Below are 115343 nucleotides of genomic sequence, written 5' to 3'. Positions count from 1 at the left end.
TGGCACAAGACGTCATCACAAAAAAATATAAAGTATCTGATGAAGAGGTAAATAAAGAAGTAGAAAAAGTAAAAAAACAATATGGAGATCAATTCAAAAAAGTATTAGAAAATAATGGTTTAAAAGATGAAGAGGATTTCAAAAATCAAATTAAGTTCAAACTTGCTATGAATGAAGCGATTAAGAAAAGCATTACAGAGAAAGACGTAAAAGACCACTATAAGCCAGAAATTAAAGCGAGTCACATTTTAGTAAGTGACGAAAATGAAGCGAAAGAAATAAAGAGTAAACTAGATGCTGGTGCTTCATTTGAAGAATTAGCAAAACAAGAATCACAAGATCTACTATCAAAAGATAAAGGCGGAGACCTTGGATACTTCAATTCAGGTACAATGGCTCCTGAATTTGAAACGGCTGCCTACAAACTAAATGTTGGACAAATTAGCAACCCCGTAAAATCATCAAACGGTTATCACGTTATTAAATTAAATGATAAAAAAGATTTAAAACCTTACGATGAAGTAAAAAAATCTATTCGCAAAAACTTAGAAGAAGAACGTATCGCTGACCCTATATTCAGCAAAAAATTGTTACAAGAGGAATTAAAAAAGGCAAATATTAAAATAAACGATAGTGATTTGAAAGATACATTTACTCTTGTTTCTCCACAAGGAAATTAAAAAAGCACAACCTTATTTTNNAAAATAAGGTTGTGCTTTTTAATCTTCTATCTTATTTCTTAAAGTAAGTCCAACCTTCTTCTTGGTAAACTTTTTCTTCTTTCATCAACTTACCAAGTGCGCGCTTAAATGCAGCTTTACTCATGTTAAAGCGTTCTTTAATATCTTCTGGATGGCTCTTATCCCAAAACGGCATTGCTCCGCCTCGTTCTTCCATATATGCATAAATTACTGCCGCATCGTCTTCCATTCCTTCTTCTTTACGAGGAAGAAGTGAAATGTTAATTGTACCATCATCTTTCACGTCAATAATACGGCCCGTTACACGCTCCCCGATGCGGACTTGTTCTTTTCTTTCTGTATGGTGTAAGAAAGCACGGAAATGCTCATCAGTTAGTACGAATGAACCAACTTGAAGAGAACGATATACACGTCCATTTACGTTTTTATTACGCATAGATGGCGTTGCATCTACGATAATTTCTTGCATATCACTGTCTCTTGCCGGAAGAGCAATTAAACGATCACGATTCGTTAATTTTAACGTACAATATAATTCGTCGCCTACTTCTGGCCATACCGGCATATAAATCGGGAACTCATCAGCTGGAATTAGTATATCTTTTGATACACCAATATCAACAAACACACCTAAACTAGGAATGACTTCTACAACCTTTACCCAGTTCCAATCATACGTTGTAATAATTGGCTCCTTCATTGTTGCTGAAATACGATTTTGGTGATCAAGGTATAAGAATACATCAATCGTATCGCCTTCTTCAATTTCTCCAGCTACTTCGTTTTTATGTAGGAAAATTTCTTCTTCTTCATTCCCAACCATATATCCAATTTCCGTTTCGCGTAAAACAGTTACCTGTTCAATCGATCCTATTTGCAAATACATATTTGTTAATTCCCTTCTATATATATAAAATTATCTTTTTTATCATTCCAAACAAAAGTTAATTATAACATGATTTTTCCTGTATTTGTCCAACTGCCCAAAATTCACTATAATAAAGTGAGGTTACATGAATATAAGTATGAAAACACTTAAGTCTAGACTCGTTTTCAGCTATACTTTAGTATGTACAGTACATAACAAGATTAGAAATTTATTTGGAGGTGCTAACTATGGCAAAAGATAGTTCTTTTGACATCGTTTCGAAAGTAGAATTACCTGAAGTAACAAACGCAATTAATATCGCATTAAAAGAAATCCAAAACCGATATGACTTTAAAGGAAGTAAAAGTGATATTAAATTAGAAAAAGAAGTACTAGTTTTAACTTCTGACGACGAGTTCAAATTAGACCAAGTAAAAGACGTTTTAATTTCTAAACTTGTAAAACGTAACGTTCCAATTAAGAACTTAGATTACGGAAAAGTTGAAGCTGCAACTGGCAACACTGTTCGCCAACGCGCAACACTTCAACAAGGTATCGATAAAGATAACGCTAAAAAAATTAACAACATCATTAAAGAAATGAAATTAAAAGTAAAAACACAAGTACAAGACGATCAAGTACGTGTTACAGCGAAAAGCCGTGATGACTTACAAGCAGTAATTGCAGCTGTTCGTAGCGCTGATTTACCAATCGACGTACAGTTCATTAACTACCGCTAAAAAGAAAACTCCTCTTAATTAGAGGAGTTTTCTTTTTAGTTTTGTAGAGACAATATTACAAGAACAAGCCATAGAAAAAAGGCATCTGCGGTGAAAATTGCTAAGTGAACAGAGTCTAACTATACGAATACTTCACAAGTGAATGCATGATTAAACTAGGCCTTATTGTAGAATTTGTTTCATACATGCATTTAGCAGACCTTATTGAAAATAAAAAAAAAGACAATTTAAGACGTTTCCCCTTCGATTTGAATTACTTTTCTTAGTAATTACATCCTAGGCCAAAGTCATCTTAAAAATCGCTGTAACTTATAATTTCTCTTCCCGCCAAAACGTAACAATTTATGAGTATAAGAATATTTCCCAACCTTTAATATAATGTAAAATTAATAAGGATCTTAAAAAATGTTAATTAAAAAAGAGTTAGAAGTGGTTATATGAAGAAATTAATATTATGGTTTTTATTGGCCACATTCTCCCTAAATACTGTAGGATGTTCTAATAATACGAATACACTAACGGATAAGTCTAACTGTATCAACAAAGCTTGGTACAAAAAAACTATGTCATGTAATCATTTAAAAAACATTAAATAGTTAATGATAAAAGTCATAAGAAAAGACACATCAAAGTGCCTTCCTCCGACTTGAACCATCTTAATTTTAATCATATTTGGATGGAGTTAAAAAGAAGCATAAATTGTTAATAAAGATGCAGACTTCAAAATAAAAAAGTACGTTAAGGACACTCTTATATTAAACACTAATATTTTAGAAGCAAGTTTATAAGTATAAAACCTACAGGGATTTCCCCTGTAGGTTTTATTATATTTCAAGTGATTTCCAAATGAATTATGAGTGGCTTTTTTCAGTTTGATTTTCAAAATATTTTTCTTTAACCATTTTTATCAGAGTTTCTTTTTCTGTTAGTTCAAATATAAATAATGCTTTTTTCATGTTATTTGCAATATCTTCTTCATTCTGTTGTTTAAATCTTAATAAATTCCATCCTTTTAAATAGTACAGTTCACCTAATAAGTATAAAGTATTTAGATTAATAGCTAATTTGATGCCCTTATCAATGTATTTTACCGCTTCTTCATATTGATAGGTCATACCTAAACATTTCGCTAAATTAAAAATGATTTTTAATTTAATCGCTTTATCTCTCGGAAAATCTAACTTATTAAAATTAGTTAAACATCTTCCTAATATAGTAATACTTTTATCATATTCTTTATTTTCCGCATAAAATATAGACATTGTCTGCATAATATCTATTTCTCTTTCTGATAAAAAATCAACATTGGTTAAAGTTAGTTTTAATGCATTATTTAAAAGTTTTAAAGCAGTTTTTATGGATCTGTTCACCTCAAATACAGCAATTGCTTCATGCCATAGGAGAAATTGTTTATCTTCTTTTGCTTGGAAATTTTTTTCATCTTTCTCTTTTTTCACTATTTCATAAAGTTCTTTATATTGTTTTTGCTTTAAGCAATCTTTTATTACGTATTTTACATTTTCTACATATTTAAATTTTTTGTTTTGAGTTAATGCAAATATATTATTCGGGTCAATACCAAGTCTTTCTGATAATTGATATAACAATATACTAGATGGATAAATCATACCTTTTTCTATTTTGCTAATTTGACTTTGCGAACATATTCCATGACATAATTCGGATTGTGATATATTTTTTTTAATTCTAAGCTCTTTAATGGTAATACCCAAATCGTAAAATTCCATTTTCCCACCTACTATTTAGCACTATATTAGTATAAGAGTATTCTCTAATTTTTAATGTAATATAAAATTAATATAGTTGCAATTATCGTTCGTTCCAAAGATCTTTCTCTATCCGTATTGACACAAAAACAGGCTAGGAAAAAGACTTTCTCCCTAACCTGGAACCCCCTCTCATTAGAGAAGTTTTCATTTTCGTATCGTTTCTCTTAAGAAATTTCATATCAACAGAATAAACACTATTGCCCCACCGAACAAACAAATACAATAAGAAGACATGAACATAGAACGAGCAACTTCTCATCTACGTTTCCTTTTAACTGCAATTAAAAACGCAATAAATAATACATTCACACCAACGATTAAGGAGATAAATAACCAATTCACACCTGTTTCTCCGTTAACTTTATACACGTTTGATTCTTCACGCTTTAAAACGAGATAAAATCCCCCATTTTCCTCTCTTATAATTTCATCCTCTAACAATCCTCTTAACTCTTGTTTTTCACCAATCGTACTTGCAGGTAAGGAGACTTTTTGTGTTTCTTTCGTATTATTAATTGCTACTAAAGTTACTTCATTTTTATATTTTCGTTTTAGTATGCTCATCCCGCTATTATCATACAATAGCTCAAACGTACCGCGTCGTAAAGACGGTCTCGCCTGTCTAAGTTCACCTAGTTTTGTTATGTGCTGCATAAATTTTTCGTCTGACTTAAAATCCATTAATCGTCTATTATCGGGTACACTTCCTCCATCTAATGCAATTTCAGTTCCGTAATAAAAATTCGGAATTCCAGGTGATGTTAACAGATATGTAAGCGCCAGTTTTAAACGTGATGGCGGATAATACATATTTTCTTTTGCAATACGCGCATATCTTTTTGTTTCTTGATCATCTAAGAACGTAACAAATTCTCCTTCTTTTTTACTCACATCGTATAACGATTTCACCGATACATCCGCTTTGGAAAACGATTCTACTATTTTTTCGTTGTATTCGCTATCCTCCTTTGTCATAATACGAAAATCTTTCTTTATCACTTGCATATCTTTTTGCGCGTTATCCCAAAAGGAACGCGGCTTTTTTTCACTATGTATAACATAACTTCCGTCTAAATCAACTTCTTTTATCCACCATTTCATTGCGTCAATTACCTGTTGTTCGTTTTCTCCAAGCGGAAATTGAAATACAACTTTCATTCCTTTTGCCTGAGCTTCTTTTACAAGTTCTTTCACATCATTTTCTGTCCCGAAATGTTCATTTACCTTTTTAAAATTTCGCACGTCTAATCCATCGTACTTTCCACTTTCAAAAAGTGGCGAAAGCATAACGGTAGTAAAACCCATTTCTTTTATGTAATCCAACCTTTTTATAATTCCTCTTATATCCCCGCCTTGATACCCTTCTAAATTACCAACTTCTAACTGTTTGTCATTTTTCGGTTCTCCATTATTGAAGCGATCAATCATAATGGAGTATATAACCTCATCTCGCCACTCTCTTTTTTCGTCTGCAAAAGTATGTATTGGTACAAACAAAATAACAGCTAAGCAAAAACAAATGAATAGTTTCCTAGTCCATATTTTTCCCACACGCATCCCCCAATTTTTTAATTGTAAGAATATTATACCAATTATCCAAGTGAAACGCATATGCCGATTTCAATCCTCACAAAATAATCTATGTTAGATTTTATGACATCACGTATGTAATTTTCTGAATTTTTAGTTGATTTTTAGTTTTATTTCGAATATGATATGAAACATAACAAATAGATGTTATTTTTTCTAACATTCCAGGAGGAGAGATCATGAATATGGGAGATACGGTTTTTATGTTTGTGACGACAGTAATGGTCATGTTGATGACACCAGGATTGGCACTTTTTTATGGAGGTATGGTTCGTAGCAAAAACGTACTCAGTACAACGATGCATAGTTATAGTGCAATGGCTATCGTTTCGATTCAATGGATTGTTATCGGCTATTCTTTATCATTCGGGCCAGATTGGCACGGACTTATCGGTACACTTGATTGGTTCGGTCTAAACGGAGTTACCTACGCACCAAATCCAGACTACTCATCTACTATTCCTCACAATTTATTTATGATGTTTCAACTCATGTTCGCCATTTTAACTCCAGCTTTAATTTCAGGTGCATTCGCTGAAAGAATGCGATTTTCTGCCTTTCTTATTTTTATCCTTCTATGGACAACAATCGTTTACAATCCTGTCGCTCATTGGGTATGGGGCCTCGGTGGGTGGCTAAGGGAACTTGGTGCACTAGACTTCGCTGGCGGAAATGTCGTTCACATCACTTCCGGAGTTGCCGGTCTTGTATTAGCTATTTTCCTTGGAAAACGAAAAAACATAAATGGTTCTTCTCCTCACCATTTGCCATTTACAATGTTAGGCGCAGGCTTATTATGGTTTGGCTGGTTCGGTTTTAACGTTGGCAGCGCATTATCCTTAAACGACGTAGCTTTAACTGCATTTATTAATACAAATATAGCCGCTGCTGCCTCTGCTCTAACTTGGATGCTTTCTGAATGGTTCTTCCAATCAAAACCGACCGCGATGGGAGCTGCTTGCGGAGTTGTTTCTGGTCTAGTAGCTATTACACCAGCCTGCGGGTTCGTTACACCTTTCTCCGCCCTTCTTATCGGAGCAATTGGTGGTATAATATGCTTCGGCGCCGTTTTCTTCCTAAAAACAAAATTCGGGTATGACGATACACTTGATGCCTTTGGATGCCACGGCATCGGAGGAACTTGGGGCGGTATTGCAACAGGACTATTTGCAACTACTGCCGTAAACGGGGATGGCGCAAACGGATTATTTTACGGAAATGCCGCGTTACTGTTTAAACAACTTATAGCGATTGGCGCAACATATGCATTCACGATCATCATGACGTATGCCATTATTAAAGCGATCAACTTCTTCCTCCCCGTTCGCGTCGATGAACATGAAGAACACATGGGTCTTGATATTTCAATGCATGGCGAGAAGGCTTATGAACATGCAGAGCGAGTAAACTAAAAAAGAGATGCAATCTATTGATAGTAGATTGCATCTCTTTTTTGCGTACTAGGCAACATACCCCACCTAGTATAAATGTAAATATATCAACGGTTTTTTGGATATATCAACGATTTTTCAAATATATCGATTGTTTCTTTCAATATATCAACGGTCCGACACAACATATCGATTTACAAACAAATTCCGACATAATTTACAAGCAAAATACCCCACATAACGTTATACAAAAAAGACGACCGAAACCCGGTCGTCTTTTCCTATTTATTTTGGAGCATTTCCTACATATTGCGTAATATCAACATTTAACGCCTGCGCTAAACGCATACCGTATTCTTGATCTGCACGGAAGAAGTTACAAACAGCTAGTAATTTCGTGCGTTCATTTACGTCTTTCAAGTCATTTGTTAAGTTTGCAATTAAGTTATCTTGCTCTTCTTTAGAGAATGAACGGTAACGCTCACCTGCTTGTTTAAAGTCATTTGGTTTCTCGATTTTTTCACGAGATACATAGCCTTCTACTTTCATAGTCGAATCGCGGTAAGCTTTGTCTTCAACTGGATTCTCTGCATGACGGCTCGGTTCGTAGTTGATTGTAGATGGGTTTTGATTCATTTGCATCGCACCATCACGTTGTTGGTTATGAACAGCTGCATATGGGCAGTTTACAGGAATTTGCAAGTAATTTGCACCAAGACGATAACGCTGTGTATCTGGGTAAGAGAATAAACGACCTTGTAATAATTTATCTTCCGATGGTTCAATACCATTTACAGTTGCACTTGGAGAGAACGCTACTTGTTCTACTTCTGCAAAGAAGTTTTTCGGATTACGATTTAACGTCATTGTCCCTACTTCAATTAACGGGAAGCGATCTTCTGGCCATACTTTCGTTGGATCTAGTGGATCAAAGTCTAAAGAATCCATTTCATCTAGTTGCATAACTTGTACGTGTAAATCCCATTTTGGATGATTTCCTTTTTCGATTGCGTCGAACAAATCACGAGTTGCATGATTGAAGTCTTTCCCCTGCACTTCTTGCACTTCTTTCGCATTTAAGTTACGTACACTTTGCTGCGGTTTCCAGTGGTATTTAATATAAACAATTTTACCTTCTTCATTAATCCATTTAAATGAATGGACACCGAAACCTTCCATTTCACGATAGCTTGCTGGTGTACCATAATCAGAAAATACCCATGTCATCATATGTGTAGACTCTGGAGTTAACGTCATGAAATCCCAATAACGATCTGGCGTTTGAATATTTGTATCCGGTGCTGGTTTTAAAGAATGAACCATGTCAGGGAATTTAATTGCATCACGAATGAAGAAAACTGGTAAATGATTACCTACGATATCGTAGTTCCCTTCTTCTGTATAAAATTTAACTGCGAAACCGCGTGGGTCACGAGCTGTTTCCGGAGAACCTTGACCATGAATAACCGTTGAAAAACGAACAAATACAGGTGTTTCAGTTCCTTCATTTTGTAAAAATGCTGCTTTCGTATATGGCTTCATGCTATTTTTCGTTACGAATACACCGTGAGCACCTGCACCACGTGCATGCACAACACGCTCCGGAATACGTTCACGATCAAAGTGTGCAAGTTTTTCTACTAAATGATAGTCTTCTAATAATACTGGTCCACGACGACCAGCTGTACGAGAATTTTGGTTGTCTCCAACTGGAGCACCTTGGTTTGTTGTTAAGCGATTATTTGGATTCATCTAGGGGGATCCTCCTCTTTCTTTCATAGTAATTATTATTTATTTAAAATTATTATAAATTAATTATTATTTAAAACTAAATCTTTGTCAACTATTTCCTTCACTTTTTTGGAAACAATTTCAGCCAAACAGTCGATAAATGCAGATTGTGCATTCGGCATATTTGGTCTAAAATATTTAGCATTTAATTCATCAGTTACAACTTTACATTCATAATCATTGTCATATAAAACTTCTAAATGCTCTGCCACAAAGCCAACTGGGCAATATATGAAAGATTCGTACCCATGCTCTTCATATAAATCTTTCGTTAAATCTTGCACATCTGGACCAATCCACGGATCTGGAGTATTCCCAGCACTTTGCCAACCCGTTGTATAGTTTTGAATATTGGCAGTCCCCGCAATTAAATCTGCTGTATGCTGCAATTGCTCCACATAAGGGTCCCCTGCTGCAATAATTGTTTCTGGCAAACTATGCGCCGAAAAAATTACAACTGTTTTCTCTTTATCTTCAATCTTTGTAAATGTTTCTTTTATTTGATCTGTCCAATACGAAATAAACTTCGGTTCATCGTACCATTGTTCAATTGGTTCAATCACAGGACCACCGATTTCTTTTGAAAGACGAATAGCACGGTCATTATACGCTTTAATGCTAAATGTAGAATAGCGCGGTGCTAATACGATACTAATCGCCTGCTCAATTCCATCTCGCTTCATTTCTTCTACAGCATCTTCTATAAATGGCGCAGTATGTTTTAAACCTAAGTAACAAGTAAATTCATACTCTGTAAATATGTTATTCATTGAATCTGTTAATTTATGCGCCTGCTCTTTCGTAATTTTTGCAAGCGGCGAAATTCCACCAATCGCTTTATAGCGCCCAATTAAATCTTCAAGCGCTTCTTCTGATGGCTTACGTCCGTGACGGATATGTGTATAATATGCCTCTACATCGTCTAATGATTCTGGTGTTCCATACGCCATTACGAGTAAACCTATTTTTTCCTTTGTCATCTATATAACACCTCAATTTTATAAATGAGAATACTTTTCAGAACGTTTGTTTCAAATTATAACAAGTAATAATAAGTACGTCAAAATAATAATTCTAATTAAGTATTATTTATAAGGTGATTTTGAATTTTATATGACAATTTCTTTAATAAAAGCGACTTACATAATTGCAAGCCGCTTTTCTCCTATTCTTTAATATTTACCCCATACTCTTTAAACCAAACATGAATTTGTGCTAAATGAGCTAAAAGCTGTGGCCCAGTCATCAATTGACCAAACCACGGTGTTTGAAATGCACTGCCACCAGACTGAATCAATCCGCTCAACTGCTCTTTATCAAATAGTTCGTGTAAAATTGAACCTTTATCTGTTAATAGATTTTGAAGCCATACCGTTACTGCCTTTGTATAGTGTGGATTGTGCGTTTTCGGATAAGGACTCTTCTTCCTATATAAGATGTCATGTGGGAGTACATCTTCTAACGCTTTACGTAATAGACCTTTTTCGCGGTTTTTATACATTTTCATTTCCCAAGGAATATTCCACGCATATTCGACAAGACGATGATCTGCAAATGGAACGCGTACTTCTAAACTTGCCCCCATACTCATACGGTCTTTTCTGTCTAATAATGTTGTCATAAACCATACCATATTTAAATAAAATAATTGGCGTCTTTTTGCTTCTAGTGGACTTTCCCCCTCTAAAATAGGAACTTCTTGAATCGATTCCTCATAGCGCCTTTGTACATATTGTTGTAAATTTAGTTTATTTCTCCATTCTTTTTTTAGAAGTTGTTCACGTGCCTCTGTAGAACGCATCCACGGAAATGCACTCGATTGTAAATCATCTTCTCTATAAAACCACGGATATCCACCAAATATTTCATCTGCACATTCTCCAGATAAGCCAACGACAAAATCTTGTTTAATTTCTCGGCAAAACCATAATAATGACGAATCGATATCTGCCATACCAGGCAAATCACGAACGAGTACCGCTTCAGTTAAATACTCTGCTAATTGTTCATTCGAAATGACGCAGCGATGATGGGTTGTTTGAAATGTCTCAGTCATTAAATTAATAAACGGAGCATCTGAATTTGGCTGAAACGCATTCGCTTTAAAGTATTTGTCATTATCTTCATAATCAACAGAATATGTGTGTAATTGCCCTTTTCCTGACCTTGCATATTCTTTCGCAGCAATTGCTGTTATAGCGCTCGAATCTACACCGCCTGATAGAAAAGTACATAGTGGTACATCAGAAACGAGCTGCCTTGTAATCGCATCTTGTAATAAAAAGCGTGTTTTCTCTACTGTTTCTTCAAAGGAGTCTTCATGTTTTTTACTTTCCACATTCCAATATCTCCATATACATAAACCGTTCTTTGAAAATGTCATCGCATGACCTGGACGTAATTCTTTTATACCAGCATAAATACCGTGGCCAGGTGTTCTTGACGGTCCGAGTCCGAATATTTCTGATAATCCTTCTAATGTTACTTCTGCCTTCACATCTGGATGCGACAATATCGCTTTTAACTCCGAACCAAATAATAAGCGTCCGCTATCATATTTATAAAAAAGTGGCTTTACACCTAATCGATCTCTCGCAATAAATACTTGTTCTTTCTGTTCGTCCCATACTGCAAACGCATATATACCGTTTAAATGATCGACACATTCTTCTTTCCATTCAATATAAGAAGCTAATAATACTTCTGTATCAGAATGACCTTTGAACGTATATCCTCTTCTTAATAATTCCTTTCGAATGTCTTCTGTGTTATAAAGTTCACCGTTATAACAAATGGCATAATTCGTTTCATCTTTTAAACAAGTCATCGGTTGTTTACCACCCTCAGGATCAACAACGATTAACCGTTTATGCCCAAATGCGACATTACCTTTAATCCAAACTTTATTATCATCTGGACCGCGTTTCGCTAACGTCTCAGCCATCTTCGTAACGACATCTCTTTCTCCTTCTAATGAGCGTTTATAATCCACCCATCCTGTAATCCCGCACATATAAATCATCCTTCCATCTTATTTCTTTTCTTGAACGTGCAGTAATCCCCACCCTGTGAGTGCGGATCAAAAAAATGACAAACTTGACGATAACCTACTATCCACATTTGGAATAGCATTCTCACTCAGTAAAACGTGTTTTATTGTATGCCCACCTATGTTTAGATGTGTCTAGTTATAAAGAATGCACGAACTGTCTATAACAGGAATAACTACTTTTCATAAAGGAGAAATCGTGTATGATACAACGTAAACATATTTTATATAACCAGCCCCGTGCTCATACAGTCGGTAATGTAGAATATATAAACAATGAATGGGTATTCTTTGATGATGAAAATGATGAAGCGTTTTTATTAGAAGATATTGCCGAAGATGGGTTTGAAGTTTTATATAATAACAATTGGCTACCAGCCCGTTTCTATGAACAAGATGTATTACAAATCGCCAACGAACAACACCATTTGCAAAATGGTGAAATGATACGTATTCGAAAAAAGTTACTTCTTAGTTATAATGAATGGCTCGAGGAATTACCTGACTCCGTCTTCACATTATTAACTGAATCATTGCAATCACTTCACTACTCTTTATATGATTGCATGTATTGTCATAATTATTTATCTTTCTTACCGAAAGAGGAGTCACGCGAAGGAGTAAATATTCTTTTGTTTGATAACGAAGAGATGATTTGTACACTGCAGCACCATTTCGTCCGTCACACTACATCCAATAAAAATATGTTCCGTTTTACGAAAGTAAATGGGGAAGAGTTGCATATCGATGCGACATAAAGTGAAACTTTAATCAGTGGGGCAGCCCCACTGATTATTAGCCTTCACCAATCGGGTGTTTACGAGCAGTTGATCTCCCGCCTAACTTCTTTGCTTAAGCTGAATTTTGAGGTGGGAGTTTTACTGCCAGTTAATACGGGATAACGTAAAAAACCACCTTATCTCCCAAGTCTTTGAGATTATAAGGTGGTTTTATTTTTTATTAGAATACTTTCCAGCCAATCGGTAATTTCAGCCCAAGGTAAAATACTGCTACTAGCGCAACAATAAATAAGCCCCAAACCGCCCCTGTTGGTTTGTTTTTGCTCATTTTCACAAGAACCATTTCCATTCCACCGATAACTAAAATACCAGTTAACATTTTTAAGCCATACCACATGTGCATGCTACCTGTTGCTGTCTTCACAATACTCATGTACAACATAAAGCCTGTCACAATAATGATGATATACATTAGGCGAAGCCCCATATGTACACCTTTACCTTTTCTTCCTGCTGAATAAAGTGAATACGCAACGAAGAATAAAATTAAACCTAACGCCCATGCTGTAATATGCATATGTACCATCGTATCCCTTACCTCCTCTTTTCACACTTTTTCACTCTATATGATAACATGTTCATTTATTTTCAGGAAATGTTTCGCTTTTTTACATTTAAATGATATAATATTTAGAGTATTTACAAACTTCTTGTAATAACAAAAGGGGGAACAATCATGATTCAAACTAAGGATATTATCGAACTTACAGACACATACGGAGCAAATAACTATCACCCACTTCCAATCGTTATTTCTAAAGCAGAAGGTGTTTGGGTAGAAGATCCTGAAGGAAACCGCTATATGGACTTATTAAGTGCATATTCTGCAGTAAACCAAGGTCATCGTCACCCGAAAATTATTAACGCTTTAATTGACCAAGCTAATCGTGTTACGTTAACTTCTCGTGCTTTCCATAGCGATCAATTAGGTCCTTGGTACGAAAAAGTTGCGAAACTAACTAATAAAGAAATGGTACTTCCAATGAACACAGGTGCTGAAGCTGTTGAAACTGCAATTAAAACAGTTCGCCGCTGGGCTTATGATGTGAAGAAAGTAGAAGCAAACCGTGCTGAAATCATCGTTTGTGAAGATAACTTCCACGGACGTACAATGGGTTCTGTTTCTATGTCTTCAAATGAAGAGTACAAGCGTGGATTCGGTCCAATGCTTCCTGGCATCGTTGTAATTCCTTACGGTGATTTAGAAGCATTAAAAGCCGCAATTACACCAAACACAGCAGCATTCATTTTAGAACCGATTCAAGGTGAAGCTGGAATTAACATCCCACCAGCTGGTTACTTAAAAGAAGCTCTTGAAGTATGTAAAAAAGAAAACGTTTTATTCGTAGCCGATGAAATCCAAACAGGCTTAGGCCGTACTGGTAAAGTATTCGCTTGTGACTGGGACGATGTAACTCCTGACATGTACATACTTGGTAAAGCACTTGGTGGCGGTGTGTTCCCGATCTCTTGCGTTGCAGCAAACCGCGACATTTTAGGTGTATTTGAGCCAGGTTCTCACGGTTCTACATTCGGCGGTAACCCACTTGCATGTGCTGTATCTATCGCAGCTCTTGAAGTGTTAGAAGAAGAAAAATTAACAGAGCGTTCTCTTCAATTAGGAGAAAAATTAGTTGGGCAATTAAAAGAAATTGATAACCCAATGATCACTGAAGTTCGCGGTAAAGGTTTATTCATCGGTATCGAATTAAACGAGCCAGCTCGTCCTTACTGTGAACAACTAAAAGCAGCTGGTCTACTATGTAAAGAAACACACGAAAACGTAATTCGTATCGCACCACCTCTAGTAATCTCTGAAGAAGATTTAGAGTGGGCATTCCAAAAAATTAAAGCTGTATTATCATAATAATAGAGAGGTTGTCCGGCATGTTGGGACAACCTCTTTCTTTTTATATTCATTTATATTAAGATAAAATCGTAATTTTCTGTATTTTAAAATCGTAAAGGAGGTGCGATATGCTATTAAGATACGGTAAACAGATTAACTATTTAGCTACATCTTTTATTTTAGTTACATTCTGTGGCTTCCTACTTTCCACAACATGGCTTACTCACTATTCAACTCCTACTACATTCACACTACTGAAAGCATCATTTTGGACTGCTGTTATTCTTACTATCATTGGTTTTGGACGAGAAAAAAGTGCACTTACGGTTATACTATTTGGCATTTGTACACTTGCATTCATTGGCCTTTACACTTTTTCGGTTATCGATTACCTCTATAACCCAAGGCCATAAAAAAGAGCTATCTTTTAACAAGATAGCTCTTTTCTTTATTTCACTACATTTCGCAAAGTACCAATTCCTTCTACTGTAATGACCACTTCATCACCAGCATGTAAAAACTTCGGTGGTGTAAAACCTTTTCCGACACCAGCCGGGGTTCCTGTTGCGATAATATCACCTGGTTCTAAAGTCATTCCTTTGCTTATCGTTGAAATAATTTCTTCTATCGAAAAAATCATTTTATTTGTGTTGGAAGTTTGCCTTACTTCTCCATTTACTACCGTTTCAATGTGTAATGCATTCGGCGCATTAACCACCGATTTATGAATTAAATACGGTCCCATCGGGCAAAATGTATCGAAGCTTTTCCCAAGGAAAAACTGTTTATGTTTTCTTTGAATGTCTCGAGCTGTTACATCATTTATAATCGTATAACCAAAAACATGCTCAAGCGCTTTTTCTTTTTTAATTTGCTTCCCTCGCTTACCTATAATGACAGCTAGTTCTCCTTCATAATCTAGTTCGTCCGTTGCGTGAGGGTGACCATTAATTTGCTCATTTATGCCAATAACTGTTGTTGGTGCTTTCGTAAAGATCATTATATTTTCTGGAATAGACTCTACTCCGCCCATTTCTACCGCATGCTCACGATAGTTTTTTCCAACGCACAAAATATTCTTTCTTGGCCTTGGAATCGGTGCTAATATTTTCACCTCTGTTAACGGATAATACGCCGCTTCCCCGTTCTCTTTTGCCCAATTTACAATTTCACATACTTTCTCAAAGCACTCAGTCCCTCTTTCAATACACTCTAACATTGTAATAGGGATTGTAACCTTTTCCCCTTTTTGTCTTTGCGCTTCTCTTAAGTGTAATACCTTTTCTTCTTCTTCATCCACAATACCTACAAATACCTTTTCTTCTTTCTTCGCCGTTACAAAACGCAATATTTCCACTCTCCATCCTAAAACTCATACCCTTTAATTGTATTCGCATCCGCAAGAAAAAAACCTTCTCATGCACACTAATTTTTACAATATTCTTCTCACATCCTATTCGTTACCCCTCTACATTTGGCATAAAATGTAGAATTTTTACTTTTTTTAGCGAAGGTATTTCTTTTTTATGGAGTTTTTGTATAATATGTACTACATATATACTAAAAATTTCATTTAGAGATGGAGCCGATTTCAATGTTTGAGCAAGCGATTGAAAAAAAACGTGAAAAAATGATTTATTTTGCTGAACGCTATGGAATGACTTCTCAAAAAACAGTGGATTGTAGCCAAGAACTGGACAGGCTCTTAAATGTAATTTGGCATGTACATACGGATTTTCACTCAAATCAAACACTCAACACACACACGCAATAATGTGTGTGTTTCTTTTATTTCAAAAAAACACACATTTTATCGGAAACGCCCATACAATAGTAGAAAAGAAAATTTTAAAAACGAAGGGTGTTTTGTATGCCAGCTATGGTCGGACATATTCGTATCGTCAATATTGGATCAAGTGGTATTTTTCATATTGGAGATGTATTTGCGATTAGGCCTATTAGTTACTCACGTGCTTTCGCCGGGGCCGGCTCTTTTAATGTTGGAGATAATGTTTCTGTCTACAATTATCAAAGTGCAACGACTGTTAATGATTCAGATGTCGTTGATCAAGCGATAATTGGTTCAACTTAAAGGGGGCGATTGTATTGAATTTTTACGTAAACCAAAGCATTATCATTAACAGCATTAAAATTGATAGCATTACAACCTCTTCTGTATTCCAAATTGGCACTGCCGGAAGTATTAAAGCCCTATCCAAATTTTCAAATACGGGCGGATTTACGGAGCCGCTTCGCCCATTACAGGCAAACGGACAAATTATTTCTATCAAACCATCAACTAGTTCTTCTTAAGACATCCTTGTCATAAATATATAGCAGGAATATTTTTACCCTCCCTATTGAAAAGGAGGTTTCACAAATGAATCAAGATATATATACTTACTTACACCAACTTCAACAAGCTCTTCAAACACAACAAGCAGCCATCCTCAATTTAGAAGATCAAGTGCGTCAACTCCAAGAAGAGCTTAACGAATTAAAAAATCGCCCCTCCTCTTCTGTAGGAAAAGTGGAATACAAATTCGATCAATTAAAAGTCGAAAATTTAAATGGCACTTTAAATATTGGCTTAAACCCATTTTCAGCAAAAGGACAACAAATTGAAGATTTTCAAGTGGATACAGAAACATTGAAGGTAAATCCTGAAACCGAAACAAACCCAGACTTTTATCAAGGTATCCTCCAAGAAATGCATCGATACTTAGATGAAGAAGCATATAATCGTATTCTCCATTTTGAACAAGAAGAGAGAACACCGCTTGATGAAATGTATCGACAAATGATGGTGGATGACATAAAAAAACAGATGGAGCATCGACTCCCTTATTATTTATCACAAGTTCAATCATATGAAGGTATTTCAACAGATCCAGATTATTTACGAGATATCATTATCCAGGCAATGAAACAAGATATTGACAAAGCCTTTCTCTCATTTATTCAGCACATACCGGGAAATTTCCGAAAGGAGTAAGTATGTATGAACCTTAACGTTGTAAACCGTGAGTTAAAAGTCGGACAGATTAAAATGAACGGTGTATCGTCGTCCGCACTCTTTTTAATTGGAGATGCAAATCTCCTCATTCTATCTTCTATTCTCGATACACCATTTGAAACAGTTACAGAGGGTCCATTTGTACCATTAGTAACAGATGTCCCTCCTACTCCAGGTTAAGGAGACTGAGAAATTATGTTGCATCATGTGTCCATTGTCCAAAATGTTTCTATTATTTCTTTAGGGATTACTGCCGTATTTCAAGTTGGAGATGCAAACCAAATGGAATTAAAAAGTAGAGCTCTTGCCGTCCACCGTGAAATTCCTTGTTATATAAGGGGAGAAGGTCGCTTTGATGCTTTTGAAATCTTTACAGATGAACACATTACAATTCCAAAACGAACGACAGATGTAAAATTAAATATTGTAAATGAATGCCCTTTTATTGAAGTTAATAATGTTGAATTGCGGACACTTTTAAATTCTGGTTGCTTTCAAATTGGAAATGTTGATTATGGTTTTAATAACTCTCGTATTATGCAAATCCGCCAATATATTACGGATGAACCTTCCGCACAATAATTCATATAGTAAGTAAAAAGCTTAGTAAAGTAGGTGGATGGTATGCCTTCGGTTGTAGGAAATCTCGTCGTTCAAAATAGTAACGGCTCTTTCAACTTAGGAGATTTTTATAACGTATCTCCGAAAGAAAACACGAAAGCTTATAACGGATCTGGGGCTTCCAATGTTGGATTTGTCGTAAATACGTTTAACGGTGTTAGTGCAACAAATACGTTTGATTCTGATGTGGCGGATCAAGATCAGATTGGAACAGCGTAAAAAAAGTAGGAGATATTCTCCTACTTTTTTCTTTTATCTAATTCAAAATTATTAAAATGAAATTTTAATAAGAAAGAGCTTTACTGTCCACAAATAGCAGTATAAACAAGTAAGTAGTAAAGAGGCACTATTTCATTTTATTTAAATGATAACCCTCTCTCCTCCAAAGCCTTTCTAAGCTTCGGCATAGACGCAGGTCCCATACCATGCAGTTTTAAAATCTCTTTTTCACTATACTTGGATAGTTCTTCTATCGTGTGAATTCCATGGTGCTCTAGCGCATTTCGTGCTGGTGATGAAAGAAGTGAAAGAAATCCTGTTTTAGGTTTCTTTTCTTTCTCACAAGTCGGGCAAGTTGGGCAATCGCTACTTTTGTAGTATTCATGTCCTTTTTCACAAGTTCTTAACGTTTTTTCCGTTACCATTTTCAAGCCCCTCTATTCCTCAATATTTACAACATGATTCCCATCAAAGAAGTATAAACATTTCTCTTTCACAGGATGTTGTAAGCTTTTCTCCAGCGCTTTTGCATATAACGAAAGCTGTACTTTATATCGATCTTCTAAAATTGGTTTTGCTTGTTCGAATCCGCCTGGGAATTTCCCTTCAATCGTATCTGTTTTGAAGTCAATTAACGTAATGCCGTCTTCCTCTTCAATCATGCAGTCGATAACCCCTTGGACAAGAATCGTTTCTTCACTCTTCCCTTGCCAATCTTGATATGCTTCTTCTGCTGCAAGCATCATCGTAAATGGCACTTCACGCTCAACACTTTTCGCCGCTAGTACCCTTTTACCTAAATCACTGTCAAAGAATGAAATTACTTTTTCAATCGCTATTTCTTCCGCCTGCTCGAATGTTAATAATTCCTTATTTACCATTCCAGCAATTTGCTCTTGCAGAACTTCAACCGTAATCGGCTTCTTCAAATCAACATGCTGCATAACAGCATGGACTGCTGTTCCACGCTCTGCGTACGTTAATCCTTTTTTCTCCATAAAGCGCGGACGTGTTTTAATTGGCGTACGTAGTTTTTTAATAAAGGCATTATCGCTACCTTCTTCAGATTGATAATTTCTCTTTATTTCTGTAACAGATTGCTTCGCACGATAAGATGTTGCATCCTCATATCCGTACTTCCACATTAATCTGTCGTACACTTCTTCTTTCCGTTCACTTTGCAGGGGAACAGCCTTTTTCTCACGAAGCGCTTCTAACAATTCTTGTTTCTCTTCTTGAACTGGCTCTGGTGCAAGTAGCGTGTTACCGTCCACAACTTCTACTTTCCAGTTCGTGTCATACCCGTAAATTTCATCTGGAATACTTCCTTGTCCTAATTCAAGAAGCATTTCACTATCACGGTGTCTATATAATGAAGGTGCAATCCAGTCTAAATAACAAGACACTCCGGCACGTATGTGATCCGGTAATAACCATTCACTATGTTCCCTCGCATCAAGCCATTTTTCCATCTCCTTATTTGCATCCTTAACTGTTCCGATTAAAATTAACTTCTCTTTCGCACGCGTCAACGCTACGTATAGTACGCGCATTTCTTCCGCAATTAATTCCATTTTCATTTTACGTTTAATCGCAAGCTGTGATAATGTCGTGTATTTAATTCGTTTACGCGGATCGATAAATTGCGAACCGAAACCGAAATCTTTATGGAGTAAGAAACGTTTCATTAAGTCTTGTGTATTAAAACGACGGCCGAGTCCAGCTACAAATACAACCGGGAACTCTAGCCCTTTACTTTTATGGATCGTCATGATGCGAACAACGTCTTCTTGTTCACCGAGGGCCCTCGCCGTCCCCATATCATCACCGCGTTCTAAAATACGTTCAATAAAACGTAAGAAGCGGAATAATCCTCTAAATGATGTTGCTTCATATTGTCTTGCACGGTCATATAGTACGCGTAAGTTTGCCTGCCTTTGCTTTCCAGCTGGTAAACCGCCAACGAAGTCGTAATAACCTGTCTCGCCGTACACTTTCCAAATTAAATCAGAAAGTGATTGTTGACGTGCAAATTCACGCCATCCTTGCAGTAAGTTATAAAACCACTCTAGTTTTTCATGAAGTTCTTGTTCCTCTTCAAGCGGTGCACCTTTTAAGAATGAGCTCATTACTTCATAAAACGAGCCTTTCTTTCCGTGAGCACGAAGCGTCGCAAGGTCTTCATCGTTTAATCCAACGATTGGGGAACGAAGTACAGCTGCAAGCGGGATATCTTGCATCGGATTATCAATAACGCGGAATACGTTCATCATAATATTTACTTCCGTTGCTTCAAAATAACCAGTCGCAAGGTCAGCATATACCGGAATTCCTTGCAATTTTAACTCTTCCATAATTTGCGGCGCCCACGGCATGGAGCGAAGTAAAATAACGAAGTCGCGGTATTGTACAGGACGCATACTATCCGTTTTACGGTCATACACTTCATAACCGGAATCAACCATCGCTTTAATGCGCTGCGCCATAAAGCGAGCTTCAAGCTGTGCTTTTTCGACTTCTGCACCTTCTTCACCGTCTATTACTTCTTCTTCCGTTTGCTGAATACAGAGTAATTCTGCCGCTACATCTTCACCTTCTGGATAGGTAGCACCTAGTTTTAATTCAGCGTCAGCATCGTAGTCAATCTCTCCAACTTCTTCGCCCATAATTTGTTTGAAAATGAAGTTCGTACCTGCTAGTACTTCATGACGACTACGGAAGTTTTTCGCTAAGTCAATCTTCATTCCGCCGCCCAATCCTTCTTGTGTGAAGCGTTTATACTTTCCTAGGAATAGTCCTGGTTCAGCTAGTCGGAAACGATAAATCGACTGCTTTACGTCACCAACCATGAACAAGTTTCCTTCACTCTCAGAATCTTTCGTTACGAATTTAATAATGGATTCCTGTACAAAGTTCGTATCTTGATATTCATCGACTAATACTTCAGTAAATTTATTACGATATTGGAGCGCCACTGCTGACGGATTCATTTCACCATTTTCACTTTGTTCACTTAAAATTTGTAAACAGAAATGCTCTAAATCTGTGAAATCGACCATTCCTTTATCTCGCTTCATCGCTTGGAAACGCTCTGTAAATACTTTTACAAGTTGAACAAGCTTTTCTAATACTGGGTGCATATCTTGAAAATCTCGTAAGAAACTTTCAGGTTTGCGGCTAAATAACTCTTCTTGTAATTTCTTTACTTCATCTTTCGCTTTATTACGAAGAGAGTCTACTTGTTTTACAACATCTTCATTGTAATCACTTTTCTTAATACGCTTTAACGTTTGCCACGATACGTTTTGCATCGCTTCATACACGCTTGTCCACGACTCACGAGCAGCTGATGATAACGTTCCAAGTAATGCTACATCTGCTTGCAGGGTTTCAACGCGAGGCGCTGGACCGTCAGGAAGCATTGCGAGTTCAGTTGCCTTACGAATATGCTGTTCCGCTGTTTCAAGCTGGAATTTCACATCTTCTAATAAATAAGAAGCATATACTAAATCTTCAATTGTCTTTCCTTCTACGTCATATGCTTCTACTAATTTATCAAGCCATTTTTCCGGATTTGGATGCGCTCTTGACTCTGTATGAAGCGCTAAAATCATACGTTGTAAGTCATCATCACTACGGTCACTCGTATAACGATCAACAAGTTCAAAGAAGATTGTATTATCTTCGATTCCGTACTCTTCTTCTAATATGTCATCTAGCACTTCTTCTTTTAACAATTCATTTTCTGTTTGATTCGCAATACGGAAACGAGGATCAACATCCAGCATGTAGTAATATCCTCTAATTACTTGTAAACAGAATGAGTGAATTGTTGAAATGGAAGCTTTATTTAATAGGCTCAGTTGCTTTCTTACATGCTGAGAGCCTGGTTCATCAATTAATACCTTTTCTAACGCTTCCCCAATTCGATTTTTCATCTCTTGCGCTGCTGCATTTGTAAATGTTACAACGAGCAGGCGGTCGACATCGACTGGATTCTCTTCATTAATAATCTTTTTAATAATACGTTCAACTAATACTGCTGTTTTACCTGATCCAGCTGCAGCCGCAACTAAAATATCACGTCCGTTCGCTACAACAGCTTTCCACTGGTCATCTGTCCATTGACTACCTTCTGGTTTTTTAGGCCAATTTTCTATCATTCTCCGCCAACCTCCTCTCTTATTTTCTCCATCGCTTCACTATCTTTCATATCTTTTAACGTACGGAATTGATTATCTTCAAGTGACTCATCAAATTGACAAACAGATTTGAAGTTACAGAACGTGCACGCTGCTTTATTTCCCATTTTATAAGGAGCAATATCGATAACACCTTCTGTAATATCTTTTCCGATATTTTCAAACGTATGGTGTACATATTTTTGCAGTACGTTAAACTCTTGCTCACTTGCAATACTTGAACGCGCACTAAAGCTACCGTCTTTTTTCAGGCCAGCAGAAATAATATCTGAACTCCCTGTTGAAAGTTTGTTATCCATTAAACGAACAACGTCAGCATCTCCTAATACGAGTCCTTTCATTTTAAATTTCTTTAAAATTTCTTTTTCAATTTCGGCTTCAGATGCGTCACCTTTCATTTCAACAATTGGATTATGGATATGAAAATACAATACACCCGCTGGTGATGCTGCTTGGCCTTTTTTCATCCACGTCTGTGCATTCGAAGTAACAACATCTAAATACGTTAACATTTGAAGTGCTAATCCGTAATACACTTCTGTTAAATCTAACGCTTTTGAACTTGATTTATAATCAATAATACGTAAGAACGTCCCGTTCTCATCTTCTGCCTTATCAACACGGTCAATACGGCCGACTACTTCCATCTTCACACCATTTGGTAGTGAGAATTCCATCGGCGGAAGTGATCCTGTACCGCCCATACCGAATGGCACTTCTAAATCAACTGGTACGAATCCGCTCGACTTCGCATGTTCACGAAGAATGATTGACGTACGGAAAATGATTTGTTGTAGTTTTTGTTTTAAATAGAAATGACGGTTTGAACTTAATAAAATTTGTCGTTGTAATAACGGTGCGATTTCTTCTATTACTAAGACAGAAAGATGCTCACACTCTTTTATAGATAAATCCGCCCAAGTGCGGTTTTCACGCAATAACTTATCCGCAATTTTCTTTAATGCCGCATGGAATAATTCACCGATGTCTGGTGCATCAAGCTTGAAAATATCACGCTCTCTAAGTGATAAACCGTGCTGTGCAAAATGAGCGTATGCACAACGATTAAATAGTTCCATACGAGAGACGCTTCCTTTAATTATATCTCCATATAAATCTCTACTTACTGCTGTACTTAGTTTCTTCGCACGATTTCGATAGAATAAACTTGATAAGACGCGGCTACTTTTTTGTTTCCATTCATCTGAAGTTACGTAGAAGTTGTATACGTCCCACCAAAAGTCTAAATTCCCTTCAAATCCGTATCGCTTCCACGTTTGTAGTTGCTGCATAACGTAAGATAACGTTACTTCTGGCGTTGCCACGTATGAAATTTGTTCTGAACGTGATAAATCATTTACGTCATTCGTAATAAATGAATCTTTCACATTAGGGAACATTCTTTTTATTTTCTTAATAAAGCTAGACGCAAGTAACGTCTTTCCTTCTTCATCTGCAAGCGGGCATGAAATGTATAACCTCTCAGACGCTCTCGTTACCATTTGATACATAACGAACTGTTCTTCTAACAAAGTTTGTCTCGTCGTTGGCGCTAATTCAATCCCTGCCGCACCAAGAACTTCTCTTTCCTCATCAGAAAGCATACCTTCATCCATAGGTGCTGCTGGAATGACCCCCTCATTTACACCTATAATAAACGTTGCTTTCACGTCAGATAACCTGGAGTGATCAATATTAGCAATTAACACTTGGTCTAATGACGGCGGAATGTTAGCAAATTGAAGTGCCTCAAGACCTGTCGACATAACGTCCGTAAACATAGAAAGAGACATTCTCTCTTCACCAAGCATCTCTACAAATGTATCAAGAAGACTCATTACTTCTTCCCATACTTGTTCATGATCTGTCGCAAATAAGAAATCTCCACTTTCTTCTGCACGTATACGTAATTCTTCTAGCTTCTTCGGAACATCCAGTTCTTCTAAAAATAAGTAAACTGCTTCACACATTTGCATAACTGTTCCTGCACGCTTTAACCTTTTTTGCATGCGAATAACAGGTGTTCTTACAAAGTCACGTAACCTATTTATTTTCTCTTCCATTTCACGTTCACTGTCTGTAATCATCCCGTTCGTATCATCAAGAGAACGATAACGGCGATACATCCATGGATCCTCTGAAGTCCACCTCTTTCCTTGTACACCGTACGCTAAACAGTAATTTTCAAATTCATCCATTTCTTCACGCATCGTTTCTTTTCTTACGTCTAATGGATATAAAAGCTCTGTTTTCACGCAGCGGAACACCGCATCATAACGCCAATTCCCACTAATAATCTCGAGTGCAGAACGAATACATTCTACTAATGGGTGGTGTGACATCGGACGCTTTTCATCGATGAAGTGCGGGATATTGTAATCTGTAAATAACGTGCGCATCACATCGTAATAACTTTCCCCATTACGAAGAAGCACTGCAATATCTCGGTAACGATATTTTTCATTCGCAACAAGTTTACGAATTTCACGAGCAACACCTTCTACCTCCGCTCGTAAATTCGCAGCTGTGCTAATCGTTACACTCGCTTCACCGTTAAATTTTTCATTTGGACGCGCTTCATAATGAGCTTCTAAATGCGCTAATGCTGGAGAATGAAAACGCGGCTGTTCCATAAGTGGAATTGTTTTTTCAATTTCTATTTTCTCTTCACGCGCTACTTGTTTGATTTTTTCATACGTTAACGTCGTTTCATAAAATAAATCGAGTTCATTTACTGGCTGTGCTAACGTTTTTTCATCTATCGTTAACGTGATCGTAACTCTCGCTCCGCAAATCATAAGCTGTCTTACAATCTCTAACTCTTGCGGGGAGAATGAATGAAATCCATCTATATAAATTTCCGCACCATTTACATATTCAGACTGCGGAAGCTTTTCCACTAGCAATTGCAGGTAGTCTTCTGAATCTAAATATTTTCCAATTAAAGCACGTTCAAAATCATCGTATAATAGCTGTAAATCATACACTTTATTCGCTAGTAACTTTTGTTCGGCACTGCTACTATGCGCATCCAATTGTTGCCACATTTCATATACGTTAGATGGCGTTACATTGTAACGTTTAAACTCTGCAATCATACTGCCAAGATGTTCAAAGAAACCGTTTTGCTCCGCTGCTTTTTGGAACACCGATAATCCATCTTTACGAGACTCTACAATTTTACGGAGTAACATATGTACACCCGCTTCATCAATATGAAGACGACTCGCTCCGCCAACTTCTTGTAGTACCTTCCACGCTAATCGTGAAAAACTAAAAACTTGTGCCCGAATAGAACCTCTTACATCCTCACTTCCAATTAACGCCTGCTGCGTCTGGAATGTCATCTGTTCTGGCACAAGATATAATATTGTTTTCCCTCTCGGGCGTTGTTTTAACTCTTCTTGCACTTCGCGTAAACAAAGTGTACTTTTTCCACTTCCCGCTCTACCAATCACAAATCGAAGTGACATGTAACCCCACCTTTCACTTACATAACGAACGTTAGTTTGCTACTATAATTGTATTATAGTACACGAAAAAAGACAAACTGAGTTGTTTGTCTTTTCTATACTTCTATCTATTATATCAACCTTTTGAAAAATTCGTTTGCACCTCTTGAATTGGCCAATATCGCAAATCAACTTTACCGACGACTGTATCAGCTTTTACAAAGCCAAAGTGTCTACTATCCCAGCTCCCGAGCCGGTTATCACCTACTACAAAAATAAACCCGGGTGGCACCAGCTTTTCTTTCGTTAACTCTTCTAATTTAAAGTCGCCTGTTAGTTGCCTTCCATTTATCTCTTTCTTATATTTCTCTAGATACGGCTCATCAATAAATTGTCCATTTATATATAACTTATCATGCTTATATTCAATATGATCTCCAGGTAAACCGATAATTCGCTTTACATAGTCCTCTTTTTTATTCGCATGAAACACCACAACGTCAAATCTGTTCAAGTCCCCAACTTGATAACTCACCTTATTTACAACGAGCATATTACCATCTTGCAATGTCGGCATCATTGACTTCCCCTCTACAACATACGTTGAGAAGAAAAACGTTCGAAAAAATACAGCTAATAATACACCAATTAAAATTGTTCGTATCCACTCTATGCCTTCTTTTTTCAAAGTTTTCTTCATCCGCTTCTCCCCTTATCCTTTAATACTGAAGCTTTCCTTTACAAAGAAGACTATTCTTAATGTAGTTCTAACTTTACTTCAATTTTCTTACCGACATACCATAAAATAAAAATACCAATCGCTACAATGACTGATTTCACCGGATTATGAATAAATGACATTAAATCATGACCGATATACGTTAAAATAAAAATCATCACAAGTTTTCCGAATGCTAACGCTAGCCCAAACTGTTTTACACTAATTCGTGATAAACCAGCGACAACATTTATTAGCGCTGACGGTGTAAACGGAAAACAAAATATAACAAAAATCGGTGCGAATCCTTTCCTTTCAATCCACCCCATTGCTTTTCTTACTCTCTCATGCTTATTTACAAACGAAAAGAAACGACTGCGACCAAAATGGCGGATGATGAAAAAGACAAGTAATGCACCCATTACTGATCCAAGCCATGAATAAAGAAAACCGAGCCAAAAGCCAAATGCAACAGCATTCGCCAGTACAAATACAATAAGCGGTAATGCTGGAATCAACGCCTCTATCATCGGTAAACCAATACCAAGAAGTGGTCCGAACGCTTTATAACTCTCAACAATATGATCCATATTTTCTGGTGAAAAATACTCTTTGATTGTCTGAAAATCCATTCTACACTTTACCCCTTTACTCTAAATACTATCCCTACTGTATCATTGCTTATATGAAAGAGGAAATGGTAGATACGACATATGGAGATGTATTTATTAAAGTTTCCATATCTTTCATAAGAATTCCTTCATTATTTAGCTATGATAATCTATCAATATTCGACAGGAAATGTCGTTCGTTTTGTTATTTAGGTGGTTTTCCGGTATTTTTATCGGTAAATGAAATTACAACTCGGTTTTTCTAACACATCTCTTTATCTATAAAGATTGATAAAATGAAGCTTTAATCAACCCTCACCAATCCGGCTTTTACAGGCAGCAGGGCCCCCACCTAACTTCTTTGCTTTCGCTGAATTTTGATGTGTGCGTCTTACTGCCCGGTAAATAGCGGATAAACAAAAAAAGAATGGGGATGATTCCCCCATCCTTTCACACTTCGCCTTCCTTCACAAAATACACTCTCTCATAAGCAGGTCTTAATGTTGATTCCTCTTTTTTATCAATCTCTTTAAAACAAGGGCTCCCTTGTTTTTTCCTACGATCTTCATATTCAGTACGCAATTTCGCTGTACGATTTTGTTGATTTTCAAAACTAGTTTTTGATATTTCTAATTTCACAGCAAAGCCATTTATAAACCTAATAATAAGATTTCCATCTTTTAATTCTTTATTACCTTCAATATAAAAATGAGACAACCAAGCGCACTCTTTTCTAGAGTAAGAATAGGTAGGGAAAAAATAAAGTTGATCTGTAGGACTAATCGCAATCGGTGCTTTATGTGTAATATGAGTTAATTCTTTCGTTCCTTCTTTTCTGCCTAAGAAACTAGAACCATGCTTTCGGCAACTTCTTTCTATAATATCTAGTGGTTTTTGAAATACGAAAAAAGAATCATTCATTTCAACGACTCGCGTAACAATTTTCTTTTCACTTAGAATAACAGGAAGTAAGGCCATCGTATTTTTCGTTACAACATAATTTTCGACATAGCGTTCCACTTTACTTTCCATACTCTATTATCTCCTTTTTTCCATTTATATTAGCAGCTGCATATATAATTTTAGCACCTATGAAAAGAAAACGGATTGCACATTCTACTATTTTACATTAATTTATTATTTATCAAACATTCTTCAAATTTCAAAATAAATATATAAAAATAACAAGATGGCATTGTGCACAAAAAAGCATTTATACTGCTATAAATATTTGAAATCACTTCCTCATTTCACATCATTACAACAATTAACTTTGTTATAATTAAAATGTAAATCCAATATATGGAGGGCCACTATGGAAGAAAAAGAGATCCAACCATCAATTCAAATGAAAAATAGTAGCGTCATTATCGTGAAAAATTCAGCTAGTATTATATTCGGTTTATTTTTTATTCTGCTATTCTTTGCCAAACCGTTTCGTAAATCAAAATGTACAGAATGTAAAAAACGTGAGAAGAAAAACGTAGCGAAAAAAGAGTAAAAGGCCTTCCTTTTTGGAAAGCCTTTTTACATTTGTAGTATCATTTTATTTATTCTTCTTCACCCTTAGAAAAACAACTATATTTTCTTCCAAGGTTCTCTACATCTTTTTTGATTTGTAATATGATCCTTATATAAAACATGAGAAAGAGTATTTGTACTTGTTACCCGCTTTAAATTTTTACTAAAAAATTTAAATTTGTACATCTTTTTCCATCACTAACAATTCGTCAATTAATTAACTTTGTAATATAAGTTTTGTATATAATGTCATTCAAAAACACAATATATATAAGTAGCTATTTATAATTACATTGCTTTTTATCGAATTCTAAAAAGGAGTTGTATACTATGGATAAAGAAAATCTATTAAGTCAGCAGGTTAATAGCATCCCCTCAGATGCTCTGAATACTCCTAGCAAGGAACAAGAACAACTGTTAGAAACATCATCTCAAAACGTACAAAATTCCAATAACAATACTAACAAAAAAGATGAGACTCAAGGTCTATCTGGAAAAGATTCCCCTATTTCAATAAAGAATACAAACTTATAGTTATTTACTATCATACGCAGCAAATGCTCTTGCTGAACTAATTCTTATACAGAAACTAATACGCATTCCCGATAATTTTTTACCAGTTGTAACATAGAAAAAGAGATTTAGATATAAAAACAGGCTCTGAAAAAATTTTCTGCACAACCTAAAAAAAAAAGGATGGCATTAGCCATCCTTTTTTCCATCATCAACTATAAAATTATAGTTTGATTACGTTTTTAGCTTGAGGTCCACGGTTACCGTCTTCGATTTCGAAGCTAACTTTTTGACCTTCTTCTAAAGATTTGAAACCGTCAGTTTCGATTGCTGAGAAGTGTACGAATACGTCGTTTTCGCCTGGAACTTCGATGAAACCGAAACCTTTTTCGTTGTTAAACCATTTTACTTGTCCTGTTACTGCCATAATTATTTCCTCCTAAGAAAATACAAATTTTAAATTTTTTAGTCTTCCTGTCTAAAAAAAGAATCCACACATTATCAAATACGAAACATAAACTAGTTCTCACATACTTTTTCTCGTTCGTTTTCAGCACTTGATAACATATGGATTGCTTAATTTAACTATTCAACTGACATCATCATAGCACATTAAAATAAAATGTACAATCTTTTTCTAAAATGGAATTTCTAATTTTTAGTATTTCTTATAAAATATAATTATCTCTATTCCAAATAAGGAGGAATTTATGAACAACAAAATTCCTAGAAAAACATTAAAAAGAATCGAAGAGGATATTGAAAATAATAATCTTGGAAAAGCAAGAGACAGATTGCACGGCCTCATCTTTACATACCCAAATGAATTACATCTTCGAAAACAACTCGGAGATATTTATTATAAATTACAATATCCAGAAATGGCTGGACGTTACTGGTATCTAGAGGAGCATAAAAACAGATATTATGCATGAATCATGTTTATTATTTGAGAAATCAATGGGAAATAACCCTCATCATATTGCACGCGCTTTAAAGTTTAAAGGCGATTCTAACCATATAAAAGCTTTGTATAAAGATCAACCTTTATCTTCAGTGCAGAAGAAAGTAGCAGAGGAGTTAATTTATGAGTATAAAGAAACATGGCAAGATAAGCTAGTTCCTTTTGGCTGTCTAGCATTCCTTGCTTGCCTTCTCTTTTCTGCCATTGTTGGTCTATTCACTATTTGGAATTGGATTTTTTAATTATAGGGGGAATTTTCACATGTCAAACTACGATAACGAAGAAAAGCTAACAGGCGGAAACGTTTCGAACGTATATCGTTCTGAAAATACTGTTCGTCGAGAGTTAAAGCCAGATAGCGCAAAAATCCATAAGCTATTACAACACTTAGAAAACAAAGGATTTCATTATACTCCAAAGTTTTTAGGTGTAGATGAAGAAGATAGAGAGGTTTTATCCTTTATTGAAGGAGAAGCTGGGAATTATCCTTTAAAAGAATATATGCGATCTAATGATGTATTAAAAGGAATCGCAAAGATGCTCCGCCTTTACCATGATGCTGTAAGTGATTTTCCGTTATTAGATGATTGGAAACCGATGGATCACACGCCAAATAACATTGAGGTTTTATGCCACAATGATTTTGCCATATATAACATTATTTTTAATAATGAGAAGCCAGTAGGGATTATTGATTTCGATGTTGCTGCTCCTGGTCCAAGACTATGGGATATCGCTTATACACTTTATACTTGTGTGCCTTTAAGTAGAGTGTATTATACAGAATCTGGTGAAGCCATTCATTATGAATCATCGCAACATGCAGATCGTATTAAAGAGAGAGTGAAATTATTCGTTCAGTCCTATGGTAAAAATATGGATGAAGATTACTTAGGAATGGTGTTGCTACGATTAGAAGGGTTATGTACATATATGAAACGAAAAGCGCAAGAAGGCGACTTGAATTTCCAAAGAATGATTGATGAAGGACATCTAGAGCATTATGAGAAAGATATGAAGTTTATTCGTAATCATAGGGCTGAGTGGCGTTGATTTAGTAATAAAGAAAAGTTAGTATCGTTTTTTGCCGATAAATTGATATCTCTTTTCGAATCGTTCACAAAATAACAAGGGGCCCCCTTCAAACAGGTGCCCCTTCCTTTTATTTCGTAAACTGTGCTTCTTCTGTAGATCCTTTTAACGCTGTCGTTGATGAAGTTCCGCCTGTAATCACTTGTGCAACTTCATCAAAGTAACCTGTTCCTACTTCGCGTTGATGACGTGTTGCAGAGTAGCCGTGTTTTTCTGCTGCAAATTCAGCTTGTTGTAGTTCAGAGTATGCTGCCATGCCGCGCTCTTTATAGCCACGTGCTAGTTCAAACATACCGTAATTTAATGAATGGAATCCAGCAAGTGTTACGAATTGGAACTTATAACCGTAAGATGCGATTTCCTTTTGGAAGCTCGCAATTGTTTTTTCATCTAGTTTTTGTTTCCAGTTGAATGAAGGTGAACAGTTATATGCAAGTAACTTTCCTGGATGCTCCTTATGAATTGCGTCCGCAAATCGTTTTGCATCTTCTAAATTTGGTTCCGACGTTTCACACCAAACGAGGTCTGCATACGGTGCATACGCTAAACCGCGCGCAATCGCTTGATCAAGACCTGCATTCGTACGGTAAAATCCTTCTGGTGTTCTTTCTCCTGTAATAAATGCTTTATCAACAGGATCGATATCGCTCGTAATTAAATCAGCTGCATCTGCATCTGTTCTTGCAACGATAATTGTTGGCACTCCCATTACATCTGCTGCAAGACGTGCAGAAATTAAATTACGTACCGCTGTTTGCGTTGGTAGTAGTACTTTTCCACCTAAATGGCCACATTTTTTCTCTGAAGATAATTGATCTTCAAAATGCACACCTGATGCACCTGCTTCAATCATACCTTTCATCAGTTCGAATACGTTTAATTGTCCACCAAATCCAGCTTCTGCATCTGCTACAATCGGTACGAAATAGTCTGTATCATCGCTTCCTTCCATATGTTGAATTTGATCCGCACGTTGAAGTGTTTGATTAATTCGTTTCACTACAGCAGGTACGCTGTTCGCTGGATATAAACTTTGGTCTGGATACATATGTCCAGAAAGGTTTGCATCAGCTGCCACTTGCCAACCACTTAAGTAAATCGCTTTTAACCCAGCTTTTACTTGTTGCATCGCTTGATTTCCTGTTAATGCGCCAAGTGCGTTAATATAGTCTTCTGTATGAAGCGATGTCCAAAGCTTCTCAGCACCGCGGCGCGCTAATGTATGTTCAATATCAATTGATCCGCGCAGGCGAATTACATCTTCTGCCGAATATGGACGTGTGATCCCTTTCCAACGCTCATCTAATTCCCAGCTTTCTTGTAATTTCTCGATTCTTTCGTTTTTCATTTATTCCATCCCCTTTTCATTTTTTATAAAATTTCATAACCTGGTAATGTTAAAAATGGTACGAATTCATCATTTCGAACGAGATTTGTAAACAACATTGTCGCCTCTTGGAATCTCCCTTTCTTAAAGGCTTCCTTACCAATCTCTCTTTCTATTTTTGCTAATTCTTCTTCTTTTAGCTCTTCCATTAATTCAAGCGTAATATTACGACCATCATTTAGTTTTCCACCTTCATGACGAATCCATTGCCATACTTGTGCTCTTGAAATTTCAGCAGTTGCCGCATCTTCCATTAAGTTATAAATGGGTGCTGCTCCCCGTCCGCTTAACCAAGATGCAATATATTGAATACCTACGCTAATATTCATGCGAAGGCCCTCTTCTGTAATCGTTCCCACCGGTACCTCTAGTAAATCGTTTTCTGTTACACATATTTCTTCACGTTTTCTGAAAATTTGATTTGGTGTTTTCATAATGTGATTAAATACTTCCATTGCAACCGGTACAAGTCCAGGGTGAGCAACCCAAGTCCCGTCATGACCGTCTAAAGCTTCGCGCTCCTTATCAGCACGCACTTTTTCAAAAGCTGCTTCATTCGCTTCTGGATTATTTTTAATCGGAATTTGTGCCGCCATTCCTCCAATTGCTGGTGCATTACGGCGGTGACACGTTTGAATTACTTTCAAAGAATACGAACGCATAAATGGCGCTGTCATCGTGACTTGTGCTCTATCTGGTAGTAAGAATTTATTATGATTACGGAAACTCTTTAAAAAGCTAAAAATATAATCCCATCTTCCACAGTTTAAGCCAGCAGAATGATCTTTTAGCTCATACAAAATTTCATCCATTTCAAACGAAGCGTGAATCGTTTCCAGTAACACAGTTGCTTTAATCGTTCCATTTGGAATGCCGATATATTTTTGAGCAAATACGAATACATCATTCCATAATCTCGCTTCTAAATAACTTTCCATTTTCGGTAAGTAAAAGTATGGGCCGCTCCCTTTTGCTAAAAGAGCTTTCGCATTATGGAAAAAGTACAAGCCGAAATCTACTAAGCTACCTGACATATTTTTCCCATCAACTTGCATATGCTTTTCCTCTAAATGCCATCCTCTTGGACGTACAATGAGTACAGCTGTTTTCTCATTTAATCTATATTCTTTCCCTTTATCATTTTCATGTGAAATCGTTCCCTTTACTGCATCTCGTAAGTTGATTTGACCTTCCACTGCATTTTCCCAAGTTGGTGAATTCGAATCTTCAAAATCCGCCATAAAAAGATGCGCTCCTGAATTTAAAGCGTTAATGACCATCTTTCTATCTACCGGTCCAGTAATCTCTACGCGGCGATCCTCTAAGTCTTTTGGCAGCTTGGCAATTGTCCAATCCGCTTCACGTATGTGTTTTGTTTCTTCTAGAAACTTCGGAAACTCCCCTGCATCAATTCTCTTTTGTTTTTCTACACGTTTTTGTAAAAGTTCTATGCGGCGCTCATTAAAATTCTCATGTAGTTCCTTCAAAAAACTAAGCACCTCAGGTGTCAATATTTCGTTGTACGCTGGTAACATTTCTCCAACGAGTGTAACCCGTGAAGTTTGCGTCGACATATTAGCATCCCCTTCTTAAACTGTTTTATAACAGATTTGATTTCATGTTTTATATTATATAACAAATCTTCAGAAAAGGAAGTTTTTTTTGAAAATTCACTTCATTTTTTTTTCAAAACGCCATTCTTTCGCGCTTTATTTCATACAAAAAAAGGCCGCTGTTATACAACAACGACCTTTTTGTATTATTTTTAAATTTCACTTTGACTAGTTAAACTTTATTACTGCCCTTGTTCCATATCATGCAATATTGCTCTATGTAAAAACTGTGCGTATTGTTCTCTCGTTACCTTCATAGACGGACCAAATTTACCTTCTCCGATTCCCATTGTAATACCATTTGTTTGTACTGCACTAATTGCATTCGTTGCCCATGAATTTGCTGAAACATCATTAAAGTTATGAGATCCCTTTGCCTGTAAGTCAAAAGCATTCGTAAGAACTTGTGCCATTTCCGCACGCGTTAACGTCGCCTTCGGTCTAAAGTTTCCATTCTCGTCTCCCTGGAAAATTCCCATTTCCGTTAAAGCCAATATTTCCTCGATAAAGCTTGTTGAATTTTCATCGATATCTCCATATGGGTTTTCATATTCATCTTGTTCTTCCATATCAAACACACGGTAAATTAAAGCTGCAACTTGCTCACGTGTTACATTATCCCCAAAACCGAATATTCCATCGCCATATCCCAAAATAATTTCTTGTTCCGCTAAATCATGAATCGCCTCATATGCCCAATGCCCTTTTGGTACATCTTTAAATACAATTGTATTTGTTTTTTGCAACGGTGCACTTTCCGCTTTTACATTGTTACTCTCTGCTGAGAATAACACCCCACCCATAATTGTTAATGCTGTAGCTGTTTTTAATAATTTTTTGCTCATTACATTTCCTCCCCAATATGTATATGTTTTTTCAAATATACATAACAAATAGTATAGTAACAATATATTTTCCGACACATTTCGTGACGGTTTTGTGAATCATATTACACATCATGTCTTTTTTATGGGGTTGATTATAAAGCTTATGTATAACATTAAAAATACATAAAAACGAATAATAATTCTTTTTTAAACAAACAAAAAAGCACAAATATTTCTATTTGTGCTTTCATATTTCACTCTATCTCCAATCCTCTTTCAAATGATAATTAATAATCGCATTATTAATAAATTGAGCATATTGTTCTCTAGGTACAGGGCGATTTAATTCATACATGCCATTCCCAGTTCCTCTTACAACATTATTAGATTGTAGCGCACTAATTGCATCTTCTGCCCAGTGGCCTTTTGGAATATCTTTAAATGTATGTTTTTGCTTCGTTTCAAAAGTAAATGCTCGTTTTAAAATGACAGCCATTTCCGCTCTAGAGACTGGTGCTTTCGGCCTAAAGTTCCCTTGCCCATCCCCTGTAAAAACACCACGTTTTGTTAACGCCAAAATTTCCTTTTTAAAAGTTGTTGTACTATCAGAAATATCTTTATACGGATTCGCTACTGACCCTTCTTCTTTCATTTCAAGTGTTCTGTAAATAATACCAGCTACTTGTTCACGTGTTGTAAGATCACCAACACCATACTTCCCGTTTCCATACCCTAATATAATTTTATGATATGCTAAATCCATAATAGCGTCATATGCCCAAAACCCGTATGGAACATCTTCAAACACAATCATTTGTGGATACTCTTCCGCTTTTACAGGCGTCACATTCGTCCCTGCAAATATCCCTCCTGCCATTGTCGCAATCATCATTACACCCAATATTTTTTTCTTCATCGTCCTCTCTCCCTATTTCATTCAAATAAAATGAACTTCATTGTTTCAGGAGTACTATTTTTTGGTGAATGTAAGATAAAATGCAAATCTTCTAGAAGAAATATTTCCACTACCTTTCTGCTTTATGCCTCCTTCTTCCTTTTTCAAAAAGGAAGTTGTCACATCTAAGGTGTTATATACTAAAACATTCTACAATCTCTTTATAAACTCCTTTTCACTTTACAACTTCCCTTTATTGGCGCGTAAAGGAGATGCCTAATGAAGGTTACTATATTCATGATTTATATTTCAGAGGTAGCATTCCTCTCCACTGATAACTCGCCTTCTCTTCCCTTGCGAAAAGTTAGCGCCATCCCTACAAATATAAGGATAATCCCTACTACTTACATACTAGTTGGTCTAAATCCGGTAAAAACAGTATCTAATAATATTGCAACAGCAGGATCTAAAAACACTAATACAGAAATAATTCTCGTCGATAAATGTCTTAAACTGTCAAAAAATAAGTAATATACAAATCTAGTATGTACAGATCATCACCTTGAAAATGCTCGAAATCTAAGAATAGTAGTAATAAAAAAAGCATCCTTTTTTCTTAAAAGAGGATGCTTTTTTATATTTATTAACACTCAAATATGCTACTACTTTTGAAGAGTAAATTGGCCAACTATTTGTTTTAATTTTCCTGCTGCGTTATGCATATGTTCAATTGAAACCGAAATCTCTTGAACAGATTTTTCTTGCTGTTGAATAGACTCTTTTACCCTATCAGTTCGGTCAGATGATCTTTGGGAAATTTGAGCCATGTCTTCTGCAGAAGCCGAGATTTCCTCACTACTCGCTGCAATTTCATCTGTAGACATAGATACCGTTTGAATTTGCTCAGATACTTGCTGTACTTTTTCTGTAATTGTTCCAAATACTTTTTCTGTGTGCATTACTACTTGTGTACCTGCCTGTACCTCATTATCTACTTTCCCCATCATATGTACCGTATGGTTCGTTGTTCCCATAACTTGAGTAATAAGATTCTCAATTTGTTTTGCAGAATCACTAGATTGTTCTGCTAATTTCCGCACTTCATCTGCCACAATTGCAAATCCTCTACCACTTTCACCAGCACGTGCAGCCTCAATTGCGGCGTTTAATGCTAATAAGTTAATCTGAGAGGTAATACCTTGCATAACATCAATGATTTTAACAATTTCTTCTGATTGTTCTTTCATAGTCTCTACTTGTTTCACACCGCTATGTACCGAATTTTGGATTGTATCCATCTGTTGAATCATTTGTTTCATTAATTTGTTACCATTCTCTGCATCTAATGCTGATTGAGCAGACAATTCATTTACAGAGGACGATGTATTGACTATACTCTGCATTCCTTGTGTCAATTCTTCCATCGCACCCGCAGTTTGTTCCATTGCTTGCATTTGACTCTCTGCACCATTTGCAACTTCTTCAATATCCATAGTGATTTTCTTCGCTGCACTACTAGATACTTCTGATGCAGATGCTACTCCGTCTGCATGTTGGAATAAAAGCTGAATATTATTCTCTACTTCTTGCATATTTGTTCTTAGCCCTGCAATCATCTCGTTAAAATTACTTACTAATACACCTAATTCATCCTTAGCATTATAATCACCATGTACAGTTAAATCTCCTTCTTTCGCTCTTTCCATCATACGACTAACCGTTTGTAACGGAGCAACTATAAGCCTACTAATAATATAACTTACTATACATATAACGATTGTAGTAACTACTACAAGAATGATAAAGGTAATAACGGATCGATCAATCATTTTTTGAGAATCTTTAAACACTTGATCAGCTAAGTTTGAAACATACGATTCTAGATCCACTGCATAACCAGCTAACTCTATTCCCTTCGGTTTTAATTCCTTCTGAAATTCATTTACCATTTGTGACTCATTTGTTGCCTTCGCCTTTTCAAATAATTTTTTATATGTATCTTTATAACTTGGCAAAGATTTCTTCATCTTCTGAAACAGTTCATCCTCTTGCTTACTTAAATTAAAACCATCATCATATTCTTTTAATAAAGAATCATATTTTTTAAGATCCTTTTCAATATTATCAATTATCCCCTCTTTATTTGCCACTTCATTTTGTGATGCAGTAATTAATTCTAATAAGTTATATTCTAGTGAATTTTGTGTGCGAAGCATTCCTTCTAATAAAATTGCAGAATATTGATAATCATCTACTACAACCTCTGTATCGTGCTTAATCTTATTAATGGAATTAATTGCTACACTGCTCATAATTACCATACCTAAAACTGCTAATGAAATAAGCGATAATAATTTATATTTCACTTTTAAATTTTGTAAAAAATACATTTTTCCACCTTTATTCCTTTATATATAGATTTTTAGAATTTTATAGCTTATTATTTACAAAATCTCAATAAAAAGCAATGATAAATATTCCCAATATCAAACTTATATCTCTATAAAAAAAGAAGTAGCTATCATGCTACTCCTTTTTGCTTTGTTTCTCATATTGTTCAAACGTGTGAATTCTTTCAAAAATTGGTGGGTGGGTGTATAAGAAAAACTTCACTAACGCAGGCGGATTTACTTGGCTTAAACTTGTTTTTGATAAATATTGAAAAGTTTTCACACCAGATTTCCCGTCCTTCGTCATATTTAAAGCATATTGATCTGCCGCTCTTTCTTCTATACGTGAAACGTAGTTTGTTGCTGGTTGTGCTGCAAAAGAGAGTATAGAAGAAATTAAGAAAAATAAAGGTAAAATGGAGAAACATGCCACTTTTGAAATTTGCAATGTATCTCCCCATTTGCGAATACACATATTTATAATACGACTAATTAAAAACATACCTATAAACGATAGCAATACATAACTTGCAACGCCAAAGTATATATGCTTCATAACATAATGTCCCATTTCATGAGCCATGATAAATAATATCTCTTTATCTTTTAACTGCTTAAGCGTTGTATCCCACATTACAATACGGGCGTTAGGACCAATTCCTGTTACGTAAGCATTTAATGCATTCGTTTTTTCTGACATATTTACTTCATATACGTGTTTAGCAGGAATGTCAGCTTTGTCTGCTATCGCTAAAATTTTCGTTTCTAATTCTTTATTTTTCAGCGTTGAGAAGTCGTTATAAAGCGGATCAATAACGACAGGCTGTATGAATGTTAAAAAGATTGTAAATGGAACAGAGAGCGCCCACCCTGCTAGCCACCACCTCTTCGGAAATTTACGGATAAGCCATAATAGAACGGTAACTACGATTAACATAGTCGCATAACTTTCCCAAAAACCGATAACATGATCTTTTATCCAGCTTTGTGTACTTTGTGTTGAAATGCCGTAATCAACGGATACTTTCCGGCCAATCCATTGCATCGGTAAGGCAAGCACTGTTGTCAGTAATGATAAATAAAAGAAATAAATCGCAACTTGCAAGACACTTATTTTAGTCGTTTCCTTCGACCATTTCTCAAACTTTCTTGAAATACCTAGCACAAGTACAAATAATAAAATAATCCATTCAAGAGGCGTCGCTAAAAAGTATAGTAAATTTTTCACGCGCGAATAATCTTGGCTTAGCGTAAGCTCTCTAGCACTCATAAACGTTTCTGGATCTGCACTTGTTCCTTTATACATGTCCGGAATAAGTTCATGATTCCATCCAAATAAATACCAATATATAAGTAACGCAAATCCAACGTACAAAAAAAGCGACCAACCAATAACCTTCCTCACGCTATTCCCTCCTCTATGCTGCCTGTCTATTATTATTGTAAGTTCGTACACGCTAAATTAGAACAAGCTTATTATGTGAATTGCTATGGATCTTTTTATTTACATAAAAAAACTCTTCTACATAAGAAGAGTTTTACCTATCTTTAAACACTTTCTTCGGTTCATAATCCGGAAGCACTTACAAACCAACGCCTTTTACATATCAAATATACTCATAGTCTTGAAAGAATAGCGTCGTTATAATAAAACGAAACTTTAATCAGTGGGGTCTTACTGCCCGGCAAATAGCGGGATAATCTTAAAAAATCCGATTAAAACTAGTACGTACCCTACTTGCTTTTTAGATAACATAAAGAGCCTCTTTAAGGAAGTACATCTATTAATAAACTAAAATCTTGTAAAGAGAAGGAACTATATTTCATAATACCCTGTACAGCTAAAAGTAAAATAAGACCGATCACACACATATAGTTAACGCTTTCTTCACTCTTTTTTTCAGTAACGACTCCACCACTTATACATAAAATCCCCAACAAATGGAGCGCTAAATACATGAAAAAGTAAGCTTCCTCCCAGCGCAAAATAACATTCACTGTCGTTATTAACACTAGACTAAGTAAAATCAAATAAAAAAACTTATTTGATGATATCGTTTCATTCATATAATTTTATACATCCCTTTCAAATTTAGAATTAATGATGTTTCAAAGCTATAAAGTAAATGATTGTTTTCATACTATAAAACAAAAGGAAAGCCACTATTACTTTCTCGAATACTTTATGAACCCACATATACTTCTCTCCATTTTTTCTGAAGATGCGCTTCATCATTTCTTCTACAATTAGACCAAATATTAGTACAACTCCTAATACAATAAGAAGAGAAATAATATTTTCTTTTAAATGATTACTAGAAAACAAATAATACTCTGGAAACACAAACGTATCTACTACAGGTTGAATCCAATTACAAAAGCTTTTATCACACATATCTGCAATAGACGTAGCATCTATAATTTCTTTTAATATTTTTTCAACCGTCTTCTTCATCTTATTTACTCCCGACTACATCTGAAAAGCTCTTTTCCTGCTCTGCATATATAACTGGCACTTCTTTACTCCAATACTTGCGATTAACAAATAAAAAGATAAGTACTAAGTTTAATCCCGTTATAAATATAATAAGTCCAGGAAAGAATGTCGTATAATTTGAGAAGTCTGCAAAACTCATAATTTTTTCTCTACTTATTAAAAAAGACGCGCCCATTACAAATGCATTGTTTAACATATGTATTGCAATTGGCATGAGTAAACTTTCCGTACGAATATATACGATTGACAATACGATGCTGAATATGGCTGCACCGAGGAAATCAACATGTAACAATGCAAACAATATTGCTACAACGATGGTCGCTATGCTCGTTCCCCATTTTGTTGCAAAGCGTTGAAGTAAAAATCCGCGAAAAACAAACTCCCCGATAATTGGTGCGATGAATACAACCCTAATGACTTGATATACATATCCCCCAGTACTATCTATAATCGGTTCATGCAATGCATTCATAATAAAGTCTGGTGTGATCCATGCAAAACTATACATATACAAAATAAGATACCCGTAACTAAATATGCATAACATAACCGTAATGTATAAAACTTGCACCAAGTTAAATGTTTCATTTTTATTAACAAACAATGAAAATGAAATGCGATGCTTTTTATACTCATAAAAAATCCATACCATCGGAAGGATATAGAATATAAGGATATTTATAAAAGAAGAATTTTGTATATGAAATATACTTGTTAGCAAATCGCCACTACTTCTCGCTATTAAAATTAATAGTGCAAATACAATTAAAAAATATCTAGCTCGCATCACTTGAAACGGATTCACACTCATCTCCTCCCCTATGTTACTTTTATCATATCATTTGATTCTTAATTTTTTGCGAAAGAAAACCTTAAAATTTCCTTAAAAATTCCATAAGTTACAAAAGGATGATATGATATTCGAGAAAATTAGGAGGGATTTTTATGTACCAAGCAAATATTTTACTCGTTGATGATGAAACAGCAATTTTACAATTACTAACTACCATTCTTGAAAAAGAAGGTTTTTCTCATATTACAACTGCAACATCAGCTGAAATAGCTTTATCTCTAACTAAGGAAAACAATTACGATTTAATTATTTTAGATGTAATGCTTCCTGGACAATCTGGTTTTGATATTTGTCCAATCATTCGCCAACAAACAGATTGTCCCATTTTCTTCCTATCAGCAAAAGCATCTGATTTAGATAAAATATCTGGATTTTCATACGGTGCGGATGATTATATTACGAAGCCCTTTAATCCATTAGAAGTAGTAGCACGCATGAAAGCACAGCTTCGGAGACATATGAAACAAGCAGTACCGCACGAACAAAAATCACACTCGATTTCATTTGGAAGATTTGAAATTGATCAACACTCTGCAGAACTGACAGTGGATGGTCACATTGTCGAATGTTCCGCTCAACTCTTTCAACTACTACTCTTCTTTTGCGAGAATCCGAACTACGTATTTTCGAAAGAGGAAATATACGAAAAAGTTTGGGGAGCACCTGCCTATAATGGCGATGACAACACTGTTATGGTCCACATTCGAAAACTACGTGAAAAAATTGAACACGATCCAAGTAAACCAGAATATATAAAAACTGTTCGCGGCCTTGGTTATAAGTTCGTTACAAAGTAGGGTGAAGATATGAATTTTAATAAACGACTTATTATTCAATTTATCATGCAACACGTTTTTGTTTTAGTTACATTACTTATCGCTGTAGTTGCTGCTTTTACTTATTTAATTTTTCTTCTTACTAGTACTTTATATGAACCTAACATTCCAGATTCTGATAGTTTTACGATTTCAAGATACATCTCTTCAGAAGATGGGCATATTTCATTACAATCTGAAGTGCAAGATTTAATAAAGGAGAAAAATGATTGGCTCCAAGTTGTAGATGAAAACGGAAAAATCCTCTACCACTTTAATACACCAAATGATGTTCCGAATGCTTATACGAAGACATCTTTAGTCGCATATATACAACATCATATCGAAAGTAATTATAAATTTACATATTGGGAAATTGAATTAGAAGAAAAGAAAGTACTTGTTATTTATGGTGGTATGTTAAAAAGCAATGCTTTACTAACAGCAATTCAAAAGGAGCATTCCTCTTTAACAATGGATTCGTTCACATTAACAGATCAAGAAAAACAGTTACTGTCTAAAGAAAAAGCAGCACTTCAAATATTTAATCAAAATGGCGAAGAGGTTTTTTCTTATACAACCGGAAAGAAAAAAACATTTTCAGCAATACAAATCGCCCTTAATGAAAAAGAACCTTGGAATCATAAAGAAAACACCTCTAGCTTTTACGATGCAAATAGTGGCAACCTTCTCGTTGTAACTGCAAAAAATGATCACTACTACCCAGATGACGAAATTGAAGATGTATTTACTAAGAAGTTTCTCATTGGATGCGGATTAATCCTTCTTATCGTATTTGTTTATTTAGTCATTCTTTCTATTTGGTATGGTAATAAATTCGGGAAACCGTTATTACATGCGATGCGCTGGCTTAAAAATATCGCTGGTGGAAAGTATGAAGAACCTATTAGTAAAAAAGGAAAGCCTGTCAGGTTCCGGCGATCTGGTAAAGAAAAATGGTCATTCCGTTTGTTTAGAGATGTGACAAGTTCACTAGAACACCTTTCTATTACACTCAAGAAAAATGATGCGATGAGGCAAGTACTTCAGCAAACACGAGAAGAATGGATTACCGGTCTAACGCATGATTTAAAAACACCACTTAGCTCTATATATGGCTACGCATTATTACTAGAATCGAATCAATACAACTGGACCGATCGTGATATTCAACAATTTGGTAGTGTTATGAAAGAGAAATCTCAATATATGACGACATTAATTGATGATTTAAGCTTAACGTATCAATTAAAAAATAATAGCCTTCCTGCACAGCACGTAAACGTTGAAATCAATCAGTTCGTCCAAAAAGTATTATTGCAATTTATTAATAATCCAACACTTCAAAATCAAAATATTGAATTCGTACCGAGCTCAAATAAAATTCAATATTTCATTGAAGAAAAATGGTTCCAGCGTATTATCGAAAACTTACTCGTAAATGCTGTAAAACATAATAACGAAACAACTACTGTCATCGTAAAACTATCACAAAACGCCAATTCCTTTATACTCTCCATTTCGGATGACGGAAAAGGAATGGATGAAAAAACGAAAGAACTTCTATTTGAACGATATTACCGCGGAACAAACACAGAAGAAAGCAACATCGGAACTGGACTTGGCCTAGCCATTACAAAACAGCTCGTTCATGCTCATAACGGGACAATTTCCGTTGATAGTGCACTCGGAAAAGGAACGACGATTATTCTTGTGTTTCCGTTTCGTTCGTAGGAAAGACGCTATGTGGCGTCTTTTCTTATGGGGAAGTTTGATGGTACATGAAATTATGTTACTCGCCTTTTATTCTAGCTTATTGCGATAGTTCGGCGGTATATGAAGTTATATCAGCGATTTTTAAGATATATCGAATTGCCAACAAAAACCAACAATACCAGTCTACTTCCCCTACTATACAAAGTAAAAATAAAACTATTAACAAATACATTTCTAAACTGTTATACTATAAATAGAAGTATAAACTAAATAAGTTTTGCATAAAATGAAGTAGACGAGGTGCTTCCAACACCCCGTCACTGCAACTAATTACCGCGAGGTGGAAGGTTGCAACTAAAGCTTATTTGCGCTTAGAAGACTTCCCACGCTTCGCAGGCAGACGGGTGGTCTTCTTTTTGCGCTTTTTTGCCGTTAATTTCTTAAATCCCAAAACTATACCTTCTCTAGCTATAGTTTTTGTGATTTCCAACAAAATTTGCAAAAGAAATTCCATACGATTACACCTCCTTACTCCATTAAATGAAGAAAGGGCATAACCTTCCACCCGCAATATTTAATTGCTATTTTATTTTACCATTTTCATATGTATTACAGATGAGGCAATACAAATTTAACAATCTACTCGTAAAAATAACCTTTCACAACTCACTATGAAAGGTCATCTCCATATTTTAGCTATTTCCCTACTAACACAAACACATTCTCATCAGGTGCTTCCATTACTGCAACATGTCCTGATTCCGTTGGAAATGTTTCGCGAATCCATTTTACATCTTTATTATCTTTTAAACTTTCATACGTTTGTTGTACATCTTCTACTAATACTTCCACTTCCGTAAAATTAATATCCGGATGATTGCTTATTACTAACTCCGAACTTTTCTCATCTGGAAATTTCAATCCTATTAACGTCCAAATAGCTCCTTCTTCTATTTCTCTTTCTATCATCCAGTTTTGCTTCATTCCCATTTCTTTATAGAAAGAAACTGATTTTTCTATATCTTTCGTATGTATAGATACACATTCTAGTTTTTTGAACATTTTCCTATTTCCCCCTTCATGAAAAAGCGAACCATCTCCCAATGATTCGCTCTTACCCTATTATTTTTTCTTCACCGGTATCCAAAGCTCTACTTGTGCAAACTCACTCTTATCTTCGTGGCAACGCTCATCGTACAGTTCAAACTCTGTAACTCCGCAATGTTCATATCCTGAATGCGGGAACCATTCTGAGAATACTGCATTCCAAGTTTGGTGAATAGACGATACCATTTCTTCATGAGGAACTTTCGGCGTTGTAAATACTGCATATGTTGCTGCCGGGAAAGTACGCTTTGCAATTTCATTTGGTACATTTTCAAAATCTGTAACTTCCATTCCGATAATATAAGTGAAGTCTCCTGTTTCTAAATTAAAATCAGTACATAATCCAAGCTCTACCCATTGGCTCGTATCTTTACGATTCGGAATCGTTGTCCCAAGATCTTTTTGTAAATATTCTTGCCAAAATACTGGAATGTCTTGATGGTTTTTCCCTTCTTTACTTGTCGTCTTCAATTCATAACCCGCCACTAAAAATTCTGGTTTATTTACAATACGATATTCCATTTGTATGCCCCCTAAATACGGATTTAATTTTCTTTGCTTTACATTCACTCTGTAATACATCGGTGTTTCGATTTCTTGTTTTCGATATTCACTCGGTGTCATTTTAAATAATTTTTTAAAGGCTCTCGTGAACGTTTCGTGAGATTGAAAGCCATGTTCAAACGCGATATCAATAACTTTTTCATCCGTATGAGAAAGTTGATAAGCTGCCCGGGCTAACCTCCTCTTTCGAACATACTCCATTACTGTATCCCCTACTAACGCCTGAAATACACGATGAAAATGCGACTCAGAAAAACCTGCAACCCGCGCTAAATTACGCAGCGTTTGTTTTTCCATTACATCTTCCTCGATATAATCAATTGACCTTTGAATTTGTGTTTCATAGCTTTCCATCTCTATTCACCCGCCTTATATGTATTATGATAAAAGAGAATCCTATCCAATTCTTGACGTTTTTTACTATAATTCCATAAAAAATTGCAACTTTTTTATATGTATTTCGTTGTTATGTATGAAGGGAGGGAAATGTAGTGAAACGTAAACAATATTTACTCAGAACATATGCAAGATTTATTTCGCTATCTTCTCTCCCTAACCGGAGATTCCCCCTATGCGGAAGATCTCATGCAAGAAACATTTTACCGAATGCTCGTCCATATTGACTATTATAAAGGGGAAGAAATTAGGCCGTGGTTATTTACAATTGCCTACAACGCCTTTATCGATTGGTATCGTAAAGAAAAGAAATATAAAACAACAGCACTTGCAGAATTCCATTTACCAAACGTACCAAGTACAGAACATGCATATTTCGTAAAACATGAGATTGCTAGTTGGTTAGAGAATTTAGCTGCGCTTCCGCTCGAAAGACGAAATGCCCTGCTACTACGAGATTACTATGGATTCTCCTATAAAGAAATAGCAGAAATGACCGGTCTCTCATTAGCAAAAGTAAAAATTGAATTACACCGCGGACGAAAAGACACGAAAAGCATAAAGGAGTGATACAGATGGGTTGTGCAGAATTCAAAAAACTATGGGAGAAATATGGAAAAGGGACACTCACCCATAATGAACAAGAACTGTTAGAAAGTCATATTGAGTCATGTGAAAAGTGTGAAGCTTACTTAGATGAGCTGTTAACAAAGACAGAACCAATTAAGAAAAAGTTACCTCCAAAAGATTTTAAAGTTCCTTTTTGGAGGATTAAGTGGAAACATCGTTTACAAACGTTTGGTTTTATATTATCAATTTGCATCGTTATCTATATAATCGGCGGGGTATTATCAGCCTTTTATTTTCAAGCTAATAATGATAAAAGGCTAGAAGAAATTAGAGAGGTTCCTTCGCTTACACTTGAAGCAACGATCCCAAATAGCCGTGTTATGGGAGGCGGAACAAGTGTAGAAGCTTTTTTCCGTACGAATAGCCAATTTGATTTAGTACGAACCGTGGGTAAAAAAGAAATACCCCTCGGTACAATAGAAACAAAAAGCTTCTTATCATCTGTAGATGTTACGAAGCGAACTTGGATGAATCCGTTCTATCAACCAAAACTCTTCTTTGTTCATCCAAAAACAGAGCAGGGTGATTATTTAAAGGATTCATCAAAAAAAGTATGGGATACACTTGCAAAAGTACATGATGGAACCGTTGCAGAAGTAGCAATTTCTTTTGATAAAGCTTACACTTTAAAAGAATTAGAACCGCTTTTATATAGCATATTTGAAGCACAAGAACTCCCTCCAACTCCTGTATGGTACGCTTTAGATACAGGACAAGAAAGAAAAAATGTAGATGACTATATCCTACATGGCGGAGAAGCTATAGGGTTTCCAGAACATGTAAGATTCCTCGATAATGAAACTGACGGGCGGAAAACGCAAGAAGACAAAGTAACCGAAATGATGCGCGTCCTTTCTATCCATAAAAAAACGGTAAGCAAAATAGCAGCGCTTTCTGAGAAAGAACTAAACTTAGATAAACGTTATCAATATGTAAAGGATAACGGTGTAAAAGTATACGGAATTGTTATTACTGGCCCATCGAAAGAGTTATTAAAATTACAAAACTCCCCGCACGTACGTTATGCGACTCTTGGAGATATTGAGATTTGGAATTGGTTTGATAATTAATAAAAAAATCGCTAAGAAATTAGTAACATCCTACTTTCTTAGCGACTCTTTCAATATAGTACAATCTGCATATATATTTTATATTTCACTAACCGAATCCGTAAATAAAGCATGGAATACGTTAACTTCTCCCATACGTAAACATTCCGTTTCTATATCAGGTATTGCCGTTCTAGCAATCTCACGCTCTACTCTTACAAAACCTTTTGTATTCATTCGTGTTTCAAATTCACAAATGGTATCCATTTCTACATCGATTGTTTCAAAAGTCCATTCCCTTACCTCTTCATCATATGTTGTTTTTAATACGTAGTAATAATAATATTTATCAAGTAAACTAACAAAAACCCCTAAATCAAGACGCTCACCTCTTGATTTTTGTATCCACTCAATATCATCATTTAACATCGGTTCTCTTCCATTTAACAACACGTTATATTCTAGACAATTATATAGGTTTAAATCTGTACAATCTGATACATGCTCATCGCAAAATGTTGACTCGATTAAAGACAAAACTTCCTGTTGAGAGCTTTCGTTTTCTATAAACGTTTCTTTTAGCTCTATAAATCGTTTATGTTCTTTAGATTCTTCGTACAATTCTTCTTCTTTCATAATATTTTTTGGAAAGAATTTGTAAACTATTTCTTTTAATTCATTCATCATTTCAGGCTTTGCCGTTTTAACCATTTTGTAAATCCCCCTATATAAAAAAGAATTCTCACCTCAATAAAGAATCATACCCCAAATATGTTATTAATTAACAATTAAATTATATTAAAATAAACAATATGATTCAATTCTGGTTTTTTAAAATTTTTATGTTATAATAGCTAACTCCGAACATTATATGTATCATAATATAAGAATCACAACAAAAAACGACAAAATTCTTTAAATTACCTTAAAAAATATAAAAATCTATATATAAAGACCGAAAGATTCTAAAGCATCCATTAAAAATATTTATTATTTTTTACACATTAAAAATTAGTACTTTTTTCACAAATTATTATCAATGGAAAACTTTACAATTTTTATTTTTTACCATAAAAGGTATCTTTATGATAAAATGAAATAGTATCGTAAAAATGTAACACATTTCCATACAAACAACCCTTTTTCTTTTAAATCAATTTCACATATATCCCTCTCACCGCTTTTTCATAAGCAATATCATTCATCTGTCTTATGCTTTCTGACACAACAGACGAGTGAATAACTTCATCTTCACAAAGTAACGGAGGATCAATAAGACGGACTTTATTTTTCTGATACAAATCGTAATCGTCTCTATCTTCTTTTACTTTTACATTGGGATGAACTTTTCTTAATAAAGCATGGACTTCTGAATCATTACATTGCTGCAATTTCGAAATAAGCTCAGCATCTTCAAGAAGGAAATCATCTGCATGAATAACCTTTTTATGAAGAGCTAACTTTAACGTTTTCACTAACATATCATTTCCGTAAATATTCATTGGTTTCATAAAGAAATCGATTACTTCTTTGTAATACGTTTCTGTAAACCATTCTGCTACTTCGATACTTTGAAGAACCATCTTCCCTTCTACTGCGATGACATCCTCTAAAAAACTGTGAACTTCTTCTAAAGAAACATACCCATATGTATACATATCTCGTAATGTATAATCCACTCTGTCTGCGCATAATTCTGGTGCTGACCTTTCGAGTAACGTCCATTTCGAATCATCTAACAAAATATCTTCATAGTTATAACCATACTTCGCAAGAATCGCTGGAATTTCTGAGTTTTTCACGACAGAACTAAATATCTCTTCATGATAACTTTCACCCTCATTATGAAAAACGTAATCAATCACGTGGGAAAAAGCAGTATGCGATACGTCATGCAGTAAACCAGCAATCTGTTCTTCTACTGAACCACCTAGTTTTTTCACTAATAACATAACACCCACTGAATGCTCAAAGCGAGTTACATTCCATTTCTCGTTCATTAAGTAACTTGCGCCTGCTTGATGAATTCCCTTTAGTCTTTGCATAGACTTACTTGAAATTAATTCTTCTACTACTTGATCCACTTCAAATTCTCCGTATAGTACATCTGATATGATCACTTACAATCCCCCTTTATTTTGATCGAGTCTTATAATCGTATCTCTTTTATGAAATTAGCACCAACATAAATATTTATTGTTATTTGTTTTTATTTTAAAAAATAGAGAGCCATCAGCTCTCTATTTCATAACCCCTATTCAAATGTAACTTCTACCTGCACAATCTCCGACCTACTTCCAAGTCGAAGCGGCGGTCCCCAGAATCCGAAACCAGAAGAAACAATCGCGTGGAATGCACCTTTTTGTGCGTATCCCCAGTCTAATTCGTACATTCTTCTCGTTACAATATGGTTCGGTGCCATTTGTCCGCGGTGCGTGTGGCCGGATAATAGTAAATCGACGCCAGCATCCGCTGCTTGTTTCAACTCAAATGGTTGATGATCCATTGCGATAACTGGCATCGATTTATCTACCGTACTCATTAATTGTTCAAAGCTTTGGCGATCTCGCTCTGTTTTATCTCTTCTTCCAACGAGATAAAAGTCACCTTCAATTGTAATTACTTCATCTAAAAGAATACGAATATCAATCTTATCCATCTCTTGTAAAAACTCTGGAACCGCTCTACCGTAGTATTCATGGTTTCCTAAAACACCATATACGCCTAATGGTGCTTTCATTTGTTTCATGATTGGTCCCATATTCTTTTGAATGAACACACCTGGATGATCATCGATAATATCACCTGGCAGTAAAATAATATCAGGTTCCATCTCATTTACATGACGAACAAGTCTTTTTAAATGCGAAACGCCAGACAGTTTACCGAAATGCATATCAGAAGCCATCGCAATGCGTAAACTTTTACGCCCCTCTACCTTTTTCGGTATGTGCACCTCGTACTTTCTTACTACCGGACTATACGCATTAAATACTCCATACGCAAAGATAAAGATAAATGCAGCTATCACAGCCGTTCCTGTCCAAATAATTGCCGCTTCTTTCTCCACTGAAAACTGTAAAAGAAAGACCATAATATTAGCTAATGGCAACAACATAAGCGCATATTGTATGACCGCAAACCAAATCGAACCTATCGTTCGCAGAAATGGCAAAAACTTAAACACTTGCACGAGAATGTACGCATATGAAATAAATGCGACTATGAAAGCATAATATCCCCAAGATTCCCAGCCAAATACCGCATGAAGCCAAACCCATCCGTTCCAGCCGATGTAAAACATAAGTAGTGTGTATATAATTAATATGGTAAATATATTGAGATAACGAAGATTCTTCACAGCCAGCCTCCTTATTGATTTCTTCTATTATAACTTGTTATGCACTTATAACGTAAATATTAAGCACTTCGCTCATCATAGTAAAAACCTATAGTTGTTAGACTTGTATCTAACAACTATAGGCACCATTTATATCAACATTGTTTTTACAAATGCTCTTTATAAAAACTTGTTAATTTTTCAACTGCAATTCTTACTGGTTCTGGTTGGTCGTATAAATCGTAATGACTCGCACCTTCCACAACAAGTAAATCTTTTTTCTCTGAAGCTGCTTTCTCATACAGCTCATGACCATCTTTATAAGAACCGAATGCGCCTTGCTTACTGCCGACAATAATTTGCAGCGGCTGCGTTAATAACGTATCTGCTAAATGGAACGCATCAAAACCGATTACGGATCCCATACTCGTAAAGTTTAACTTATTTGGCGAGTTCACACTTTGACCTCGCGGCGTTGTGTAATACTCAACTGCTTCTACAATATCTATATCCGTCATACCCGCTGCTACTAACTCTTCCTGATTTTTAGGAATCCAATTTGTAATCAGTTCCTCTGCTCCGCGTGCTTCAGCAGTACGTTGTTTACCAATCGCCTCTAACACCCCAATTGGATCAGCTTCACGATTTAATCGGCCAATATTTGCACCAACAACTGTGCCAACCGCTTTAATGCGGCGCTCTGTCATCGCAGCATTTACTGCATAACCACCGCCTGCACACACGCCTAACACACCGATACGTTCTTCATCTATATAAGGAAGGGTAGTTACATAATCTACTGCTGAGCGAATATCCTCAACTCGCGCAGCTGGCTCTTCAATATACCTCGGCGCACCTTCACTTTCACCTTGATATGATGCATCAAACGCAAGCGTTACATATCCTTGTTCCGCTAACTTCTCGGCATACAATCCTGCTGTTTGATCTTTACAGCTACTACCTGGATGCACACAAACAATCGCTGCATTTTGTTTCTTTTCCTCAGCACCTTCAGGAATGTTCAAAATACCTGCAACTTGTAAACCTCTTGCATAAAATCTTACATTTTTCTTCGTAACTGCCATATATAAAACCACCCTTATCTTATTTTTAATTTTACACTTGTGAGAGTTATTACTCACGTGTATATTTATAATAAAGCGAGCAACCACTTGTTTCAATGACCACATTTACGCATTTGGGTGATAATACACACGTAACGAAATATGTGTATCAACAACGGAGGAACACCATATGGAGAAAATCGATAGAAGAATTATAAAATCACAAAAAGCCATTCAATCCACATTTATAGAGATGTTAATTACAGATGGTTTTGACGAAATTACAGTAAAAAACATTACAGAAAAAGCAAACATCGGGCGAAAAACTTTTTACTTACACTATCTAGATAAGTACAATTTATTAGATAAAATTGTGGATGATCATTTAGACCAACTAAAAGAAATATGCTATGAGAAACAAAACAAAGGTTATATAGAAGGAACTGTTATATGGTTTGAATACTTCAAAGAGCACAAACCATTTTTCGCGGCACTATTTAGAAGTAACAGTACATTATCATTTCAAAAAAAATTACTAACTTTCATCATGGGTGAAATAGAAAAAAAATTAAACACAAACACATCAGTAAATAAAAACATCGATAAACATATCGTCTTAAAATTTTTAGGAACAGCTGTAATGGGCATTTTGGAATCGTACGTATTGGATGAAATTGATAGTGATGTTGCGTTTGTTGCGACGCAAGTTGGGGAGTTGATGAGGAGGAATATATAAACAATACAGCGGCGATTCCCTTGAGAAGGATTCATAAAATTTCACTATCCAAAACTCACCTATGCAATTATGCATAACTATCCCTTCCGTTTTATTTTCATGTTACGATATAAATGTAATACGACATATATCGACAAAGATACAAGGAAGTGATTGTATGAAACGTTCTAAAACATACTTAAAATGTTTAGCATTATCCGCTGTTTTTGCTAGTAGCGCTGTAACTCTTTCAACACCTGCTGCTTACGCTCAAACGACGTCACAAGTTGTAACAGATATCGGGCAAAATGCAAAAACACATACGAGCTATAATACATTTAATAATGATCAAGCTGATAATATGACAATGTCTTTAAAGGTAACTTTTATCGATGACCCTAGCGCTGATAAACAGATTGCCGTTATTAATACAACTGGTAGTTTTCTAAAAGCAAATCCTACTATAAGTGATGCACCTATTGATAACTACCCAATCCCTGGCGCTAGTGCAACATTACGTTATCCTTCACAATATGATGTTGCATTTAACCTTCAAGATAACAGCGCTCGTTTCTTTAACGTAGCACCTACAAATGCTGTAGAAGAAACGACTGTAACATCTAGCGTATCTTATCAACTTGGTGGCTCTGTTAAAGCTTCTGTAACGCCTAATGGCCCTAGCGCTGAAGCGGGTGCAACTGGTCAAGTCACTTGGTCGGACTCTGTAAGCTATAAACAAACTAGTTATAAAACAAATTTAATTGACCAAACAAACAAAAACGTAAAATGGAACGTATTCTTTAACGGATATAACAATCAAAACTGGGGTATTTACACACGTGATTCCTACCATTCTTTATACGGAAACCAACTGTTCATGTACTCTCGCACATACTTATATGAATCTGATGCAAAAGGTAATTTAATACCGATGGATCAACTTCCAGCATTAACAAATAGCGGTTTCTCTCCTGGTATGATTGCTGTTGTTATCTCTGAAAAAAATACAGATCAATCTAACTTACAAGTCGCTTATACAAAACACGCCGACGACTACCAACTTCGTCCAGGCTTCACATTCGGAACTGCAAACTGGGTTGGAAACAACGTAAAAGACGTTGATCAAAAAACATTTAATAAATTGTTCACACTAGATTGGAAGAATAAAAAGTTAGTAGAGAAAAAATAAGTAAAAAAACGAAGGGACTATTTAGACTCTTCGTTTTTTTACTTATTCATAATAAGATCCCGCGAGTAATACCGTCGCTATGAAATTCCATGATATATTTTTAGGCATCTCTTCACCTTTATTTTGAAAAGCATCCATTAAAATATCAATGCTTTCGTCACTTATAATCAATTTATCCCCTTTTATTTCCTTTTTATAAAAAGACATATTTCCTCTCCTTTACTCTCTTATACATATCCCTTGAAGACTCTCTTTTTCTTTCTATCACACTAAACCACGCACCACTTCTTCTAATAATAAATTCAACCATTCATCCAATTTGTTTTAAAACACTCTAATACACTCAGCTTTCTTTCCATAGTACTATCTCGACATTATACTCATTCTTTAGAAAAGAAAAAGCACTTCTCATTGCTTCATCTACTACAATAAGGCTAGAATAAATTAATCCTCTTTGAGCATCGTCATATCCAATGAAATGTAATACTTCTTTTGTATATAACATGAAATCTTCTAATTGCACACCAAAGTCCCAATTTTCATGTGCATACCATACAATAATCTTCTTAGACAATAAACTAGTTAATTCACGTTCAAATTCTTTTATTTCATTGATAACTTGTTCAGCATTTAATTCACTCATAACTTTGATAGGATTCGGTGTTTCATCAATTAAAAAGTTTACTAATGAAGCAATTTTCTTCCCGCTAATAATCTCAAATTCTTTTATAGACGGACATAACATTAAAAACTTTTCTCTAGTAGCCTTTTCCTCTACCTTTTCTCTTAACATTGCAATTTTCTTTAGACGTTCATTCACATTTATCACCTCATACATTCAGTAAATTAACATAATAAAGCCTATCATCCGTTTGAAAATACATAACCGATCCGCGGCTATAATAATTAACAAATTGAATCGGCTCTCCAAAATGTTCATAGTATTTTTTCTGAATGTCACTTAATTTATTTTTTCGAAAAAAATTCATTTATGCTCTACAACCCTCTTTCTACTATACAACCTTGTTATTAAAGATAGATTTCTTCTTTCCAACTACTGGATTTAGATTGAACTACTATTAGATTTTCACTTTCCCATTTTAAGGTACCCAAAAATCTTGCATACACCATTTCATTTCCTACTTCTTCCACCAATAGTTGATCTCGAATCTTTAATCCCTTTTCATCATACACTTCACATCGTAGTTGGAAACCTTTAACACGATGAATTCCTTTTAATATCGCTATCCTCTTACGGCTTGGGCTTTTCTTAGGTGTCTTCCCAACTAAAAATATTCCTTCATAGTTTTGCTTCACAATTTCATCTAAAGATTCCTCTATATACCCTTTAACAACAGATGATGAAAGAGTAGAGTTTTCTTCAAGTCCAGGGACAACATATTGGCGTACTAATTTGCAAAACTCTTTGTATTTCTCTTCAACTGAATTTAATGCTAAAAAGTCCATAAAATCATATGGAACATATATACGAATTTCACCCAAAGCTCTATTTACTTCATATGAAATATCAGTGTTTTCGTTAGCTAAACAAAAGACAGTTACTTTTTCAATCTCTCTTAATCCCATCTCAAACTCGCTAACTTTCTTTGAGAAAATTAGCTCAAAAATTCTAATTTCATGTACAAGCAAATAATGTTTTTTAGGACGTTTTTTTTTCCAATCGTAAAACTTTACTTCAAGCAATATAATTCACTCCTTTAAATTTATCACCATGGCATCAGGGACCTATGATACCTTTTATTAATTTATTAAACTGTACTCCTTTTTCATTCTACCTTATCTATATTTTTAATATGCTTACTCACAACGCACGCGGTGACATAACAGCCATAAATACATCACTTCTCTCACCTGGTGCTATATACACTCCTTCTGCATCTAAATATTCAATGGAAAAGGCTGCTAGCTCATACGCCATTTCTTGATCGCATTCAAAAAGTGGATTTATAAAAACCTCACTTCCTGTAATCTTTTGTAAATCTTTCAAACAGTTAGACTTACTTCTTGCATAATCAGCCACATTCTCATTAACCCAAGACCACATCCAACTGTTACTCTTTTCAGACCAAGAACCTATAAAAACAACACTAAATTCAAGTAATACTTGACCATTTTTTTTAAACTGTAATATACATTGATCTTGATCATACCAATACTCATCAAAGTTATAGATATTATAATCCGAAATGAATTTTTGCTGTTTACTTTCTAATTTGTCATAACACATAACAAGATAATTCTCGAATTGTTCATCCGTCATTGCCAATTATCACACGCTCCCTTCATTCAAGATCTCCACTACAAACAATATATCTTATATCTTACTCTCTCAAAACCTATATAAAGTGAAACTTTAATTAGCCCTTACCAATCGGGCTTTTACCAATAGCCCCCCGCCCACATATCATATACGTTTCTATCACTAAGATATCTTAATATATACAAAGAAAGAAGAACTTATATAAGCCCTTCTTTCCGTAAATAGTTTCTTTACTCCGTCTAATTTATTTTATCACGATAAATAAATTCAACATTACACAAATGCACCCCAACCATCTGTATATCCACCAAACTCTTCACCCAGTTTATTCAATTCCTTTTGCATCTCTACAATATCCTCATAAATTAAGAACATTTCTTTAGAACAAGTACATGTCCAATCTTCAAATTCTTCATTATAATCTAATTCACAATTTAAGCCCAGCTCTTGTAGTCTGCCAATTATTTTTTCTCCATTACCTTGATCAGGAATTGCAATAAAGAAATCTACTATATGTTTTTTATTAAAATCTATACCTTGTTTATATAACATATTTAATACTTGTCCATCTTCATCTTTTGGGAATTTCATTATTTCTCTCCTTTTTCTACAGCATATAATAAACCTTCATTTGGAACAAAAAATATTCCATTACTTAAAGTCCTCTTTACCCGTTATTTTTAAGTTTTTTCCATTCTGTATACCTAATATCAATCACTTCTTTTAATTTAAAGTAATTTTCCCAAGTATCTTGCACTTGATATAATGTATCACACTCTAAAAATACATCATCATAATCATCTAAATATAAACCTTTTTCAAAATCAAAATAATCTATTGCAAATTGATTCCCTTCATCATTTAACATGTCATCGCTTAAAACCCCATCCCAGAACATATAAACTTGAGTTCCAGTCATTTTTCTAAGCTTAAATTTATTAATTTCCTCTTCAGTCTCTTCTAAGAATTCATCACTAAATAAATTATTATCAATAATCCAACCTAAGAACATTCCAGTATGTACAAATGCTTGCTCCATCGGTAGTTCTTGTGGGAAATCTCCTTCATAATGATATTTAGCTTTATCGTAAATTATCGTTTGGAACAAAATTCTCACTCCTATTTCACATAATATAATTGAACTCAAATAAATTAAATTAATAAAAAGCGTCTCTCTAGCATTTTATAATAATACTTCTTTTTCATAATCGAAATAATGGTTCTTAATCATTTAATTTATAAAAATAAATAATTCTTTGATACACTCTTTAAAAAGGTAAGTTGACTAAACTCTGTGGGGGTTTTGCTATTAAAGGCTAAGTCTATCGCTACTGCTCAAGGTTACAGTGCACCATCATCACTCGCAGGCACTAAAATTCGATATGGACTTTCCAGCATTATAAAACCTGTAAATAAAAACCCCTATAAGTTACATTCGAAGTTTATGTCTAATCATAAAAACGTCGAATGTTTCCTTCTAGGGGCTACTAATATTTATAATTAATAGAAAATCTAGAGTTTAATGTTTTTCCAGCCAGAAAAACCAGATATAAACAATTAACCCCACTATACTCACGAAAATGAATAACTAACCTTGTTTATCCTAGATTCATATTAGAAAGAAAGTTTTCAAATAACTCCAATTCAAATTTATCCCTCGTCTTTAAATACTCTTTCTTTTTCTCAATGATTTGTTCTAACATCTCTTCTTTATTTAATAACAAGGCTAATCCAATAGCATTTTTTGCTCGAGCCCCATCAAATATTGTCCCTATTAATCCAGCCTCATCATCATCTCTTACACATAAATCAAATACATTTTCCACATCTACATACTTATCAATATATGGAATGAAGTATTCCTTAACTTCTTTTAAAATATCCATAGTAACAGGTAAAATATCTTCTTCCTTTTCAACACGCCACCTTTTTTGCTCCCTATGGACTAAATTCCCTAACTCAACCCCAATCGTATAGGTTTCCTTTTTCTCTTTAATTGTTAAACCTTCATCCCATTGATTTTTCATATTTTCTAATTCGTCAAACCGAATTCCCACATCCACCGTCACATGAAAATCTTCTGGGTGATTGATAAAGGCTAAATGTATACTGATTTTTCCTTTATCAAATTTTTTCACCAGGTCTTGTTGTGTAGTTCTAGTCTTATAACCGTTTTCTTTTAATGCTTCACCTAGACCTTGCAATAACTTTAATTTTAGTTCTTTTTTATTCATAATAACTATCCTCCTTACTTAGGGGTGACAACAACGGTTCGTATTTTACGAACTTGGTCTTTCAATCTACGAGGGGCATTCTTCCCTATAATCTTTCCTCCCTGTTTCCTCATTAGCTTATCCTTTTTTAACTGCATCGCAGTTCCTCTAGCATTACCAGCTTTAACTTCTACCGCCAGTAATTTGCCACGAGGTGTTCTAACTAAATGATCAACCCTTCTAATACCTTTAGAAGTACGAACACTAACTTGACTTCCTAATACATCATATCCCTTTTTCTTTAATGCCGATTTTGCAAGTTCCTCAGCCCTTGCTCCTGCTCTTTTATTAGCTGCTAATGTAGCTCTTTTTTTCGCTTTTCTTGCTGCTTGTTTTGCTGCTTGTTTTGCTGCATAACGTGCTATATGAGGGGCAGCCATCCTTGCACCCGCTATTACAAGTGGAGCAACAGGTATATTACCATCTGGATCTATCAACATTACTGGATTATTATCACCATACGTATACCCATTCATGGTAATTGGGTCATCTTCATCACCCGGATCAGGATCCACCGATAAGAACACACCATGCTCCGGATTATAATAACGCGCAATCAGATAGTACATCCCAATTTCTTTATCATACATGTATCCCGCATATCCAAATGGATTGTCTGCGGCGATACCTTTTACGTCGCTCTTTAGTACGTTACCCCACGAATCATATTCATACGTTGCTACAACTTCTCTATTTTGATCTGTCATCGCAACGACATCACCACGAGGGTTGTAATGGTAGTATAACGTTTGTCCTTTTGATTTCATCGCTAGACGCGCGCCACTTGTTGAGTATACATATTGACGAAGTACAGTTCCACTTCCATCTGTTTCATACAATGGATTGATACTATCTCCATCATAGAAGTAACGTGTTACTTGACCATTGACATTCTTTTCAATACGACGATTATCCTCATCATATTTATACGTTGCGAATGCATTGCTTTCACCTTGTTTTGTAATCGCTACAATTTGGTCATTTTCATTCCATGTATACTTGTACTTTCCATCAGACGTACGATTGCCATTCGCATCATACGTTAACGATTCGTTTCCGAATTTTACAAGCTGATTTCCTTCATTGAATGTTGCCGCTATAGATTTTGTTTCTTTTCCATTCTCTACAACTTTCACACTTGTACGGTTTCCAAATCCATCATATGTGTATGATTTAGTTGTTCCGTTTGGTAGTGCTTCATTTAATAATTGGTTAATCGGGTCATATACAAAGTTTGTTTCTGTTACTTTTCCGCCCGCACCTTCATGTTTAATCTTCGTATTGAAGTTTAAAGATAAATACATTTAACAATTGATAAAATAAGACAAGGGCTTTTTTGGAATCATCGGTTAAACTTGCAATTTAGTTGAAGAAGGCACAAACTGATGATGCGGAAAAACGTAGTATATAGAAGACTATGTAAGGAGTTTTTCATATGATTGATAACAGAATTTCGAAAGATTATGACCATGAAATAGATGATTCTTTAAAAGAAATTACAGATACAACCATCTTACTTAATTTTCAAAAAGCGATTGTAAGTTTATATCCTCATCTAATACCAATTCATGCTTTTGCCTATGACGCATGGGATGATATTGTAATGCCATTGTTTTATGAAATGGTATATAAAACCTTTGCTTTTAAATACGGGATAGATATTAACTTTAAAGAAACTCATACCTATATGTTTTCGCTTAATAGTTATAAAGGGATACATCACATCGAGTGTGTTCCAAAGTGCACGACATTTAAGATTTATATTAACGAAGAATGGATTGAAATGGATAATAAAAGTTTGAAAGAAAATGTATTTGTATTTAAGTCATTTGGGGATGGATTGCATTTTCTAACTGGTGGAATTGAAATTGCAGATGCTTATCGTGTAGGATTTGACCTTGTTGAGGTTGATATTGTTTCTACCATAACAGGTCTTCCATCTAAAACAAGTATTTTTATTGATAAAGAGCATGTAGACTTTGTGTTTGTTGCAGAAACATATGATACAAATATCCAAAATTAAAAATTTCATGTAAGAAAGTAGGAAGAATATCTTCATTACTACTAGTACCAAATAGTTATTTGAACACGCTCCGCTATTATATATACAAACTTCCTACTACATTTCATATGAGAAAAAGTTATTACGATAAACAAAGAAAAGGTCTCCTAAAATATCTTTTAGGGGACCTTTTCTTCATTACACTTGCATCGCTTTCTCTCTCAATGCTCTTCTTAACAATTTACCCGTCGTATTCTTCGGTAATTCTATTAAAAACTCAATGCTTTTCGGCACTTTATATTTCGCTAAATGTAACGTACAGTAATGCATTAGTTCTTCTTCTGTTACGTTTGCTTGCTTCAAAACGACGTACGCTCGCACAGCTTCTCCTAAGTTTTCATCAGGAACACCGATTACAACAACTTCAGCTACTGATTGGTGCGTATATAATACTTCTTCTACTTCACGAGGATATACGTTATAACCGCCAACTAGGACGATATCTTTTTTACGATCAACGATATAGAAGTAACCTTCTTCATCCATTTTCGCTAAGTCACCTGTATATAGCCAGCCGTCTTTCAATGTCGCAGCTGTATCTTCTGGTGCATTATAGTATCCTTTCATAACGTTAGGTCCGCGAACGATTAATTCGCCGACTGCGCCGACAGGTACTTCTTCCCCAAGTTCATTTACAATTTTATTTTCTACATGCCAAATATTTGTGCCAATTGATCCTGGTTTACGAGGACGATCTAGCGGGTTGAAACAAGTAACTGGTGATGCTTCTGATAAACCGTATCCTTCTGAAACAATAACGTTAAAACGTTTTTCAAAGTTTTGCAGAAGAGCAACAGGCATCGATGCACCACCGGAAATACAAAGGCGAAGCGTCTTCACATCTTCTGCGCTTGCTTCTTCAAATAAATATAAATAATTGTACATCGTCGGTACGCCAGCAAAGATCGTTGGTTCGTACGTACGACAAATACGGAATACTTCTTTCGGACTAAATTTCGGTAACATTAAAATCGTTGCTCCGTTCACAATCGGTGCATTTACCGCAACTGTTAAACAGAATACATGGAACATTGGCAGTGCCGCAACGACGCGATCGTCAGCAGTAAATTGTAAATAAGACGCAACATCATTCGCATTACTATATAAATTTTTATGTGTGAGCATAGCGCCTTTCGGTTTTCCAGTTGTACCTGAAGTGTATAGGATAACCGCTACATCCTCTTCATCTAGTTCAGGGCCTTCGTATTGTAAATCTCCAGCCCCCACAAAACTAGTAAACGTTTTCATTTTTTCGGTTTCTGTATGGTTAAAATCTGATGAGGTTTCGCATATGATGATGTTTTCTAATGAAGGAAGTCTTGTTGTAAGAGATTGTATAACAGGTAGAAGGACGTCGAGTACGATGATTGTTTTTACATCTCCATTTTGTAAAATGTAATGCATTTCGTCTGCTGTATAAATTGGATTAACTGGAATAACAGTTGCTCCGGCTTTCATTGTTCCGTATAAACCGACCAAAAAATGTGGTGAGTTCCCAACAACTAATGCGACATTGTCCCCTTTTCCAATGCCCATTTCTGCTAAATTGCTAGAAAACCTTGTGACCATTTTGTTTAATTGGTCATATGAGACCGACTGATCCATAAATATATAAGCCGGTTTTTCCCCCTTCTTTTTTGCCGTTTCAGCCAAAGATTGAACGAGATTCACAAAAACCCCACCTTTATAAAATTTAGAATATTTAAAAATTCTAAATTAATTATATTAAAAGAAAATTAAAGTGGCAAGTGATATTCTATTAACTGCATATAGACAGATCACCTTCTCTTAGTTTAATTTGGAAAAATAAGGGGATTTTATTTACAAGTAATTTATAACACTAGACCAAAAATCATTTTAGGATAATATGCACTCATCTTTTTTCTAAGATTTTCAAGTTCCTCTTTATTTAAGCTCGTATACTCCCCATACAAATTCAAAACGTCCGCTCCATTTTCATGAAAATACACGGTAACATATAATGCCGGTAACCCTTTGTTGTTTTCATCTATTGATAAGACGACATCTGGCGTTTTATTAACAGTGCTGAATGTTTCATTTCTTTTCCACTTCTTATTTTGAAACATGTCTTGTATATCATGTATCTTTCGTTTGTTATCTGTATGCGTAAAATATATAACATTATCCTCCGCTGGTTTTCCGATAGACAAAATTGTACGACTTGAGGGCGATCCACTGTTACACGCTGTCATTCCGATGACAAAGCTGAGTAATAATACAACGTACATTACCCTTTTCATATCAATCCGCCTCCTTTTGAATATATATATTCCTTTATAAGAGGCAGATGTCCTGTGATTTTATGGTGAATGAAATTATATCCGCGATTTTTCGAATATATCGACTTACCGAAAAAACGCGACAATCTACGCAAAAAAAGAGGCTGCCCGTTATGGCAGCCTCCCTCATTTTTAGAAGAATAAATGTAAGAAATCTTCAGTTGTAATGTTACCGAAGTAGCGTGCGATATCTACGCCTTCTAAAGCTGCAGTGAATGTATCTTTATCGAACTGAACGCCTGTTAGACGCTCTTCGATATCATGAACATCTAGTGAACCGAAGAAGTCGCCGTAAATTTTGCATTCTGTTACTGTTCCTTTTTTCACTTCCAGACGAACGTCAACTTGTCCAACTGGGAAGCGGTGTGAATGTTGTAAGTTGAACTTCGGTGATTTTCCGTAGTTCCAGTCCCAATTGCGGTAGCGCTCTTCAGAAAGTTTATGGATTTCTTTCCAATCCTCTTCTGTTAATTCATACGTTGGGATTTCTGTTTCTCCTTCGAAAATTGTTTCTAGAAGAAGTTGTCTAAACTCTTCTGTCGTCATTTCTTCGTTTAGGAACTCTGTAATGTTCGCAACGCGGCTACGGATTGATTTAATTCCTTTTGATTGGATCTTATCCATTTTTACTTTCAGTGCTGATACGACGTGATCGATTTCAGAGTCAAATAGTAACGTACCGTGACTGAACATACGACCTTTCGTTGAGAACTGCGCGTTACCTGAAATTTTTCTTCCTTCAGCTAAAATGTCGTTACGACCACTTAGTTCTGCATTTACACCTAATTTACCAAGCGCTTTCGTTACAGGCTCTGTGAATTTTTTGAAGTTGCTGAAACTATCTCCATCATCTTTCGTGATAAAGCTGAAGTTTAAGTTTCCTAAATCATGATATACTGCGCCTCCGCCTGATAGACGACGAACGACATGAATACCTTTTTCTTTTACGTAATCTGCATTAATTTCTTCTACTGTGTTTTGGTTTTTACCAATGATAATCGAAGGTTCGTTAATGTAGAACAGTAAATATGTTTCGTTAATATCTAAATTTTTCACACAATATTCTTCAATCGCTAAGTTTATTCTAGGATCTGTAATTCCTTTATTATCAATAAATAACATCGTATCACCTCATGAGTTCCATACGTAGCCACTATGCGCTAGCGTAATATGGCCACTGAAAATTTGTTTTGCTTCTGTTACTAAATTAGATGGGTTTCCTGTATGCGGTAAGTGCGTTAATAAAAGTTCTTTTACATTCGCATCTTTTGCAATACTTGCTACTTCTGTACTATTCATATGCCCTGCTTTTGCAGCCTCTTGATGTGCATACATATTACACTCACAAATGAAAAGATCAGCATCTTTCGTGAATGGAATGAATTCAGGAATATAACTTGAATCAGCGCTGTATACTACAGCACCATCTCCAGCTGTAATACGCATCGCAAAGCATGTAACAGGATGAACAGTTTTTAAGAACGAAATCGAGAACGGTCCAACTTGAAGTGTTTCTTCTGGATTGTACGCGATTCCTTTCGTATGTGGTTCATGTGTTAAAGAATGGAATCCATTCTCGTCAAACGTATGACCGTATATTGGTAATTCCGGTAGTTGCCTTGTTGTTGCACTCGTAATTAATCTCGCATATTGCAATACCCCAATGTCCGCAACATGATCGTGATGATAGTGTGACAGTACAACTGCATCTATATGAGATGGTGTTATATATTTTTGAAGCTGTGCTAGTACACCACTACCACAGTCTACAAGTAAACGAAAACCATCGTGTTCAAACAAATACCCCGACGTTGCTTCTCCCGCTTCTGGAAATCCGCCCCAAAAGCCGACAACAGTCATTTTCATATGTATCCATCCTTTCTAAAACCGAGTAGGAATGCATGTTTCACTTACATTCTACATTGTTAACTATAATCCATTTCCTAAACTTTTTCATTAATTTTCAATTTTGTTATAAAACAGTTGTTGACTTTTATTTTTTGTACTAATACAATAATAGTAAGAAATGGAAATGGAGGGATTGACATGATTGATCAACCAATGGAGTTTTTCAGAAATTTACCGACGAAAACTTGTGCGCACTGTGGGAAAGAAATTGATGAGCAACACGAAGCATACCATAACAAATGTGATGACTGCGTTCACGAAGAATAGTAGTTTATGAACATAAAAAAACCTAGCAGACATAGTCTACTAGGCTAATAACATCGTATCCTTCTTCATCGTTGAACCTTTCACCAAGAGCTCCAGTTCAAACTCATATAATTCTTTTTGTCGATAATTTTTCGTATGGATTTTATCCATCATCAGGTCGACAACTTTTCGGGCCATCTCATCGATTGGCTGTTCAATTGTCGTAATACCTGGCTCTGTAATCTGTGATAATATTTGATTATCAAAACCGATAACAGCGAGATCATCTGGAATGCTCCAGTTATGGTGCTTCGCCTCTGAGATAATTCCAGCTGCTACCTCATCGCCTCCTGCCAAAATCGCGGTAGGATTTTTTTTGTCCTTTAATACTTCATGGAATATTCGTTTTCCATCCTCCCAAGAGAAAGCGTTTTCAAGAAAATCAATCGCTTCTACTTGGCGGCTCTTCTCAGTTATTGCACGTAAAAAGCCCATTTTTCGCTGCTGGCTAACTAATTTGGTTTCGTTACCACGGCAAAAAATAAGATTGCGATATCCTTGATCTAACACATGCTTCGCAGCTATGTATGCTCCTTGCGCATGATCAAACTTCACTGTTGGAATATTTGCTTCCTCAATATATTCATTACATAACACGATTGGACCGTGCTGTAAGTATGGCTCTACATCTTCCCACGGATTTTCTAGTGAACATAGAATAATCCCATCTACTTGTTTCGTAGATAATAATTGTAAATACTCCATCTCTTTTTCAGGTAAATATCTTGTTTGACAAATAATCAGTTTATATTTATGTTCAGAAGCTGCAATCTCGATTGCTTCAATAAATCTACTGAAAAAAGGATTTGTAATCCTTGGAACTAGCACCGCAATTGTTTCCGTTTTTTGTTTACGAAGCCTTCTCGCCGCAGAATTAGGAACAAAGCCTAAATGCTTCATTGCTAATTGAACCCTTTTTTTCTTCTCATCTGAAACATATGGATGATTATTAATCACCCTAGAAACCGTTGTCCTTGATAACCCCGCTAATTTCGCCACGTCCTCTATAGTCGACACGAAATTCTCCCCCTTTGCATGAAAACGTTTTCTTAAATTGATTATATAGTATATTATTGGAAACTGCAATATCGGTTGTTATGATTTTACTATATTAATATTATACATAGGTAAAAGTCTGTTAATGGAGGGGCAATATACTGCTTTTAGACATTTACGGTAGGTACATTCCTTTTCTTAATACCATATATCCTTTATTCAATATAAAAGCCCATCAATACATCGTCTCCATATGATCCATCTTCATACTTTATTTGCTTTCGTTGTCTCCCTTCTTCTACAAAACCCATACGTTTGTACACTTTAATTGCCCGATCATTAACAGAAACTACACCTAAGCAAATTTTCTCTAAACCTTTCTGCCCTTTAGCCCAACTAATAAGAAATTCAATTAATTTCGTGCCGATGCCTTGATTACAATACGCCTCTTTAATCCCCATTCCCATTGTGCCTGCGTGTTGTAACCGTTCTAGTTCATATCGGTTGAAAAGTAAAAAGCCAACTACCTTCCTATCTACTTCATACACGATATAGAGATTACCTTTCTCATTGCTTTTCCGTATCTTTTCTCTTTCTGCATTACTATCATTCGGTAACTTCTTTGGGGATACTATGAAAAATTTTGTAGTAGTTTCCGATAATATAATTTCTTTTCTAATATTCATAATTGCTTCTGCATCAGTCTCTTTTACTAACCGTATCATTGAATCACCTCGTACTTTTTCTTTTTAAAAATAATATTAAAACTATAAAACGTCCAATATGCAATATTACATATTGAGAATCTTTTTACTCTTGATACAATATTCATAAATCAAAATAAAAGGAATATATGGAATGAACCCTATCTTAACAGATGCAAAACAACTATTACATAAAGAAGAAAAAATTTTATCTACTTTAAAATGTTCACTTACTGGCTATATGATTACGCATAAAGTCCCGTATCCTGGCATGTTACTTGCTACTAATCAAAGACTTCTCTTTTTTAGCCAATATAAAAACACATTCATTGCCGAATTTGATTATGAAAAAATTCTATCCATAGAAACGAAGAGAAGAATCTTTGACAAAAAAATAATATTTTACTATGAAGATGAATATATAACGCTTGGATACATTACGAGTTCGAATGTTGAAGCGTTCATAGACTTACTACAAAGAAACAGCAAGACTAGCACAGGCTTATAATCAGCGGGGATCCCCTCGCTGATTCATTATTTTAACTCCTCCCACTTCGTCCAAACTTCTCTCCCGTTTATACGGTACATACTATCCTCTCTATCCATAAACCTATGTACAATAAATTCACGTCTAATTGTACAAAAATCATCATGATATTGTTTTATAAATGTATTAATTTCTTTTTCTGTATATTGATTTTCAGCATTTAACTTGCTAACTAAATGCTCTATCAATACTAGTTTTTTCTTCTTTTGACCTGGAATCGATTTTAAACGATCCTCTTTATCGAAAAAGTTACGAATGGTCGTATCACGGAATTTCATTTCACTTTCGGTCATTTTTTATCCTCCATCGGTTTTTAAATAATACAACTTTATTGTTTATCCCTATTATTTTTCTTCATTCTTTCACTTACAACACACATAAAGTAATACCCACTAATTAGCACATAGTAAACTAAAACTATTCCTAGTGCATCTTTTATATTTATATATTTTTCTTTATGAAACAACATAGGTGAAAGGGCATAAACAAGAAAGATTATTAGCGGATTTACGATAAAATAATAAGTAAGATTGCCTTTCATCATATCAACTCCTCTATCCTATGTTTCTCTGTAAATTGTTGTAATTCCTTTTCTTTCGTTTCTATAGCTTTTAGAAAGATTTATAGATGAACCAAGGAAAAGATTCCCTCTATTAAAATAAAAAAGCACCAAAAAGGTGCTTTTTTTACGCTTCAGCCGATTGATTTTCAGCAATATTTTTAAATTGTCGTTTGTGCATCAAAGTTAAGGAAGCGATCGTTCCAAGTGATAATACAACGATAAAGATCATGAGCACTCCTATGTTTTGCCACATGAAGTCAAAGTCTCCACTCGATACGACTGCTTTCAGTCCTGATACAGAGTATGTCATCGGTAACCAAGCATTAAATGGTTGTAAAAACTTCGGAATTAACTCTAACGGGAATGTTCCAGCACTTGTTGTAAGCTGCATAATTAATGTGATGATGGCGATGAAACGCCCTGCATCACCGAATGCTGTTACTAAACATTGAATTAATGCAATAAACGCTAAACTTGTAACGATGCTAAAGAGTATGAAGTACGGAATACTTTGTACTTCTACACCTAATCCGAACAGTAATATAACATCTGCTACTATCGCTTGAATAATACCGACTGATAGTAACACGCCGAACTTACTAATAAACCAACTAAATCCTGATTTTGGAACGCCAACTGTATCACGTAATGGATATACGATTGATAATAGTAATGCCCCAACGAATAAACCGAGTGATAAGAAATACGGTGTAAATCCAGTTCCGTAGTTAGGAACTTCCGCCATTTTCTCCGTCTTCACCTTTACAGGACTTGCAAACATATCATACGTTTTATCCGTCCCTTTTACTTCACCAGTTTTTTCTGCTCCTTCGCCCAGTTTCTCAGCAAGTTCGCCTGAACCGTCGTTTACTTTCACGAGGCCATCTGTTACTTTTCCTGATCCATCTGCTAGTTTATTTACGCCGTCGATTAGCTGGGTTGAGCCTGTTGACATTTGATTTAGGCCACCATTTAGAGTACCTAAGCCAGTTGTTACTTGGCTTGAACCGTCTGTTAATTGCGTTATTCCTCCTGACATTTGATTTGCTCCCGCGGATAATGTACCTAAGCCGCCTGTTACTTTGCTTGAACCATCTGCTAATTGAGTTACTCCATCAATTAATTGATCTGACGCCTTATTTAAATTATTTGCACCTACTTTGGCATTATTTAATCCTTCACCAAATCCATGAAACTTACTTACAAATTCGTTTTGCGCATTCATTAATTTCGTAATACCATCCGTTAAAGTGTTAATCCCACCTGAATTCGGTAGTTTGTTTTGCATTTCACTTGCCTTTTGATTTATTTCACCTTTTAGTTGATTTACTTCTTCGTTTAATTGCTTTGTTCCACCCGATACTACAGCAACTTTTTGTTGAACTGTCGCTGTACTTTTTGCCGCATTTGTTATATACGGTTGTAACTGCTCTTGATATTCTTTTGGTAAACTCTCAATTTGCTTTTGTAAATTAGCTACATCTTGCGCTGCATTTTTGGCATCTCCTGCTGTTGATTGAGTAAATCCATTTAACTGATTTACGTTTTTTTCAGCTCCGTCTATTTTCTCATTTACTTTATTTAATATTGTAGGAACTTTCGCCTGCATTTCCTCTAAACCTGCAGCAGAAATTTTCACTTTACTATCTAATTCTTGCAAACCCTTTTGAATTTCTTGAGAACCTTTCTCTAATTGAATTTGCCCTCCCGCAAGTTTTTCCATGCCATTTGATAGTTCAGTTGTTCCTGTTTTTAATTCACCTGTTTTACTTGCCAATAAGCTCAAACCGTTAGTTACTTTCTCAGATCCATCACGCAATTCACTAATTCCTTTTTGCATTTCACCCGTTTTGCTACTTAACGTATTTAAACCGCTTGTTACTTTTCCTGATCCAGCTACTAACTTATTAGATCCATCTGCTAATTTCTGAGCTCCATCCTTCATCTCTCCAGACTTCCCTTGAAGTGTATGAAGGCCATCCGTCACTTTACTGGAACCATCATGCAGCTCACTTGATCCGTCGTGTAGTTTATTTGCTCCTTCCGCCCCATCTGCTAATCCTTTTGAGACGTCTTGAATAGAATCAAACATTTTCTCTGCATATGTTTTCGTTAACGTACTTGATACTTCACCTTTAATTTTTTCAATTGCTGTTCCGCCAATTTGTGAAGATAAGAAGTTTAAGCTTTCGTTTGGAATGTATTCTAAGTTTAATGGTTTTGGATCATCTTTTAATAACGTTGTAGCGTTACTTGAGAAGTCATTTGGAATGCGTACTAGCATGTAATACTTTCTACCTTCCATTCCTTTTTTCGCTTCTTTTTCACTTACAAATTCCCATTTGAAACTTGTATTATCTTTTAAGTTATCAACGAGCCCTTTTCCGACCTCAATTGGTTTCCCATCAAATACTGCACCTTTATCTAAATTGACTACCGCAACTGGTAAATCATCTAACTGTTTATACGGATCCCAAAAGGCCCATAAAAACATACCTGCATATAAAATTGGTACGAATAATACCGCGATAATTGGAATTAATATTTTTTTACTTTTTATAATTTCAGTAAACTCTTTACGAAGCAACTGATTCCATTTCATCATTTCTCCCCCTTTTCTAAATGACCGAATTGTTCATTTGGTCATTTTCTCCCAAATAAAAAGGCTATACTTATTCATACATATGCCTTATCCCCAAATTTATACTATGCAACTTTTATTCAATATGAAATTACTATTTCTATTTTCCCTCCTTAAATTAAATATATGACCATTTTGTTCATTTGGTCACTTTTTATAATAATAAAAGGATTATCTTAGTTTGACAATCCTTTTAGTAAATAAAGTTCAAATAACTCTGCAATTTTTTCTTTTTCTAGCGGTTCATGATTTTTTTCCCAATCAAAAATAAGCGATACATATAGACGAAGCATAATAAATGCTGTAATTTCGGGATCACATTTGCTAATTTCACCTTTTTCAATCGCAATCTTTAAATACGATTGAATAACAGAAACGATTTCCACATCAACTTGTTGCATGACTTCTTGTACTTCTTTCGTTCCCATATCGCGCTCTTCTTGAATTAATTTAATCATGAGCTGATGTTCTTTTCTAAATTCCAAGATGCTATATAATGCTCTATGTACATTTTCAAAAAATGAAACATCTGAACGAATTGCACTTTCTGCAACTTGCTTCATTTCTGTAATTAAATTAGAAATAATTTCACCAAATAGCTCTTCTTTATTTTTGAAAAAAGTATAAATCGTTCCTTTTCCTACATTCGCTAACTTCGCTACTTGATCCATCGTTGTTGCTTTATAACCGAACGCTGAAAAAGACTTTGTTGCAGCTTCAATAATAGAACGTTTTCGATCTATCGCCACATCTTCACCTCCAAAAATGACCAATTGGATAATATAGTCAATCAGTACACCTTTGATATTACCACACGCTTACATTCTAGACAAGTTCTCTTTTTTATTATTTCCAGTATAAAAAAATTCCAGTCAAGTTATATAATACTGTCATAGTGTATCAGAAGGAAAGAGAAAAAGAAAAGGTGTTCTTAAGATATATGATTAAACCTTACTTCACAACAACAAAATTCCTCTTTTTCAAATAATCAAATAAAAAAACAAGAAAATCTTTACAATTAATAGTAATATAGAAAATAGACAAGTTTATCAAAATAGTGGAGGCTTTTTCAGTCATGATGCGTGCGCTTCGTTTAAATATAAAGCAAGCTTTTTGTAATCGTGTTTCTTTAATTATTATGTTTAGTGGACTAGCTCTTATTTTTATTTACCATTATTATTATGTAATTCGTTACATTGGGGATGGAACGGATGCGTTTGTAACAACAGCTTTTAAATGGATTGGATTTCGCGACAATGAAATGGATGTTTATTTATTATTAATGCCCGTTATTGCTAGTTTCCCCTTTAGTACAAGTTACAATTCGGATAAATCAGATGGTTTTAAACCGTTTGTAAGTAAAGGGATTTCTTTGTTCCCTTATTCAGTAACGAAATATATCGTTACATTCTTTTGTGGCGGACTTCTTTATACATTTCCATTCATCTTATCGTTATTATTTTGCAAATTAACCATTCCAGACGGAGAACCGACGGCTGGTTCAGGCATTATAAATGATAATGGGATGTTTGCAAACTTATATTACGAATCTCCCCTCACTTACATTACTGTATATATCGGAATTAATTTTTTATTTGCAGGTTTAATGGCCCTTTTAGGACTTGCAGCATCTGCGTGGTCACAAAAGGACTATATGGCGATTCTCTTCCCATTTGCAGTTGCCTCCATTCCATACGTCCTGCTAAATACGATATTCCCTACAATAGGCGGAGCGCCTTTTCATTTATATGACCCAAAACAACCGTTGCATGGCATGTCGCCGTATATTTTAACGATGCAATGCACTTTTTTCCTTCTCGTTAGTTTATTCATGTACATACAAGGAGTAAAGCGTGATAGAAAAAAATATAGAAGAAGGTTGCAAAGAAGAGAGCGGTGTAGAAAGGCGTTTCAAGTATAATAAAACCCTAATTTCCTTACTATATTGGAAATTAGGGTTTTATTTACTATTCATTTACGGTGTACCAGCCAATCCCCATAAAATAACAACCGCTACAAAATAAATTGCTTTAATCGCCACTACTAAACATAATGAAGCAATTGCATATTTACTTAATTCTCTTCTTGCACCTATTAAAGTGAAAATAACCGCCAAACTAAATGTTATATAAGAAGTTGCTGTATGTATTAAGTTATACGTAATGTCTAAATTACTTGTAAGTCCTGTTATATCAGCTACAAACTGAAGCATGACGATCGTACTAAAAAAAATTGCAAACTGATTCATTAATTTTCCATTTATTCGTGCTTGCATCGCTGCCCTCCTAACGACTGAATATTCAATTAATTTTATCATCAGATTACAAAAAAAGGAATCATCTCTTTATACTATTGATGCAGAAACAAAAAAGAACGCTCAGTCACCTAAGCGTTCCTTTCTTTAAGAAGCTTTCTTCAAATCAATTTGAGCAAGTACTGGGTCATGATCGCTTACACGTCCGTGCTCTTTCATTATGTTTGAGTTTAAGTGCACTGGATCTACAATTGTGTGCGGTGCGATGTTGTTTGTTACTAAAATATGATCTAACACTTGTGCATTTCCTTCGTGAATGTACGTGTAACGATTCTCTTTCGGCACTGTGTTTAACATATTCTTTAAGTTTGTTCCTTCTAGTGCTTTTAGTGGTTTAGCAAACTCAAAATCGTTCATATCTCCTAACACAACAACTGGTGCATTTGTGTTCTTTTTCTGAATTCCTTGTACAAATTGATTTACTTCTTGTGCTAACTGAATTCGTTTGTCTTCACTTTTTAATACGAGCGGTTGCACTTTTCCAAATGGCGTTGCATCCCCTATTTTTGAGTTTAAGTGATTTGCAACGACAACAACGTTTTGTCCTTGGAACGTAAATTCTGCCGCTAACGGTTTACGTGTACTTTCAAATAATGAACTTTCGTCTCCAATGCGAACCACATTTTTATCAAGTAACTTCGGTACCGTCGCTAATTTCACGCGTGATGGGTTGTAGAAGAAACCGACGCGAATATTCGCTCCTGGTGCTCCTCCGTCTAGATTATTGTTTGGAGCAATTTCTACATACTCATACTTCGGTCCACGAATTTCTAGAACTGCATCAATGATACGTTTTGCGCTCAATGACGCATCTGTTGTACCGTCATTAATTGATCCGTTATTATCTTGCATTTCCTCTACACCGATAATATCTGGCATTTTTAAATTGTATTTAATAGAATACGCTAACGCTTTTACTTTTTCATCTGTTGTTTCTTTTTTATTCGCCGAGAAGTTTTCAATGTTATATGTAGCAACTGTTAACTTATCAAGACGAGGCTGAATATTTGCCCCTACTTGCTTAAATCCACCATCCACTACAGCTGGCAATTCTGTTATTGGCGAAATACGGAAAGAACCGTAATCATATCCTACTACCCCTGTTATATCTCCAGTGAAAGTATCTCCTACTTTTGCTACATAATCGCGAGGCACTTTTACAGAAAGACGCTCTGGGTTTAATCGATTTTCATCTAATAGAGGTGTGCCATATTGTGTTACTATTTTATCTCCACCATTTTTTACTGTTACATATAAATTTCCGTTTTTCTGAGGTGCAATAATTTTTGGTGTTGGCATCGTAACACGCATACCTTCTATACTTTCATAGAAGTCGATTGCATCTTCATTTGGATCAAATAAACCAAATGCATCATTATCAATAATCTGATCCGGGATTTTCACACCGTTTTCCCCAAGTACAATCGGTGCTGGTAAAGATTGATCTTTTGCGATTACAACAACGCGACTCGCCTTAATTTCTGTCGTCGTTAAGTCTGTTTCAAATCGCTCTGCATATCCTGGTCCAACATATTCTTCTACTACTCCATCAACTTGAATAAGATCTCCTACTGCTACATTCGCATCTTTTTTGTATACGTACATACCTTCTGAAGTAGCTGGATCATTATCTAGCTGATTGTCTTCTATATAAAAGCCGTTTTTATCAAGCGCTGTGACAACGCCTTCCACATTGTATACTTTCTTCCCGTTGTAAGGAGACATATGTGATTTTCCTTGAATGTCATGAATACGAACCTGTTCATTATTTACGATAATAAACGAAAACGTCGAAATTGCTGAAGAAGTAAGCCCTTCTTTTTCTGCGATTGCTTTCACTACACTATTTTCATTCACTACAATTTGTCCATTATAACGAACACTTTTATTAGTAGGATTAGAGCCATCTAACGTATAGTAGATTGTTGCCCCTTCTGTATTCGTCGTTAATGTTACCGCTGTTCCTTTAGCAACTTCTCCACCGTTCGGTGAAGCTACTACATCGCTAACACGGTTTTGGCCTTCACCTTGAAACTTATAAGCTGTTACTGATTTTAAACCTGGGTTACTAAAATATAATTCAAGAGTCCCAGTCAAACTAACTTTCTTCCCGATATTTTCAGGATGATCTTTTACATTCACTGCCGTTCTCACATCACCTTTTGGCAACTGAACAGGCATGATTTTGTCTGGATTCGTTTCGTTTGGCGAATCTGCAATTGCTACGTTTGTATCATCAAACTTAGCTGGATCCTTCGTATATTTAGAAGAACTTTGCGTATATCCAACAATGTACCCTTCCACTATCCCCTTCGTTTTCCCTTGCTGCTTAAATACTTGAATTGCTTTTTCTACTGACATAGAAGCAGTTTCTTCTGCTTGCGCTAAAGTTCCAGTAAATGAAAGCAATAGCAAGAATGATAAAAAGACACTTAACAATTTCTTCACAGCCATTTTCCTCTCCATATTTCATATTTTCTCAGCATTTCTATCATAACAAATGATTCGTTATATAGAACTATTTTTCGACAAATTTTACAAAAGATTTATTTAATTTACAAGCTTTCAACCTATAATACAAAATAATAATTTTACACCTTCTACAAATGCACTCTATAATGTTAGAGAGAGAAAACAGAAAATATCGACATTTGATTGGCATGTAAAATGGATTCATTTGAATAGGAGTGATTGGATGGAAGTGCAAACAGAAACATACCGCGCAGCTATGAATGGAACATTAGAACGTCATTTTTCAGATATGATTGCTGTTATACCAACTAGAATTACAATTGAGCAGTTAAAACAGCGGCTAGAGACTATCGCTACTAAAGTTGATGAGTTAAAAATTGTTTATAGTGATGAGACAAGCCTTATTGTTGAGTTACATATGGATGAAGCAATCATACCGTATGAACTGCATATTGATGAGGCGAATGACCCAGAAGAATACAAAATGTACAATAGACAAGATTCTACAATCGTAGATCGTAATTTTGAAGATGCGGCTTTCGGCACTGAAATTTTCACTCGTACGCTATTTGTAGGCGATGTACTGGACTGCTTTTTCCAGCAGTTACAGTTTTTATGGAATCTCGCCCCAGATTTGTTATTTGTAATCGATTCAAGTGCATCAATGAAAGTGATATCTAGAAGCTATATTGAATATCACGTTGAAAATGAATTATTACCTGACATTCCTGACTTGTACGTTATTCATTCTGTTTATGAAGACGATAAAGATGATGAGCCTACGCAATATTGGTTTCATACACATGGTCTTTTAAGAGCAGGCGTAACTGAAATAGAGTTAATTATTCCAAATCGCATTTCTTCCTACTACGGCATTAGCGATCTCTTTCAAACATTTGCTAATAATGCGGTTGAAAATGGACAAGTCCCTATGAATGAGCCTATCGTTATCGCGCATAGTCAACAAGGTTCTATACATACAGTCGCTATTCCGTGGGAAAAAGGATTATCTTATATAGGGCATAAAACGAGTATGGACCAATTATCTTCAATCGAGGATGAAGAAGTGAAACTACAACCAATAGATGCACAAAATACTTTCTTAGGCGGAATGGATGCCCGAGATGAATACCATCAATCTCCATCCGTTCTCTTATTCAAATTTAATACTTCAGAAGAATATATTGAAAGTTTTTTCAAAGAACACGAGGAAGCTACAGGGCTCATGTTCTATAAAACAAATAGTGAAACCAATCGTATGGCTTACAATGCCAAAAATACTTTCGGGTATTTCAGCAACATTTTTCACATTGAACAATCAAATGAAGATTTTCGTTTCCTTGCTAAGTTTGGTGTCTCCTACGAAGAAGGAAAAAGTGAACATATGTGGTTTGAAATGCAAAACATTACGGAAGATTTCATTCAAGGAATACTCATTAATGAACCATATTTTATAGAAGATATGAGTGAAGGAAATAGTTATCATTTAGATTTTGATAACTTAACAGAGTGGGTTATTTATGCAGGAGATGCCGTTATAAAGCCAAATAACTTATATATGTTTATTGGCGAATAAATATTTTATATAACAAACGAAACGCCTTCAATATGATTGAAGGCGTTTCTTATAGTTTATTGTGCGATTAATTCAGCATCTATTACTTTCTCCAAATGGGATAATACACGCTTTGCAGCTTCCTCACCTTGATTAATACAATCTGGAAGTCCAGCACCAGCATAGGAGCTACCTGCCAAGTATATACCAGGCAACTCTTTCTGCATAAATGTTGTGAGCTTTTTCATTCGCTCATTATGGCCTACTGTATATTGAGGCATCGCTTCTTTCCAGCGGCTTACGATTGTAAATTCTGGATCCTCTGTAATATCCATCGTTTTTCTTAAATCTTCTAGTACGAGCTGAACGAGTTCTTCTTCAGTTTGTTCTACAACCGCTTCATCACCAGCACGTCCAACGTAACAGCGAAGGAGTGTTTTTCCTTCTGGCGTTGTATGTGGCCATTTTTTATGCGTCCACGTACATGCTGTAATCGTGTAATCGCTATTTCGTGATACGACAAATCCTGTACCATTAATATCGCGCCGGATTGCTGACTTTCGGAAAGCAAGTGCCACATTCGCAACGGATGTGGCCGGAATATTACGGAAGAAACGAAACTGCTTGTACTGAGCAAACATGGACGGCAATACTTTATGCGAAGTTGCCACTACGATGGCGTCCGCTTCTATTTCTTTTCCATTACTAAGAGTAATTGTATAACCATCACCCTGTTTTGCAACTTTTTCAATGCGAGTTCCCTTTATTATCGTACCTTCATGCATCTTTGCTTCGAGAGATTCTACGATAGATTCTAAACCTGTTTTCACTGTTTGGAAGATTCCTTTTTTCGGTTTAGCTTTCTCTTCTTTCGGAGCGAGCGTACGCATGCCGAGTGAAATACTGCGATGTTTCTGCTCAATCTGATACATTTGCGGGAATGTTGACATTAAGCTCATTTCATCAATATCCCCTGCATAAATACCCGATAGTAACGGTTCTATTAAGTTTTCAACCACTTCGTTTCCAAGACGATGTCTGAAAAATTGTCCGAGTGATTGGTCAGATACTGGCTTTGACCTCGGCATTAATAGATCAAAACCAGCTCTTAGTTTACCAATTGGGGAGAACAGCCGGGAAAATAGAAACGGCGTAATTTGCGTTGGAATTCCCATCATTGATCCATTCGGCATTTTATGTAACCGATTGTTTACGAGGATAAATGATTGACCGGCTTGATTATTTACAAGTTCATCGCCAAGACCTAATTCTTTCACTAATCTAGCTGCACTTTCTTTTCGTGCTAAGAAAGAATCCGGTCCGCGTTCAATTGTAAATCCATCTTTTCGAACGGTTTGAATTTTTCCGCCAAGTTTACCCGATGCTTCTATAAGTAATGTATCAATCGGCAAGTTTTTTTCATGAATATTTTTTTGTAAGTTATACATTGCTGTTAATCCCGTTATGCCTCCGCCGACGATCACAACTTTTTTCCTCAAGCAGGCTCCCCCTTTCTTCTTACAGTACAGATTCTTTTTTCTTTAATACAACATCTGTTAAACAATCAATAAATGCGTCCGATGCATTTGGCATTTCTGGACGATAATATTTCGCGCCAATTTCATCCGTTACAACTTTACACTCAAAGTCGTTGTCATATAAAACTTCTAAATGTTCAGCAACAAATCCAACTGGTGCATATACGAATGAAGTATAACCGTGCCTTTCATTTAGTTCTCTCGTTAAATCTTGTACATCTGGACCAATCCAAGGATCTGGTGTGTTTCCTGCACTTTGCCAGCCTACTGCATAGTTTGCTACTTCAGCTCCGCGCGCGATATAATCAGCTGTTTCATTTAATTGATCTGGATATGGATCGCCCATTGCAATAATTTTCTCTGGTAAGCTATGTGCAGATACGATTAATACTGCTTTTTCACGCTCTGCATCTGACATACCGTTATATATACCTTTCACTGCATCAACCCAGTACTGGATGAATTTCGGCTCTTTATACCAGCTATCGATGCCGTGAATTGTTAAGTTCCCAAGTTTCTCAGCTTCTTCTTGTGCTCGTCCAACGTATGATTTCACGCTAAACGTAGAATAGTGAGGTGCAAGAACAAGTGCGATTGCATCTTGTATTCCGTCGTTATGCATATCTTTCACCGCATCTTCAATAAACGGTTCAATATGTTTTAAACCAAGATACATATGGTACTCTACTTCATCTTGCACTTCATTTAAACGCTTCTCTAACTTCTTAGCTTGCTCTAATGTAATAGTAGCTAAAGGAGAAATACCACCAATTGCACGGTAACGCTCTGTTAAATCTTCCAGCATTTCAGGACTTGGCTTTCTTCCTCTGCGAATATGTGTATAGTAACGTTCAATATCTTCTTCTTTATATGGCGTTCCATATGCCATTACAAGCAAACCAATTTTCTTTTTCATACAGCAATTCTCCTTTACTTCGCTAACTGCCCTTTAGAGTATTCATGAATAAATGTAGTTAAACGTTTTAATGTATCTGGATTTACTTCTGGGAATACACCGTGTCCTAAGTTAAAGATATAACCAGGCTCTTTCATCCCTTGATCTAAAATACCTTTTACATGTTCTTCAATAACAGACCATGGCGCAAGTAAGAATGAAGGGTCCATATTTCCTTGTACCGCCTTATGAACGCCGCGTGCACGTGCTTCTTCAATTGGTAAACGCCAGTCTAAGCCGACTACATCAAGCGGTAAATCGTGCCACTCATTCACTAAGTGTGCAGCTCCTACGCCGTGCATAATCATCGGTACACCCATAGGGCGAACTTCTGCAAAAATACGCTCCATTGCTGGTTTAATAAATACGCGGTAATCTGCTACATTTACTGTTCCAACCCAAGAATCGAAAATTTGAACTGCTTTTGCTCCTGCGTTAATTTGCGCTTTTAAATATGTAATAACCATATCTGCTAGCTTATCCATTAAAGCGAACCAAGCTTTCGGCTCTGCATACATGAACGCTTTCGTATTATGGTAGTTACGAGATGGACCGCCTTCAATCATATAGCTCGCTAATGTAAATGGAGCCCCTGAAAAACCGATTAACGGTACGTCTAACATTTCTGTCGTTAATAAACGAATTGTATCTAATATGTACGGTACGTCATCTTCCGGATTAATTTCCCCTAGTTTTTCTACGTCTTGTAAAGAACGGATTGGGTTATCAATAACTGGCCCAATACCTGATTTAATTTCTACATCCACACCAATTGCAGGTAGTGGTGACATAATATCTTTATAAAGAATTGCTGCGTCTACGTTATATTGATCAACCGGCAATTTTGTAACGTAAGCACATAACTCTGGATTGTGTGTAATTTCAAATAAAGAATACTTTTCTTTAATCTTTCTATATTCCGGCTGTGAACGACCTGCTTGACGCATATACCATGCTGGTACATAATCGGTACGTTCCCCCCTACATGCTTTTAAAAATGTCTCATTTATAGTTCTTACCAAGACCCTTGCTCCCTTCCTTACCAATGCTTCGAATACGTTCGATATTTATCTTTTTTTACTATACAGCTTGTAAAAACAAAATGCATAATATTATGTACGTTGTTCATTAAATTGACACAAACATTCGTAAAAACGCTTACTATTTTCACAACATTCTTATTATAACACAGAGAAAAACTATGGTTTAGCTACTTTTGACTTTTCTCCTTCGCGATTCGTTTGTGTATTGTATGGTACAACGTAAAAGCTCGGTTTTGAAAATATGTTAACGAACTTTTCCTCATATTCTCCAGCACCATTTACAGTGCTAACATGCGTATGAATTCCGTTCTCCACTCTATAGATTCGGTACATAATTCTGTTATCTGGAAGTGGCGTCCAACTTAATTTTGCTTTAAATAAACCGAAAGGGCTAAATGATAGTTTCATTTTTACATCTTCAATTCTACGCAGCCGAATCGGAGCACCGATTGTTTCCACACCTTCAGGCTTCATAAACTTCTCTTTATGTTCTACATTAGCCTTCGTTAAAATTTTCTTAAACAATTTTGTCGCAGATGCACTTTCTCCTTGCAACTGATGTTCCTTATCCGTACGGTCATAACCAATCCAAACAGCGCCTACTAAGTTCGGTGTATAGCCGACGAACCACATATCTCTTGCTCCCTTATCGTCATTTGGCAATGAAGTTGTACCCGTTTTTCCAGCTAACGCACCGTTATATACACCTGCTCTCGCTGTCCCTTCCTTCACAACTCCTTCTAACATTTTCGTCATATACCATGCCGTCTGTTTCGAAAAAATTTTCGTCTCTACTTTCGGTGATTCCCCAATGACTGCACCGTGTCTATTTAATACTTTATCAATAACGTGCGGCTCAATAATATTGCCATTCGCTAAAAATGAACGATACATTTTTACAAGATCAAATGTTGAAACACCATTTTTCAATCCGCCAAGTGCTGTACTTAAACCAGCATCTGCAATATGAACATTTCCTTTTTCTAAATATTGTTTTCCTTCTTCTACCCCTAACTCATTTAATAGAGAAACTGCTGGTACGTTTGCCGACTCTAAAATCGCATCATACATCGTCATTTCTTTTGAATACTCATGATTATAATTTCGAGGTTCATACCCTTCAAAAGAATTTCTTTCATTCGTTAATAAAGAATACGGATTATACTTTTTCGTTTCTAGTGCTGGTGCATAAACGATAAGTGGTTTTAAAACAGATCCGGGCTGCCTTTTGGCAAAAACACGATTAAATCCTCTCGGGACGTACTTTCTTCCCCCAATCGCCGCTTTAATCCCTCCCGTACGATTATCCATTAATAAAAATGCACCTTGAGCCCCCTCTTCTTTCCCAGGAAAATTCCTTGCATCTTGAAACTGGTTATACGCTACCTTTTGAATTTTTTCATCCATAGGTACGACAAACGTATATCCTCCGCGAAGTACTTCTTGATGAGACAACCCGTATAAACGAGCGGCTTCATCTATGACCATATCAATATACGGCATATATGCAAGCTCATTTTCATCTAAGTTTTTATATAGAGCAATTATCTTCCCTTGATAACGAACGCTTTCTTCTGCAGTCAAATAGCCTTGTTTATGCATAAGTGACAACACGAGATCGCGGCGTTCCTTACTCTTCTCTGCAGAGTAGTACGGTGAATATCCGTTTGGTGACTTCGGAAGACCTGCAAGCATTGCCCCTTCCTCTACTGTTAAATCCTCAACATTTTTATTAAAATACAGCTTTGCTGCTGCTTGAATACCGTAAGCCCCATGACCAAAATAAATATGATTCATATACATTTCAAGAATTTGTTGCTTCGTATATTTTTGCTCTAATTGAAGAGAAATTGCGACTTCCTTCAATTTGCGCGTAAATGTTTTTTCACGAGTTAAAAAGACATTTTTAGCGAGTTGCTGCGTAATGGTACTACCGCCCTCTAGCTTTTCTCCAGCTAACGTATCTTTATAAAGAGCACGGAATATAGACGGATAATCAATTCCTTGATGCTCATAAAAACGAGAATCTTCCACCGCAACAAACGCCTGCTGCACATACTTCGGAATTTGCTCGATCGGTACGAGCTCCCTATTTTCTACGTATAATTTCGTAATTTCTTTCCCTTTCTGGTCAACGATACGTGATGAAGAGTGGAAAACGAGCTGCTTTTCATCCATCATATAGCCACCAGCTAACACGATAAGTTTATAGAGTACAATCGCTACTATAAACGTTGCGACGCCACCTAATAAAGTCCACTTTACTTTCTTCATACATCGGCCTTCTTTCCAAATGATGGTACATTTATTATTTGAAAAAGAAGTATCTTTATGTATATAATCTTCGAAGTTTTTTAAGAGAGTTGATATAATAGAAACAAACTATTAAGGGGGCATTAAAATGAAGGCTATTATTTCATACGAAACACCTCTAGAACAATCACATTTCACTGCAAAAAATGATGAGAAAAATATGTTTTATAAAGAAAATACAGAAGAATCTGTAGAAGGCTCACTTCAGTATGACGTACTAGATGCTGTCGGTGAATTTAAAGGACAACCTGGCTATATCGTTTGTAACAATATTTCTGTAACAGACGAAGGTCGCCCAGTATTTGAAAACCGTTTTAAAAACCGTGCAGGCCTTATTGAAAACGAACCAGGATTCCAAGCGATCCGTGTTCTACGCCCATTAAGTAACGATACATATGTCATCTTAACGATGTGGGAAACGGAGCAAAACTTTAAAGACTGGACAGAATCACGTTCATTCGAAAACGCTCATAAAAAACGTCCTGCACAAGCAGAAGGACAAGCACAGGCACAGGCGCATCCACATGCCGAACAGCAAAAGAGTATTTTCTCTCGTCCGTCGTTCGTGACTACTTTTGATGTGTTAGTTTAATTAAAAAGTGATAAAACACTGACAGTACGTGAAATTATATTAACGGTTTTTCGAATATATCTATCATACCTTTGAATATATCAACGATTTTTTCAATTTATCTATCACATCTTGAAATATATCAACGATTCGACTAAAGATATCGATTTAATGACAAAAAGGAAACACCATTACACACCGGTGTTTCCTTTTTCTTTGTACCAATTATATATACGAAGCGAATCTTTTTTTCTCATATGCTTTACTTCATAACCGCGCCCGGCTACCGCTACAAGAGTTGTACATAATTCATCTTTTCTTTGAAAATACGATTGATTATAACCTACTGCTTGAACATGTCTTCTTCGCATTATTCCTGTATATTTCGAAAAATTACGATATACAACCGTTAGTTGATTTTCTCTTAATTCATAACCACCACTTTTATATCTAGCATACGCAAGTAACAAAAACACGATAAATAACGGTAAAATAACAAACAACGCAATATATCGTTTTAAATATATACTCACGCTGGCAATTAGAACTGTGAGTATGATACTTATTAACCAGCCCATAATGAAATAACGACGCAACGCTGTTTTTGGTAAGTGAACGATCTCCGCTTCGATTTCATAAGGTAACTCTAAATATGTGAGCAGGTGCTGTACATCTTTTTTCTTCATAAATGGATGCAACATTACTTCGTTACTTGCTGCTCCAATACTTTGAATTGCTTCCACTTCAACAGCACAATAGCCAAACGGCTGGCGAAGCATACCTTCTTTTACAGTAATCGCTTGAATGCGGTGCAATTTTAAGACAAACTCTTTCTTTTCAAATAATCCTTGAACGATACGAATCTCTTCCCCTTTTCGCCCAATTTTAAAGTTTGCATATTTCAACACATATCCAGCCGTGGAAATAATCCATGAAATTGCCATTAAAATTAATGCAATTACAATTAGTTTATAAACACCGTTTCCCATCACATACGCTTCTACTTTACTTGTGAATCCTTCAGGAAGAACAAAATCAAACTTTGTGTAAAGAAGTACTAGTCCAGAGAACACTAGTCCGAACCGACCAGATGTAATCGCTGCGGCTAAAACCTCTTTCGCTGTTAACTGATAAACCGTCTTGCTTTCTTCCTCTTCTATTTCTTCTTTTACAGTAGTTTCTTTCTTATGTAATACAGAGATTAAATGTTTTGCCTCGTCTTCTTTAATACCAGCCAACATCACTTCTGGTTCATTACCACCACCGGCTACTTCTATATTTAACTTCATGAGTCCGAGCATTTGATAAATGAAGTTAGAAGACGTACTAATATTTTGTACACGCTCTTTATTTAAATAGCTTTCCTTCTTTACAAAAACACCGTGCTTTACATGTAACATATTATTCTCAATCCAGTACACTTTAAAATACCATTTAATTGCTGAAAAAATAGCCATGATGAATAAAACAACCAGAAGGAAAAGATAAAATAAATACCAAGGTTCCACTTGTTCATCAGGTTTAAATAAAACAAGAATAATAAGTGGCAACAAACTCGCAACCCTAATACCTAACAATATCGTGATCGGATGTTGCCTCTTATACATCCTCATCACTCACTTTCGCAAGTTCTCCAATTTGTCTTTTCAGCTGTTCTGCTTCTTCTTTCGTTAAACCTGGGATACTATGAGAAGTTGCGGCTGTTGAAATGTGTAATTCTGCTAAATTATACTTTCTCATAATCGGCCCTTGCTCAATCGTTACGTGCTGCACACGGATCATCGGAATAAGTACGCGTTCTACAACAAACATTCCCTTTTGAATCTCAATCTCTTCTTCATTTAATCTGTAACTATAATAGCGCTGACGTAAATTTGGAAACACAAAATAATCAAGTGGAATAAATGTAATGGCTCCTGTTACTAATAGTCCAAACAACCACCCCCACCAGTTAAAGTTAATCATGAAAAAGAAATATGCAATTACGACTGTTAGTATAACTGCCGCCCCAATTAAAGCGTGAATCCTCCACACTTTCAGCATATTAGAATGAATCTCCCTTTCTAACGGCTGCATCTCATCACTCCAATTCTATGAATTTATTACTTATATATTATCAAAAAATAAGGTTTTATATACATTTTTGTAAATTTATAGTCAAATAAATATAAGTGAATCAAAAGCATGTTAAAAAACATATATTATAAATATGAATTATATTAGACCAAATAAACCCTGCATGATTCATGCAAGGTTTATCGTTTTATACACAATATATTTCATCATTGTTGAGATATACTAGCATCGCTTTCAATTCGATTTTCTTTTTGACTCAGTTTTTTATCTTTAGATTTTTTTAATGTTAAAGTCATGCCAATAAAAATAAAAAGAATTCCTGTTATTTGCATTAAAGTTGGACGGAATCCAGTAAGTACAGTATCTAATAATATTGCCACTGCCGGATCTAAAAAAACTAATATTGAGATTGTTTTTGTAGATAAATGGCGTAAACTATCAAAAAACAGATAATACACTATCCCAGTGTGAATAAAACCAGTAGCTATAATATATGTCCAATTACTTTGAGTGAGGCCACTAAAAGCATCTAAATCTATAAATGGTATTAAAAGAAATATCCCCAAGAATGTTTGTAAAAATGTCATTGCATACGCACTCATTTTGTTAATCCCTTTACCAAATAAAGTTGTAAATGCATAAAAGAGAGCTGCAAGAAATCCCCATATCATACCTGAAGACATTAATGAGCCTACAGAGAAGCTTCCATCGATACCAGCAATTAATAAAGCTCCCACAAAACACACAATTATTGAAATGATAGATATTAATGTTAATTTTTCTTTAAAGACGATACTTCCAATTAACAGTACAATTACTGGTGCAAGATGATAAACTGAGATAGCAATTGTAACTGACATATTTTCAAAGGCTTTAAATAAGAAAACCCAATTAAATACTAAGAAAAAGCCACATATTAAAACTTGAATAACTTCTTTTCGTTCCCATTTATCTTGTTTATATTGCCCTGTAAGCAACCAGCATACACTTAAAAATATTGTCGCAAAAATACACCTTACAAACACTAATTCAAACGAAGGCAAGTTTGTTTGAACAGAAAAAAATCCAACTGATCCAAAGATAACCATTGACGCTATCATCTTTAAGGCCGGTACCGTTTTCTCTTGCTTAAAACTTTTTTGAAGCAAATTAATCCCCCTCCAATAAAAAAATCTGTTTATAGTGAGAAAAACACCAGCCTAAAAAAGGACAGGTGCTTTTCCTCAAAAACACTCAACTACAAGTTTTTCCCAGCAGTCCAACCACCATCAATTACAAAATTAGAACCAGTAATAAAGCGGGCCTGATCAGAAATCAAGTACTCAATACATGAAACAATATCCTGCGGCAACCCCCAAGTATCTAAAGATTGATTACTTTTTATCATAGACATCAAGGCTTTATTACTAAAGTATTCTTCTGTAAGTTCAGTTCTAATAACACCAGGAGAAATGCTATTTACTCTTATATTTTGCTTCCCAAATTCCATAGCCATCTGTTTAGTCAATCCGATTAAGGCATGCTTTGATGCCACATAAGCAGCTCGCTCTGGTTCAGCCATTAATCCAGAAACCGATGCTATATTCACAATACAACCTTTTATTTTCGATTCACACCATCGCTTCGCTACTTCCCTAGAAAGTATAAATGGGGCTACTAAATTTACATCAATTACTTTTTTAAACATATCATCGGATAAATTTAAAACAGGTGTTATCTCTCGAATACCAGCAGCATTTATTAATATATCAGGAGAAAGCTTTTCTAAATCTAATTGAGTAAAAAGATTATGAATCGCTTCACTATTACTTAAATCAATTTGCACTACTTTCAAAGGCATATCTGTTTTCATATAATCTATTAAGTTATTATTATTAATATCAAGAGCTATTACATGAAAGGATTTTTCTAAAAAGTATTTTATACAAGCATGACCTATACCACTATTGGCTCCAGAAATCATAATTATTTTATTCTCTCTCATTTTGTCTCCTTATAAGAAAATGTTACTAATAAAATATCACGAAAAGCTTCAGTACTACATTCTGTTCCAAGTGGAGTTACGGCATGGAAAACCTTTTGTCCAAATACTAAAGTTTCTAAAGGCTCCTTCAAACTTATAAACTGATTAATTTCCCTTGGAGAATTAGCTATTAAATTATCTCCGCCAATAGCTGTATTACTTAAATTCATAAGGTGTAAAAACACTACTGGTTCATCATCTTTATGTAACCAAATAGGTGAACTAAAAGATGGTCTTTCTTTAGTAGCTTTATATCTTACTTGATGTAAACCTATAATTAAATCTTTACTTGTATCTATTATATTTGTTTTAAATGCAAATTCAGTATCGAAACGCACGATATTTTGAATTAAAGGATTATATAAAAAACTATCATTTATGCTATGGAACTGTCTAACTTTACCGCCATCATCATAGTTATATTCTTTAGATTGGAAGTAATCATTACTATTATCTAAAATATAATCTGGTGAATCAACATACTTTATATACCTTGAATAAGATCTAGCACGGCATTCACCGTACGCATCATCTTCCAAATTATAATAATCTAACTGTGCTTGTGTTAATAAACGATGATTCTCTTCCTCTTGTAAAAAGATTTCATTTGAGATTTCAAGGAATCCCTTAGATTCAAATTCATGTACCTTTTCTTCTATGCTAAAGCCACTCATTTTACTAAGAACAAACGTCATTATAAAAACCTCCACACTATTGTATTTTTCTTTCTCACCCTATGTTAGAAATGCAATAAGTAACCGAGATTCTTGCTTAATAAAATTAAAAATTATGATATTCAATTAATACACCAAATGAAATATATGTAATCCATTAAAACTATTTCTTAAGCAATATTATATATCCTCTTGGTTATTTTTTCTAATTATCTGAAGATTTTTCAACATTAGTCTTAATATTCAAAATTAAAGAAATGTATTTTTCAGAAAGAGAAAACTGCGAGTATTGCAATTATTTATGTATATAACTTTTTTTAAAATTATATTTTAAATATAACTAGTTTTTTATAATTTTTTTGATATAATTACATACGGGAAACGGGAAGAATTTTGTCTTCCCAAGTGTTTTTATTTGCATCTAGTTCTTTTGCTAGATGCCTTTTTTTATGTTAAAAAAGGTATCCTCAAATACTTTGAGGATACCTTTTCACTTTTATTATCTCTGCTGTTTTCTACCTAATACGAGTAATCCAAAACTCATCATTACAAGAAGTGCTCCCATATATGGTTCCACAGGCATTTTCTGCCCTGTCTTTGGTAATTCTTTTTCCGGTTTTTCTGGACCCGGTGTTCCAGGCTTTTCTGGACCTGGTGTTCCAGGTTTTTCTGGATTCGGTGTTCCAGGTTTCTCTGGATCTGGTGTTCCAGGTTTTTCTGGATTTGGTGTTCCAGGTTTCTCTGGATCTGGTGTTCCAGGTTTCTCTGGATCTGGTGTTCCAGGCTTTTCTGGATCTGGTGTTTCTGGAACTGGTGGTGCTAAATGATTCAATTTGTTTAATACTTCTAATTGAACTGCATTTATCATTCCATTTGTAATTTCAAATGGAATTGGATTAGTTAATTTTTCATATCCTTTTGGTGCTTCTACTTCTACTAGTGTGTAGTTACCTACAGATAGATCTGCGATTTTTGCCTTTCCATCTTTATCTGTTGTTACTTTCACTACTACTTTGCCCGCTTCATCATGAACTTCAAACACAGCTCCTGATAAGACTTCCTTGCTTTCAGCAGCCATTTTTGTAATCTCCACTGAACCTTTGTCTAACTGTTCATTCTCTACTTTCAATGATAAGACTTTCGTCATACCTTTTTTAATTTCGAATGATACTGGTTCCGTTAACTTCTTATAACCTGGTAAGCTCTTCGTCTCTACTAATTTGTATTTTCCTACTGATAGATCTGAAACGTTTGCTTTTCCTTCTTTATCTGTCGTTATTTCAGTTACTATTTTGCCTTGCTCATCTTGTACTTCGAAGACTACGCCTTCTAATGCTTTTTGGCTATCTTTATCTACTTTTGTTACTTCTACATTTCCCTTGTCTAACATTTCATTTTCTACTGTTAAAGCAAGAGATTTTGTCATACCTTTTTCAATTTGGAAAGTAATCGGATCTACTAATTGTTTATATCCTTTTGGTGCTTTTACTTCTACTAACTTGTATGTGCCAACTGATAAATTAGTGACTTGTGCTTGTCCTTTTTTATCTGTCGTTATTTTAGCGACTACTTGTCCTGCTGCATCTTGAATCTCAAAGACTGCATCAGCTAAAGCATCTTTATTTTCTTTATCTACTTTTGTAATTTCTACATTTCCTACATCCACTAATTCATTTTCTACAGTCAATTGTAATGCTGTAACTCTACCTTTTTCAATTTCGAATGAAACTGGCTTTTCTAGTGGTTTGTATCCTACCGGTGTTTCTACTTCTACTAACTCATACTTTCCAATAGATAAATCTGAAACTGTTGCTGTTCCTTCTTTATCTGTCGTTACTTTCGCAACTACTTTTCCTTTTGAGTCACGTACTTCAAATACAACATTTTCTAATGGTGCTTTACTGTCTTTATCTATTTTTGTGATTTCTACATTCCCCGTATCTACCATTTCATTTTCTACAGTGAACGTTAAAGATTTTGTCATACCTTTTGTAATTTCAAATGGTACAGGCTTTTCTAATTTTTTGTAGCCTGGTAAACTATCTACTTCTACTAGCTTGTACTTTCCTACTGATAAATCTGAAACTGTTGCTTTTCCAGCTTTATCTGTCGTTACTTTCGTTACTACCTTGCCTTTGTCGTCTTGAACTTCAAAGACTACCCCTGCTAACGGTGCCTTATTATCTTTATCTATTTTTGTAATTTCTACATTTCCCGTATCTACCATTTCATTTTCTATTTTTAATGATAGAACTTCTGTCATTCCTTTTTTGATTTCAAACGATACTGGTTCTGTTAATTGTTTGTAACCTGGTAAGCTTTCTTTCTCTACTAATTTGTACTTTCCTACAGATAAGTCTGAGATTTTTGCTTTACCATTTTTATCTGTTTTTACTTCCGTTACTACTTTGCCTTTTTCATCTTGCACTTCGAAGACTACATCTTCTAATACTTTTTTACTATCTTTATCTACTTTTGTAATTTCTACTGAACCTTTATCTACTAGTTCATTCTCTACTTTTAATGATAAGACTTCTGTCATACCCTTTTTAATTTCGAATGATACTGGCTCTGTTAGCTTTTTGTAGCCTGGTAAGCTTTCTACTTCTACTAGTTTGTAATTTCCTACAGATAGATCTGAAATTTTCGCTTTTCCTTCTTTATCTGTTGTTACTTTCGTTACTACTTTGCCTTTTTCATCTTGCACTTCGAATGTTACGCCTTCTAATAACGCGCCACTTTCTTTGTCCACTTTTGTAATTTCTACTGAGCCTTTATCTAACTGTTCATTCTCTACTTTTAATGATAAGACTTCTATCATACCTTTTTTGATTTCGAATGATACTGGCTTCGCTAGTTTTTTATATCCTGGTAAGCTTTCTTTTTCTACTAATTTATACTTTCCTACTGATAAATCTGAAATTGTTGCTTTTCCTTCTTTATCTGTTTTTACTTTCGTTACTACTTTGCCTTTTTCATCTTGCACTTCGAATGTTACGCCTTCTAATAACGCGCCACTTTCTTTGTCTACTTTTGTAATCTCTACTGAACCTTTATCTAACAGTTCGTTCTCTACTTTCAATGATAAAACTTTCGTCATACCTTTTTTGATTTCGAATAATACTGGTTCTGTTAATTTTTTGTAACCTGGTAAGCTTTCTTTTTCTACTAATTTATACTTTCCTACTGATAAATCTGAAATTGTTGCTTTTCCTTCTTTATCTGTCGTTACTTCTGTTACTACTTTGCCTTTGTCGTCTTGAACTTCGAAGACTACGCCTTCTAATAATTTTTGACTATCTTTATCTACTTTTGTAATTTCTACATTTCCCTTGTCTAACATTTCGTTTTCTACTGTTAAAGCAAGAGATTTTGTCATGCCTTTTTCAATTTGGAAAATAATCGAATCTACTAATTGTTTATATCCTTTTGGTGCTTTTACTTCTACTAACTTGTATGTGCCGACTGATAAATTAGTAACTTGTGCTTTTCCTTTTTTATCTGTCGTTATTTTAGCGACTACTTGTCCTGCTTCATCTTGAATTTCAAAGACTGCATCAGCTAAAACATCTTTATTTTCTTTATCTACTTTTGTAATTTCTACATTTCCTGTATCTACTAATTCATTTTCTACTGTTAGCTTTAATGCTGTTACTCTACCCTTTTCAATGTCGAATGAAATTGGCTTTTCTAGTGGTTTGTATCCTGCCGGTGTTTCTACTTCCACCAACTCATACTTCCCAATAGGTAAATCTGAAACATTTGCTTTTCCTTCTTTATCCGTCGTTACTTTCGTAACTACTTTTCCTTTTGAATCACGTACTTCAAATACAACATTTTCTAATGGAGCTTTACTATCTTTATCTATTTTTGTTATCTCTACATTCCCTGTATCCACCATTTCATTTTCTACTTTTAATGATAGAACCTCGGTCATGCCTTTTTTGATTTCAAATGATACTGGTTTTTCTAGCTTTTTATAACCAGGTAAACTTTCTACCTCTACTAATTCATACTTTCCTACAGGTAAATCTGAAACATTTGCTTTTCCATCTTTATCTGTCGTTACTTTTGTAACTTCATTACCCTTTTCATCTTGGACGATGAATGTTACTCCCGCTAACGGTGCTTTATTATCTTTATCTATCTTTGTTATCTCTACATTTCCCGTATCTACCATTTCATTTTCTATTTTTAATGATAGAACTTCAGTCATGCCTTTTTTGATTTCAAATAATACTGGATCTGTTAGTTTCTTATAGCCTGGTAAACTTTCTTTCTCTACTAATTTGTACTTTCCTACTGATAGATCTGAGATTTTTGCTTTACCATCTTTATCTGTTTTTACTTCCTTTACTACTGTTCCAGCTTCATCTTGCACTTCAAAGACTACGCCTTTTAATGCTTTTTTGTTGTCTTTATCTACTTTTGTAATTTCTACTGAACCTTTATCTAACTGTTCATTTTCTACTTTCAACGATAGGACTGTTGTCATACCTTTTGTAATTTCGAATGATACTGGTTCTGTTAGCTTTTTGTAGCCAGGTAAACTTTTCGTCTCTACTAATTTGTACTTTCCTACTGATAAATCTGAGATTTTTGCTTTACCATCTTTATCTGTTTTTACTTCTGTTACTACTTTTCCTTGCTCATCTTGCACTTCGAAGACTACGCCTTCTAATACTTTTTGACTATCTTTATCTATTTTTGTAATTTCTACTGAGCCTTTGTCTAACTGCTCATTTTCTACTTTTATTGATAAAGCTTTTGTCATACCTTTTGTAATTTCAAATAGTACTGGTTCTGCTAGATTTTTGTAACCTGGTAAGCTTTTCGTCTCTACTAATTTGTACTTTCCTACTGATAGATCTGAAACGTTTGCTTTTCCATCTTTATCTGTTACTACTTTTCTTACTACGCCATCTTTCTCATCTTGGACTTCAAATTCGACACCGGCTAATACTGCCCCGTTTTCTTTGTCCACTTTTGTAATTTCTATATTCCCTTTGTCTACCATTGCATTTTCCACTTGTATTGGGAATATGCCGTCCCCTGTTACATTTACTTCGAACTCTGTTTCTTTTAATTGGTAGCCTTCAGGTGCTTTTGTTTCTTTTAAAATATATTTTCCTGGTGCTAACGGTTTAGAGATTGCCTTACCATCTTTATCTGTAACAATATGTTCGACTACTACACCGTCTTTTACTATATCAAACTCTGCATTTTCCAATGGTTTTTCACCATTTTCCGAATCAATTTTCTTTACTTCAATTTGACCCTTTTGCATAGTATTTTTAATTTCAATTGTTTTTGTTTCTCCAGCTTGAAGTGTAACCTCTACTGGGCTTGTTAATTTTTGATATCCTTCTGGTGCTACTGTTTCATAAATTTTATACGTCCCAGGAGCTAAAGTTTGAGGTACTGAAAAACCTTTTTCGTCCGTTTTTAGTTTTGCAACAACTTCATTTGCACTATTTCGAACTTCAAATTCGGCACCTTTTAACCCTTTATTCGGATTCTCAGAATCTGTTTTATGAATCAATACTGTACCATCTTTTGGAGCTTCAGGCGGCGTAATAGTTACTTCTTTTGATGTTAATGTTTTATCATCAAAATGCAATTCCGCTTTATTAGGAATCTTCTTATCTACGTAAGAAGATAAGTCTGCATTATTTTTTATTTTCGCCTTGATACTGAGATTGATTATCTGGTCTTCATATGACTTATAGTCAAAACTCTCACCAAACGTAAATGTTACTTCACTTCTTTGTTTATCTATATTTAACGTTCCTTTAGAAGTAATATCTTGGCCATTTTGATCATACACTTTTGCCTCTAATACTTCTAAAACATCTTCTAAATCATCACTAATTACCATAGATGTGTATTTAGGAGGATCGTTCGGTATATGTGTACCAACTTGGTATTGAATAACTTGATCCATTTGTGTTAACTGCTCATTCTCTACAAGCTTGCCATTCTCATCAACTATATTTTTTTCAATGCTAGGTGGATTATTGTCACCTGAACCGGATCCTCCTCCACCACTTACAAATACTTGTCCTACTTTTTCTTCAGTTTTAATATTTTTACCTTCTAATTTCACAGTATTTTTATGAGGCTTTGCAGCAGGATTTGTAACCTTTGTTTTATATCTTAAAATATAACCTTTTGAACTGTCTGGAAACTCAATTGTAAATCCAGTCTTCGTTGCATTTATTTTAATGTTAGATAAATCTGCTGGCTTAATATTTGTTGGTGCATAACCATCTTCAAATACAGCCTCTTCTAATACTACGCTGTCTGTAATTAACTCATGCCCAGGTCCTAATGTATCTGTTAATTTAAGATCTTGCATTTCTGTTCCAGTTGCATTTACGTATACAAGCCAATCAGCAATTGAAGGATCTTCTTGATTATAAGAACCCCATTTCAATAAATTTTCCGTATTGGGCTGTGGCTTCGGTCTCTCTGTCGTATTATTTACACTTACTTCTTTATTGACGATTTGACCATCAACGTTAAATTCTAATGGAATTTCTTTAACACCATCATATGCTTCTAGACCAAAGTAGAATTCTACGAATAAAGAGCCTTTAATGTTATTCTTTCCTTCTACGTAATCACCCATAGTACACGTTAATAGACCCTTTTTCATCTCACATGTACCAACTGTTTTTCCTTCAGCATCTTTTAAAGGAAAACTCATATTCATAAGGTCTTTTCGAAACTCTTTTGGCATATCAATTGTGAATTGATCTCCACTTTTTATTTTTTCTTTAGCTGACCACTTCACTTCTACTTTCATACCATCTGAGGCTTGATACGGTTCAGATGTCGTGCCATCAGTACGGGAAATATTAATTTCGTCCACTGGACTTTTCATCACAGCAGCTTGAATAACTGGAGCCCACACATTCAGCACTGAAAATAATACTAGAAAAACTAATGAAACCATTGAAATATGCCTTTTAGTACTTTTCATTTGCATAGTTCCCTCCTATTTTTTTATATTTATATAACAAAAAAAGACCGTCCGGTTGCATCAAAAATGTGCAACCAGACGATCTTAGTAACCAATATGTATTACCGTAGACTCTAAGCTTTGCGGCCTATCCTTTCGAATAGTGTGCTAAAAATATCTTTTATTCTTTTTTTGTTTCATTTTCCTCTTAAACCAAATATTACTATACCGTCTGGACGGTTATAATTCAATACTCTATAAAATTGTTCTATTTTTCTAATAAAAAAAACAATTCACCACTACATTAAATAAGTAATGGTGAATTGTTTTCGTATTATATAGTTCGTATATTCTATTTATATGAATTATCAATAAGAGCTTGAATCACTTTTTCTCTTAACTCGGGGCTTAGTCTGCCAACCCCTAAATATTCCGAATACCATAATCCATCTGCTGCTAATCTAATAATTGTTGCACAAACTGAATCTATCTCATCGTTTTCTATATTCTTTTGCAGTTGCTGAAATGATTGTTGTAATGGCTCAAGTAATTCAGGTTTTAACATGAATGCTGCCATCATACTACTAGACAACTCTTCTGTTCTTCTCTCATTACTTAATCTTTCCTCTACAAAAGAGCGAACCCATCTCCCTTTCCTCTCTGAGTCTTCCGCTACTTTATTGTAAATAGCGCCCTCATAATCCTCTATCCCTCTGACTATCATACCTTCTATTAAAGCTTCTTTATTTGCAAAGTGATACAATAATCCACCTTTACTTACACCCGCCTCTTTTGCCACTGCTTCTAAGGTTAATTTAGCAACCCCTTTACATTGCACAATTTGAGAAGCGGCCGCCAAAATCTTTTGCCGCGTTATGCTGATACTCATTCCTTTTTAAAACCCCATTTCTACTAAATTTATATAAATACGAATCTTATTTTTAATATTGTTGATTACTACTAAGTATTTTCTTTATACAACAAAAGCTTCATTACCTTTGAATTTTTAGTTACTTATTCTATTAAAAATTTCCATATCATTCAATATGATAACATTAAATACACAAAGTCGACTATACATCTATACTTTTGTATTCATTCCTAATATATCCATCAATAAAATTTACCGATTAGTCCTTCTTATTACTTTATAAGACGGCAGTAATTCTTTCAGCATTAAATAAAAAATGTTATTACTCCCATCGAATCGAGTAATAACATTTTACTTAACAAATTCGCGGCCAACTAGCATCCTTCACATCTTCACTAGTCGGTTTTCTAACTGATCCAATAAAGTGAAACTTTATATCCGCAACATGGACAGGTGTATTTCATTTTGTCACTCCATTATTAACTTGTTTTCCCATATATTCCGACTCACAAAGAATGTAACAGCACAAATCATAGTTATCCCTATGAAAAATGTATTAGAATCTTCATATGTAGTTGGAATGCCTACCGTTACGAAAACAATACTAAAAGCTAAAAATAGATATAATAATAAAGATATAATATAGCTTAGTTTAAATCGTAAAATGATACCTCTAAACAATAGCTCACCAAGTAGACAGCCACCTAAAATAATAGGTACTCCGAAATACAATGTAAGGACTCCCATTTGCGCAGTAGATTGAATTATCTTTCCAATTATGTTCGGCGAAACCAGCTCACTATCGTTTCCCATCCTATCATATAAATCAAGTGCTGTTGCTGAAATAAAGAAACTTAATATAGAAAATGAATACGGTATTAAAAATTTGCTCACTCTCATTCACCTCGCTTTTTTCTTTACATATATTATTCATTATTTCCTATCATTTTTACATAAAAAAATAACCCTCTATGATAAAACATAGAGGGAAGCATTTCTATATAAAAATCTATACCTTATCCTGAAGTGAATCCCGAAAATAGGACAAATATCAAAACACCTAAACCATCTGCTATCTGCTCCCTACATTCTTTAGGGTAGATAGTTTATATGTTTTATTAGAAAGTAGTGCTCTCTTTTTTATAATATTCTTTTGAAATCTCTTCATAAAATGCTGCCGATGTCGAGTAGAAATAAGGTACTAACCATAAGAAACCGATTCCTATAGTAAGAATACTTAATATGAACCAGCCTAAGAAACTTAAGCATAGTAAAAAGTAATCCATTTTATGTCCATTCATCATATGACGACTCTCAGTAATCGCTTGATTCGCTGTATATTCTGGATGATCATTCAAAATAAAATATGTCATAGAATAAGAAAATGATTTAATAATACCTGGAATAATAAGAAGTAATGTCCATAGAGTCAAGTATACATACATTAGTAAATATGTTAAAAACGACTTCATCAACTTACTTCCATCGCTAAACCATCTAAATATATGACCAATGCGAGCATCAGTCCTACGAATTGCATTTAAAACAAGATAATAGGCACCTATTGTTAATGGACCAATAACAAGCATTACAATAATACTTACTGTGAGTGAATCACTTGCTTCTTCCCAACCCCAAAATATCGAAAAAATACCTGTTGTTAGCATTTCAACAGCTCCAATAAGGATTCCAATTAATAAAGTTGCCCCTACCGCTAATCCCCATCTTCCTTTTAATGCATCAAGTGCTTCTCTTTTCAACTGACTTATCATATATAACCTCCTAATACTATTTATATTTTAGTATACCATTTATATCAAAAATTCCACAGATTCCTCTAAAATAGAAGAATATTACCTTTTTTCATACATATTAATACATGTGTGCTGTAGTTGTACTGCTCTATCACTTAAACCACTCATTTCCTTATAACAAAAAAAGCCTGCCCTTCATAATAGGCAAGCTTTCTCAAATTATTCCTCCCTCATTCTCTTCTTATACCAATCCTGCATTCTCTCCGCGTCTTCTACTCTCGTATGCTCTATTTTATAACTAGATGATGCACTAGAAAACTTATACGTACATAAATCCGCGCGGCGCTGGAAATATGATTGTGTCTTCTCCATTGATTGGACGTGTCTTCTTCTAATAAGTCCTGTGTATTTTCCGACGCTACGATAGACAAGTGTAATTTGTTCTCCGTTAACACTGTAACCATTTGTTTTAAATGTTGCGTATCCAAGTGTAAAGATGAGGATCGCGAGCGGAATTAATGCCCACATGATGAAGTGCTTTTCAGAGTATATACTTATTCCAATAAACGGGATTGCTAGCATTGCGAAGAAAATGAAACTATCAATGAGATAGCGGCGTAATGCTGCTTTTGGTAATGCAATAATGTTTGCATTCAGTTCGTATGGTAATTGTAAATGGGCGAGTAACTGTTGCACTCGATTTTTTCGAATGATAGGATGCAGTGTAACTTTTTCTTCTTTTCCCTCACTTTGAATGACTTCTACTTGCACAGCACAATAACCGAATGGTTGGCGTAAAATACTTTCTTTTATCGTAATACCTTGAATACGATGCAATTTTAGTACGAGCTCTTTTTTCTCAAGTAATCCTTGTGAAATGCGAACTTCGTCATTTCTTCGATTCACTGTGAAATCGCCATGTTTTAACGCGTAACCGATTGTAGATATAATCCAAGAAAGAACGAGTAAAATGGCTACCATGAAAATCCAGCCATATATATCATGTTCCATTACATACGACTTTACGCCATTCTCTATCCATTTCGGAATGTACTCATCTACTTGGTGATAAACGAAAAAGATTAAAGAGAATAATAGTCCAAATTGACCAGATGTAACAGATGCTAATAAAATCTCTTTCCAAGTTAATTTATATTCTGTCGTTTGTTTTTCCTCTGTAACAATTGCTTTTTCTACTACATTTTCTGTTGCTTCGTCTAACGTTCCTTCTGCTTTCACTTCTGGAGTTGGCTCATTTAGCAAAGCAATAAGCTCCGCCGCTTCTTCTGCCGTAATACCAGCTAAGCTAACTTCTGCTTCATCGCCCCCACCAGCTGTTTCAATCTGAATTTTTTTCAAACCGAGCATTTGATATAGTACGTTAGAACTTGTATTAATCGTTTGAACACGTTCTTTATTTAAGTAGCTCTCCTTTTTCACGAAGAGACCTTTTTTCACATGTAATACGTTATTTTCAACCCAATATGTTGTGTAATACCATTTTTCAAATGCTGAAAAAACGGTGAGTAAACCAAATGCTGCGGGAATTAAATACCAAAACGGGAATTTTCCGTTTAAGCTAAACATGAAAATAATGAGTGGTATAAAATCTGTTATTTTCAATTCTAATAACATCGTGATTGGATGCTGCCTCTTATACATCCTCATCACTCACTTTCGCTAATTCTGCGATTTTCGTTTTCAACATTTCTGCTTCATACATCGTTAAGCCTGGAATGCTGTGAGAAGTTGCTGCTGTTGAAATGTGTAATTCTGCTAATCCGTATTTTCTCATAATTGGTCCTTGTTCAATCGTAACGTGCTGCACACGAATCATCGGTACTAATACGCGCTTTACGACGAAAAGACCATGCTGAATTTCAAGTTCTTCTTCATTTAGTTGGTAGCTGTAATAACGTTGACGTAGTTTCGGGAATAAGAAGTACGAAAATGGCGCGAACACAACTGTTAGCCCAATCATCACATACAAAATCCACGCCCACCAATCAAACTTTATCATGAGGAAAAGGTAAGCTAAAATGACGAGTATACCGATCCCTTCTTCAATTACAGCACGAATTTTCCACACTTTGACCATGTCAGGGTTAATTTCATTTTTCAATGGATCCATGTAACCACTCCAAATCTAGTAATCTAATATACGAATACTCTTAATCTATATTTTACATAACTTTACAGAAAATTAAAATTTAATCTTCTTTCCTCTCTGGAATAAAATATCCGAACCAAAGTAGCCAAATAAAACCGATTAACTTCATCCAACTTCCATCTGCTTGAAAAGCCTCTATCATGCCTGGAATTTTATAAACTCCAATGAATCCAAGAAAACCGAGCCACCAGTTTTTTTGCATTTTCATTTTTACTCCTCCTTCATGACGCTTTTCACATTTCGAATCCAAATTTCTTTATATTTTAACTGAAATCCCATGAGCATATAATTGCTCATATTATCGATCACAAGCGCTAGCGTATGAGCGTTTTCTTCCGTTGCATGTTGTGACACAACGCCCAGTCTCGCGCCTTGCTTCAATAAATCGTGGAAACCATGTAAGAAATCCTCTTGTATTTCAAATAATCGTTTCTGATACTTTTCATTTCGCGATGCAGTTACGATAAATTCATTGATAACCCGTAGTATTCCTTCTTGCCCTTCATACTCAGAGAGCATATGTAAACCATCTGCGATTAGCTTTTCTGCAAAATTTTCTTTCGTATACTGCTCTTTATCGAAGTAATTTGCAAAATGATAATCAGAAAAAATCTCTTCAAATAAAAAATCGACTAACGCTTCTTTAGAAGAAAAATGATAATAAATAGCCGGTTTTGAAATACCTACCTCTTTCGCAATCATGGAAAGGCTCATCTTCTCAATGCCGTGCTCTGCCATGAGTTTAAATGATGCCTCGACAATGTTTTGCGATGTTTGTAAATTCTTTGTCATACTGTACCTCACTTATTTTTACTTACCGGTCGGTAAATAAATTATAAAATGAAACTGAATAATTTGCAAGTTAATAAGAGTTTACACAGGAAGTTCTTGATAAAGTGAAACTTTAATCAGCCCTCATAAACAGCGGGATAAAGGCGGCGATGAGGCTGGTCACGATAATAAAAGTGGATTTCCATCCATTATTGTGCTCTTTATCATATTGATTGTAGTCGGAGTTGGCTATAGCGAAATTAACTTCTAAAAAAAGCATCCTAAATCACACATTTAGGATGCTTTTTTTTACTTTCTATTTAGCAATCGCATACGATAACAATTCATTGTCACTTCTCCAAGTCTTTGCAGCAATTGATAGTTCGCATATGCGCCTACCGGGGCACCGATTACTGGTACGAGCTGAAGCATTTTCGCTAAATCGATATAGTCTCGGTATTCTGTTTGGAACTTTTCCCAGTCCATATGATTTTCTTTTTCTGTATCCCACGTTTCAATTGCTTTCCATATTTCTTTTCTGTGATTGTCACTTGAAAAGGCGAGTTGGAAAACGTGAAGAATAAAAAGACGCTCTTCTTGTTTACTTGTATCAAATCCATACAACGTTGCTGCATCGAATAAAAATTTAATTTTAATCGTAAGTAAAAGCGGAAAGTCAGCAAGACCGAGTAAAATACCACCAGCCCCCGTCCCTGCTCCTTCTGCCGCAGCTATTTTTTTGTACTCATCCATTTTTTTACGCACTTCGTCATCACGTCTTTGCAGTGACCATGTCGTCTCTTTTAGCTTCGGCTTTATAAAGTTTGATCCGGCGCTGATCGTTTGCACCATCATCCGAATCGTTTCTGTTAAGACTTTTTGCACTTTCGCCGGAATAAGCTGTTGTACTTTCGTCTGCACTTTCTTTGAGAACCGTGTCATCATAGAAGAATCTTTCATGAATGTAGCTTTCCACTGCTCCAGTTCTTTTATAACCTTTTCTTCATATGTAATCATAGGTTCATTCCCTTCAATTTAAACGTTCAATGCGCTTCGCACCGTATTGGTAAACGAAACCGATACTAAATAATATGCTTACGACAAGTAAAATTCCTGTCATCATGAAATCTTTCGTTGCTAGTGCAAATATAACTGTAAAGATTACGCTCCCGATGATTAGAATCACATTTAATAAAGTAAGAAAATCTTTCTTCTTTTCATCTACCTTTACTGGATACAAATCAAGCCAAATTTTCATGCGGTGATGTTTCCATAAAGTTAATAGCTGATAGCCAATTAAGTATAGGAAAATAAAACTTACGATAAATCGCCCGTATAAAAATGGAATGAAGTAAAGAATAACTCCTCCAAGAGCGAGCAGACGCACATATAATCCAAAATAGTTACCTGATCTTAAAAACGTTCTCGTATATAAGTATAAATATGTGCGCTTTTCGCCGATTATCGACAGAATGAAATCCAGCCATTTTCGGCGAGATACTCTTTCTTTTAATGCTGGTACATCAACGAACATATTTGCAATTCGGTACAGCAGCATCATTTTCTTACCTTCTTCAGAAATTAAATACTCCCAGTTTAGCGGCTTTCCTTTTACCATTTGATGCATGATAGCAAGATATAACACCATGAGCAGAACGATTCCGCCAATAACAAGAACTGAAGTACGTTCTACAAGGAAATATACAAATAAACCGTTTAAGATAAAACGAATAAACCAATCAACTCTTTGTATATTTTGATCTGTTAAAAATGATTTTTCCCACGCGACGAATAAATTCCACGCTTTTACAATGACAAATGCGAGGACAATCCATATGTAGCCAGCACCGGTTTGCTTCATTTGTTGGAAGTATAACGGAGCAAGCGCAGCTGCTACGATTGCGATTATGTATAACTGAATCATAAATGTAAAAAGAAATGCCTTGGTGAAGTAAGGTTTTAACTTTTCTTCAACTGGCAGTAAGTAAACGAGATCCGCTTCTTTTAATAACGTTTGAATGGATCCAGCTGTTAACACGAGTCCAATTAATACTGCCATTACGAGCGCAGTTGGAAAGGAAGATGTTAACGTTTGTAACCATTGCTGGTAATAATACGCTCCCGCACCGATGATGAACACGAAAATAAATTTCAAATGATCATTAAATACGTATTTACTATATGTACGAACTTCTTTTAGAAAGTGACGAAATCGTTCTTTCCATAACGCTGTGCTATTCATAATCTTCTTCCTTTGTTAGCGCGATGTAAATATCATCTAACGTTGCACCTGGCATATTAAACTGTGATTGCAGTTCAGCTAATGTTCCCTTCGCTCTTACTTCACCTTGATGCAGAATAATGAACGAATCACAATAACGCTCTGCCGTCGCTAAAATATGTGTGCTCATTAAAATACCGGCTCCACTCTTTTTCATTTGATCCATCATTTGAAGAAGAGATTGAATTGCTAACGGATCTAATCCAACGAAAGGTTCGTCTACTATGTAAAGAGATGGCTCAACTAAAAACGCGCTCATAATCATTACTTTTTGTTTCATCCCTTTTGAGAAATGAGATGGAAACCATTTTAAACGATTTTTCATTCGAAATTCATGTAATAGTTGTCCTACACGTTCTTCATATTGTTTTTCATCGACGCCGTACGCCATCGCTGTTAATTTCAAATGCTCTTCTAACGTTAATTCATCATATAATACCGGCGTTTCTGGAATGAATGAAAAGCTAGAACGGTACGCTGTCATATCATCACGAATTGTTTTCCCATTAATCGTGACAGTTCCTTTTTTCGGTTCCATTAAACCGATAATATGTTTAATCGTCGTACTTTTACCAGCTCCATTTAAACCGATTAAGCCGACAAGTTCGCCTTTATTAACAGAGAACGAAACGTCTTTTAATACAGGTCGTTTCGTATATCCTCCTGTAACATTTTCTACACGCAATAACTCGCTCATACGACACCACTTTCTTCATTAGTATTCATTCTATATTCATCTTACCAAAAATTATGCTGTACTACATAGTATCCATGTACTCAAAAAAAAAATTTAAATTTATTAGCATATATTTTCCCGAAAGCGGACATCATAATTATTGAAGAAGGAACACATTGAAAAAGCAACCACCAATTGATGAGTACAACAACATAGTGAAGTCATCATGAAATGGGGTGTCCATGTTGGACAATGAAATTTACACATAACCAGATTATTTGTTTCATTTTCGAAACGGGGTGTCTCCGAAAGAGCATATACTGTTTTAAAAAATAAACAATTTCCTTTTATGAAAGATTGCAATTCATTTCACTTGAAAATGGGGTGTCTACGGCAGAAACTTTAGCCGATTTACCGTGCATTTCTTAAATAAATGAGGTGTCTGCGAAACGTAAATTACGATAATGCTTTTTCAATCCCTCTTCAGAAAACAGGAAGCTGAGTCAGCTTCCTGTTTTTCGTGTTTGTTCTCTTATGTAATTATGGTAAAATACGGCTAAGGATATTTGAAAGGATGAGATCAATGAATCATACAGCAGACAATTGTATTTTTTGTAAAATCATTGACGGGCAAATCCCTTGCTCAAAAGTATACGAAGATGAACATGTGCTTGCATTTTTAGATATTAGTCAAGTAACAAAAGGACATACTCTTGTTATTCCGAAAGTTCACAAACAAGACATTTTTGCGTTAACGCCAGAAATCGCATCACACATTTTTTCTGTCGTTCCAAAAATCGCAAATGCGATTAAAGCAGAGTTTAATCCAGTTGGCTTTAACCTACTTAACAATAACGGTGAAAAAGCTGGACAAACTGTGTTCCACTTCCACCTTCATTTAATTCCACGCTACGGTGAAAAAGATGGTTTCGGTGCTGTTTGGAAATCACACCAAAATGAATACACTATGGAAAATTTACAAAACATCGCAAGTACAATTGCAAATAGTGTGAAATAATGACACTATAAGAAGGCGTAATACATAACAAGCCACTTCCCTGAAGTCATCAAATTCCGCATGGCTTGTTTCTTCACTTAAAATGCTCAGGGATGATTGTTTGTGCATAGCACATATAAGAAAGATATGCATATTGTTTTACATCATGAATACGAACAAAAAATAAGGAGGTCTCCTTTTATGTCAAAAGCTAAATCCTTTATTACAGGTGTTATTTGCGGGGGAGCAGTTGCTGGACTAGCCGTTCTTTTCTCAACTCCTTCTTCTGGTAAAGACATGCGCGGCAAGTTAAAAGAAAAAGGAAATGATATTAAAAAGACTTTAGCTGATATTACAGCTGATACGAAATTATTAAAGCGTCAAATTGTTGAAACTGCTTCAGAAGGTAAAGAAGTGTTTCAAGAACTAAAAGATGACATGCAAGACACGCTTTCTAACTGGAAACAAGATATTTCTCAAAACAAGCGCCATATTGAGAAAGAAATTTTGGACATCCAAAAGTCAATTGAGAAACTACAAGAAGCTGTTCCAGAAAAAGCGTAAACAAATTCCTGCTTAGTTTTTTGCATATAACAAATATTTTTTATATAAATTGACCTTGACACGGCATATCGTATAGATATGCCGTGTTTTTATGCATTTACAATATATGTTATCAATTAACATGTAAGGACAACGCATGTATTCACGACTCATAAAACGCTTCCATAGTTATGCATGATTTGTATAGAATGTCATTTTGTTAAAAAATTTTCACAATTCTTACAAAAAGACTTTATTAATTTTTATTTTACTGGCATAATAGATAGTAATGAAAAAGAATGTTAAAGTGGGTGAGTACATGAAAAGTGGAGAAAAAGATTACTCGGTAAAAGAAGCGATGATTTTCAGCCAACGCATTGCTCAATTATCGAAAGCGTTATGGAAATGTGTAGAGAAAGATTGGCAGCAGTGGATTAAACCTTACGATTTAAATATTAATGAACATCATATTTTAACAATCGCTTATCATTTAAAAGGGGCTTCTATTTCTGAGATTGCTAAGTTTGGAGTTATGCACGTATCAACGGCGTTTAACTTCTCGAAAAAGCTGGAAGAACGCGGCTATCTTGTATTCTCAAAAAAGGAAGATGATAAACGAAATACGTACATTGAAATTACAGACAAAGGGGAAGAATTACTACTTCGCTTAATGGAGGAGTATGATCCTGAAAATAATTCAGTGTTTAATGGGGCTCTTGCACTTCGTAATTTTTATGGGAAGTTCCCAGAAAATATCGAACTGATTGCAATCCTGCGTAATATTTACGGACAAGACTTTATCGATATTTTTGAGAAATCATTAGAAGATATTGAAGAGAACTTTACAGAATCCGATCAAAAGTTAGTTAAGAAATAATCTATTTATTTTTTCGCAATCATGCTTAAGAATTCATTCATAAGCGGCTTAAATAAACCTTGTTTTGCTAGCGCTTCCGCAGTTTCGTTTACTTCGAGCTGATGTGGAAGCGCTTTTTCAAATTGATCTAACAGCGCATCGAACAAAAGAAGCCCTTCTGCTTTCTCCACTACATATTGCTCGTTCAGTTTTTCACAAAGATTTAGTATACGTTCAATATCTTTTTTACGAGCTTTTTTCTTTATGATCAAAGAATAAAATGGACACTTCTCTTCATCAATCATTTTAAATAGTAGGTCTACGTAGTATTCAGCTTGTTCTAATCTTCTAACAACGTCCATTTTCTCCCTCACTTTCTAACACAAAGTCTTCTATTTCTGAATTTTGTAACACGAACAAAATATCGTGTGATACAATATATGTATATGTATTTTAGCCAAAAGGAGGTCTCGCCTCATGACACTTATAACAGTTGTTTTTGTCGCATTCGCACTTCTTGTTATATTTTACACGAATTTCATGACACATACACTGTGTGAACGAAAACAAATAGCTGCGAGCCGCCAGCCCGGTGTCTTTCGGGTTATTAATGTATGTATAACAATTTTATTAATTTCTAGTTATATAGAAATTATATTTCATGGAAAGTGAGGAAGGAAAGCCCCTTCCTCACTTTTTTCCTCTATAAGCAAATTATACCTACAATAACCAATAAAATAAACAGTACAAGTAATAAAATAAGTTGAGAATTCATCCCCATCCCCTCCTCTATTCTGTATATGCGGCATACGCCCAATATGGCACACTTTCAAAATCTGACACGTACTGGTTAATTTTTCTTTATCAATATGAAAACGCGTCGAAATATGATATATTAAATTTTGTACATATTGCTTATACTATAGAACAAAACATTCATCAAAACTTTATCCTCAGCCACGGTAAGCCCTGTTAAGCGCGCTTTACCAATACAAAAAAGCAAAAGTATCAGTGAGACTTAATCGGGCTCTTATGAATTTAAAATTCATCGGTGTAGGATAAATTAAAAATACATAATAGTAGGAGTGTTTATTGAATGAAGAAAGCTATGCTTGCCTTAGCCGCAACAAGTGTAATCGCATTATCAGCATGTGGAACATCATCATCAGACAAAATCGTTACATCTAAAGCTGGTGACATTACAAAAGAAGAATTCTACGATCAAATGAAGACACAAGCTGGTAAACAAGTACTAAACAACATGGTTATGGAAAAAGTTCTTATTAAAAACTACAAAGTTGAAGACAAAGATGTAGACAAAAAGTTCGATGAAATGAAAAAACAATACGGTGATCAATTCGATACACTAATGAAACAACAAGGTATTAAAGAAGAAACTATCAAAAATAGTGTGCGTGCTCAATTAGCTCAAGAAAAAGCGGTTGAACAATCGATTACTGATAAAGATGTAAAAGCAAAATTCGAGGATTATAAAAAAGAAATTAAAGCAAGTCATATCCTTGTAAAAGATGAAGAAACTGCTAAAAAAGTGAAAGATGAACTTGCTCAAGGTAAATCTTTCGAAGAATTAGCAAAACAATACTCTGAAGATACAGGTTCAAAAGAAAAAGGTGGCGACTTAGGATTCTTCGGACCAGGGAAAATGGTAAAAGAATTTGAAGAAGCAGCTCAAAAGTTGAAAAAAGATGAAGTAAGCGAACCTGTAAAAACACAATTCGGTTACCATATTATTAAAGTAACTGATAATCACGCAGATGCAACTTTCGATAAATCAAAAGCTGATATTAAAAAATCACTAGCTCAAGAAAAAACGCAAGATGCTCAATTTATGAATGACTTAATGATGAAAGAAATCAAAAAAGCTGACGTAAAAGTTGACGATAAAGATTTAAAAGATCTTTTCAAAGAGCAAAAAGCTGACGATAAAAAAGAAGAAAAGAAATAATGAAGTAAAAAGCTTGGGCTTCGGCCCGAGCTTTTTTTATACCCTCTTCTTCCGATAGTTATATCCAGATTCGGTAAATGAAATTATATCGGCGATTTTTCAAATATATCGACTTACCGACAAAAAACGACAACAAGTGTGACTCCCTCTTAAAAACACAAAAAAACCTTGATCCACGCTACACGGAACCAAGGTTTATCTTATTATCATTGATTAAATTCAAAAACTATGTTAAATTAGTACAGAAACACGTTTTAAAAAACATAAAGAACGTATTTATCCGTATCTTAATTGTACAACAAAATCTTTCTTCAGTCAACCTCTATTTTTCACTTTTAAAGGAGTGCTTACGTATGAACAAAAAACTTGATCTAGAGCAAAAACGATTGGATACCGTAATCGAAACTATTACGCAGCAAATTGATAAGCTGGAAAACGAAACTGGTAGACGCCGGGCAGAAGTAATCAACATCCGTAAACACTTCTGGGATGACGTTAAAGTGAATACAGATACTTTTGATGATTACCTTGAAACAGTTATCAACTTAAGACAACAAGCTCAATCACTAGCTGTTACACAAATCACCCATAAACACAAATTTAATCGACTTGCCGCGCTGCGACGTATGCAAAAAGCACCTTACTTCGGACGCATCGATTTCACTGAAGAAGGCGAACCTGCCGCAGAACAAATCTATATCGGTGTTTCTACCCTTACTGATGCAAGCGGAGAAAACTTTCTTATTTATGACTGGCGCGCCCCAATTTCAAGTGTTTATTACGACTACCCACCAGGACCAGCTGAGTACAACACACCAGGCGGCGTAATTCGCGGTAATGTGGAGAAAAAATTACAATACATTATTCAAAATGGCGAGATTGATTCCATGTTCGATACGAGCCTCACAATTGGTGATGAAATTCTGCAACAAGCACTCGGAAAAGGTACGAACAAACATATGCAAAGTATCGTCGCTACGATTCAGCGTGAGCAAAATGAAATTATCCGTCACGATGAAGGCCGACTCCTTATCGTTCAAGGAGCTGCTGGTAGTGGTAAAACATCAGCTGCCCTGCAGCGAATTGCCTACTTACTATATAAATATCGCGAATGGCTAAAAGCGGATCAAATTATTCTCTTCTCACCTAACTCTATGTTCAATAGCTACGTATCTAACGTACTACCTGAACTCGGTGAAGAAAATATGCAGCAAGTAACATTCCAAGAATATTTAAACCATAGACTAAGTAAGTCATTTGATGTTGAAGACCCTTATGAGCAATTGGAATATATGTTAACTGAAACAAATAGCCCTACCTATAAAACGAGAAATGCGAGCATCCGATTTAAAGCATCCACTCAATTTTTCGAGATGATTAGAGCGTACAGACAAACTCTTGAATCTTCAGGCATGCTATTTAGAGGAATGAAATTTAGAGGAAAACTGATCGTCTCTGCAAAAGAGATTACAGAGCAATTTTATAATACTGACTCCTCCCTCCGCTTCCATAGTCGAATTGAAAAGTTAACGGATTGGCTAAATAAACAAATAGATGCAATCGAAAAAGCAGAACTGAAAAAGCCTTGGGTAGAAGAAGAAATTGAATTACTTAGTAAAGATGAATATCAAAAGGCTTATAAATATTTACAGAAAAAAGGCGAGTTTGACGACAACTCTTTTAATGACTATGAGAAAGAAACGAAAGTCCTGGGACGTATGATTGTCCGTAAAAAATTGAAGCCACTTCGTAAAGGCGTTCAAACACTGCGCTTCATCAATTTCACAGGAATCTATAAACAACTCTTCACAGACGCATCGTGGGTTACTGGAGAAAAACCGAAAGAATGGGATGACATTTACTCTTTAACGGTAAACATGCTTGATGAAGGAAAGCTATATTACGAGGATGCGACTCCATTTTTACTTTTAAAAGAATTAATCGAAGGCTTCCAAACGAATAGATCGATTAAACACGTACTCGTAGATGAAGCGCAAGATTATTCTTCGTTTCAGTTCGAGTTTTTAAAACGTCTCTTCCCTGCTGCAAGAATGACGGTACTCGGAGACTTTAACCAAGCGATATTTGCCCATGCGAGTGAGGCAGTGAATTTCAATACACTTACTAGCTTATACGGACCAGATGAAACGAACGGTATTAACTTAACTCGTAGCTACCGCTCAACAAAACCGATTATTGAATTTACACGTGCTCTCGTACCGGAAGGGAAGAACATTCACGCCTTTGAACGCGATGGCGAGAAACCTACAGTAACGAAAATAGCTGATTACAGCGAACTGCACGAGCATATTACTACAAAAGTTACCGAACTACAAAAACAAAATCACAATACAATCGCGATTATATGTAAATCCGCAACTGAAAGCGCCGCTGCATACGAAGCACTCCGTCATATCGAGAATATTAAACTCGTGAAGAGTAACTCAGCCGAGTATGAGCAAGGCATTGTTGTGATACCTGCTTACTTAGCAAAAGGTATCGAATTTGACGCTGTTATTATTTACGATGCTTCTAAAGATGTGTACAGCGATGAGAGCGTTCGTAGATTGTTCTACACTGCTTGTACGCGAGCGATGCATGAATTGCACCTTTATAGCGTTGGCGAGGTTAGTCCTTTTGTGCTTGGGGCTGATTCGGATAGTTTTGAGCTTATAACAAAAACACCTTGATGATTCAAGGTGTTTTTCTCATTCTAATTGAAATATCCTTACGCCTATACACACTCAGCACGATCCCCATTATAAGCGCATGAAATACAGTTGGCGTTAATCCGTAGCTAATAAAAGGTAAGGATATAGCAGCATGCGGCAATAATCCTAGTATCATTCCAACATTATAAATGAATTGGAATACAAAAAGAGTCACTCCACCAGCGAGCAGCAATTTACCATACCGATCATTTATTTTATAAGATATGACTATTAATCTTGCTACAAAAAGAGAAAGCACGAAGATAAGAACTAGCGCAAGCCAATACCCATAATAGTAAGTCAAACTTGCAAATACAAAATCAGTATCCGCAGCAGGAATGAATTTTGTATCTCCAGATGTACCAAACCAACCAGCCGACGACATTACCTCTTTTAAACGTATATACATAAATCCTGCACCACCTGCATCACTCTCCGGATTTAAATACCCTAAAATTCTATCTAAGTGATATCCTGAAGACCAGGATACCGATGCCCTGATAATAAATAAACAAATGGGTACAATCGTAATAATCAACGCCGTTTTCTTTCCTAACTTACTCCACCAAAGCATAACGAATACCATTGTCATATAAACAAAAATTGACGAAAGGGTTGATACAATCAAAAATAAATACAAAGAAAATAAATATAAAACCACAAGATGCATAACCTTTAACCTACTATTATTGAAAAAAGACGCCCACGCTAGAAAAAAGAACGGTACTGCTATTAAACAATCAATTTCAATAGGACCGATTTTTATTAACGGTTCTCCAGTCAACGAAGCGTTCGGAAAACAGTATAGCATTAACAGAATGAGTACCCCGATTGTGTAAAACAACCCTCCCATTCTCTCTAATTTCCGATAATCAATCAGTATCATCCCAAAAGCTGTTACAACACCGAGAATAACAAATATCACCTTATTCATTATTACATCATTCGTATATCCAAAAGCTATAACTGGCAAAAATCCTAGCCCCATCGCAGCCACTAATAAACCAATTAAGAACCAATCAACCTTTGGCTTATGTAGTTTATTAAGTTCCTGGCCAAGCTTAATTGGACTTCCCATTTGTTCAACAGCCTTATCTTCAGCAACTTCCTCACTTAAGCCTTTCTCTATCCACATATTCTTCGTCTGTTTCAAGTGAAAGTCTAGTTCTGTTGCCACCAAGTCCTTTGCTTCTTTTGATTTAATATGGTTCGTAACTTCTTTTAAAAAACGCTCCCCTTTTTTGCTCAATTTTTTCTCACTCCTGTACTAATCCTTTTAATATAAATCGTGCCTTCGTAGCATTCTTCTCTGCCTTTCGCAGCATTTTATTTCCTTTATCATTTAATTGATAATATTTAGCTCCCGCGTGATCCCAGCTAGATTGGATAAAGCGATTTTGTTCTAGACGATGTAATAAAGTGTATAGAGACCCTTCACCACCTTCGAATTTTTGAATCCCTCTCCCTCTTAGCAACTGCATCAATTCATAACCCGTTTTTTCATTCATAAGAAGTTGTAACACTGCTAAAAGGATATCTTCTTCCTTTTCGGACGATTGCTTAATTTTTTCTCGCACCTGCTTCTGGTGCTGATCAGAAAAACTCAAATGTTTAAACGTTGTGTTCTCCATTGATTTTCGCAAGCCTTTTAATCGATCTTCCATTTGATTATTCCTCCAATCCTTTCTTCAAAAGCTCCTTCGCTTTTTTCAGTCTCGTTTTTATCGTGTTTTCCTTTACTTCTATTACTGTAGCAATCTCTTTAATTGATAATTCTTCATAATAAAATAGATAAATGACTTCTCGATATTTTATCGGTAAACTCATTACCGCAGAAGCCAACCTACTATCCTCCGCATTTTGAATGACAGTTTGTTCGACACTATCATTTTGAATCCCAATATACGCAAATTCATCCTCTGTAACGATTACCTTTTTGTTATACCAACTTTTTATATAGTCCTTACATTGATTAATCGCAATTCTCCATAACCACGTTTTCACATTCGATTTCCCTTTATATGTATGAAGAGATTTATAACATTTTACAAATATATCTTGCGTTACATCCTCCGCAATCTCTTTATTATTCACATATGAATACACAAGCTGCAGGACTTCTTGCCCATACTTGTTCATTATTTCGTCGATAAGTTCCTCCTTATCTTCTATTTCAAACGCTTCTATCGTTAATTCATCCACATCATTTCCTCCTTCCCATATATTAGACGACGCACTGTATGGAAAAGTTTTATAAATACATAAAAAAATACGGATGGTAATGTCCATACCGTTTTTTTATGAATATTTATTTACTTCTTGTCCCCTGACACTAATGCTCTGCTTAAAACTAGGAATTTTCATCCATATATCTTGTTCCCTATTTTAAAACATAATACAATGAATACGTAACTTAATAAGCTATAACTAGTAGGTGTGGTAATCATCTCTTCCATTTTGAAAAAAGGGGGAGGTGATAATATGATCGCGATGTTTGTAATTAAATTAGTGTATGGTATCCTAACCGGAGCTGGCGTTGTCATCGGTAGAAGATACTTCGGTCCATGGCTAATTTCTGTATACAAAAAAGCGAGAACCACCCTGCTTCGTGGAAAAGGTAAGGGCGGTTCTCGGCTAAAACGTTAATGTAATTGTCTTATAACCGCACCTACTACCACCACAATAGCAAGTTAGGTTACAAAGGCAGAAGTTTCTCAGGCTTCTGTCTTTTTTATTTTATGCAAAATTCACACTAAATACTCTATCATCATTGTAACACATTTTATTTATTTTTAGTCAAGAGAAAAAACCACCTAAAGGCTCCCCTTCAGGTGGTTCTCTATTTTATGCTAACGCAGCTGCCTGTTCTTGTTGTTCTAGACTTTTTCTAGTTCAGCTGTGCCGCTCTCATCATTTATAGCACCAATAAAAGACGGATTATGTACCCGTTTCATAACAGGATGAATAAACAAGGAACAACACCTATTACGAATATAAAAAATCCTCTCACTATATAGCACCTATGTTTTCAGCAATACTCTATTACCATCAAACTAAATTTGTATAATTTAAACTACAGAATAGCAAGCTAATTTTCAAATATCTTCTTGCGCATTATCCTGAATTTATTATCTATTTGTATCATGCTTATAAATAAAAGATATCCTACCGACGCACCGAGCATATTTATAGCAATCCGCCACACATCAAAAACATCAGACAAAGTTAGTAAATGTAATATCTCCCAAACAAGAAAGGTCATAACATACCACTTACGAGCTTTCTTATAGTTAGTCACTTTATTAATCAGCACTGGAACGAAAAATCCGAATGGAACTACTAATATTATATGTTGTAAAACGCTTAACCAATAAGTTGAGTTTCCCCAAGGACCTGGATGTGCAATAAAATCTTTAACTTGCCAAAGTGTTATTCCAAAAAGTTGTAATAACGTTTCTAAATCAGATATATGTAAAAATTGCTGCCAAAATTCAATGGGATGATAGACAGTCCCACCACCTGTCAAACTGCGAACAGAGTCAAATGTAGAAGTTGAAATAAACGTTCCTAAAAAGACAATAAAACAAATGATTATATAAGGAATACATAAAATTTTTGATAATACCTTTAATGGCCTAGGAACTTCGTATACCGATTTATTAATCTCTACGCCAATAAATTTTGATTCTCCAAAACTTTGAATTGCTTTATAAATCGCTTCTTTTTCATTCATACCTTGTTCCATATATTCTTCTTTCAAGCTGTTCAAGTGATCATACATTTCTAGAAATAACTCATCCTGTTCAATATCACTAAGTTCTGAATAGGCTAAAATAGACTTAATATACTCATCAAATTCACTCATAAATAACTCCTTTCTGACAAGCTTGAATTAATGCTGTTACACTCTCCCAAGAGTTCACTTTCTTCTGCAATTCTTTTTTCCCTTTATCTGTAATAGTATAGAATTTCCTTTTCATCCCATTCTCAGATTCATTCCAATAAGATTCAAGAAACTCCTTTTTCTCTAATCGCTTTAAAGCAGGATACAAAGTTCCCTGTCCCATACTATACAAATCTTCACTTGCATCCTTTAAACTTTGAGCTATTTCGTAGCCGTA

113 protein-coding genes, 4 pseudogenes and 1 riboswitch (2 of these 118 only partly in view) are annotated in these 115343 nt (G+C 35.3%); of the genes and pseudogenes, 37 read left to right on the top strand and 80 right to left on the bottom strand.

The features are described 5' to 3' along the window. Positions 1–680: the 3' portion of a peptidylprolyl isomerase PrsA gene (gene prsA, locus CN409_RS11510; protein WP_097980915.1), read on the top strand. The gene continues 178 nt to the left of window position 1, outside the view; only the last 680 of its 858 coding nucleotides appear in the window; the start codon falls outside the window, past its left edge; it ends in the stop codon at positions 678–680. A 52-nt stretch (positions 681–732) separates the two neighbouring features. On the opposite strand, the gene CN409_RS11505 is transcribed toward prsA (CN409_RS11510), so the two are convergent. Then, positions 733–1587, bottom strand: a complete 855-nt coding sequence (locus tag CN409_RS11505; RefSeq protein WP_000281261.1) for a CvfB family protein — start codon at positions 1585–1587, stop codon at positions 733–735. Positions 1588–1817: 230 nt separating this feature from the next. On the opposite strand from CN409_RS11505, the gene CN409_RS11500 reads away from it, so the two are divergent. Beyond that, positions 1818–2309, top strand: coding sequence for a YajQ family cyclic di-GMP-binding protein (locus tag CN409_RS11500; RefSeq protein ID WP_001040146.1), 492 nt, complete (start codon positions 1818–1820; stop codon positions 2307–2309). Between the two features lie 851 nt (positions 2310–3160). On the opposite strand, the gene CN409_RS11495 is transcribed toward CN409_RS11500, so the two are convergent. Together CN409_RS11495 and CN409_RS11490 are read right to left on the bottom strand one after the other, a co-directional pair. Then, the gene (locus tag CN409_RS11495) at positions 3161–4057 is read right to left on the bottom strand and encodes a helix-turn-helix domain-containing protein (RefSeq protein ID WP_000397873.1); all 897 of its coding nucleotides are present in this window, start codon (positions 4055–4057) and stop codon (positions 3161–3163) included. Between the two features lie 297 nt (positions 4058–4354). Further along, positions 4355–5710 (bottom strand): alpha-amylase family glycosyl hydrolase, encoded by a 1356-nt coding sequence (locus tag CN409_RS11490; protein WP_141527704.1) that lies wholly within the window; start codon positions 5708–5710, stop codon positions 4355–4357. Positions 5711–5868: 158 nt separating this feature from the next. Here CN409_RS11490 and CN409_RS11485 point away from each other — a divergent pair, with 158 nt between their 5' ends. Continuing rightward, positions 5869–7101, top strand: coding sequence for an ammonium transporter (locus CN409_RS11485; RefSeq protein WP_001055851.1), 1233 nt, complete (start codon positions 5869–5871; stop codon positions 7099–7101). Between the two features lie 264 nt (positions 7102–7365). On the opposite strand, the gene katB is transcribed toward CN409_RS11485, so the two are convergent. From katB to asnB, 3 genes are all read right to left on the bottom strand, one after another. Continuing rightward, positions 7366–8832: a catalase KatB gene (katB, locus tag CN409_RS11480; RefSeq protein WP_001069166.1), complete on the bottom strand. Its 1467-nt coding sequence runs from the start codon at positions 8830–8832 to the stop codon at positions 7366–7368. A gap of 59 nt (positions 8833–8891) precedes the next feature. Further along, positions 8892–9851 carry a ferrochelatase gene (hemH, locus tag CN409_RS11475; protein WP_097980913.1) on the bottom strand — a complete coding sequence of 320 codons (960 nt, stop codon included), beginning with the start codon at positions 9849–9851 and terminating at the stop codon, positions 8892–8894. A gap of 185 nt (positions 9852–10036) precedes the next feature. Then, on the bottom strand, positions 10037–11884 hold the full coding sequence (gene asnB, locus CN409_RS11470) for an asparagine synthase (glutamine-hydrolyzing) (RefSeq protein WP_000333993.1): 1848 nt from the start codon (positions 11882–11884) through the stop codon (positions 10037–10039). Positions 11885–12123: 239 nt separating this feature from the next. On the opposite strand from asnB, the gene CN409_RS11465 reads away from it, so the two are divergent. Beyond that, complete coding sequence (locus CN409_RS11465; protein ID WP_000616051.1) at positions 12124–12678, top strand: DUF2777 domain-containing protein; 555 nt, start codon at positions 12124–12126, stop codon at positions 12676–12678. Positions 12679–12880: 202 nt separating this feature from the next. Here CN409_RS11465 and CN409_RS11460 read toward each other — a convergent pair whose 3' ends face one another. Next, entirely contained in the window at positions 12881–13246 is a 366-nt protein-coding gene (locus CN409_RS11460; protein ID WP_000233496.1) for a YisL family protein, read from the bottom strand. Positions 13247–13396: 150 nt separating this feature from the next. Between CN409_RS11460 and rocD the strand changes: the two genes are divergently transcribed. Next, positions 13397–14587, top strand: a complete 1191-nt coding sequence (gene rocD / locus CN409_RS11455) for an ornithine aminotransferase (protein WP_000616660.1) — start codon at positions 13397–13399, stop codon at positions 14585–14587. Between the two features lie 110 nt (positions 14588–14697). Beyond that, positions 14698–14982, top strand: a complete 285-nt coding sequence (locus tag CN409_RS11450) for a hypothetical protein (protein WP_000926870.1) — start codon at positions 14698–14700, stop codon at positions 14980–14982. 35 nt (positions 14983–15017) lie between these two features. On the opposite strand, the gene CN409_RS11445 is transcribed toward CN409_RS11450, so the two are convergent. Beyond that, the gene (locus CN409_RS11445) at positions 15018–15917 is read right to left on the bottom strand and encodes a fumarylacetoacetate hydrolase family protein (protein ID WP_001213078.1); all 900 of its coding nucleotides are present in this window, start codon (positions 15915–15917) and stop codon (positions 15018–15020) included. Positions 15918–16163: 246 nt separating this feature from the next. Here CN409_RS11445 and CN409_RS11440 point away from each other — a divergent pair, with 246 nt between their 5' ends. The 7 genes from CN409_RS11440 to gerPF all read left to right on the top strand — a co-directional run bounded on the left by CN409_RS11440 (position 16164) and on the right by gerPF (position 18425). Further along, a complete protein-coding gene (locus tag CN409_RS11440) occupies positions 16164–16343 on the top strand; it encodes an aspartyl-phosphate phosphatase Spo0E family protein (RefSeq protein WP_000462848.1) in 180 nt (59 codons plus the stop codon). 96 nt (positions 16344–16439) lie between these two features. After that, entirely contained in the window at positions 16440–16661 is a 222-nt protein-coding gene (gerPA, locus tag CN409_RS11435; RefSeq protein WP_001111188.1) for a spore germination protein GerPA, read from the top strand. Between the two features lie 14 nt (positions 16662–16675). Then, positions 16676–16882 (top strand): spore germination protein GerPB, encoded by a 207-nt coding sequence (gerPB, locus tag CN409_RS11430; RefSeq protein WP_001012509.1) that lies wholly within the window; start codon positions 16676–16678, stop codon positions 16880–16882. 67 nt (positions 16883–16949) lie between these two features. Beyond that, complete coding sequence (gene gerPC / locus CN409_RS11425) at positions 16950–17564, top strand: spore germination protein GerPC (RefSeq protein WP_001070761.1); 615 nt, start codon at positions 16950–16952, stop codon at positions 17562–17564. Positions 17565–17570: 6 nt separating this feature from the next. Further along, positions 17571–17765, top strand: coding sequence for a spore germination protein GerPD (gene gerPD / locus CN409_RS11420; RefSeq protein WP_001052807.1), 195 nt, complete (start codon positions 17571–17573; stop codon positions 17763–17765). A gap of 15 nt (positions 17766–17780) precedes the next feature. Next, positions 17781–18167: a spore germination protein GerPE gene (locus CN409_RS11415; protein WP_000902327.1), complete on the top strand. Its 387-nt coding sequence runs from the start codon at positions 17781–17783 to the stop codon at positions 18165–18167. A gap of 42 nt (positions 18168–18209) precedes the next feature. Continuing rightward, positions 18210–18425, top strand: a complete 216-nt coding sequence (gerPF, locus tag CN409_RS11410) for a spore germination protein GerPF (protein WP_001141566.1) — start codon at positions 18210–18212, stop codon at positions 18423–18425. Between the two features lie 137 nt (positions 18426–18562). Here the strand turns inward: gerPF and CN409_RS11405 are convergent, their stop codons facing one another. The 6 genes from CN409_RS11405 to CN409_RS11380 all read right to left on the bottom strand — a co-directional run bounded on the left by CN409_RS11405 (position 18563) and on the right by CN409_RS11380 (position 28440). After that, positions 18563–18850, bottom strand: coding sequence for an RNA polymerase alpha subunit C-terminal domain-containing protein (locus CN409_RS11405; RefSeq protein WP_000255717.1), 288 nt, complete (start codon positions 18848–18850; stop codon positions 18563–18565). A 12-nt stretch (positions 18851–18862) separates the two neighbouring features. Beyond that, the gene (gene addA / locus CN409_RS11400) at positions 18863–22588 is read right to left on the bottom strand and encodes a helicase-exonuclease AddAB subunit AddA (RefSeq protein WP_097980912.1); all 3726 of its coding nucleotides are present in this window, start codon (positions 22586–22588) and stop codon (positions 18863–18865) included. Continuing rightward, the gene (addB, locus tag CN409_RS11395; protein ID WP_097980911.1) at positions 22585–26100 is read right to left on the bottom strand and encodes a helicase-exonuclease AddAB subunit AddB; all 3516 of its coding nucleotides are present in this window, start codon (positions 26098–26100) and stop codon (positions 22585–22587) included. The genes addA and addB overlap by 4 nt, the downstream gene beginning before the upstream one ends. A 115-nt stretch (positions 26101–26215) precedes the next feature. Continuing rightward, the gene (lepB, locus tag CN409_RS11390) at positions 26216–26779 is read right to left on the bottom strand and encodes a signal peptidase I (RefSeq protein ID WP_000751896.1); all 564 of its coding nucleotides are present in this window, start codon (positions 26777–26779) and stop codon (positions 26216–26218) included. A 56-nt stretch (positions 26780–26835) separates the two neighbouring features. After that, positions 26836–27429, bottom strand: coding sequence for a TVP38/TMEM64 family protein (locus tag CN409_RS11385; protein ID WP_000347517.1), 594 nt, complete (start codon positions 27427–27429; stop codon positions 26836–26838). Between the two features lie 429 nt (positions 27430–27858). Beyond that, on the bottom strand, positions 27859–28440 hold the full coding sequence (locus CN409_RS11380; RefSeq protein WP_000444446.1) for a competence protein ComK: 582 nt from the start codon (positions 28438–28440) through the stop codon (positions 27859–27861). Between the two features lie 283 nt (positions 28441–28723). Between CN409_RS11380 and CN409_RS11375 the strand changes: the two genes are divergently transcribed. Further along, entirely contained in the window at positions 28724–28909 is a 186-nt protein-coding gene (locus CN409_RS11375) for a hypothetical protein (protein WP_000391375.1), read from the top strand. 350 nt (positions 28910–29259) lie between these two features. After that, on the top strand, positions 29260–29463 hold the full coding sequence (locus CN409_RS11370) for a hypothetical protein (protein WP_000356915.1): 204 nt from the start codon (positions 29260–29262) through the stop codon (positions 29461–29463). Between the two features lie 202 nt (positions 29464–29665). On the opposite strand, the gene cspA is transcribed toward CN409_RS11370, so the two are convergent. Next, positions 29666–29869 (bottom strand): RNA chaperone/antiterminator CspA, encoded by a 204-nt coding sequence (gene cspA, locus CN409_RS11365; RefSeq protein WP_000301518.1) that lies wholly within the window; start codon positions 29867–29869, stop codon positions 29666–29668. A gap of 283 nt (positions 29870–30152) precedes the next feature. Between cspA and CN409_RS11360 the strand changes: the two are divergent. After that, positions 30153–30648, top strand: a pseudogene (locus CN409_RS11360) (DUF6584 family protein). 19 nt (positions 30649–30667) lie between these two features. Next, positions 30668–31459, top strand: coding sequence for a phosphotransferase (locus CN409_RS11355; protein WP_000073811.1), 792 nt, complete (start codon positions 30668–30670; stop codon positions 31457–31459). A gap of 109 nt (positions 31460–31568) precedes the next feature. Here the strand turns inward: CN409_RS11355 and aceA are convergent, their stop codons facing one another. The 11 genes and pseudogenes from aceA to CN409_RS11305 form a co-directional block, all read right to left on the bottom strand. After that, a complete protein-coding gene (aceA, locus tag CN409_RS11350) occupies positions 31569–32846 on the bottom strand; it encodes an isocitrate lyase (RefSeq protein ID WP_000787346.1) in 1278 nt (425 codons plus the stop codon). Positions 32847–32869: 23 nt separating this feature from the next. Beyond that, positions 32870–34459, bottom strand: coding sequence for a malate synthase A (gene aceB, locus CN409_RS11345; protein WP_016097894.1), 1590 nt, complete (start codon positions 34457–34459; stop codon positions 32870–32872). Between the two features lie 221 nt (positions 34460–34680). Next, complete coding sequence (locus CN409_RS11340) at positions 34681–35343, bottom strand: S-layer homology domain-containing protein (RefSeq protein ID WP_012614769.1); 663 nt, start codon at positions 35341–35343, stop codon at positions 34681–34683. 241 nt (positions 35344–35584) lie between these two features. Beyond that, positions 35585–36241 (bottom strand): S-layer homology domain-containing protein, encoded by a 657-nt coding sequence (locus CN409_RS11335; RefSeq protein WP_000727105.1) that lies wholly within the window; start codon positions 36239–36241, stop codon positions 35585–35587. A 281-nt stretch (positions 36242–36522) separates the two neighbouring features. Further along, a pseudogene (locus CN409_RS11330) lies at positions 36523–36824 on the bottom strand (EamA family transporter); the annotation flags it as partial. 58 nt (positions 36825–36882) lie between these two features. Then, positions 36883–37674 (bottom strand): methyl-accepting chemotaxis protein, encoded by a 792-nt coding sequence (locus CN409_RS32825; protein ID WP_407091010.1) that lies wholly within the window; start codon positions 37672–37674, stop codon positions 36883–36885. A gap of 156 nt (positions 37675–37830) precedes the next feature. Continuing rightward, positions 37831–38610: pseudogene (locus CN409_RS32820) on the bottom strand (MCP four helix bundle domain-containing protein); the annotation flags it as partial. A gap of 136 nt (positions 38611–38746) precedes the next feature. Then, complete coding sequence (locus tag CN409_RS11320; RefSeq protein WP_001233314.1) at positions 38747–40015, bottom strand: M48 family metallopeptidase; 1269 nt, start codon at positions 40013–40015, stop codon at positions 38747–38749. 362 nt (positions 40016–40377) lie between these two features. Further along, positions 40378–40677, bottom strand: coding sequence for a DUF2101 family protein (locus CN409_RS11315; RefSeq protein ID WP_001006051.1), 300 nt, complete (start codon positions 40675–40677; stop codon positions 40378–40380). 31 nt (positions 40678–40708) lie between these two features. Continuing rightward, entirely contained in the window at positions 40709–41065 is a 357-nt protein-coding gene (locus CN409_RS11310) for a hypothetical protein (RefSeq protein WP_000754347.1), read from the bottom strand. Position 41066: 1 nt separating this feature from the next. Beyond that, on the bottom strand, positions 41067–41915 hold the full coding sequence (locus tag CN409_RS11305; protein ID WP_001067982.1) for a CPBP family intramembrane glutamic endopeptidase: 849 nt from the start codon (positions 41913–41915) through the stop codon (positions 41067–41069). Between the two features lie 140 nt (positions 41916–42055). Between CN409_RS11305 and CN409_RS11300 the strand changes: the two genes are divergently transcribed. Together CN409_RS11300 and CN409_RS11295 are read left to right on the top strand one after the other, a co-directional pair. Further along, complete coding sequence (locus CN409_RS11300; RefSeq protein ID WP_000283858.1) at positions 42056–42760, top strand: response regulator transcription factor; 705 nt, start codon at positions 42056–42058, stop codon at positions 42758–42760. A gap of 9 nt (positions 42761–42769) precedes the next feature. Continuing rightward, positions 42770–44512: a sensor histidine kinase gene (locus CN409_RS11295; RefSeq protein ID WP_001010455.1), complete on the top strand. Its 1743-nt coding sequence runs from the start codon at positions 42770–42772 to the stop codon at positions 44510–44512. Positions 44513–44855: 343 nt separating this feature from the next. Here the strand turns inward: CN409_RS11295 and CN409_RS31805 are convergent, their stop codons facing one another. From CN409_RS31805 to CN409_RS11280, 3 genes are all read right to left on the bottom strand, one after another. After that, the gene (locus tag CN409_RS31805; protein ID WP_000394945.1) at positions 44856–45008 is read right to left on the bottom strand and encodes a hypothetical protein; all 153 of its coding nucleotides are present in this window, start codon (positions 45006–45008) and stop codon (positions 44856–44858) included. A gap of 182 nt (positions 45009–45190) precedes the next feature. Then, positions 45191–45556 (bottom strand): VOC family protein, encoded by a 366-nt coding sequence (locus tag CN409_RS11285; protein ID WP_016097889.1) that lies wholly within the window; start codon positions 45554–45556, stop codon positions 45191–45193. Between the two features lie 60 nt (positions 45557–45616). Beyond that, entirely contained in the window at positions 45617–46519 is a 903-nt protein-coding gene (locus CN409_RS11280) for an AraC family transcriptional regulator (RefSeq protein ID WP_048656602.1), read from the bottom strand. A gap of 168 nt (positions 46520–46687) precedes the next feature. On the opposite strand from CN409_RS11280, the gene CN409_RS11270 reads away from it, so the two are divergent. Together CN409_RS11270 and CN409_RS11265 are read left to right on the top strand one after the other, a co-directional pair. Beyond that, entirely contained in the window at positions 46688–47131 is a 444-nt protein-coding gene (locus CN409_RS11270; protein ID WP_002083051.1) for an RNA polymerase sigma factor, read from the top strand. A gap of 5 nt (positions 47132–47136) precedes the next feature. Next, positions 47137–48261 (top strand): anti-sigma factor, encoded by a 1125-nt coding sequence (locus tag CN409_RS11265; RefSeq protein ID WP_017762904.1) that lies wholly within the window; start codon positions 47137–47139, stop codon positions 48259–48261. A 78-nt stretch (positions 48262–48339) separates the two neighbouring features. Here the strand turns inward: CN409_RS11265 and CN409_RS11260 are convergent, their stop codons facing one another. From CN409_RS11260 to CN409_RS11245, 4 genes are all read right to left on the bottom strand, one after another. Next, entirely contained in the window at positions 48340–48951 is a 612-nt protein-coding gene (locus CN409_RS11260; RefSeq protein WP_016097885.1) for a hypothetical protein, read from the bottom strand. Positions 48952–49388: 437 nt separating this feature from the next. Next, entirely contained in the window at positions 49389–50360 is a 972-nt protein-coding gene (locus tag CN409_RS11255; protein ID WP_016097884.1) for an HD domain-containing protein, read from the bottom strand. Positions 50361–50494: 134 nt separating this feature from the next. Beyond that, entirely contained in the window at positions 50495–51601 is a 1107-nt protein-coding gene (locus CN409_RS11250) for a metallophosphoesterase (protein ID WP_016097883.1), read from the bottom strand. Between the two features lie 146 nt (positions 51602–51747). Further along, positions 51748–52665, bottom strand: coding sequence for an alpha/beta hydrolase (locus CN409_RS11245; RefSeq protein WP_000301546.1), 918 nt, complete (start codon positions 52663–52665; stop codon positions 51748–51750). 169 nt (positions 52666–52834) lie between these two features. On the opposite strand from CN409_RS11245, the gene CN409_RS11240 reads away from it, so the two are divergent. Together CN409_RS11240 and cytK2 are read left to right on the top strand one after the other, a co-directional pair. Next, positions 52835–53380 carry a TetR/AcrR family transcriptional regulator C-terminal domain-containing protein gene (locus CN409_RS11240; RefSeq protein WP_086398432.1) on the top strand — a complete coding sequence of 182 codons (546 nt, stop codon included), beginning with the start codon at positions 52835–52837 and terminating at the stop codon, positions 53378–53380. 157 nt (positions 53381–53537) lie between these two features. Next, positions 53538–54548 carry a beta-channel forming cytolysin CytK2 gene (cytK2, locus tag CN409_RS11235; RefSeq protein ID WP_017762901.1) on the top strand — a complete coding sequence of 337 codons (1011 nt, stop codon included), beginning with the start codon at positions 53538–53540 and terminating at the stop codon, positions 54546–54548. Positions 54549–54590: 42 nt separating this feature from the next. On the opposite strand, the gene CN409_RS31800 is transcribed toward cytK2, so the two are convergent. The 9 genes and pseudogenes from CN409_RS31800 to CN409_RS11200 form a co-directional block, all read right to left on the bottom strand. Continuing rightward, entirely contained in the window at positions 54591–54755 is a 165-nt protein-coding gene (locus CN409_RS31800; protein WP_000011711.1) for a hypothetical protein, read from the bottom strand. A gap of 136 nt (positions 54756–54891) precedes the next feature. Then, positions 54892–55368 (bottom strand): hypothetical protein, encoded by a 477-nt coding sequence (locus tag CN409_RS11230; protein ID WP_097980910.1) that lies wholly within the window; start codon positions 55366–55368, stop codon positions 54892–54894. Positions 55369–55577: 209 nt separating this feature from the next. Continuing rightward, positions 55578–56252, bottom strand: a complete 675-nt coding sequence (locus CN409_RS11225) for a hypothetical protein (protein WP_000895167.1) — start codon at positions 56250–56252, stop codon at positions 55578–55580. A gap of 118 nt (positions 56253–56370) precedes the next feature. Continuing rightward, positions 56371–56835 (bottom strand): DUF6882 domain-containing protein, encoded by a 465-nt coding sequence (locus CN409_RS11220; RefSeq protein WP_017762900.1) that lies wholly within the window; start codon positions 56833–56835, stop codon positions 56371–56373. A 267-nt stretch (positions 56836–57102) separates the two neighbouring features. Continuing rightward, positions 57103–57420, bottom strand: a complete 318-nt coding sequence (locus tag CN409_RS11215) for a ribonuclease E inhibitor RraB (protein ID WP_000671650.1) — start codon at positions 57418–57420, stop codon at positions 57103–57105. A gap of 76 nt (positions 57421–57496) precedes the next feature. Beyond that, positions 57497–57937, bottom strand: coding sequence for a DUF7832 domain-containing protein (locus CN409_RS11210; RefSeq protein WP_000487868.1), 441 nt, complete (start codon positions 57935–57937; stop codon positions 57497–57499). Between the two features lie 490 nt (positions 57938–58427). After that, a complete protein-coding gene (locus CN409_RS11205) occupies positions 58428–59063 on the bottom strand; it encodes a DUF4304 domain-containing protein (protein WP_017762899.1) in 636 nt (211 codons plus the stop codon). 14 nt (positions 59064–59077) lie between these two features. Then, complete coding sequence (locus CN409_RS32815; protein ID WP_420975185.1) at positions 59078–59482, bottom strand: nuclease-related domain-containing protein; 405 nt, start codon at positions 59480–59482, stop codon at positions 59078–59080. Between the two features lie 30 nt (positions 59483–59512). Further along, positions 59513–60382, bottom strand: a pseudogene (locus tag CN409_RS11200) (RHS repeat domain-containing protein); the annotation flags it as partial. 155 nt (positions 60383–60537) lie between these two features. Between CN409_RS11200 and CN409_RS11195 the strand changes: the two are divergent. Beyond that, positions 60538–61125 (top strand): hypothetical protein, encoded by a 588-nt coding sequence (locus CN409_RS11195; RefSeq protein WP_000566763.1) that lies wholly within the window; start codon positions 60538–60540, stop codon positions 61123–61125. 177 nt (positions 61126–61302) lie between these two features. Here CN409_RS11195 and CN409_RS11185 read toward each other — a convergent pair whose 3' ends face one another. The 4 genes from CN409_RS11185 to CN409_RS11170 form a co-directional block, all read right to left on the bottom strand. After that, positions 61303–62835 (bottom strand): fatty acid--CoA ligase family protein, encoded by a 1533-nt coding sequence (locus CN409_RS11185; protein WP_001055198.1) that lies wholly within the window; start codon positions 62833–62835, stop codon positions 61303–61305. 161 nt (positions 62836–62996) lie between these two features. Next, positions 62997–63425, bottom strand: a complete 429-nt coding sequence (locus tag CN409_RS11180; protein ID WP_017762896.1) for a hypothetical protein — start codon at positions 63423–63425, stop codon at positions 62997–62999. 171 nt (positions 63426–63596) lie between these two features. Next, positions 63597–64586 (bottom strand): lipoate--protein ligase, encoded by a 990-nt coding sequence (lplA, locus tag CN409_RS11175; protein ID WP_000897261.1) that lies wholly within the window; start codon positions 64584–64586, stop codon positions 63597–63599. A gap of 9 nt (positions 64587–64595) precedes the next feature. Then, complete coding sequence (locus CN409_RS11170) at positions 64596–65330, bottom strand: MBL fold metallo-hydrolase (protein ID WP_000784692.1); 735 nt, start codon at positions 65328–65330, stop codon at positions 64596–64598. A gap of 180 nt (positions 65331–65510) precedes the next feature. Here CN409_RS11170 and yhfH point away from each other — a divergent pair, with 180 nt between their 5' ends. Next, positions 65511–65639, top strand: coding sequence for a protein YhfH (gene yhfH / locus CN409_RS11165; protein WP_000567010.1), 129 nt, complete (start codon positions 65511–65513; stop codon positions 65637–65639). Between the two features lie 39 nt (positions 65640–65678). Here the strand turns inward: yhfH and CN409_RS11160 are convergent, their stop codons facing one another. Together CN409_RS11160 and CN409_RS11155 are read right to left on the bottom strand one after the other, a co-directional pair. Beyond that, on the bottom strand, positions 65679–66695 hold the full coding sequence (locus CN409_RS11160; RefSeq protein ID WP_000103710.1) for a LacI family DNA-binding transcriptional regulator: 1017 nt from the start codon (positions 66693–66695) through the stop codon (positions 65679–65681). 194 nt (positions 66696–66889) lie between these two features. Then, positions 66890–67399: a GNAT family N-acetyltransferase gene (locus CN409_RS11155; protein WP_000620472.1), complete on the bottom strand. Its 510-nt coding sequence runs from the start codon at positions 67397–67399 to the stop codon at positions 66890–66892. 133 nt (positions 67400–67532) lie between these two features. Here CN409_RS11155 and CN409_RS11150 point away from each other — a divergent pair, with 133 nt between their 5' ends. Continuing rightward, positions 67533–67886: a PH domain-containing protein gene (locus CN409_RS11150; protein WP_001068229.1), complete on the top strand. Its 354-nt coding sequence runs from the start codon at positions 67533–67535 to the stop codon at positions 67884–67886. Positions 67887–67912: 26 nt separating this feature from the next. Here CN409_RS11150 and CN409_RS11145 read toward each other — a convergent pair whose 3' ends face one another. From CN409_RS11145 to CN409_RS11130, 4 genes are all read right to left on the bottom strand, one after another. Then, complete coding sequence (locus tag CN409_RS11145) at positions 67913–68218, bottom strand: DUF2087 domain-containing protein (RefSeq protein ID WP_017762892.1); 306 nt, start codon at positions 68216–68218, stop codon at positions 67913–67915. A 35-nt stretch (positions 68219–68253) separates the two neighbouring features. Beyond that, positions 68254–68469 (bottom strand): hypothetical protein, encoded by a 216-nt coding sequence (locus CN409_RS11140; RefSeq protein WP_025988999.1) that lies wholly within the window; start codon positions 68467–68469, stop codon positions 68254–68256. Between the two features lie 142 nt (positions 68470–68611). Further along, complete coding sequence (locus CN409_RS11135) at positions 68612–71089, bottom strand: YhgE/Pip domain-containing protein (protein WP_017762890.1); 2478 nt, start codon at positions 71087–71089, stop codon at positions 68612–68614. 215 nt (positions 71090–71304) lie between these two features. Further along, positions 71305–71877, bottom strand: coding sequence for a TetR/AcrR family transcriptional regulator (locus tag CN409_RS11130; protein WP_000963381.1), 573 nt, complete (start codon positions 71875–71877; stop codon positions 71305–71307). Positions 71878–72203: 326 nt separating this feature from the next. On the opposite strand from CN409_RS11130, the gene CN409_RS11125 reads away from it, so the two are divergent. Continuing rightward, positions 72204–73049, top strand: coding sequence for a hypothetical protein (locus CN409_RS11125; protein WP_000984163.1), 846 nt, complete (start codon positions 72204–72206; stop codon positions 73047–73049). Positions 73050–73103: 54 nt separating this feature from the next. On the opposite strand, the gene CN409_RS11120 is transcribed toward CN409_RS11125, so the two are convergent. Further along, positions 73104–73403: a hypothetical protein gene (locus CN409_RS11120; RefSeq protein WP_001148894.1), complete on the bottom strand. Its 300-nt coding sequence runs from the start codon at positions 73401–73403 to the stop codon at positions 73104–73106. A gap of 126 nt (positions 73404–73529) precedes the next feature. Next, positions 73530–75896, bottom strand: coding sequence for a DUF6359 domain-containing protein (locus tag CN409_RS11115; protein ID WP_017762889.1), 2367 nt, complete (start codon positions 75894–75896; stop codon positions 73530–73532). A gap of 241 nt (positions 75897–76137) precedes the next feature. Between CN409_RS11115 and CN409_RS11110 the strand changes: the two genes are divergently transcribed. Then, positions 76138–77490, top strand: coding sequence for a DUF4026 domain-containing protein (locus tag CN409_RS11110; protein ID WP_017762888.1), 1353 nt, complete (start codon positions 76138–76140; stop codon positions 77488–77490). A 56-nt stretch (positions 77491–77546) separates the two neighbouring features. Here the strand turns inward: CN409_RS11110 and hemY are convergent, their stop codons facing one another. From hemY to CN409_RS11090, 4 genes are all read right to left on the bottom strand, one after another. Then, a complete protein-coding gene (gene hemY, locus CN409_RS11105; protein WP_097980909.1) occupies positions 77547–78968 on the bottom strand; it encodes a protoporphyrinogen oxidase in 1422 nt (473 codons plus the stop codon). Between the two features lie 19 nt (positions 78969–78987). Beyond that, positions 78988–79923: a ferrochelatase gene (hemH, locus tag CN409_RS11100; RefSeq protein WP_000726782.1), complete on the bottom strand. Its 936-nt coding sequence runs from the start codon at positions 79921–79923 to the stop codon at positions 78988–78990. A gap of 14 nt (positions 79924–79937) precedes the next feature. Then, positions 79938–80984 (bottom strand): uroporphyrinogen decarboxylase, encoded by a 1047-nt coding sequence (gene hemE, locus CN409_RS11095; protein ID WP_000252608.1) that lies wholly within the window; start codon positions 80982–80984, stop codon positions 79938–79940. A gap of 177 nt (positions 80985–81161) precedes the next feature. Continuing rightward, complete coding sequence (locus CN409_RS11090; RefSeq protein ID WP_000756277.1) at positions 81162–83279, bottom strand: transglycosylase domain-containing protein; 2118 nt, start codon at positions 83277–83279, stop codon at positions 81162–81164. A 127-nt stretch (positions 83280–83406) separates the two neighbouring features. On the opposite strand from CN409_RS11090, the gene hmoB reads away from it, so the two are divergent. Beyond that, a complete protein-coding gene (gene hmoB / locus CN409_RS11085) occupies positions 83407–83910 on the top strand; it encodes a heme-degrading monooxygenase HmoB (RefSeq protein ID WP_000644095.1) in 504 nt (167 codons plus the stop codon). A gap of 170 nt (positions 83911–84080) precedes the next feature. On the opposite strand, the gene CN409_RS11080 is transcribed toward hmoB, so the two are convergent. The 13 genes from CN409_RS11080 to CN409_RS11020 all read right to left on the bottom strand — a co-directional run bounded on the left by CN409_RS11080 (position 84081) and on the right by CN409_RS11020 (position 101213). Further along, positions 84081–85496 (bottom strand): PH domain-containing protein, encoded by a 1416-nt coding sequence (locus CN409_RS11080; RefSeq protein WP_000278154.1) that lies wholly within the window; start codon positions 85494–85496, stop codon positions 84081–84083. After that, positions 85489–85965 (bottom strand): PH domain-containing protein, encoded by a 477-nt coding sequence (locus tag CN409_RS11075; RefSeq protein WP_001182720.1) that lies wholly within the window; start codon positions 85963–85965, stop codon positions 85489–85491. The genes CN409_RS11080 and CN409_RS11075 overlap by 8 nt, the downstream gene beginning before the upstream one ends. A gap of 206 nt (positions 85966–86171) precedes the next feature. Continuing rightward, entirely contained in the window at positions 86172–87113 is a 942-nt protein-coding gene (locus CN409_RS11070; RefSeq protein WP_000939629.1) for a DMT family transporter, read from the bottom strand. 89 nt (positions 87114–87202) lie between these two features. Further along, on the bottom strand, positions 87203–87949 hold the full coding sequence (locus tag CN409_RS11065) for an SDR family NAD(P)-dependent oxidoreductase (RefSeq protein ID WP_001208943.1): 747 nt from the start codon (positions 87947–87949) through the stop codon (positions 87203–87205). Next, positions 87946–88683 (bottom strand): 2OG-Fe dioxygenase family protein, encoded by a 738-nt coding sequence (locus CN409_RS11060; protein ID WP_000144818.1) that lies wholly within the window; start codon positions 88681–88683, stop codon positions 87946–87948. The genes CN409_RS11065 and CN409_RS11060 overlap by 4 nt, the downstream gene beginning before the upstream one ends. A 478-nt stretch (positions 88684–89161) precedes the next feature. Continuing rightward, a complete protein-coding gene (locus CN409_RS11055) occupies positions 89162–95653 on the bottom strand; it encodes a SpaA isopeptide-forming pilin-related protein (protein WP_098217797.1) in 6492 nt (2163 codons plus the stop codon). Positions 95654–95713: 60 nt separating this feature from the next. After that, positions 95714–95806, bottom strand: a riboswitch (cyclic di-GMP riboswitch). A gap of 172 nt (positions 95807–95978) precedes the next feature. Then, a complete protein-coding gene (locus CN409_RS11050) occupies positions 95979–96515 on the bottom strand; it encodes a TetR/AcrR family transcriptional regulator (protein ID WP_000028014.1) in 537 nt (178 codons plus the stop codon). 450 nt (positions 96516–96965) lie between these two features. Beyond that, positions 96966–97391 (bottom strand): hypothetical protein, encoded by a 426-nt coding sequence (locus CN409_RS11045; protein ID WP_002083032.1) that lies wholly within the window; start codon positions 97389–97391, stop codon positions 96966–96968. A 224-nt stretch (positions 97392–97615) separates the two neighbouring features. Beyond that, positions 97616–98269, bottom strand: a complete 654-nt coding sequence (locus CN409_RS11040; RefSeq protein ID WP_000625404.1) for a DUF975 family protein — start codon at positions 98267–98269, stop codon at positions 97616–97618. A 201-nt stretch (positions 98270–98470) separates the two neighbouring features. Beyond that, positions 98471–99913 carry a PH domain-containing protein gene (locus CN409_RS11035; RefSeq protein ID WP_079245155.1) on the bottom strand — a complete coding sequence of 481 codons (1443 nt, stop codon included), beginning with the start codon at positions 99911–99913 and terminating at the stop codon, positions 98471–98473. After that, complete coding sequence (locus CN409_RS11030) at positions 99906–100382, bottom strand: PH domain-containing protein (protein ID WP_000371368.1); 477 nt, start codon at positions 100380–100382, stop codon at positions 99906–99908. Before CN409_RS11030 ends, CN409_RS11035 begins: the two co-directional genes overlap by 8 nt. A gap of 79 nt (positions 100383–100461) precedes the next feature. After that, the gene (locus CN409_RS31795; protein WP_000783816.1) at positions 100462–100629 is read right to left on the bottom strand and encodes a hypothetical protein; all 168 of its coding nucleotides are present in this window, start codon (positions 100627–100629) and stop codon (positions 100462–100464) included. 2 nt (positions 100630–100631) lie between these two features. After that, entirely contained in the window at positions 100632–101213 is a 582-nt protein-coding gene (locus CN409_RS11020) for a TetR/AcrR family transcriptional regulator (protein WP_000164836.1), read from the bottom strand. 115 nt (positions 101214–101328) lie between these two features. Between CN409_RS11020 and CN409_RS31425 the strand changes: the two genes are divergently transcribed. Further along, the gene (locus CN409_RS31425; protein WP_141527705.1) at positions 101329–101463 is read left to right on the top strand and encodes a YjcZ family sporulation protein; all 135 of its coding nucleotides are present in this window, start codon (positions 101329–101331) and stop codon (positions 101461–101463) included. Between the two features lie 38 nt (positions 101464–101501). Here CN409_RS31425 and ecsC read toward each other — a convergent pair whose 3' ends face one another. From ecsC to ecsA, 3 genes are read right to left on the bottom strand one after another with little or no spacing between them, the layout of a single operon-like run. Beyond that, complete coding sequence (gene ecsC / locus CN409_RS11015) at positions 101502–102209, bottom strand: ecs operon protein EcsC (RefSeq protein WP_000634144.1); 708 nt, start codon at positions 102207–102209, stop codon at positions 101502–101504. A gap of 13 nt (positions 102210–102222) precedes the next feature. Continuing rightward, the gene (ecsB, locus tag CN409_RS11010; protein ID WP_001089123.1) at positions 102223–103434 is read right to left on the bottom strand and encodes an ABC transporter permease EcsB; all 1212 of its coding nucleotides are present in this window, start codon (positions 103432–103434) and stop codon (positions 102223–102225) included. Beyond that, entirely contained in the window at positions 103427–104170 is a 744-nt protein-coding gene (gene ecsA / locus CN409_RS11005) for an ABC transporter ATP-binding protein EcsA (RefSeq protein WP_001292597.1), read from the bottom strand. The genes ecsB and ecsA overlap by 8 nt, the downstream gene beginning before the upstream one ends. Positions 104171–104732: 562 nt before the next feature. On the opposite strand from ecsA, the gene CN409_RS10995 reads away from it, so the two are divergent. From CN409_RS10995 to CN409_RS10985, 3 genes are all read left to right on the top strand, one after another. Next, on the top strand, positions 104733–105167 hold the full coding sequence (locus CN409_RS10995; RefSeq protein WP_001016835.1) for an HIT family protein: 435 nt from the start codon (positions 104733–104735) through the stop codon (positions 105165–105167). 180 nt (positions 105168–105347) lie between these two features. Continuing rightward, positions 105348–105710 (top strand): YtxH domain-containing protein, encoded by a 363-nt coding sequence (locus tag CN409_RS10990; RefSeq protein ID WP_000030302.1) that lies wholly within the window; start codon positions 105348–105350, stop codon positions 105708–105710. 298 nt (positions 105711–106008) lie between these two features. Next, complete coding sequence (locus CN409_RS10985) at positions 106009–106566, top strand: HTH-type transcriptional regulator Hpr (protein WP_000834924.1); 558 nt, start codon at positions 106009–106011, stop codon at positions 106564–106566. A 5-nt stretch (positions 106567–106571) separates the two neighbouring features. On the opposite strand, the gene CN409_RS10980 is transcribed toward CN409_RS10985, so the two are convergent. Next, positions 106572–106907, bottom strand: a complete 336-nt coding sequence (locus tag CN409_RS10980; RefSeq protein ID WP_000383656.1) for a DUF1878 family protein — start codon at positions 106905–106907, stop codon at positions 106572–106574. A gap of 115 nt (positions 106908–107022) precedes the next feature. On the opposite strand from CN409_RS10980, the gene CN409_RS10975 reads away from it, so the two are divergent. The 3 genes from CN409_RS10975 (at position 107023) to helD (ending at position 111201) form a co-directional block, all read left to right on the top strand. Then, positions 107023–107217, top strand: coding sequence for a hypothetical protein (locus tag CN409_RS10975; protein ID WP_000172690.1), 195 nt, complete (start codon positions 107023–107025; stop codon positions 107215–107217). A gap of 424 nt (positions 107218–107641) precedes the next feature. After that, a complete protein-coding gene (gene prsA / locus CN409_RS10965; protein WP_000710062.1) occupies positions 107642–108511 on the top strand; it encodes a peptidylprolyl isomerase PrsA in 870 nt (289 codons plus the stop codon). 353 nt (positions 108512–108864) lie between these two features. Then, positions 108865–111201, top strand: coding sequence for an RNA polymerase recycling motor HelD (gene helD / locus CN409_RS10960; RefSeq protein WP_097981491.1), 2337 nt, complete (start codon positions 108865–108867; stop codon positions 111199–111201). Positions 111202–111205: 4 nt separating this feature from the next. Here the strand turns inward: helD and CN409_RS10955 are convergent, their stop codons facing one another. From CN409_RS10955 to CN409_RS10945, 3 genes are read right to left on the bottom strand one after another with little or no spacing between them, the layout of a single operon-like run. Beyond that, positions 111206–112471: an FtsW/RodA/SpoVE family cell cycle protein gene (locus tag CN409_RS10955; RefSeq protein WP_063675075.1), complete on the bottom strand. Its 1266-nt coding sequence runs from the start codon at positions 112469–112471 to the stop codon at positions 111206–111208. A 7-nt stretch (positions 112472–112478) separates the two neighbouring features. Next, the gene (locus CN409_RS10950; protein ID WP_000390151.1) at positions 112479–112886 is read right to left on the bottom strand and encodes a PadR family transcriptional regulator; all 408 of its coding nucleotides are present in this window, start codon (positions 112884–112886) and stop codon (positions 112479–112481) included. 4 nt (positions 112887–112890) lie between these two features. Continuing rightward, the gene (locus CN409_RS10945; RefSeq protein ID WP_000344008.1) at positions 112891–113424 is read right to left on the bottom strand and encodes a sigma-70 family RNA polymerase sigma factor; all 534 of its coding nucleotides are present in this window, start codon (positions 113422–113424) and stop codon (positions 112891–112893) included. A 279-nt stretch (positions 113425–113703) separates the two neighbouring features. Here CN409_RS10945 and CN409_RS31790 point away from each other — a divergent pair, with 279 nt between their 5' ends. Beyond that, entirely contained in the window at positions 113704–113868 is a 165-nt protein-coding gene (locus CN409_RS31790; protein WP_000561150.1) for a hypothetical protein, read from the top strand. Positions 113869–114310: 442 nt separating this feature from the next. On the opposite strand, the gene CN409_RS10935 is transcribed toward CN409_RS31790, so the two are convergent. Both CN409_RS10935 and CN409_RS10930 read right to left on the bottom strand, forming a co-directional pair. Continuing rightward, on the bottom strand, positions 114311–115087 hold the full coding sequence (locus CN409_RS10935) for a VanZ family protein (RefSeq protein ID WP_016097870.1): 777 nt from the start codon (positions 115085–115087) through the stop codon (positions 114311–114313). Then, positions 115080–115343: the 3' portion of a PadR family transcriptional regulator gene (locus CN409_RS10930; RefSeq protein ID WP_000356630.1), read on the bottom strand. It continues 69 nt past the right edge of the window; 264 of the gene's 333 nt are visible here — the last part of the coding sequence; its start codon lies beyond the right edge, outside the window — the gene reads right to left on this strand; its stop codon occupies positions 115080–115082. Before CN409_RS10930 ends, CN409_RS10935 begins: the two co-directional genes overlap by 8 nt.

The sequence above is a fragment of the Bacillus sp. AFS012607 genome (genome assembly GCF_002558005.1).
Taxonomy (GTDB): Bacteria; Bacillota; Bacilli; order Bacillales; family Bacillaceae_G; genus Bacillus_A; species Bacillus_A thuringiensis_S.
Note: the sequence above shows the minus strand (reverse complement) of the source record. Positions and strands in the feature narration are given on the sequence as shown.

Coding starts and splice junctions, on each gene's coding strand:
- CN409_RS11505 (WP_000281261.1), bottom strand. CDS start 1,587: ATGTATTTGCAAATAGGATCGATTGAACAGGTAACTGTTTTACGCGAA.
- CN409_RS11500 (WP_001040146.1), top strand. CDS start 1,818: ATGGCAAAAGATAGTTCTTTTGACATCGTTTCGAAAGTAGAATTACCT.
- CN409_RS11495 (WP_000397873.1), bottom strand. CDS start 4,057: ATGGAATTTTACGATTTGGGTATTACCATTAAAGAGCTTAGAATTAAA.
- CN409_RS11490 (WP_141527704.1), bottom strand. CDS start 5,710: ATGCGTTTCACTTGGATAATTGGTATAATATTCTTACAATTAAAAAAT.
- CN409_RS11485 (WP_001055851.1), top strand. CDS start 5,869: ATGAATATGGGAGATACGGTTTTTATGTTTGTGACGACAGTAATGGTC.
- katB (WP_001069166.1), bottom strand. CDS start 8,832: ATGAATCCAAATAATCGCTTAACAACAAACCAAGGTGCTCCAGTTGGA.
- hemH (WP_097980913.1), bottom strand. CDS start 9,851: ATGACAAAGGAAAAAATAGGTTTACTCGTAATGGCGTATGGAACACCA.
- asnB (WP_000333993.1), bottom strand. CDS start 11,884: ATGTGCGGGATTACAGGATGGGTGGATTATAAACGCTCATTAGAAGGA.
- CN409_RS11465 (WP_000616051.1), top strand. CDS start 12,124: ATGATACAACGTAAACATATTTTATATAACCAGCCCCGTGCTCATACA.
- CN409_RS11460 (WP_000233496.1), bottom strand. CDS start 13,246: ATGGTACATATGCATATTACAGCATGGGCGTTAGGTTTAATTTTATTC.
- rocD (WP_000616660.1), top strand. CDS start 13,397: ATGATTCAAACTAAGGATATTATCGAACTTACAGACACATACGGAGCA.
- CN409_RS11450 (WP_000926870.1), top strand. CDS start 14,698: ATGCTATTAAGATACGGTAAACAGATTAACTATTTAGCTACATCTTTT.
- CN409_RS11440 (WP_000462848.1), top strand. CDS start 16,164: ATGTTTGAGCAAGCGATTGAAAAAAAACGTGAAAAAATGATTTATTTT.
- gerPA (WP_001111188.1), top strand. CDS start 16,440: ATGCCAGCTATGGTCGGACATATTCGTATCGTCAATATTGGATCAAGT.
- gerPC (WP_001070761.1), top strand. CDS start 16,950: ATGAATCAAGATATATATACTTACTTACACCAACTTCAACAAGCTCTT.
- gerPD (WP_001052807.1), top strand. CDS start 17,571: ATGAACCTTAACGTTGTAAACCGTGAGTTAAAAGTCGGACAGATTAAA.
- CN409_RS11415 (WP_000902327.1), top strand. CDS start 17,781: ATGTTGCATCATGTGTCCATTGTCCAAAATGTTTCTATTATTTCTTTA.
- gerPF (WP_001141566.1), top strand. CDS start 18,210: ATGCCTTCGGTTGTAGGAAATCTCGTCGTTCAAAATAGTAACGGCTCT.
- CN409_RS11405 (WP_000255717.1), bottom strand. CDS start 18,850: ATGGTAACGGAAAAAACGTTAAGAACTTGTGAAAAAGGACATGAATAC.
- addA (WP_097980912.1), bottom strand. CDS start 22,588: ATGATAGAAAATTGGCCTAAAAAACCAGAAGGTAGTCAATGGACAGAT.
- addB (WP_097980911.1), bottom strand. CDS start 26,100: ATGTCACTTCGATTTGTGATTGGTAGAGCGGGAAGTGGAAAAAGTACA.
- lepB (WP_000751896.1), bottom strand. CDS start 26,779: ATGAAGAAAACTTTGAAAAAAGAAGGCATAGAGTGGATACGAACAATT.
- CN409_RS11385 (WP_000347517.1), bottom strand. CDS start 27,429: ATGGATTTTCAGACAATCAAAGAGTATTTTTCACCAGAAAATATGGAT.
- CN409_RS11380 (WP_000444446.1), bottom strand. CDS start 28,440: ATGGAAAGTAAAGTGGAACGCTATGTCGAAAATTATGTTGTAACGAAA.
- CN409_RS11375 (WP_000391375.1), top strand. CDS start 28,724: ATGGAAGAAAAAGAGATCCAACCATCAATTCAAATGAAAAATAGTAGC.
- CN409_RS11370 (WP_000356915.1), top strand. CDS start 29,260: ATGGATAAAGAAAATCTATTAAGTCAGCAGGTTAATAGCATCCCCTCA.
- cspA (WP_000301518.1), bottom strand. CDS start 29,869: ATGGCAGTAACAGGACAAGTAAAATGGTTTAACAACGAAAAAGGTTTC.
- CN409_RS11355 (WP_000073811.1), top strand. CDS start 30,668: ATGTCAAACTACGATAACGAAGAAAAGCTAACAGGCGGAAACGTTTCG.
- aceA (WP_000787346.1), bottom strand. CDS start 32,846: ATGAAAAACGAAAGAATCGAGAAATTACAAGAAAGCTGGGAATTAGAT.
- aceB (WP_016097894.1), bottom strand. CDS start 34,459: ATGTCGACGCAAACTTCACGGGTTACACTCGTTGGAGAAATGTTACCA.
- CN409_RS11340 (WP_012614769.1), bottom strand. CDS start 35,343: ATGAGCAAAAAATTATTAAAAACAGCTACAGCATTAACAATTATGGGT.
- CN409_RS11335 (WP_000727105.1), bottom strand. CDS start 36,241: ATGAAGAAAAAAATATTGGGTGTAATGATGATTGCGACAATGGCAGGA.
- CN409_RS32825 (WP_407091010.1), bottom strand. CDS start 37,674: ATGCAAGCAATGGAACAAACTGCGGGTGCGATGGAAGAATTGACACAA.
- CN409_RS11315 (WP_001006051.1), bottom strand. CDS start 40,677: ATGAATGAAACGATATCATCAAATAAGTTTTTTTATTTGATTTTACTT.
- CN409_RS11310 (WP_000754347.1), bottom strand. CDS start 41,065: ATGAAGAAGACGGTTGAAAAAATATTAAAAGAAATTATAGATGCTACG.
- CN409_RS11300 (WP_000283858.1), top strand. CDS start 42,056: ATGTACCAAGCAAATATTTTACTCGTTGATGATGAAACAGCAATTTTA.
- CN409_RS11295 (WP_001010455.1), top strand. CDS start 42,770: ATGAATTTTAATAAACGACTTATTATTCAATTTATCATGCAACACGTT.
- CN409_RS31805 (WP_000394945.1), bottom strand. CDS start 45,008: ATGGAATTTCTTTTGCAAATTTTGTTGGAAATCACAAAAACTATAGCT.
- CN409_RS11285 (WP_016097889.1), bottom strand. CDS start 45,556: ATGTTCAAAAAACTAGAATGTGTATCTATACATACGAAAGATATAGAA.
- CN409_RS11280 (WP_048656602.1), bottom strand. CDS start 46,519: ATGGAAAGCTATGAAACACAAATTCAAAGGTCAATTGATTATATCGAG.
- CN409_RS11270 (WP_002083051.1), top strand. CDS start 46,688: ATGCAAGATTTATTTCGCTATCTTCTCTCCCTAACCGGAGATTCCCCC.
- CN409_RS11265 (WP_017762904.1), top strand. CDS start 47,137: ATGGGTTGTGCAGAATTCAAAAAACTATGGGAGAAATATGGAAAAGGG.
- CN409_RS11260 (WP_016097885.1), bottom strand. CDS start 48,951: ATGGTTAAAACGGCAAAGCCTGAAATGATGAATGAATTAAAAGAAATA.
- CN409_RS11245 (WP_000301546.1), bottom strand. CDS start 52,665: ATGGCAGTTACGAAGAAAAATGTAAGATTTTATGCAAGAGGTTTACAA.
- CN409_RS11240 (WP_086398432.1), top strand. CDS start 52,835: ATGGAGAAAATCGATAGAAGAATTATAAAATCACAAAAAGCCATTCAA.
- cytK2 (WP_017762901.1), top strand. CDS start 53,538: ATGAAACGTTCTAAAACATACTTAAAATGTTTAGCATTATCCGCTGTT.
- CN409_RS31800 (WP_000011711.1), bottom strand. CDS start 54,755: ATGTCTTTTTATAAAAAGGAAATAAAAGGGGATAAATTGATTATAAGT.
- CN409_RS11215 (WP_000671650.1), bottom strand. CDS start 57,420: ATGAAATTCCCAAAAGATGAAGATGGACAAGTATTAAATATGTTATAT.
- CN409_RS11205 (WP_017762899.1), bottom strand. CDS start 59,063: ATGAATAAAAAAGAACTAAAATTAAAGTTATTGCAAGGTCTAGGTGAA.
- CN409_RS32815 (WP_420975185.1), bottom strand. CDS start 59,482: ATGGCTGCCCCTCATATAGCACGTTATGCAGCAAAACAAGCAGCAAAA.
- CN409_RS11195 (WP_000566763.1), top strand. CDS start 60,538: ATGATTGATAACAGAATTTCGAAAGATTATGACCATGAAATAGATGAT.
- CN409_RS11180 (WP_017762896.1), bottom strand. CDS start 63,425: ATGAAAAGGGTAATGTACGTTGTATTATTACTCAGCTTTGTCATCGGA.
- lplA (WP_000897261.1), bottom strand. CDS start 64,586: ATGTTATTTATTGATAATAAAGGAATTACAGATCCTAGAATAAACTTA.
- CN409_RS11170 (WP_000784692.1), bottom strand. CDS start 65,330: ATGAAAATGACTGTTGTCGGCTTTTGGGGCGGATTTCCAGAAGCGGGA.
- yhfH (WP_000567010.1), top strand. CDS start 65,511: ATGATTGATCAACCAATGGAGTTTTTCAGAAATTTACCGACGAAAACT.
- CN409_RS11155 (WP_000620472.1), bottom strand. CDS start 67,399: ATGATACGGTTAGTAAAAGAGACTGATGCAGAAGCAATTATGAATATT.
- CN409_RS11150 (WP_001068229.1), top strand. CDS start 67,533: ATGAACCCTATCTTAACAGATGCAAAACAACTATTACATAAAGAAGAA.
- CN409_RS11145 (WP_017762892.1), bottom strand. CDS start 68,218: ATGACCGAAAGTGAAATGAAATTCCGTGATACGACCATTCGTAACTTT.
- CN409_RS11140 (WP_025988999.1), bottom strand. CDS start 68,469: ATGATGAAAGGCAATCTTACTTATTATTTTATCGTAAATCCGCTAATA.
- CN409_RS11135 (WP_017762890.1), bottom strand. CDS start 71,089: ATGAAATGGAATCAGTTGCTTCGTAAAGAGTTTACTGAAATTATAAAA.
- CN409_RS11125 (WP_000984163.1), top strand. CDS start 72,204: ATGATGCGTGCGCTTCGTTTAAATATAAAGCAAGCTTTTTGTAATCGT.
- CN409_RS11120 (WP_001148894.1), bottom strand. CDS start 73,403: ATGCAAGCACGAATAAATGGAAAATTAATGAATCAGTTTGCAATTTTT.
- CN409_RS11115 (WP_017762889.1), bottom strand. CDS start 75,896: ATGGCTGTGAAGAAATTGTTAAGTGTCTTTTTATCATTCTTGCTATTG.
- CN409_RS11110 (WP_017762888.1), top strand. CDS start 76,138: ATGGAAGTGCAAACAGAAACATACCGCGCAGCTATGAATGGAACATTA.
- hemH (WP_000726782.1), bottom strand. CDS start 79,923: ATGAAAAAGAAAATTGGTTTGCTTGTAATGGCATATGGAACGCCATAT.
- CN409_RS11090 (WP_000756277.1), bottom strand. CDS start 83,279: ATGAAGAAAGTAAAGTGGACTTTATTAGGTGGCGTCGCAACGTTTATA.
- hmoB (WP_000644095.1), top strand. CDS start 83,407: ATGAAGGCTATTATTTCATACGAAACACCTCTAGAACAATCACATTTC.
- CN409_RS11080 (WP_000278154.1), bottom strand. CDS start 85,496: ATGTATAAGAGGCAACATCCGATCACGATATTGTTAGGTATTAGGGTT.
- CN409_RS11075 (WP_001182720.1), bottom strand. CDS start 85,965: ATGCAGCCGTTAGAAAGGGAGATTCATTCTAATATGCTGAAAGTGTGG.
- CN409_RS11065 (WP_001208943.1), bottom strand. CDS start 87,949: ATGAGAGAGAATAAAATAATTATGATTTCTGGAGCCAATAGTGGTATA.
- CN409_RS11060 (WP_000144818.1), bottom strand. CDS start 88,683: ATGACGTTTGTTCTTAGTAAAATGAGTGGCTTTAGCATAGAAGAAAAG.
- CN409_RS11055 (WP_098217797.1), bottom strand. CDS start 95,653: ATGCAAATGAAAAGTACTAAAAGGCATATTTCAATGGTTTCATTAGTT.
- CN409_RS11050 (WP_000028014.1), bottom strand. CDS start 96,515: ATGAGTATCAGCATAACGCGGCAAAAGATTTTGGCGGCCGCTTCTCAA.
- CN409_RS11040 (WP_000625404.1), bottom strand. CDS start 98,269: ATGATAAGTCAGTTGAAAAGAGAAGCACTTGATGCATTAAAAGGAAGA.
- CN409_RS11035 (WP_079245155.1), bottom strand. CDS start 99,913: ATGTATAAGAGGCAGCATCCAATCACGATGTTATTAGAATTGAAAATA.
- CN409_RS11030 (WP_000371368.1), bottom strand. CDS start 100,382: ATGGATCCATTGAAAAATGAAATTAACCCTGACATGGTCAAAGTGTGG.
- CN409_RS31795 (WP_000783816.1), bottom strand. CDS start 100,629: ATGAAAATGCAAAAAAACTGGTGGCTCGGTTTTCTTGGATTCATTGGA.
- CN409_RS11020 (WP_000164836.1), bottom strand. CDS start 101,213: ATGACAAAGAATTTACAAACATCGCAAAACATTGTCGAGGCATCATTT.
- ecsC (WP_000634144.1), bottom strand. CDS start 102,209: ATGATTACATATGAAGAAAAGGTTATAAAAGAACTGGAGCAGTGGAAA.
- ecsB (WP_001089123.1), bottom strand. CDS start 103,434: ATGAATAGCACAGCGTTATGGAAAGAACGATTTCGTCACTTTCTAAAA.
- ecsA (WP_001292597.1), bottom strand. CDS start 104,170: ATGAGCGAGTTATTGCGTGTAGAAAATGTTACAGGAGGATATACGAAA.
- CN409_RS10995 (WP_001016835.1), top strand. CDS start 104,733: ATGAATCATACAGCAGACAATTGTATTTTTTGTAAAATCATTGACGGG.
- CN409_RS10990 (WP_000030302.1), top strand. CDS start 105,348: ATGTCAAAAGCTAAATCCTTTATTACAGGTGTTATTTGCGGGGGAGCA.
- CN409_RS10985 (WP_000834924.1), top strand. CDS start 106,009: ATGAAAAGTGGAGAAAAAGATTACTCGGTAAAAGAAGCGATGATTTTC.
- CN409_RS10980 (WP_000383656.1), bottom strand. CDS start 106,907: ATGGACGTTGTTAGAAGATTAGAACAAGCTGAATACTACGTAGACCTA.
- CN409_RS10975 (WP_000172690.1), top strand. CDS start 107,023: ATGACACTTATAACAGTTGTTTTTGTCGCATTCGCACTTCTTGTTATA.
- prsA (WP_000710062.1), top strand. CDS start 107,642: ATGAAGAAAGCTATGCTTGCCTTAGCCGCAACAAGTGTAATCGCATTA.
- helD (WP_097981491.1), top strand. CDS start 108,865: ATGAACAAAAAACTTGATCTAGAGCAAAAACGATTGGATACCGTAATC.
- CN409_RS10950 (WP_000390151.1), bottom strand. CDS start 112,886: ATGGAAGATCGATTAAAAGGCTTGCGAAAATCAATGGAGAACACAACG.
- CN409_RS31790 (WP_000561150.1), top strand. CDS start 113,704: ATGATCGCGATGTTTGTAATTAAATTAGTGTATGGTATCCTAACCGGA.
- CN409_RS10935 (WP_016097870.1), bottom strand. CDS start 115,087: ATGAGTGAATTTGATGAGTATATTAAGTCTATTTTAGCCTATTCAGAA.